This is a genomic window from Halobaculum rarum, assembly GCF_040025155.1.
Classification (GTDB): Archaea; Halobacteriota; Halobacteria; order Halobacteriales; family Haloferacaceae; genus Halobaculum; species Halobaculum rarum.
On record NZ_CP157275.1, the window covers coordinates 1,663,755 to 1,776,870 of the forward strand.

Below are 113,116 nucleotides of genomic sequence, written 5' to 3' on the forward strand. Positions count from 1 at the left end.
GCGTTCGCGGAACCGCTGGCGGTCGACGGCGAGACGTACGACCTGTGAAATCGAGGCGCCGCCCTGCCGCCGCGTTCGGCTCGCTCCGGCCCGGCGAAGGTATTTGCTGCTCCGACCCCTAACCGGGCTACCTTGAGCGACCGTTCAACCGGAGCGGCCGCGGTCGTCGCCGCCGCGCTCCTCGCCACCTCGGTGCTCGCCCCGTTCGTCGGCGTCGCCGGCGCGGTGCCGGACGCCCGCGTCGCGGTGACCGACGCGACCGTCACGCCCGCCACTCCGACCGCCGGGGCGCCCGTCACCGTCGAGGCGACGGTCCGCCTCTCGGGCGGCAGCGCCTCCGCCGCCGATCTGGACCGCGTCCGCGTCGTCGACGCGAACGGCACGACCCTCGGCGAGGCGACCGACCTCGGGACGCTCTCGCCCGGCGAGACGATCACGGTTCCCGTCACGCTCGTCGTCGACGACCCCGGCGCCTACGACCTCTCGGTCGTCGCGACGGTCTCCGACACCGACGACGAGACGGCGACCGCGAGCCGTCCGCTCTCGCTGGTCGTCGAACAGGGGGCGCCGCTCGTGGAACTCGACGCTCCCGACGCCGTCGCCGGCGCCGACTCGCCCGTCGAGGTGACGCTGTCGAACCCGACGACCGCCGCCCTCCGCGACCTCACCGTCACCGTCGTCGACCCCACCGACGGCGAGCGCGTCCGCCGCACTGCGGCGACGCTCGCGGCGGGAGCCAGCCAGCCCCTAAACTTCTCCGTCCGCCCCGACGAGGCGGGCGAACAGTCGTTCCGGGTCCGCGTCGACTACACGACCGCCGCGGGGACTCGGACCGCCGTGACCCACGAGCGTGCCGTGTCCGTGTCGGCCCTCTCGGCCGACGTGGGTGTTCGCGTCGCTCGCGCCGGCGCCGAGGGCGACGGGGCCACGGACGCCGGCGGCGGCGCGGGCGGGCTCGCCGGCCTCATCGGTGGCGGCACGGGCGGCGAGGCGCTGCAACCGTCGACCGGCGACGGGGGAGCGAGCGACCGCTCCCGTGTCGACGTGACGGTGACGAACTTCGGAAACGCGGCGATCGAGCGCGTCGTACTCGTCCCGCGTGGAGCCAACGGCACCGTCGTCGACGAACTCGGCCGCGTCGCCGTCGCCGACGCCCTCGCGCCCGGCGAGTCGGCGACCGTCACCGTCGATCTCTCGTCCGTCGACGCCGCCGGCGACCTCCGGTTCGTCGCCGCGTACGACCTGGCCGGCGAGCGCCGCGAGGCGGCCGCACGCTACGACTTCCGGCCGGAACGCGGCGCCGTCGAACTGACCGGCCTGAACGTCAGCGTCGGCGACGACGGCCACGTCACCATCGGGGGCAACCTCGGCAACGTCGGCGACGGGGAGATAACGGGCGTCGTTGTCGGCGCCGCGGACGGCGAGTTCTCCCGCCCGGCGTACCCGCAGCGGAGCTACTTCGTCGGGAGCGTCGGCGCCAGCGAGTTCGCTCCCTTCACCGTGACCGCGAGCGTCGACGCCGCGAACACCTCGACCGTCCCCGTCGCAGTGGCGTACACCGCCGGCAACGACCGTGCCACCGCGGTGGTCGAGGTGCCGCTCCCTGCGGACCGGTCGTCATCGACGGGCTTGTTCGGCGCGTTCGGCGCCCTCGACCCCGCCGGCGGGCTCCTGCTCGCGATCGGGTTCGTGATCCCGCTGGCGATCGGGTTCGCCGTCAGCAGGTACGTATGAACGACGACGTGAACACTGAGGCCGCCGGTCGGTCCGTGAACGCCGACGCCGCCGGCCGCTCCGCGAACGCCGTCGACGCATCCTCTGGAGACGGCTCCCGGTCGCCGTTCGGCATCGCGGCCGACGCCACCGGAACCCCGGCGGCCCGGATCCCCCGCGAGACCGACGTCGACGCCGCGGTCGCGGACGACGCGACCCCCTCGCTTCGCCTCGTCGACGTGACGAAGCGCTACGAGGGCGGCGGCGGCACCGTGACCGCCCTGTCGAACGTGGACTTCGCGGTCGACGCCGGCGAGGTCGTCGCCGTCGTCGGCCCCTCCGGATCGGGGAAATCGACGATGCTGAACCTCCTTGGCCTGCTCGACGACCCCACTGCGGGTCGTGTCGAACTCCACGGCACGCCGGTCGCGGGTCGCTCGGAGCGCGAGCGCACCGACGTGCGTCGCGAGACGATCGGGTTCGTCTTTCAGGACTTTCACCTCATCCCGACGCTGTCGGCCGTCGAGAACGTCCGTCTCCCGACGGCGTTCCTCCCGGCGGATCACACCGACCGCGCGGTCGACCTGCTCGAACGCGTCGGCCTCGGCGACCGCCTGGATCACACACCCGACGAGCTGTCCGGCGGGCAAAAACAGCGCGTCGCCATCGCGCGCTCGCTGATCAACGAGCCCGACGTGCTGCTCGCGGACGAACCGACCGGCAACCTCGACCGCGACACCGGCGTCTCGGTGCTCGAGGAGATCCGCGAGATCGCCGCCGGCGGCGTCGGCGTCGTCGCCGTCACCCACGACGACCTCGTGACCGGCTACGCCGACCGAACGGTCGAACTCGTCGACGGGGTGCTCGACGATGCGTGACCGGACTCGGCGGCTCGCGCGGCTCGTTCCGGCCACAGCGATCACACGACTCGGCCGTCGCTTCCCGGCGGTCTCGCTCGCGCTCCGAAACCTCTCGCGCCAGCGCCTCCGCGCGGGGCTGGCCGCGCTGGGTATCGTCATCGGCGTGTTCGCGGTCGTCGCGCTGGGGATGCTCGGCACCGCGCTCCAGACGGCCGCGACCGAGGAACTCGGCGGGCTCGGCGATCAGGTGATCGTCAGTCCGGCCGCCGAGTCCGGCGAGGAGACGCTCGACAGCCGAGACCTCGTGGCCGTCGAGCGCGCCGCCGCCGGCCGCGGGACGGTGATCCCGCTGAAGTCGACCGGGGGGACCGTCAGCGGGGGTGGGAGCCGGACGGTCGCGCAGGTGTACGGGACGACGAACCCCCGGCCGCTGTTCGGCGACGCGCCGGGCGTGCCCGACTACCACCGGCAGGGCGCGCTCGTCGGCGCCGACGTCGCCGGGGCGCTCGACCTCCGCGTCGGGTCGCAGATCACGATCGAGTCGAACACCTACCGCGTCGTCGCGGTGCTCCCCCCGCAGTCGAGCATCACGCCCCTGCGGGCCGACTCGGCGGTCGTCCTCCCGCCCGACGAGTTCGTCACCGACGGGTTCTCGCAGGTGGTCGTGCAGGCCGATTCCGGGGGCGACGCCGACGCCGTCGCCCGCGATGTTCGCGAGCGACTCAACGCTCGCGAGCGGCGCGTCTCGGTGTTCTCGCTGACGAGCGTGCTCGACCAGATCACGGAGTTCTTCGCGCTGCTCAACGGCTTCCTTCTCGCCGTGGCGGGCGTCTCGCTCGTCGTCGCCGGCGTGTCCATCTTCAACGTCATGCTGATGACCGTCTCCGAGCGACGCGGAGAGATCGGCGTCCTGCGCGCCGTCGGGATCCACCGCGATCAGGTGTTGCGGACGCTACTCGTGGAGGCGACGCTGCTCGGCGTCGGCGGCGGCGTCGTCGGGGTCCTGCTCGGCACCGCCGGCGTCGTCCTCGTCGCGCTCAACACGGACCTCCCGCTCGATGCGGTGCTCGTCCCGACGAACGCGCTGGTTGCGCTGGGCGCGTTCGCCTTCGGCGCGACGGTCGCGCTCGTCGGCGGGCTGTATCCCGCGTACCGCGCGGCGTGGGAACCGCCGGTCGAATCGCTCCGCGGGTAGGACGCCGGAGCCGCCCGGCTCGCCGACCACTCGTCACCGACCCGCGACCGTGGAAATACCCGAAGACACTTGCGGACGTGTTCGCTTCCCACGCACATGTCGAACGATTGGTCCCGCCGCCGAACGCTCGCCGTCGCGGGCGCGGCGCTGCTGGCCGGCTGTAGCGGCTCGCCGCCCTCCGGCTCGTCCGACGGAGACGGGAACGGCTCCGCCGCGGCGACGACTGCGACGACCCCGACGCCGGAGCCGACGCCCGTTCCCGAACCCGACGCGTCGTTCACGCCGAGCGAGTGGAGCGCCCCGACCGACGCGCCGACGAGCGACGTGGAGCGGACGGTCCTCGTGGAGAACTTGGAGGTCCCCTGGGACGTCTCGGTCGCGGCCAACGGCGACCTGTTCGTCACCGAGCGCGTCGGCCGCGTCAGCCGCGTCGCCGGCGGCGACCTCGATACGGTGTTCGCTCCCGAGGACGCCATCGACGCCGGGTCGATCGCCGCCGAGCCGCAAGAACAGCAGTGGTGGGTCGACGGCGGCGAGGGCGGCACTCTCGGCGTCGCGGTTCACCCCGACTACCCGGACGTGGAGGTGCTGTACGTCTACTACACCGCCAGCGTCGGGGAGGACGAGCGGGTCAACCGCGTCTCGCGGTTCGACCTCTCGGCCGACGACCCCGCCGCGACCGAGCGCGTCGTCGTCGGCGACATGGCCGCGAACAACTTCCACAACGGCGGCCGGATCGCCTTCGGGCCTCGGGGATACCTGTGGATCACCACCGGCGACGCCGGCGAGGAGGCGATGGCGGCCGACCCCGGGGAACTCCCCGGGTCGGTGCTGCGCGTCACTGTCAACGGCGAGCCCGCCCCCGACAACCCGGACATCCCGGGCGGCGACCCACGCGTGTTCACGTACGGTCACCGAAACCCGCAGGGACTCGTCTGGCTCCCCGACGGCACGCCAGTCGCCACCGAGCACGGCCCCGCCGGCCGCGACGAGGTCAACCGGCTGGTCCCGGGTGGCTTCTATGGCTGGCCGGACGTCAGGACCGCCGACGAGTACCGCGGGCTGCCCGAGGACAGCGACGTGCGGCGCCCGCTCGCCAACACTGGCGGGAGCACGTGGGCGCCGACCGGGGCGCTGTGGTACACGGGCGAGGCCGTCCCCTCCTGGGGCAACCGGCTGATCATCGGCGGGTTGGGGAGCCAACAGCTGATCGTCGTCACGCTGTCGCCCCCAGAGACGGAGCTGCCCCCGCTGGGCGAGCGGGGCCGCCGATTCGACGCCGACTGGCTCGACGACGCGTACACCGCCACCGCTCACCCGATGCTGACGGACGAACTCGGCCGGATCCGCCACGTCGAGCAGGGCGTCGACGGCGAGCTGTACGCGATCACGTCGAACCGCGACGGGCGCTCCAGCGAGGAGTTCCCCAAGGAGAACCACGACGTGCTCGTGAAGCTGGAGGTGAGCGAATGAGCCGCCGCCGAACCGGCGGTCTCGCGCTCCTCGCGGCGCTCGCGCTCGTGCTCGCCGCCGTCGCCCCCGCCGTCGGGGCGGCGGCCGCCGGCGGACCCGACGTACCGGCCGCCCAGTCGGACGGACTGAACCCCTGCGTCGGCACGATCGACGAGGAGCGCCGCCCGGACACGACGACGCTCGTGTCGATCCAGGGCGCGCGCGCCGGCGACAAGACCGCCGCGCTGCTGGTCGGCTTCGCGCCGAACGGCTCGGTTCACGGCGTCCACAACGACACCGCCGACGGCCGCTGGTGGTCCTACGACGTGGACCCGCTCCCGAACGGCGAGCTGCTGATGGCGACCACGCAGGACCGCCACACGGTGATCGAGCGGATCGACCCGGCGACCGGCGAGACCACCTCGACGACCGACCTGGAGAACGTCGAGGACGCCCACGACGTGGACTACCTCGGCGACGGCGAGTTCGTCACCGTCGACAAGGGCGACGAGCGCAACCGCGTGGTGATCTTCGACGACTCGGGCGAGATCGTCTGGCAGTGGCGCTTCGACGAGCACACCGACCGCTTCCCCGAGGACGGCGGGGGTCCGTACGGCAAGGACTGGACCCACGTCAACGACGTGGACCCGATCGGCAACGACACGCTGCTCGTCTCCGTCCGCAACTTCGATCAGGTGATCGCCATCGACCGCGACACCAAGGAGATCGAGTGGACGCTCGGCGAGGACGACGACTACGGCATCCTGAACGAGCAGCACAACCCCGACTTCATCGAGGGCGAGGACGGCCGCACGACCGTCATCGTCGCCGACTCCGAGAACGACCGCGTCGTCGAGTACAGCCGGACCGCCGACGACGAGTGGGAGCGCACGTGGTCGCTCTCGGGCGGCGGCCTCCACGAGCCGCGCGACGCGGACCGGCTCCCCAACGGCAACACGCTCGTCACCGACCGCCGCGGTCACCGCGTGCTGGAGGTCACTCCGCGCGGCGAGGTCGTCTGGGAGGTGTACACCCCGTGGCAGCCGTACGACGCCGAGCGCGTCGGCACCGACCCCGGCTCCGAGGGCCCGACGATGCGTCAGGTCGGCGCCGAGGGCGACCGGACGATGACCGGCGGAACGATCTTCGACACCGAGGAGATCGAGTCGTGTTACGCGCACCTCACCGGCGTCGAGCGCGACCGGCTCGTCCCCGAGGACGAGCTGTGGGGCGACGGCGGCGAGCTGGGCGACGCCGCGACGGCGACGCCCGGGGACGGCGGCGCTGAGGGCGGTTCGGGCGACGGCGATGCGGACGACGGCACCGACCGTGTGTGGACGACGGTTCCGGACGAGTCGACCGTCGAGACGCCCGGGTTCGGCGTCCCGGCGGCGGTCGCCGGCCTCGTCGCGGCCGCCGCGCTCGCGGTGGCGCTCGTGGCGCGGCGCCGCGAGTAGCGTCGTCGGATCGACCGGTCGGGCGGAATTCGCATCGATATCTCGGACTGACTTCGTATCATCAGTTCAATACTCCTGGACGACGATAGGGGGCGCATGTCCCTCCACGCCGTCGTCCGCAAGGACTTCACGGACTCGATCCGCTCGTTCTCGCTGGTGTCGACCACGCTGGTGTTCGTCGTTTTCGCCGCGTTCCTCGCCGCTATCCAGTGGGTTCCCGAGCTGTACCGGGGGAGCGCCGTCGACCCGAACACGCTGGCCCTGTTGAACAGTATGCGCCAGCCGACGGTGTTCATGGTCCCGCTGATCGGGCTGCTGCTCGCGTACGATACCCTCGCGGGCGAACGCGAGGACGGCAGTCTCCGGCTCCTCCTCGGTCTCCCGAACTCCAGGCGTCACGCCGTCCTCGGGAAGTTCCTCGGCCGGACCGGCGTGATCGCCGTCGCGATCTGCGTCGGCTACGCGGTCGCGGGCGCCATCGCGGCGGCGACGTACGAGTCGTTCGACGCGCGGGTGTTCGCGCTGTACACGCTCCTCACGGTCGCGTACGGCGCGGTGTACGTCGCGCTCGCGACGGGGTTCTCCGCGGCGATGAACTCGCGGATCCGGGCGTTGTCGGGCGCCGGCGGCCTGTACGCGCTGTTCATTCTCGGGTGGGACGTGCTGTTGCTGGCGCTGCAGTTGGTGATCTACGGCAACGAGATCCCGGAGGCGGGGCTCCCCGACTGGTTCAAGTTCCTCGGGCTGGCGAATCCGTCGACGGCGTTCATGCACGCCGTGCGTGCGGTGATCCCGGAGTATCGGGCGATCACCTTCTACCCTGTGGGGAGCGCGTGGTACCTCGCCGACTGGATGGGCTTCGTCGTGCTGGCGGCGTGGGCGATCGTTCCGCTCGTCGTCGGCTACTACCGCTTCGAGCGCGCCGACATCGACTGATACGGCCGATGCGCCCACGCGGACCGGTCGACGGTCAGTTGTGACTATCGGAATCACACTCCTTGTGCAGCGTTCGAACGGCTGGTATACGCCGGATGAAGGGTGATCAAGCAGTGACTCAGTTAATCACAACAAGACTAAATGCACTGCACCACTCGTTCCTCGTGGCGCAGGGTGGCAGTTCTGGTCCCAACCTCGCTGCCACCCCGTGCCGATGACTTCCCGAGCGAGATCAGACCTGTTACTCTACTCCTCACAACAATTCTATCCCTGTAGACGCAGTACCTCGTCACGCGATGGTAAAACTACGTTGGCAAGTACTGTCCCGATGTCGCGGCACGAACCGGAGATCACGGTGAGTGAGGCCTCATGGGGCAGTAGCGGCGACCTGTGCGTCAAAATTGTCGAGGCGGTATCGGACGCGACGGGTCGTTCACCGACGGATCTCCCACCGCTTCAGCACTCAATCGACGGCGACGCTCTCGGCGCACTGATGGCCGGTGCCGCCTCATCATCGCTCCAGATCGAGTTCAACTACGCCGGTGTCGTCGTCAGCGTCGATCGGAACGGCGTCGTCGCGACAGATTCCGGGATCGGGTGGTTTCGATAGCGCGATCACAGTGACCTCCGGCGACGGCTGCCGTCGCTGTCACTCGCTCCCGGACTGGTCCGGTTCGTGACCGTCCTCTCGGCGAGGGATGACGGCTTGCAGGAGCGAGGCGACCGCGTCGAAGCCGGGGCCGCGCCGAACCGTCCGGTCCTCGGGATCGTAGTCGATCACCTCAGCGTCGTGTAGCTTCGGCAGGTGATTGTGCACCAACTGGAGTCGGACAGTGTCGGCCCCGGTCGCAGTCGTGGCGAGCGACGCCGTCAGCGACTCCACGGTGACCGGCTCGTCCGCGCCAGTCAGTCGGCGGAGGACCTCGCGCCGCTGGCGATCCGAGAGAAGCCGGAGTGCCGTATCGGTCGTAATCTGATGACCGCCTCGGTTCATTGTAGTATCCACCATGCTTGATTGAACGATCGCTGCACTGGACGTGTATACGATAGTCGCTGGCTGTAGGTCAAAAAACGGCGGCTGTCACTCCGATCCTCACAGTCTCGACCGACGACGTGTCGCCGGCGGCTACCCGAACCGGTCCAGCCCAGCCTGTCGGCGAACCACTCCCGGCGGGTCACGAACCCACGGCGTGCGCTCGGCGCGGAGCGCGTCGCCCTCTGCGGCTGTCGTCGCCACGTTGTCCGGATCCCACCCCGGACACGACTCCCCGCAGTCGCTCGCGGGGTCGACGACGCGGTCGAAGTGGGCACACCGGGGACGGCCGTCGTCGGTCGCCTCGCAGTTCCCGCAACCGGGGAACTCGTAGGTTCGCCAGCCCTTCCCGTAGGCGCGCTCGGCGATCCGGCGGCGCTTTCGGGCTTTCTCGTCGGCGCTCACGAGCGCCACGTCCGTCCGTCCGGGGTGCTCGGTGAGCAGCTCCACGCCCGGGCCGTCGGTGTCGAGTGGCGTCGCCTCGCGAACCACCTCGCGGTCGCCCATGTCGGGGTGGAAACGCCAGACGCCGACCGCCTCGGGGAGCCGGTTCAGGTGGGCGCCGGTGACGTGGCTTTCGGTGGCGAGGACGACGCGGTCGAACAGCGCGAGGCTCGTGTCGACCCGGAGCTGTCGCCGCAGGTCGCCCGGGCGCCCGAGGTCGGGTTTGTTCTCGATGGCGACCAACTCGCCGACCCAGTCGTCGGGGTAGCGCGTCGCCTTGCGGACGTAGCGCGTGCCGCCGCGGCGCTCCTCCGTGAAGAAGCCGCAGTCGACGGCGGCGTCGGCGACGCCGCGGGCGCGGTCGGGGTGCGCGTCGACCGCCTCGGCGACGGGGACTGCCTCCCCGACGCCGGCCGTCGACTCGACCGCCTTCGGCGGGATCGTTCGGTCGGTGATGCGGGCGCGGTCGTCGAACGCCGGCCCGGGAACGAGCCCGACGACGTCGACGACGCGGCTGCCCGGCGCCGCGACGGCGCCGCCGAGCTGGCGCGCGAGCACCCAGTCGGTCGCGCGCTCGAGGTGGGCACACAGCGCCAACTCGAAGCCGAACTCCATACCGGGGCGCGGGACCGGACGGGCAAAAGCGCTCGCACGCGACGCGGACGCGGCCGCCGGGTGGATCGGTCGCTATCGGCCGTGATACGCGCGACGACGGGCTTTTGTGTCGGACGGGCGCTCCGACGACCATGGACAGACGACGATTCCTCGCGGGGGCGGCAGCCGCCGGTGTCGCGGGATTGGCCGGCTGCGGGACCGCGTCGGGAACGGTCCGCCCGCCGCGGGTACCGGAGAACCGGCTTGAGGAGGGGGGATGGGAGCGCACGCGCGCGGACACCGAGGAGGTGCTCTCGCGGACGGTCGCCGGCGTCGACGTGACGGCGACGGCGGTCACCCGCGTGTACGACGACGCGGCGCTGCGCGCCGCGGTCTCGGAGAAGACGCTCGGGGCGCTCGACGCGCCGCTCTCGACCGTCTTCGCCAGCCGGATCGCCTTCTCGCCGAACCTCGCCGACGTCCCGTTAGAGTCGGCGCGGGAGGAACTCGCCGACCGCGCGGGCGAGGTCGCCCGCGGCCAGTTCGAGTCGCAGCTCTCGTCGGCGGGGCTCACGGACATCTCGGCCACCGACGCCGGGACGCTCGCCGTCGAGACGGGCGAGGACGCCTCGCTCACCGAGTACAGCGCCGCCTTCGCGTTCGACGCGCTGTCGTTCGACGTGCGCGGCGAGACAGTCACCATCGAGGGCGGCAGCGTCGCCGTCGAGGGGCTGCTCGCCTCGTGGATTCATGACGGTGGGCTCCTGATCGCCGGCGGGGCGTACCCCGCGGAGAACGTCGCCCGGACCGTCGAGCAAGACCTCTCGGAGGGGATCACCGTCACGGTCGACGTGGACCTGGGCCTCACGCCCGACGCGTACCGCGAGGAGGTCCGCGGGATCGTGACGCGCGTCGAGTAGGGCCGACCGTCCGCGCGGACCGCCACCGATCTCACTGTCACCGCCCGGACCGCCACCGATCTCGCTTCACCCCGCGGACCGCCGGATGCACAAGCGGTTAGTCGTGCCCCGCCGAGACGGCGCGTGTGCGAACCACCGACGCCTTCGTCGCGTTGCGCTGTATCGACTGCGACGCCCGCCACGACCCGAGCGAGGTGACCCACCGCTGTCCCGACTGCGGCGGCATCACCGACCCCGAGTACGACCTCGACGCGGTCGATCTCTCGCGCGAGGACCTCGAGTCGCGCCCGTTCGACTCGCTGTGGCGCTACGAGGAACTGCTCCCGTTCCCCCGCGAGGCGGCCGTTTCCATGGGCGAGGGGGCGACGCCGCTGGTCGAGTGCCCGACACTCGCCGAACGGATGGACGTCGGCGCGGTGTACATCAAAGACGAGGGCCGCAACCCGACGGGGACGTTCAAGGACCGCGGGCAGACGGGCGCCGTCACCGCGGCGGTCGAACACGGTGCCGAGTCGATCGCCCTGAACAGCGCCGGCAACGCCGGGCAGGCCGCCAGCGCCTACGCCGCCCGTGCGGGGCTCGACTCGCACGTGTTCCTCCCGGACCGCGCCGGCTTCACCCAGAAGGCGATGACGGAGGTCCACGGCGGCGACCTCCGGATCGCCGAGGGGGAGATCACCGACGCCGGCGCCGAGTACGCCGCGGCGATGGAACCCGGCGCCGAGGGCGACGAGGCGGGCTGGTACTCAACGAAGACGTTCGTGACGCCGTACCGCCACGACGTGAAGAAGACGATGGCCTACGAGACGATCGAGCAACTGGACTGGGACGTTCCGGACGCCGTGGTCTACCCGACCGGCGGCGGCGTCGGCCTGATCGGGATGCACAAGGCCGCCCTCGAACTCCGCGAGTTGGGGCTCACCGACGCCCTGCCGGGAATGTACGCCGCGCAGGCGGAGGGATGTGCGCCCGTCGTCCGCGCGTGGGAGGACGGTGCCGAGGCACACGAGGCGTGGACGGACATCACCACGGTCTGCAACGGGATCGCCGTCCCGGATCCGGGGGCGTCGCCGTGGATCCTCGACGCGATCGAGGAGTCCGGCGGCGGCGCGGTCGCCACCAGCGACGAGGCCATCCTCGACGCGGCGATCGATGTCGCGCAGGCGGAAGGGATCGAGGTCGGGGCGACGTGTGCCGCCGCGGTGTCGGGGGCGTTCGAACTCGCCGAGCGCGGCGATCTCGGCGACGACGACACGGTCGTGCTCCTCAACACGGGCGCGGGTAACAAGGACGTGGACACCCTGCGGAGCCACCTCGGTGCGCGCGAGGAAGCGGCCGAGAACGACTCGCCCGAGTAGATCGCGGACGCAACGCTCGCGGCGAAGGTTCTTCTACGGAGACGGGGACACTCACTCGCGATGTAGTACACCGCGAGCCCTCACGTGTATGCCACACAGCCGCGGCTCGGGAGTCGATATCGGGCGGCTCGGGTGAATCCCTCGTCACACGGGGCTCGGTGGGGGTAACCCTCGTCACGGCCGCCCGGTCGGGTGTATCCGGTCGGCGCGTATCACTCCTTCCCATCGTCGTCACCGCGTCATTCGGCGGCGCCGCCGTGGTCGACGCGTCGCGGATGCGAACACCGGACACGTGTACCACCACCGGCGCGCTTTTGCGGGCGACGACCGCAGATGTCGTATGGAGCTATTCGCCGTCCCCGACCTCCCCGAGATCCGGGAGGGGGACGACCTCGCGCCGCTCATTCGAGACCGGGTTGACCTCCGCCCGGACGACGTGGTGTGTGTCGCCTCGACGGTCGTTTCGAAGGCCGAGGGCCGCGCGTTCGACCTCGACGACTTCCCCGCCGGCCCGCGTGCCCGGGAGCTCGCCGCTCGCCTGGAGGAGATCTCGGGCGACGAGAAGGACCCGCGCTTCGCGCAGGCCGTCCTGGAGGAGTCGACCGAGGTGATCATGGAGGCGCCGTTCCTGCTCACCGAGTCCCGATTCGGGCACGTCGGCGTCAACGCCGGCATCGACCGCTCGAACGTCCCCGAACACGACCTCCTCCTCCTGCCGACGCGACCGTCCGAGTCCGCCGAGGGCATCCGCGAGGGGCTGGCGGCCGACCGGGTGCTCGTCACCGACACCTGCGGCCGGCCGTTCCGCCACGGGCAGCGCGGCGTCGCCATCGGCTGGGCCGGCATGGCACCCGCGCGCGACTGGCGCGGCGAGGCCGACCGCGACGGTCGAGAGTTGGGTGTCACCGTCGAGAACGTCGCCGACGAGCTCGCCGCCGCCGCGAACCTCGTCGCCGGCGAGGGCGACGACGGAACCCCGGTGGTCGTCGTCCGCGACTTCGAGTGGGGCGACCACGGCGAGTCGGACGCGCACTTCCGCGACGTGGACGGCGACCTGATCCGCCAGGCGGTCCGGGGGTGGGAGTTCGATGAGTAGTCCGACCGAGGCCGACGGCGATCCGGCGGACGCGACGGCGCCGATGCTCGGCATCGAACTCGCGCCCGAACACCCGGTCGACCGGATGGTCGAGCTGGGAACGCTCGCGGAGGAGTCGGGCTTCGACTCGCTGTTCGTCTCGCACCACTACAACAACCGCGACGCGTTCTCGGTGCTCTCGCGGCTGGCGGCCGAAACCGAAACCACCCGGCTCGGCCCCGGCGTCGTCAACCCGCTGGAGTTCCACCCGGCGACGCTCGCCTCGAAGGTGGCGACGCTCGACGAGGCCAGCGGCGGCCGCGCCGTCTTCGGCATCGGCCCCGGCGACCCCTCCACCCTGCGCAACCTCGGGCTCGGCGACGAGCGGGGCCTCCGTCCGGTGCTGGAGGCGTTCAAGACCGCACAGAGCCTGTGGGGCGGCGAGCGCGTCGACGGCGCGTCCACGTTCGACGCCGACGACGCCGGCCTCAACTACACGCCGCCACAGGGCAGTGACATCCCGGTGTACGTCGGCGGCGAGGGGCCGCACATGTGCCGGATGGCGGGCAAACACGCGGACGGACTGCTGTTCAACGGCTCGCACCCCGACGACCTCGCGTGGGCACGCGAACAGGTCGAGCAGGGGAAATCCGACCGTCCGGACTCACGTGGGGAGTTCGACCTCGCGGCGTACGCGGCCGTCAGCGTCGCCGCCGACCCGGACGAGGCGCGGGAGGCCGCCCGGCCGCCGGTGGCGTTCATCGCCGCCGGCGCGGCCCCGCCGGTGCTGGACCGCCACGGCGTCGACGCGGACCGCGCGGGCGACATCGGCGACCGAATCTCCGCCGGCGACTTCTCCGAGGCGTTCGAGTTGGTCACGCCCGCGATGGTCGACGCCTTCTGCATGGCCGGCGACGCCGAGGTGGTGGCCGAGCGGATGGCCGCGGTGCTGAATCACGCCGACTCGCTGGTCGTCGGCTCGCCGTTGGGCCCGGGTCTCGACGCGGCGATCGAGCTGGCGGCCGAGGCGGCCGCTCGCGCGACGGAGTAGAACGGCGGAGAAGTTCGCTTGGGCTTCGAGCCGGCCGGTTCAGCGCTGGCCGCGGACCCGCTGGCTCTTCGCCGGGAGGTTGCCGATGCCGACCTCGTAGCCGAGCGCGCCGAGCGCGAGGTAGCCCAGCACCAGCGACGCGCTGCCGACGAACGCGGCGCCGAACAGGAACGAGACGAACGACAGCGGGTCCCGAAGCGCCACGTCCGTCACGAAGATGACGATCAGGTCGACGACGCTGGTGACCAGCCGGGTGAGGAAGTCGATGACGGTTACCATGCTGGCGCTCGGTCCCGCGGGAACTTGAGCGTTGATGTGTCGGGGCCGACTGCGGGCGGTGTCCGATCGCCGCTGCGGCGCCGCTCGCCGGAGTTAACTTCGCGCCGACGGATCGAACGACCGTGTCGGAGGATCACTCGCTGGAGGAGTTCGCCGCGGGCGACGACTCGACCGCGACGGCGCCCGAGGACGGGCCTGCGGACGAAGCGGCTTCGGACGACGGCACCGCCGGCGAGGACAGTTCGACTGACTCAGTCGAGCCCGTCAACGCCACGTACGACTACTCGCCCGACGGCGCGCCCTGTTCCGTCTGTGGCGAACGGGTGACGCGCCGCTGGCGCGACGCCGGCGACTACGTCTGTGCCGACTGCAAGGAGTGGTGAGGCGCGCGGGCCTTCGCCGCCGGCGACGCCCCCGCCACGCGCGCCGGGCTCATCCGGAACCGTGGCGCTCGAACCCCTCCGCCAGCGTCGACGCCGCCACCGACAGCACCGTCGGCCGGCCGTGTGGGCACGCGTAGGGCTGCTCGCACTCGCCGAGCCGCTCGACCAACTGGGCCGCCGTTTCACGGTCGAGCGCGTCGCCGGCCTTCAGCGACGGGTGGCAGGCCAGATCCGCCAACAGGCCTTCCCGGATGGCGTCCGTGCCGCCGCGTCCGCCCGACTCGCGCAGGTCGGCGGCGACCTCGCGCAACGCCCCCGCGTCGGCGACGCGCCCCAGCGGCGCCGGCACCGCTGTCACGCGGTAGGTCGTCCCGCCGAACGGGTCGACCGAGAAGCCGAGCGTCGATAGTTCATCGCGGTACTCTTCAACGCCGGCGGCCGCCGGCGGGTCGAGCGTCACCGTCTCCGCCGGGTCCAACTCGGCCGACGGAACCGCCTCGTCCGCGAGCGACGCCCGGAGGCGCTCGAAGTTGACGCGCTCGTGGGCCGCGTGCTGGTCGACCACCAGCAGGTCGTCGCCTGACTCGCAGACGACGTACAGGTCGCGGAAGACGCCGAGCACGGTCGCGTCGGCGAAGTCCGACTCGGCCGCCCCGACGGGCGCCAGCGAGGAGTCCAGGTCCATCGCCACCTCCCCCGATCTCCGGAGGTCGGCGGTCGTCAGCGCCTCCCGAACGCCCGCCTCGACCGCGTCTGCGACGGCGTCGCCGCCGCGGATCGCGACGCGCTCCTTCGCGGGGTGGACGTTCGGGTCGACAGCCCACGCGGGGAGGTCGAGGTGGACGACGGCGACGGGCTCTCGGCCGGCCGGAAGCAGGCTCCCGTACCCGCGGGCGACGGCCCGGCGGATATCGTCGTCGCGGACGGGCCGTCCGTTCACGGCGACGTGGACGTGATCGCGCGTCGAGCGCGTCGTCGACGGGTAACAGAGGCGCCCTTCGAGCGCGAGGTCAGCAGCGCGATCGGCGAGGTCGACCCCGGAACGGTGGGTGACCGCCGTGGACTCGCCGCCGGTCTCTCGGCCGTACAGCGCGACGAGCGCGTCGCGGAGCCCGGTACCGGGCGTCGACGCCGTCTCGCGCCCGTCGTGTTCGAGCGAGAACGCCACGTCGGGGCGGGCGAGCGCGTACGAGGTGATCAGCTCGGAGATCCGGCCGAACTCCCGCGCGGGCGACGCCAGCGACTCCCGACGTGCGGGCCGGTCGTCGAACAGGTCGGTCACGACGACCGTGGTGCCGCGGGCGCGCCCGGCGTCCTCTACCGTCTTCTCGCCGTCTGTGACGGCCACTCGCGTCCCGACGGCGGAGCCGTCGTTGGTCACGAGTTCGAGGGCGCCGGCGTCCGCGACGGCGGACAGCGCCTCGCCGCGGAAGCCGAGCGTCGTCGCCTCGACGAGGTCGTCGGCTGCCCGGATCTTGCTCGTCGTGTGCGGTTCGACCGCGCGGACGGCGTCCGCGCGGCCCATGCCGCGCCCGTCGTCGGCGACGCGGATCCGGCCGGTGCCGTCGCCGTCGATCGCCACTTCGACCCGGTCGGCGCCGGCGTCGAGCGCGTTCTCCACGAGTTCGGCGACGACGCGGGCGGGACGGGTGATCACCTCGCCGGCGGCGATGCGCTCGACGGTCGCCTCGGAGAGCTCGCGGACGGCGGGAGCGTCGGTCTCGGCGTCGCGGCTCACGATCGCTCACCGCCGGCGCCGGTGTCGCCGTGGTCGGTGCGGTTGCCGTCGCCATCGCCCGCCTCTTGGGCTCGACGCTGGAGCTCGTGGAGTCGGTTCAGCGCCTCCAGCGGCGTCGTCTCCGCGAGCGGGAGGTCGCGGAGATCCGCGAGGAGGTCGGCGACCTCGGGGTCGTCGCGAGGCGGTTCGGAGATGGTCGACGGGGACGACGTATCGTGCCCGTTCGTCGCGATCTCGTCGAGCGTTCGCTGGGGCGTCGCGTCGGCGGGATCGGCGTCGGGTGTCGATCCTTCCTCGTCGCGCTCGGCGGCGACGAGATCATGCGCGCGGGCGACGACTTGTTCGGGGACGCCGGCGAGGTCGGCGACCTCGACGCCGTACGACGAGGAGGCGGCCCCCTCACGGATCCGATGGAGAAACGTCACCTCCCCGTCGCGCTCGGTCGCCGCGAAGTGACGGTTCACGACCCGGTCGTACTCGTCGGCGAGATCCGTGAGTTCGTGGTAGTGAGTCGCGAACAGTGTCGTCGCGCCGGTCTCGTCGTGGAGGAACTCGACGGCCGCGCGGGCGATCGCTTGCCCGTCCGTCGTCGACGTGCCCCGGCCGACCTCGTCGAGCAGGACCAGCGAGTCGCCGGTCGCGTCGTGGAGCACGTCGGTCAGCTCGCGCATCTCGCGCATGAACGTGGACTCGCCGCCGGCGATGTCGTCGCTGGCGCCGACGCGGGTGAACACCCGGTCGACCACGGGGAGACTGGCCTCGTCGGCGGGGACGAACGACCCCGCCTGCACGAGCACGACCGCGAGCGCGACCTGCCGCATGTACGTCGACTTCCCGCTCATGTTCGGGCCGGTGATCAGCGCGACGGTCCCCCGCGGGAGGTCGGCGTCGTTCGGGACGAACTCCGTCTCAGTCTCCTCGACGACGGGGTGGCGGGAGCGATCGAGATACACGCCGTCGGCGCCCATCTCCGGGCGGACGTAGTCGCGCTCGACGGCGACGGTCGCGAGCGCCGCCAGCGCGTCCACGCGGGCGACGGCGTCCGCGAGCGCGCCGATCCGGTCGGACTCCTCGGCGACCCGGTCGCGGAGGTCGGCGAACAGCTCGTACTCCATGGCGTCGGCGCGCTCCTCGGCGCCGAGGATCTCGTCCTCGCGGCGCTTCAGCTCGGGCGTGTAGAACCGCTCGGAGTTCTTCAGCGTCTGGCGACGGGTGTAGTCGTCGGGAACCTTGTCGATCTGCCCGTTCGTCACCTCGATGTAGTAGCCGTGGACCTGTGTGTAGCCGACCTCCAGGTTGTCGATGCCGGTGCGCTCGCGCTCGCTCTGCTCCAGGTTCGCGATCCACTCGCGCCCCTCGCGGGCGGTCGTCCGGATCTCGTCGAGCTCGTCGTCGTGGCCCGCGCGGATCACCCCGCCCTCGGTGATCTCCTGTGGCGGCTCCTCGACGACGGCCGCGTCGATCAGCTCGCGGAGGTCGTCGAGCGGGTCGAGGTCGGCGCGGACCCCGGCCAGCGCGTCCACGTCCGCGACCGCGTCGCGGATCCCCGGCACCGCCGCGAGCGTGTCGTGGAGCGAGCGGAGGTCGCGGGCGTTCGCGCGGCCTCTGGAGATCCGTCCGGCGAGCCGTTCGAGGTCGTACGCCGCCGAGAGTGCCTCGCGAACCTCCTCGCGTACGAGCGTGCGCTCGGCGAACGCCGCGACCGCGTCGTGGCGCGCCTCGATGGCCTCGCGGTCGACGAGCGGCCGCCGCAGCCACGCGCGCAGGCGGCGCCGCCCCAGCGCCGAGCGCGTCTCGTCGAGCGTGTCGAACAGCGTCCGGCCGGACCCCACGTGGTTCTCGAACAGCTCCAACCCCCTGAGCGCGGTCGCGTCCAGCCGCAGCGAGCGCCGCGGGTCGTACCGCCGGACGCGGCGGACGTACTCCAGCGGGCCGTCGTCGCCCTGGGTGTACTCGGCGTACGACAACAGTGCGCCGGCGGCGACGCGCTCGGCGGCGCCGAAGCGCTCCGGATCGGCGTAGCGGTCGAGCACGGCACGGGCGGCGTCGGGCGTGAACGTCTCCGGGTCGCGCTCGGTGTGCATGCAGTCGGCGCCGTCGACGACGGCGGGGTCGGCTCCGGGGCCGCACAGCAGTTCGGCGGGGCCGATCCGCGCGAGTTCCTCGTCGACGGCGGCGGCGTCGCCGCCGGTGACGGCGCACTCGCCGGTCGACACGTCGACGTGGGCGACGCCGTAGGCGGGACCCTCGATCTCTGCTTCCGGTTCCGTCCCGGAACTCCCCTCCGCGGTCGCCACGCAGGCGACGTAGGTGTTCGACCCCGCCGCGAGCAGCTCCTCCTCGACGACGGTGCCGGGGGTGAGCACCTGCGTGACCGCGCGGTCGACGAGGCCGGAGGCCTCCTCGGGCTCTTCGACCTGATCGGCGACGGCGACGCGGTACTCGGCGTCGAGCAGGCGCTTCAGGTACTTCGGGGCGTTGTCGACGGGGATGCCGCAGGCGGTGTAGGTGCCGGTGGAGTCCTCCCGCTCGATCCGGGTGAGTTCGCAGATCCGGGCGACCTCGTCGGCGGCCTCGCAGAACGCCTTGTAGAAGTCGCCGACGCGAAAGAGCACGATCGCGTCGTCGTACTGCTCGGCGACCTCGACGTACTGCGCGAGCATCGGCGTCAGCTCATCCCGGCGGTCGAGCATCGTCGCCGGCGCTCCCGTGACCATGTGCTTGCCTGTGAGAGGGGCGGGCGAGCGGCGAAAGGGTTTCGCACCGGCCCGGTCGCCTCGCCGTCATCGGTGTGCGTCTTGGTCGCTCCACCTGAAGCGATCGGGGTCAGTCAGATCCGCTTGTCACTTCTCCGTTCGGGTCCGGAGCGCTCGGGATCACGCAGTATCGGTCCGGCATGATACACGTCCACATGCGGCAGAGTTAGGTCCGTCCGGCCCTTGATGTGGCCTGTGAACGGCACCCAGACAGCCCGCATCCGGGTGTATTCTTCCGCCGGGGTGTGCGCCGCGTGAGCGACGCAGAGGCGGAACCCGAGACCGAGCCGGACGTCGACGAGGAAGCGGACGCCGGGACGGCCGCGGACCCCGCCGCCGCGGAACGTGACGGGGAGGCCAGACCCACCCCGCTTCCCGTGTCGGAGGCGGCCGACCTCGTCGACCGCGTCACCGACAACGTCTCTCAGGTCATCGTCGGCAACGACGCCGCCATCGAGCACATTCTCGTGACCGTGCTCGGTCGGGGCCACCTCCTGTTGGAGGACGTGCCCGGCGTCGGCAAGACGATGCTCGCGCGCTCGCTGGCGACCTCCGTCGACTGCGAGTTCAAGCGCGTCCAGTTCACGCCCGACCTCCTCCCGTCGGACGTGACCGGGATCAACGTGTACAACCAGAAGCGCGGCGAGTTCGAGTTCCGTCCGGGGCCGGTGTTCGCCAACATCGTCCTCGGCGACGAGATCAACCGCGCGCCGCCGAAGACGCAGTCGGCGCTGCTGGAGGCGATGGAGGAGGGGCAGGTCACCGTCGACGGCGTCACCCGAACGCTCCCCGACCCCTTCACGGTCATCGCGACGCAAAACGACGTGGAGCCCGGACGCACCTACGAGCTTCCGCTGGCGGAGATCGACCGCTTCATGAAGAAGCTCCGGCTGGGCTACCCGGACCGGGCCGACGAGACGGAGATGCTGGGCCGCACGGCCGGCGAGCACCCGATCGAGTCGCTGGAGTCGGTGGCGACGACCGAGGAGCTGCGTCGCGCCCGCGCCACCGTCGGCGAGGTCGGCGTCTCCGAGCCGGTACGCGAGTACGTCACCGACCTGGCGACGTACACCCGCGAGCACGCCCAGCTCGGCGTGAGCCCCCGCGGCAGCATCGCCCTCGTGCGCGCCTCCCAGGCCCGCGCCGTCATCGACGGCCGCGACTACGTCGTTCCCGACGACGTGCAGACGGAGGCTCGGTCGGTGTTCGCCCACCGCGTGCGCCCCCGAACGGGCAGCGAGTCCGGCCTCGACGTGGTCGAGGACGCCCTCTCGTCGGTGGCCGTCGAGTAATCATGCGGCTCACCCGACGTGGGAAGGTGGTCGTCGCAGTCGCCGTCGTCGCCGTCGTCTCCGGGCTCGCGTTCGGCCCGCGCTCGCTCAACGCCGTCGTCGTCCCCGCGATCGTCGCGTTGAGCGCCGCGTACCTCCAACTGCGCTGGGTCGAGCCGCCGGCGGTCGCGCGCGACGTGCCGCCGGACGACCACGCCGGCCGGACGTACCCCGTCCGGCTGTTCTTCGGCGACCGCGACGGCCCCCGCCCGAGCGCCGAGGCCGGGATGGGCCGCCCGTTCGCCGGCGTCGTCCGCGAGCGCGTCGCCGACGGGGTCCGACTCGCCGGCGCGGACGACGGTGACGCCGACGGCGGCCTCGCCGTCTTCGAGACGGTCGTCGGCGCGGGTCCGGTCGAGTACGAGGTGACCTACGAGTCGCGCGGGCGCCACCGCCTCGGCCCGGCGGACGTGACCGCCCGCGACGTGCTCGGGCTCGCGGAGACCGACCTGTCGACGACGGCGACGAGCCAGGTACTCGTCTACCCCATCGTCCACGCCATCGCCGGCTGGGCGCGCCGCGATCTGCGCGCCCTCCACGAGACGGGCGTCCACGAGGAGCGCCGCGAGTTCGACCGCCTCCGGGAGTACGATAGCGGCGATTCGCTGCGCGACGTGCACTGGAAATCGACCGCCAAGCGGGACGACCTCATCGTGAAGGAGTTCTCCGCGGAGGCGGAGACGGAGGCGGTCTCGGTCGCGGCCGGCGCCGCCGCGGCGCCCGGCGCCGCCGACGCCATGGCCGAGGCGACCGCGAGTCTCACGCTCGCGCTCGTCGAGGACGGCGTTCCCGTCGACGTGTCGCTCCCCGACGGAACCCTCACCGTGACCAGCGAGCGCGGCAGCCAGGTCCGCCTGCTCGAACGGCTCGCGGTCATCGGCCCGGGCCGCGTCGCCGACGCGGACGCCGACGTGACGGTGTACGGCGAGGCCGACAGCGTGCGCGTCTCCGTGGCCGGGGAGGACCACGAGTTCGACGACTTCCGCTCGGACCGGCCCGCGACGTACGGCGTCTCGCGACCGGCCGCCGACGTCGACGGAGGGGCCCGTCGCGTCGGCGACCGCCGTGACCGCACCCGCAACGAGGAGGTGACCGCGTGAGCACTCCCGTCGGCGACCGGTTCGGCGGCATGGGCTCGAGGGGCTCCGGGAACGCCGACGGCGCCGCGGCCGCCGACCGCCGGGGCGGCGGCGGCAACGAGGGCGGAGGCGACCCCGGCCGGTACTCGGTCGCCGCGGCGGTTCGCTCCCCGGCTACACTGGGCGTGGGCCTCGCCGTCGCGTCGTTTCTCGCGGTGTTCTACCACGTCGTCGACGTGGTCGGCGGCGCGACGTTCCTCCTCATGGAGGTGGCGCTCGTGGCGGCGGCGGCGGCGTGGCTCGGGGGCTTCCTCCGCGAACGAACCGCCGTCGGCCTCGCCGCCGCCGGCTTCGCGCTCGCGCTGATCGGCTACTTCCTGTCGGTGCCGCCGTCGGCGCGCGCGCTGTTCACCGTCGGCCGCGTCGCCGGCGACGTGCTCGCGCTGCTCACGGGGCTGTCGGTACTGCGGCTGCTCAACGCCGGCGCGTGGGCCCTGTTCCTCGTCCCGGTGCCGACGTTCCTGTCGACGTATCTCCTCGTCCGCCGTCGCCACGTCGCCGCGGCGACGGTCGCCGCGGCCACGACCGGCTTCTTCGTCCTCACCGGCGACGCGGGCGCGGGCGTCGGCCTCGCGGCCGCGGTCGGTCTCACGCTCGCGGTCGGCTTCTCGCAACTGGCGGCCGCCGGACGGACGGGCGTGCTCGCACAGTGGGACACGATCGCGGTGGTCGTCGCCGCGATGGTCGTCGTTACCTCCGTCGTCAGCGTCGTCCCCGGGAGCGCGTCGAACCCCGTGATCCCCGGCGGCTCCTCCCCGACCGTCGAGTCGAGCCTGGTCGCGAACACCGATTCCATCGGCGTGCTCGGGAGTATTCGTCTCTCGCCCGAGGTTCGATTCACCGTTCAGGCCGAGGAGTCCGCGTACTGGCGCGTCGGCTCCTACGATCGATACACCGGCGGTAGATGGGTCAGGACGGGCGACACCAGCCCATACACGTCCGGATCGCTCGGCGAGCCGCCCGGCGAGAGCGAGCGGATGGTCCAGCGGGTGACCGCTCGCGGACAGCTCGATGCGCTGCCGGCGGCGTGGAAACCGGTCGAGCTCCGCGGCCGCACGGCCGACACCGCGCAGGTGACCGACCACGACGGGCTCAAGCCGGGAACGACGCTGCTGGAGAACGACACCTACACGGTCGTCAGCCAGCGACCGACCGCGACGACCGGGGAGCTCCGGCGTGCGGGGACTGACTACCCGTCGGCGATCTCCTCGCGCTACACCCAACTGCCCGAGAGCACCCCCGACCGTGTCGGCGAGCGCACCGCCGACGTGCTCGATCAGGCCGACGCGTCGAACCCCTACGAGGCGGCGGTCGCCGTCGAGCGGTACCTCGAACGGACGAAGGAGTACTCGCTCGACGTGCCGGCCCCGCAGGGGAACACCGCCGACAGCTTCCTCTTCGAGATGGACGCGGGCTACTGCGTCTACTACGCGACGACGATGGTCGCGATGTTGCGCACGCAGGGCGTACCCGCGCGGTTCGTCGTCGGCTACACGCCCGGACAGCGCGTGAGCGAGGACGAGTGGGTCGTCCGCGGGCTCGACTCACACGCGTGGGTCGAGGTGTACTTCCCCGGTCACGGCTGGGTCCAGTTCGACCCGACCCCGTCGGGACCGCGTGAGAGCGCCGAGCAGACGAGCGTCGAGGCCGCCCGTGAGGGGGGCGACGAGAACGTCGACGCCGCGGGCTCCGAGAACGGGAGCTACGAGACGCCGACCGCGACGCCCGACTCCGGATCCACGCCCTCGACCGGTCCGACGCCGGACCTCGGCGCGGTCAACCCCGGCGCCGACGGGTTCGGCAACGCGACGGTCGCCACCGCCGGCGGCGGGCTCACCGCGAACGCGACGCCGGCCGGCGGCGGCGGGTCCGACGACGCCGGCGACGGCGACGAGGGCTGGACGCCCACCGGGGAGGACGTCGCCGTCGGGGCCGCCGCGCTGGTCGGGCTCGTCGCCGGCGCGCGCCGGTTCGGACTGACGGGTCGGGTCCGGCGGACGGTCTGGCTGCTCCATCAGTCGAGCGCGGACCCGAACACGGACGCCGAGCGGGCGTTCCGACGACTGGAGTATCTCGCGTCGATCGTCTACCGGCCGCGCCGCCCCGGCGAGACGCCCCGGCAGTACGTCGAGGCGCTCTCCCGCGAGCGGTTCGGCGACCGCGCCCGCGCCGTCGCCGACGCGTACGAGCACGCCCGCTACGGCGGCGGCGTCGACGAGGCGGAGGCCCGACGGGCTATCGAGACGGTCGACGACCTGATCCGCCAGCACGCGCCCGTCCTGCGGCGGCTGGGCGGCGCCGGCGCGCCGCCGTGACCGTTCCGGCTCCGTCACCTTCATCCGGTTCTCCTCGACCGCGCGGCCGTGGCGTCCCGATCCGAATGCGAACACCCGACAGGATTTAATACGGCGCTCTTGTACGTTCGACCGGAAATGTCCGAGGTATGCTCGACGTGCGGACTGCCTGAGGAACTCTGCGTCTGCGAGGACGTCGCCAAGGAGTCCCAGGAGATCTCGATCCGTATCGACGAGCGCAGGTACGGCAAGGAGGTAACGGTCATCGAAGGATTCGATCCCAAGGACGTGGACATGGATTCGCTGTCGAGCGATCTGAAGTCCAAGTTCGCCTGCGGCGGCACCGTCGAGGACGGCGCCATCGAGCTGCAGGGGAACCACAGCGGCCGCGTCGAGGGGTTCCTCCGCGACAAGGGGTTCAACGTCGCGTGACCATCGGGCCGACCTGACACCCGCACTCGAGCAGTCGCGTTTCGTTCTTCCGTCTTTCCGCGTCGCCAGCGATGCGACCGTCTGATACATCGTCGCTGCCTCCCGCTGTGCCGTCAATTCGCCGTCACTCCGCCGGACGTGACGCCAACGGCTTTAGGTAGCGTCGACTTACCGCCGGCAGATGCAACAGCGAGGCCTCGCTGTGGTCGCCGTCATCGTGCTGATCTCGTCGCTCGTCGCACCCGCGGTCGCGGCCGCTCCGGCGTCGATGACCGAGCAGTCGGCCGCATTCGGCGGTCCCACCGAGCACGCCTCGCTCGCGGCGCCTGCGACGACACCCGCCGCCTCGCTGGCCGACGGCGACGACATCCGCCTCACGACGACGCTCGCGCTCACTCCGGACAGGCCGGGATCGGTCGCGGTCACGCTCCGGTTCCACGTTCCCGACCGCGTCACCGCGGTCGAGGCGACGATCGTGAGCAACGCCGAGTCAGTGACGACCGACGGCTTCTCCGCGACCGAGGGCGACACCTACGAGTGGGACGGAGACACGGCGACGCCGACGATCCGCTACCGGCTGCCGGCGAACCGAACCACAGCAACGGGACGGCTCGACCGACTCGGACCGCGATCCGCAGGATCGAGTCCGGACGGCGTCTCGGCTACGGCTGCCGGCGATGAAGGGTACCTCTTCGTCGACGCCGGCCCCTGGGCGCTCGTGTCGCTGCCGGGAACGAGTCTTTCCTGGCGCTATCGCGGGGACGCGGTGGGGCTCTCGCGGGAGGCGACGACCGCCGGCCCCGGCGCCGTCGGCGACCGCATCGCGTTCCTCGGCGAGCACACCGTCCGCGAGCGAACTGCCAACGGCCAGACGTTCCGGCTCGTCGTCCCGGCGGCGTCGGACGGCGCGATGACGGTTCGGCCCGATCGGGTACTCGACTCGTTTGCGGCGGCGTCGGGCGACCTCCGCGTCGGCGACCGCGACGAGTCGGTGTTCGTCGTCGCCGCGCCGACGGGTGTCGACTGGGCCGTTCGCGGCCTCCAGACGGGCGATGCGGACGCGTGGGTGCGCGCCGACGAACCGCTCGAGGACCCGCAAAGCGCGTGGCTCCACGAGTACGTCCACACCCGCCAGTCGTTCGCGACGACCGCCGAGACACGGTGGATGACGGAGGGTTCCGCCGACTACTACGCCGGGCTGCTCGCGCTGCGGCAGGGACTGACTGACTTCCCGGCGTTCGCCGACCACCTCGAACGCGGCGCCGAGGCGCCGTACGGGGACGACGTGCTCGCCGACCCGGGCACGTGGACGACGGGGACGCCGTACCGGAAGGGCTCGCTCGTCGCCGGCGAGACCGACCGCCGGATCCGACTGGCCAGCGACGGCGGCGCCACCTTCGCGACGGTGTTCGCGCGCCTGAACGCCGAGTCCGAGCCGATCTCCGGCGACCGGTTCCGCGCGCTCGTCGCCGACGCGGGCGACGAGTCGGTCGCCGACGAGACCGGGCGATACGTCCGGACGGACGCCGCGCCCGGAATGTGGTCGGCGTCGGCCCACGAGGCGGCGTTCGGGACGCCTGTGGCCCGCATCGCGGTCGACCCGCCGGCCGCGGTCCTCGCTGCGGGTCCCTTCCGGAAGGCGAGCCTCGCGCCGCCGGTCACGGTCGCCGTCGGCGAGACGCTGACCGTCCCCGTCGCCGTCTCGAACGTCGGCGGCGCCGCCGGCGACTACCGCGTCGCGCTCGCGGCGAACGACCGGACGGTCGACGCCGCGAACGGAACCCTCGCGGCCGGGGGGAACGCGACCGTGCCGCTGTCGTGGACGCCGACCGAGCCCGGAACGTACGCGCTGACGGTGCGCGGGCGCACCTACGAGGTGTTCGTCGAGGAGCCGTCGACGCCCTCGGTCGCCTCGGTGTCGCTGAACCGCACGAGCGTCCCGGCGGGGGATGCCGTGTTGGTGACCGCCGAGGTCGTCGCCGAGGGATCGGTCCCCGCGGCGGGAGATCTCGCCGTTCGCGTTGACGGCGAGACGGTCGCGACCGAACGCGTCCGCGTCGGTCCCGACGACACCGCGACGCTCCGGGTCACGATCCGGGTCGGCGAGCCGGGCGCTCACACCGTGTCCGTCGGCGACGCGAGCGCGTCGTTCGCCGTCGAGTCGGCGGACGGGGGAGACGGAACGGATGAAACCGGTTCCGACAGTGGGGCCGGCGACGGGCAAGCGGGCGGGACCGCCGCCCCCGTCCCAGGGTTCGGATTCGGCGCGGCCGCGGCGTCGCTGGCGGTCGCGCTCTTGCTGGCGCTCCTGAGGGGGCGCCGATCAGAAGGGTGACTGCGGGCCGTCGTCGGCCGCGGCGGCGTCGCCGCCGGCGTCCGCCGCGCCGGCCTCCAGTTCGCCACCCCACGCCTCCAGCCCGCCGGCCATGCTCTCGACGCGCGCGTCGGTCGTCCCCTCGAACGACTTGATGAGGTTCGCCGCCTGCACGCTCGCTTTCCCGTGCGGGCACACCGTTACGATGCGCTCGCTCCCCGAAAGCGACGCCACTCGGGTCGGGAGTTGGTTGAACGGGATGTTCTCGGAGCCGGGGATGTGGCCGCGCGTGTACGCCCCCGGCGAGCGAATGTCGACGACGCGGACGTCCGCGTCCTCGGCGAGGAGTCGCTCGACCTCCTCGGGCGTGATCTCGCCGTCCATGCCCGTGGGGTGCCGTCGCCCGGTGAAAAGCGCTCCGCCGGCGGCGATTCGAACCGCTCCCGGCCCGCCACCGCTTCCGTTACAGTAGTCCCTCCTCGCGAGCGAGCAGGATTCCCTCCAGCGTCGCGTCGTTCGTGGGCGGCGAGCGAACCACGTCGACCGCCTCGTCGACGGGGACGGTTCGCGGGACGAGGTACTCGTTGTCGTCCAGATCCTGCCCGACCGGCTCCAGCCCTTCCGCGAAGACGAACCCGCGGGTGTGCCTGAGCAGCCCGGTCGTGCACTGCACCTCCCCGAGCAGCGAGAGGGACCCCGCCTCGAACCCGGTCTCCTCGCGGAGCTCCCGACGGCCCGCGGCGGTGTACGACTCCCCGGCCTCGACGATGCCCGCGGGGAGTTCCAGCTGCGTGTTGCGGACGGTCGGCCGGTACTGTTCGACCAGCAGGAGGTCGTCGCCGGCGCGGGCGACGACGACCACCGCCGTCGCCAACTCCGACCAGTAGTACTTCTTCGTCGAGCCGTCGGGGTGCTCGACTAGGTCGTAGCCGGCGGTCTGCCAGCCGGTCTCGTACTCAACCACCGTCTCCAGCACGGGCCAGTCGGGCTCGCCCGGCCAGTCGTGGCGGCGGCCGTCGCCGAAGTCGGGTTCGTCGGAGGTCCAGTTCCCGTCGACAGGGGTGTCGTCGCTCACGGTTGGACGACGGTTACGCGGTAGCGGGTATCGTTGTACCGGACGAAGACGGCGTCGCCGTCGACGGCGTCCGGGGGCGCGAACTCTCGGAACGTCGCCAGCTCGTCGAACGGCGAGTGCGTGAACTGCTCTTTCAGGCCGTATTCCCCCCGCTGATACGCTTCGGAGCGTCCGTCGCTCGACTCGACCGCCGAGAAGAAGTACTGGAACCGCTGTTCGTCGACGCCGCCATCGGTCGCGTTCAGCTCGTAGGCGGGGCCGTCGGCCTCGGCCGCAGGGGCAGCCTCCAGGTAGTACGAATCGCCCGAACCGAGATACGAGGGGAGCGCCCCGAGCGCGAGGAGGGCGACGAGTACGACGATGATGGCCGCGAGGAACGTCCGCGTGACCGGTCGCATGGGCGCGGTAGGGGCCGACGGCGCAAACGCGTTATGCCTCGTCGGCGTCGAGGTCGCCGTCGCTCGTGTCGTTGTTGCCGCCGGTGCCGTCGTCATCGCCGTCGCCGTCCACGACCGGTCGGTATGCCCGGCCGAACGCGCGCCGGCGGAGCGTTCCGATCGCGGCCTCGCGCTCGGCCTGCCACGTCGCCGCGACGACGGGCTTGGTGCGCTCGCGCGTCGCGTCGCTCCCCGCTCGCCCCGAGGACTCGCATTGCTCGCCCTCGCCCTCGGGCGCGAACGCGACCGGGTGCCAGACGACGTTGTCGACGTTGTCGCTGCCGGCCATGTCTGACTCGTACTCCGGGTGGTCGTCGAGCCACGCCTCGTACTCCTCGCGCGTACCGACGTGGACGCGAAGCAGCGACGCGAACAGCGCGTCGCGGACGGTCTCGATAACCTCGCCGGTGACGCGCTCGGCGTACTCCTCGCGGTCGAACTCCATCGCCTTCGTCGCCTCGCGGACGGCGACCTTCGCGGCGGGCACGAGCGTGTCGTACTCCTCGCGCGCGGCCGCCGGCGTCGCCGGCGCGAGCGTCCCTTCGGTGTCCATACCCGTCGCTGGGAGCGTGCGAGTCAAGAGTCGTTCCCTTCGGGCGGCCGACCGCCAACCCGTCGGACGCCGCCGGTCGGGACACGAGACCTGAAAACTGGCTTGCAAGTGACAGCACAACACTGAGCTGCGTTCCGGGCCTTCGTACGGACGCTATGGACCTGTTCCAACAGCAGGACGCGAATTCCAGCGAGAAGATCGAGAAGAAAGCCGAGGAGGTGTCGGACTCGGTGCCCATGTCCGGGGGCGACCCGATCGCCGCCCTCGCGGCGGGATCGGTGCTATTCGCCTGGTACAAGTTCTACGCCAAGGGGGACAAACAGGGCGGCATCTTCGTGGGCCTGTGGGCGCCCACCATGTTCGCGGCGGCGGGCTATCTGCAGCAGAAGGACCTCGTCAGGAAGGTCAGACAGGGCCTCTCCTCGTTCTGAGGCGACGACCGCCCGGAGTACTCGCTCGCCGACCCGAGTCCGTTTTTGAGGCGTGTCGACCGCCCGGTAGCGGCCCGTTCACTCCTCGCCGTCGCTCCCCTCGTCGGCGCTCTCCGTCGCCTCCGCATCGTCGTCCCCTGCATCGTCGTCCCCCGTGTCACCGCTCCCCGTCGCGTCGCCGCCGTACATCTCCTCGGTGAGCTCTCGCGCCTCCGAGAGCACCGATTCGACCGCCTCGTCGGTCACGGCCCGCGCCATCTCTCCGGTGTCGCCGGCGGCGCGGCCGGCCGCCTCGGGGCGACCCGCGATCTCGTCCCCCTGGACGTGGTCGTGTCCGTGTCCGTGACCGGCGTCGGCGTGCTCACGGGTCGCGTTCGCTCCCCGTTCGCCTCGGGGGCTCCCTCCGGTCGCCCCCGCAGTGTCCTCGAACACCTCGTCGTACTCGGTCTCCTCGGCGAACTCGGTCACCTCCGTCGCCAGGTCCGCGGGGGTGCGGTCGCCCCAGTCGTCGACGTGCTCGTCGAGCCAGTCCTCGTGCTCGTCGCCGTGGAGCATGGCCGTGAACGCCAGGTGGTTCGCGAGGTGCTCGCCGTCGCGCTGGGGCGTCTCGCACACCGGACAGGCGTATCCCATACCCCGAATGGGGCGTCGAGCGTGAAAACGGCTGCCGTCCGCGGCCACCCCGTCGCCCGCCCGACGGTTACGTCTCGTCCGCGTTGCGCTCGCGGACCCACTCGCCCAGATCCAGTCGCATCACGAACGCCGCCTCGCCGTCGCCGTAGTATCGCGGGATCCGCCGCGCCGACCGGAACCCCTCGTCGGCGTACAGCGACTGCGCGCGGTGGTTACGCTCGCGGACCTCGAGCTTCACGGCGCTGGCGCCCGCCGCCGCCAGCTCCGACAGCGACGCCCGGAGCAGCCGGCGGCCGAGTCCCTCCCCCTGCGCGTCGGGGTGAACTGCCAGGTCCTTGATGTGGCCGATGTCCCGGCCGTGGTTCGGCGTCACGTCGCCGACGACGTAGCCGAGCACGTCGCCGGCGTCGATGCTCGCGGTCCCCCCGGTCGCGGCGTCTCGACCGCTGTCGTGGCTGCCCTCGGTGTCACCCTCGGCGACGAGGAAGCCGGGGGCGTCGAGCAGTCCCTCGAACGCCGCGTACGGCCACGGCTGCGTGAACACGGCCTTCTCGATGCGGAACACGCCGAGCAGGTCCGCCCGGTCGGCCGGGCGGATCCGCGGCTCGTCGGTCCCGTTATCGCTCGCGGCCGAGCCGCGCGAGGTGGTCACGACCCGGCCTTTGGAGTTCGCAGGGATAAGTGAACTGGCGGATGAGCGGCGAAGCCGCAACTCCGAATCGGTGATCGTGGTGCGGTGCGGCCGACGTATCGTACCGCGAGCGAGGGCCGTTAGGCCCGAGCGAGCGGCAGTTTTGTCATTACGGGAAATCTTCGATTTCCCGTCAGCAGTCGGATTCCTTCGGAATCCGACGGCATGAACGGGTTTTCAATGGGGGTTCCCGCAGCGCGAGCGGAGCGAGCGCGAGGAAACCCCCATCCGAAAAGCAGTTCTTAGTCGTCAGCGGGCGCCGCGCCGCTGTCGGTGTCGTGCTGCTGCTTCGTCCACGAGAGCTTCCCGCCGGCCGCGAGGATCTCGCGCTCGCGCTCGGAGGCGTCGAGGTGCGCCGTGGCCTCCCAGTCGTCGTTCACGCGGACGGTGAACTCGGTCTGGCCGTTGCGGACGCCCTCGCCCACGTCGTCGACGATCTCGATGTCGTCGCCCTGGTCGATGTGCTCGTACGTCTCCTCGTCGATGGTGAGGGGCACGAGGCCGAAGTTGAACAGGTTCGCCTTGTGGATGCGGGCGAAGCTCTGTGCGAGCACGCCCTCGATGCCGAGGAACATCGGGCACAGGGCCGCGTGCTCACGCGAGGAACCCTGACCGTAGTTCTCGCCGGCCACGAGGAAGCCGCCGTCGGCGTCCAGCGCGCGCTGTGCGAACGTGTCGTCGACGCGCGAGAGCGTGAACTCCGAGAGCTTCTGGATGTTCGAGCGGAACTTGAGGATGTCCGCCGTCGCCGGGATGATGTGGTCGGTCGTGATGTTGTCCTCCATCTTCAGGAGTGCCTCGCCCTCGATGTCGGAGGCGAGCACGTCCTTCAGGGGGACGTCGCCGATGTTCGGGCCCTTGATGAGGTCGTCGTCGACGGCCTCGTCGGGGCTGATGATGTCCGGGTCGGACTCGCCCATTCCGGGGCCGTACTTCGTGCCCATCTCGAGACCGGGCGCCTCGAGGTCGCCGAGCTCGTCGGCCAGGTCGCGCGGGTCGACGATCTCGCCGGTGATGGCCGCCGCCGTGGCGACCTCGGGCGAGCAGAGGTACACCGAGTCGTCCTCGATGCCCGAGCGGCCCTCGAAGTTGCGGTTGAACGTGCGCAGCGAGACGGAGTCGGAGGCGGGCACGTGGCCGATGCCGATACAGGCACCACACGTCGCCTCGGAGAAGTTGACGCCGGCCGCCATCATCTCCGCGGTCCAGCCCTCACGGGCCAGCATCTCGGAGGCCTGCTTGGAGCCGGGCGCGACGATCATCTCGGTCTTCTTGGCCACCTCGCGGCCCTCGATCATCTTCGCACCGGGGAGGATGTCCTCGTAGGCGCCGTTCGTACAGGAGCCGATGATGACCTGTTCGACGTCCTCGCCCGCGACCTCGCGGACGGGCACGACGTTGTCGGGCATCGACGGCGTCGCGATGAGCGGTTCGAGATCCGAGAGGTCGACCTCGATGGTCTCGGCGTACTCGGCGTCCTCGTCGGGGGTGAGCTCGACGTGCTCCTCCTCGCGGTCCTGGCGCGCCAGCCAGTCCTCGGTCTTCTCGTCCGTGCCGAAGATCGACGAGGTCGCACCGAGCTCGGTCCCGAGGTTCGTGATCGTCGTCCGCTCGGGGATGGTGAGGTTCTCGACGCCGGAGCCGGTGTACTCGAGCACCTTGCCGACGCCGCCCTTGACGGTCAGCTCGCCCAGCAGGTGAAGCGCGATGTCCTTCGCCGTCGCCCACTCGGGGAGCTCGCCCTCGAGCTGGACGTTGACGACCTCGGGCATCTCGACGTAGTACGGGCCGCCGCCCATGGCGACCGCGATGTCGAGGCCGCCCGCGCCGATCGCCAGCTGGCCGAGGCCGCCGGGGGTCGGCGTGTGGGAGTCGGAGCCGAGCAGCGTCTTGCCGGGCGCCGCGAAGTTCTCCTTGTGGACCTGGTGGCAGATACCGTTGCCGGGGCGGGAGAAGTACGCGCCGAAGGTCCCCGCCGCAGACCGGAGGAAGCGGTGGTCGTCGGTGTTCTTGAAGTCGAACTGGTACGTCTGGTGGTCGCAGTACTGCGCGGCCAGCTCCGTCTGGACCTCGTCGAGGTCCAGCGCCTCGAACTGCAGCCACACCATCGTCCCCGTCGTGTCCTGTGTAAGGACCTGGTCGATCTCGATTCCGATCTCCTCGCCGGGTGTCAGCTCACCCTCGACGAGGTGCTCGTCGAGAATCTGCTCCGTAATCGTCTGTCCCATATCGTCCGCATATCCTCGCTCGGCGGATATAAATCCGGCGAGTTTCCACCCCGACGTTCGTGATAGACCACCGCTCCGTCCGGTAATTTTTGCACAGTCGACGCGAGTATTGCCTCGTATTCCGTTCGAATGATCCGTTGACGGACCCGTTTGTGGACAACCGCATCCGCGTCTTACCGGTCGGTTGCCGACCGGCGGGCTTTTCGGTCGGCCTGTCTCTCCCTCGGGTATGTTCGAATCGGGCGCGGCCGTCGCCGACCACGTCGACCCCGTCGACGACGACCAGATCCAGCCGAACGGCGTCGACTTGACCGTCGACGCGCTGTACGAGCAGGCCGAACCGGGCCGGATCACCCGCGACGGGAAGCGTGTGGGTGATCGGACCGAGATCGATCCAGCGGACGGTCTGTACCGGCTCGACCCCGGCGCGTACGTCCTGCAGTACGGCGAGCGCCTGCAGATCCCGGACGATCACGTCGGCTTCGTCTACCCGCGGTCGACGCTGCTTCGAAACTCCTGCATGCTGAACACCGCGGTGTGGGACGCCGGGTACGAGGGTCGCGGCGAGGGGATGCTTCAGGTCGGCCACCGGATCGAGATCGAACCGGGCGCCCGCGTGGCGCAGTTCGTCCTCGCTGCCGCCGACCACGAGGGACACTACGACGGCACGTACCACGGGGAGGGGTGAGATCGCGGCGCTCCAGACTCTCCGAGTCGTTCACTGCTCCTCTGACGCTCGCAGGAATAGCGGGCTGGGAGGGGTTCGAACCACGCCGCCGGCTCGCTCCGCTCGCCGTCGTCTACTTCGAATCCCTCGGACGCCGTCCGTGCGCCGCGGCTCCTCGCTTCGCTCGTCGTGGTGCGGCGCACAGAAGCGGGCTGGGAGGGATTCGAACCCCCGACCGTCCGGTGACTTCCCCGCACGCACGCGCCGTCCGAACGGGTTAAAAGCCGGACGCTCTCCCTAACTGAGCTACCAGCCCTCGTCCGGTCTTACTGTCGTGCGCGCATAAGCGTTTACGAATCCGACGCCGGCGCCGACCCGACCGCCGCCACCCACACGCCCTTGCCGCCGGCCGTCGATCGACACCCCATGACCGTTCCGGACCTGCGGGACCTCACGACGCAACTGTGTTCGTTCGAGACGACAGACGGCGCCGAGGCTGCCGCCGCCGAGTGGCTCTGCGACCGCCTCGCGGACGCCGGCTTCGAGACGCACACGTGGGAGGCCGACCCCCATCGACTCGCGGAACATCCCTCGTTCCCGGACGACCCCGCCGACATCGACGCCGCTGGGCGTCCGAGCGTCGCGGGGGTCCTCGAGTTCGGCGACCCCGACGCCGGCCGAACGATCGTGCTCAACGGCCACCTCGACGTGGTGCCCGCGGACGACGACCTCTGGACGAGCGACCCGTTCGACCCCGTGTGGGGCGAGGCCGACGACGGCGCTGAGACGCTCACCTGCCGCGGCGCCGTCGACATGAAAGCCGCCGTCGCCGCCTGCGTCCACGCCGCCATCGACCTCCGCGAGGCGGTCGACGCCGGCGATCTCGACCTCGATGGCCGGGTCGTCGTCGAGGCGGTCGCCGGGGAGGAGGAGGGTGGTCTCGGCGCGGCCGCGGCGGCGCTCGACTCGCCGTACCCGTTCGACCGCGACGCCGCCCTCGTCGCCGAGCCGACGAAGCTCCGCGCCGTCACCGCGACGGAGGGAACCGTGATGAAGCGCCTGCGGATCGCGGGCCGGAGCGCCCACGCCGCGACGCGGTGGAACGGCGTCGACACGCTTCCGCTGTTCGAGCGGATCAGGCGGGCGTTCATGGAACTGGAGGCCGAGCGGTGCGAGCGCGTCACTCACCCGCTGTACGAGGCGTTCGATGTCCCGTGGCCCATCGTCTGCGGTCGGGTCGACGCGGGATCGTGGGCGTCGACCGTGCCGGGGACGCTGACCGCCGAGTGGCGGATCGGGGTCGCGCCCGGCGAGACGGTCGACGAGGTGGACGCGGAGTTCGAGACGCGACTCGCCGAGGTGGTCGCGGACGACGACTGGCTCTCCGAGCACCCGCCGGAGTTCGACCGCTTCTCGATCATGTTCGAGCCCGCGGAGATCGACGCCGAGGAGCCGGTCGTCCGGTCGTTGCAGGCGGCGATGACCGACGCCGGGCTGTCCGACACCGCTCCCGCGGGGGCGACGTACGGTGCGGACAACCGGCACTACATTGCCGCCGGGGTTCCGACGGTCGTGTTCGGTCCCGGGAGCATCGACCAGGCGCATTTCCCCGACGAGACGATCCGCTGGGCGGACGTGGAGACTGCCCGAGAGGTGATCCGCGACACCGCCGTTCGATTCCTCGGCGTCGACGATATCGACGGCACTGTTGGTGTGAACGGGTCATAAAGCGACGTTCCGCGACAGCTCGGATGTCCCGGAGATACTCAGGCGTCTCGGTGCTCGTCGAGCGCGGCGGCGACCACGTCGCCCGGGTCCCGGTTCTCCAGCGACGCGCGGTCCCGAAGCCACCGATAGACATCGGGTGGCAGGTCGATACTGAGCTCGCCGGGGCGGGCGCCTTCGGCTCGAAGGGCCGCTTCCGGCGAGGTGCCGTCGTTGATCGCGCTGGCCGCACGGCGCACCTCGCGGACGGTGAGATCCGCATCGAGCACGGCCCACGCGAGGTCGAAGCGCGCGTCGCCGGCGACGCGCGCGATGTGCTTGGCGGCAGTCGGCGCGATGTGCCCGCGGGCGACGTGCCGGCGGATCGACTCGGGGAGGTCGTGCACGCGCGCCCACTTGCGGATGAACGACACCTGGACGCCGTCGCCGGCGGCCTCGGCGGCGGCCTTGTACGACCCGTGCCCGCGCACGAGCGCGGCGCAGGCGGCTGCCCCGCGCAACATGACGACGTTGTCGTCGCCGGCGACGGCCTCGGTGGCGAACCGTCGGACGGTGTCGGCCGCCCGCTCGAGGCTTTCGGGGTCGTCGGGATCGAAGCGTGCGGCCCGTTCGGCGCGCTCGCCGGTGACGGCCGGATCGCCGCGGACGACCGGCTCGCCCACCTCCGCCTCGCGGTCGGCCGGACGCCACTGCGATTCGGCCCGCTCGCGGGCGCTGTCGGGCCGTTCGTCACTCATTGCGGACAGGTGCGTTCCGGCAGGCCAAAAGGCTCTCGGGGGTGGTGCATCTCGCCGTCATCTGTGACGTGGAAGTCCCCGTCGTCCCGCTTTTCCGGGTCGATATCTTCTCCGGGCCGCCCGATCCGCGCCGCCCCTCGGCTCGCCACCGTGATGGCATCGCCGGCGACATCGACGCGGCTTTGCCCGGGCCGCTCCGAGCGCGGGTATGCTCCGCTACGTCACGACGAACCCGGGAAAGGTCCGCGAGGCCCGCGAGTACCTCGGCGACGAGGTATCGCAACTCGACTTCGACTACACCGAGATCCAGGCCGCCGATCTCGCGCCGATCGCCGCCCGTGGCGCCCGCGAGGCGTACCGCCACGCCGACGAGCCCGTCCTCGTCGACGACGCCGGGCTGTTCGTCCGCGGGTTCGACGGGTTTCCCGGCCCCTACTCCGCGTACGCCGAGGACACGCTCGGCGTCGAGGCCGTCCGACGGCTCGTCGACGCCGAGCTCGACGACCGCCGCGCCGAGTTTCGCTGCGTGCTCGCGTACTGCGACGGCGAGTCGTTCGACGCCAGCCCCGACCCCGTCGACCGCGACGAGCGCGTCGCCGCGGCCGCAACCGGGGCCGAGCGCGACGACGAGGAGACCGAGCCGCTTCCGGTGAAGCTGTTCGAGGGGGTCGTCCGCGGCGAGATCGTCGAGGCGCGCGGCGACGGCGGCTTCGGCTACGACCCGATCTTCGAGTACGACGGGTCGACGCTCGCCGAGATGGACGCCGCCGAGAAGAACGCGATCTCCCACCGCGGGCGGGCGTTAGAGAAGTTCGGGGAGTGGTTCGTCGAGCGGTAGCGAGGCGAACTACGGAAGACAAGCGAGGCGACATGATCGGGGTTGCGAGCGCCGACGCTAAGCCGTCGCCGCCGCAACGCGATCGCATGCCCCGCGCGGTCGCTATCAACGTCGCCGCCAACACGAACCTCCCGGGTCGCCGCGGGCCGGTGTACCCGGACGGCTCGTTCGTCTACGTCCCGATCCCCGAGCGCGAACCGACCGCCGAACCGGTCGCCACCTACGTCGATCTCGACCTCGCGGCGTACGTTCCCGGCGACGCGGTCGACCTGCCCGTTCATCTCGACCCGGAGTTCGCGGGCGCGCTCGGTCGAGAGGCGTTCACCTACGGCGATCCGCACGGCGTGAAGGCCGGTCCGCTCTCCCGGCTGGAACCGGGCGACTGGCTCCTATTCTACGCAACGTTGACCGTCCACGGCGAGAACGACGACCGCGCCGAGTGGCTCCCGCCGGAGTGGGGCTGCTTTCTGATCGGGGAGTTCCGCGTCGCGGAGGTCCTCACCGGCGACGACTACCGCGAGGGCGACGCCGCGACCCGGGACCGGTTCGCCTCGAACGCCCACGTCCACCGGGAGTCGTTCGACGCGGCCGTGCTCGTGCGCGGCGACTCCGACGGGTCGGAGCTGTTCGAGCGAGCGGTCCCGCTGTCGACCCCCGCCGGCGGCGCCGACGCGAACCGGCTGGTCACCGACCTCTCGAACGACTCCGGGAAGGGGCCGTGGTGGCGGCGTGTCCTCCGCTACGACGCCGACGCGACCGCGACGCTGCGCGATCGGATCGATACGGACCCGGCCGACTGGCCTGCGTAACCGGAACCGGTTGTTCCGGTGGGCTCGCTGGCGACGATCGCTACCCGATCACGCTGTGGTGGTAGGCCCATCCCCACACGAAGGTGAGGGCGACGAGGAGCCCCGCGGCGGCCACGCCCGCGACCGTGTCCGTCGCGCTCGCCACGCCGACTTGGTCGGCGAGCTGGACCCCCGCCGCGTTGGCGTACGCGACGAGGTCACGCGCGCTCACGAGGTGCTTCAGGACGTCCTTCAGGTACGAGGCGGACACCATCGCCGCCAGCGCGGCGATGGCGTGGGAGGCTCCGGTTCGATGGGCCATACGTCGCTGTGGTCGCGACGGGATGATATATGTTGGCGCCGGTGAAGGAGCTCGGCGACCGACCTCGCGGGCGCTCGCTCGCCGGCCCCGTCGGTCGGCGCGGACGGGCCTACGGGCGGATGTACGCCCAGCCGTCGTCTTGCAGCCGAGTGAGTTCGCCGACGCCGGAGGACGCTGCCTCGACGCCCTCGGGGAGTTCGTTCAGCGTCGCCGCCGCCCCCCGGAGCGCGTTCGAGCAGACCCGGAACGTCGTCTCGGCTTCGTCGCCGGCGGCGAGGACGGCCTCGACGCGCTCGTGGCCGTCGCTGTCGGCCGCCGCGTCGATGACCGCGGGATCGTCGACCACGACCGCGACGGCGCGCACGTCGAGCGTGTCGTCGGCGAGGAGGTTGGTCACCTTCGCGTCGGCGTGCGAGAGCTGATCGACCGTGGAGACGTGGAAGACGGTTCGCATATCCGGCGTTACGTCCGGCGGCGCCGTGGCTGTTTCGTTCGAGCGTCGGGAGAATGCGCCGTCCGGGAATTGAACCCGGGCTATTAGCTTGGGAAGCTAATGTCATAATTGGCGACATTTTTCAGCATTTACCAGCAACAAATTCTGCTATCTTGCTCAGATAGCCCTTGGAATTATGTAACACTTGCTGTACTTATAAATGACAATGCCAGTTATGCTATAGGGCCGTGCGCCCCCCATTGTACCACTAATTTCAGCCGGATCATTCCGACAGCGGTATCTGCTTTACAGATTTAACCGATCAAATTTCGATACCGTTTAAACGACTGTATTGCTTCTTCTAAATTACCCGACTCTAATTGAATTTGAGAGAGCTTCAATAGGATAGAATTAGTTCGAGCAACTTCTCCAGTAAGAGATTCCTCTAATACTTCTGTCCCCTTATTGTGGAGACCATCTGCTCTATATGATTCCGCTAATAGTTCTGCAATATCCGTATTTTTGCCTCCAAGGGCCAATCCCATTCTATAATAGACTCTTGCCGATTGATTCTGTTCACGTTCAGAGTAAATTAGACCAATATTCCTCCATGCAGGATAGAATAGTGGATATACTTCAATCGACTCTTTAAGTAACTCCTCGGCCTTGTCCAGTTTCCCTTGTTCAAACGCTCTTTGAGATTGCTTGAAAAGTGTCATCTCATCCTCCAATACAAATTCATAAGATAAAATGTCTAATTTTGAAGATAGCTGATTGACTTGTTCCTTAAGATGCTCTTTCGCTTCTGGATAATCGTCAAGAAGAATTACTTTTGTTAGGAAACCAGTTGGTACCCAAGTAAGATTACACCTGAACCAAATTGAATCCTCATTTTCTTCAAAAAATTCACCTACTTTCCATTTCAAAATAGTTTCCCACTCACCACTTTCTACCGTGATTTCACCAGTTCTGTGGATTGTCTGCCATTGGATTAGTCCTTCTTCTCCCTTTTCAGGGAGTGCGTCATGAATAAAGTCAAACTTCGTAATGAATCGGTAGTCAAATTCAGATTCACTGAAACCTTGGCTAATAATCTCGCTATATACCGCTTGACGAGGAGATCTGCTTCTGCTCGGTTGGAAGTTATCTATATCTAACACGCCTTGGTCAGCAGCGTAATATTTCAGGAAAAGTCTGTCAAATATCTCGCCAGAAAACTCAAGACCGTTGTCTGATTTCTCAACTATTCCAAGACCTTCTAATTGGTCTAATAGTCTTCTCCGATTTTGCTTCCTTGATTCTATATCCTGTCTCGACAACTCGGAGATGTCTTTTAATAAAGAATAGCGAACCAGCCACTCCTCTGACACTCCCGTGATTTCCAAAAGATAAACGAGTAATCGAAGTTGCTCATCGGACAGTTGCTCAATCTTATCAAACAATCTTTCCTGCTTTGAACCACGAATAGATTCAAGGCTCTCGACAACATCCGATAAAATATCCGAACCAATTGTTATTGAGTCAGACCCGAGCTGATACTCTTTATACATATAATGGGCGACTAATTTAATCTCGTACGGGTGACCGCCAGTGATGCGATGAATATCGCTTATACTGTCTTGGTCAAACGCAGATTTCTCAGAGTCTGACAGAGGTTTAAGAAGAGATTCCTTCGTAAATTGCTGTTCTTCAAATTCAGATAGTTCTATTGTTGTGAATGACTGACCCAACGGAGCTATACTCTTCGGTATCGCCTCTGCCAACTCATTCCCCGACAAAATCATAAAGAATCCTTCTACGTTATTTATTATGGAATATAATTTTCTGAAGAGAATCCGATTCTCTATGAGTAAATCCGCTTCATCAATAAATATAGCAATCGCGGGAGATTCTACCCTCCCGTGGATCTCTTTGAGATCATCAATTATCTGTTTCCTCGGCAGATCAGACGCACTTTCTGAACCAGATTTAATTCTAAAATACGTAGAGCTATAACCAATTGAAACCTCTTCTTCTGCACCAGTTATAGCTTCTTTGAATGAATCTAACCAACTTTCCTCTATATATTCTTGTTTAGCTCCTTGAGAAAGGATCTCCTCAAATAAACCTCTATAAAATTCTAATTCGTCAACAGTATTTAGTTGCCCTATTGGTATATCAACTTGCATTAATCCAAGATCTTCAGCGATGTTCTGACCAATATTCATCAAACTACTTTTGCCAATCCCACGTTCGCCTGTGATAGATATGTTGAATAAATTACCAGAGGTTGCTTCGTTGAGATAGTATTCTATCTCATTGACGCTCTCTTCACGGTCAGCTAACTCTGGTCTTTCAGTAACAGGCTCTTGATAATTATACGGATTCACATTTCACACCCTCTGTGTGCTATCGGTCATCTTACCAATTAACTCATTTGTTTGCTCAACTTAGGTTATTGAAGCCACTGCTATCAGAAGAAGATGAGAGTGAAGAATTCACCAGATCTACTCTACAGCTGACGACCGGATTTTTAAGTTTGAGTGCAGATAGTTCATCCTCGTCGTCACGCTCTTGTAGCGAAGTTGCTCTTTCGCTCAACATCTGCGCACCTTTCTTCGGCTGAGTCAGATGCAGCGAGAGACGACTATGTGCTACCGAACGGAAAAGCGGCATCTACGAGAAGTGTTCTACAAGCCGCTATTGACTACCCAACTCCCACAATTGATGCCGGGGAAACACCCCACAAACGTTAGAAGATCGCCTTCGAGCTGACGGTGGGGCAATTATCGAGAAGTCACCCTCCTTCTATGAAGCGGAACCCGACGAGTGTGACTGCGACGATCTACACGGCGACTTCCCCTGTGCTGACTGCTACATGGATGGGAAGAAGGAACTCCCCGAGTAGAGAAGAATACAGCCGAAGCCTGCTTATTTCACCACTTGGAATCGGCTTTTTCCGCCCGGGTTTCGCTATCAGAGTGAACGTAGCGCTCCGTCGTTTCGATACTCGCATGACGTAGCTGTTCCTTCGCGTTGTGGATTCCTTCCTCATTCGCCCATAGTGTCGCCACACCACGTCGGATGGAGTACCACGTTAGCTTGCGATTCCGCGCTTCGATCTCCGCCTCCTCTATGAGCTTGGGCAGGTAGTCGTTCAGCGATTGGGTAGTGTAGGTGTTCCCGTACTTCGTAAGCCACAGCTCGTCGCGTCCGTCGTACTTCTTCAGAGAATCCCGCTCATTGAGCCAGCGTTCAAGAGCGCTAACTGCCCGACTGGACAGTCCAACCTCCCACGTCTTGTCTCCCTTGGTCGCTTCCTCCTTTGGGATCACAAGCTCTCCGTCTTGGAGGTTGACCCAATTGACCTTTGCGCGTCCCACCTCTATGGGTCGAAGCCCGGCGTCACAACTCACGGCGACGATCGAGGGGTATTTCCATGAGTTTGCTTTCTTGAAGTCCTCGGGTCCGACCTCTTCTTTCGGTTTTTCGAACCGCTGAGAGAGATGGATTTTCAGACGGCGGCGCTCCTTCGGCGTCATGTTCTGGTTGTTGTACGACTTGAACGCGGAGAGATCGACAGCAGCTTGGTAGATCTTCCCGAGTTCGTACTTCTTGAAGTAGTGGCGGCTCATCGATTCCCCGGAGTCGCCTGTGATCACGTCGGGTTTCCAGCTGTAGTCCCTCCCTTTCACTCGATTGGCGAATTTAAACAACCGCTTCAGAGACTTCTGATATTTCGCCAGTTCACTATCGGGCTTGTTCAGTCGAACAAGAACCTTCATGAGTTCGTCCGCGTCGTCGGGAGTGAACTCGACGGTCGCTTCTGCTGTCTGCTCCCACTTCCAGCGGTAGGCGTGATCAATCCGGTAGTGTGTCGCGCGTGCGGTTTCCTCGGCGTACCCCTTTCCTTCGTCTGGAGTCTTGCCTTCGCGGATCAGCCAGGTGATTAGGTTGTCTTTGAAGTCCTCGTAGTTCTCTGCGTAGAGGGGCGCGTAGTCTTCAAGAGCGTCGGCTGTTCCCTTGGCTATCGGCTCGAACTCGTACTCAACTTCTTCCGGCTCGTTGGTATCGAACATGGCTGTTTTCTTGTAGGGGCCATGACACGAGCGGATAATCGCAAGAGGGCGTCGGGTTTTGATCATGCTGTGTTACACAATGGTCGCTCCTCTTGAGTTTCAGGGAATTTTTTGCGTAAAATGCCGAAAACAGGCGCGTTAGCGCCGTATGCGCCGTCCGGGAATTGAACCCGGGCTATTAGCTTGGGAAGCTAATGTCCTACCACTGGACCAACGGCGCGCTCGTTCGTTCCACTCACTCGCGCCCCGAGGCTCGCGATTCCTCCGGAATCGCTCACCAACGGCGCTCGTCTGCTCGGGATCTCCGACCAGCGGGGCGCTCGTGTGTATTACGCCCTTTCCCATCGCAACACTTCAACTAATCGGTCGCAGGCGTCGCCGCGGAACTGGACGCGCGTCCACGATCCGCGGACACGAGGGAGCTATTTGTCCGATGCCGACCTACCCGGAGGCGATGAGCGAATCCGTCCTGCTGGACGAGGAATCGACTCCGTTGGATCTGCGCTTCTCCGACGCCGAACTCGACCGGGTGCACGGGCACGTCACCGACTTCATCGCCGAACAGGTCGACACTGCGGGCGCCGAGGGGGCAGTGCTGGGCCTGTCCGGCGGGATCGACTCGACGACGGTCGCGTACCTCGCGGTCGACGCCCTCGGCGCCGAGAACCTCCGCGGGCTGGTGATGCCGGGGTCGGTCAACACCGACGAGAACATGAGCGACGCCGAACGCGTCGCCGAGGAGCTCGGCATCGAGTACGACGTGATCGAGATCGAACCCATCGCCGAGGCGTTCTACGACGCGCTCCCGGAGGCGGCCGACGAGAAGATGGCCGAGAGCAACGTCCGCGTGCGCGCCCGGGCCGTCTGCAACTACTTCGCCGCCAACGCCGACGGCCGCCTCGTGCTCGGGACGGGCAACCGCAGCGAAGCGCTCACGGGCTACTTCACGAAGTACGGCGACGGTGCCGTCGACTGCAACCCCCTCGGGAACCTCTACAAACAGCAGGTTCGCCAACTCGCCGCCCACGCCGGCGTCCCCCGTGACCTCGTGATGAAGACGCCCTCGGCGGAGATGTGGACCGGCCAGACCGACGAGGAGGAACTGGGGCTCGATTACGACACGCTCGATGCGGTGCTCGCGCTCCACGTCGACGGGCCGCTGTCGACGGCGGCCACCGTCCGCGCGCTCGACGTGACTCCCGAGGAGGTCGTCCGCGTCGAGGAGCTGTACGAGTCCTCGAAGCACAAGCGCGCGATGCCGCCCGCGCCCGCCGAGCTGACGCTGTAGCGCCGCCGGACGCGTCCGGGTCGCGTCGGTCTCCTCCTGCCCTCGACCGCCCGATAGCCGGGAGAAAAGATTTACCGCCGGGAGGGGACCTCCCGGGCGTGTCCCGCTTCCGTCCTCCCTCCCTCCGTACAGCCGTCGCGATCGCCCTGGCGACCCTGTTCGTCGCCGGCGGCGCCGCCCTCCCGGCGCTCGCCAGCCCGGCCCCGGTTTCGGGGTGTCCGCCGTGCGACGACGGGTTCGTCCACGCCGCCGCGGAGCACGACCTCGACACCGCCGTCGCCGAGAGCGAGGCGACCGTCCGCGTCCACCGCAACGACTCCGCGACGTGGCGGGTCCGCGTCGTCCCGGCGAACGAGTCCGCGCTGAACCGCCTCGCCGAGAACGAGTCGCTCGCCCGCGCCGTCGCCGGCGACAGCTTCGGCGTCCGCTACGGCGGCGGGATCGACCACCGGCTCCTCGGGGCCGACGTGCGGGACGGCGCGTTCCTGATCCGGTATCGCACGCTCGGCGTCGTCGAGGAGGGCCCGCTCGGAACGAACCTGCTGACCTACTTCCGCGACGACCCCGGCGCGTACATCTACACGGACTTGGGTGCGGACGAACTGACCGTCGTCGGTCCCGAGGGAACGAGCGTCGCCCGCGGCTTCGGCGAGGTCGACGGCCGCCGGATGACCGCGACCGCGCTCCCGGACGTGCGCGACGGCCCGTTCGTCGTCTTCGCCCCGGCGGGAACGCCCGCCTCCGGGATCGTCGGGACGCTCGCGGTTCTGGAGGCACTCGCCGGCGTCCTCGCCCGCAACTTCCTCGCGTTCGTCCTCGTTCCCGGCGGCGTCGCGGTCGGCGGACTGGTCGCGCTCCGTCGGATCGCGGATCCCGCTCACGACCGCGACCCGTGGCGTCTCGGCGCGGGCGTCGCCGTCGGCGGCGCGGCCGTCCTCGTCGCGACGCTCGTCGCCGAGAGCGGCGCACTGCCTGAGGTGACGGGGAACCTCCTCCTCGGCGTCGCCGTCGGAACCGTCCTGCTCGGACTCGGCGGGGCCGTCGCCGTCCCCGCGGCACGGCGGGCGCTCACTGTCCGTCGGCTGCTGGGCGTCAGCGTCGTCCTCGCGGCGCTTGTCGCCACGGGCGGCCCTCGCGCGCTCGGCGGCGACTTCCACGTCACACTCACGATGGGCGGGGCGCTCCTGCCGGCGGTCGCGGCGATCGGGCGTGCTGACGCGGGCGGGGGCGACGGTACCCGAACACTCGCCGGGCTGGCGGTCGCGCTGTTCGTGGCGCTCCTCGCGCTTGCCCCGCTGACGGCGCTGGGCGGGACGCTGTTCCTGATCGCTCCCGTTCTGCTGACGCTCGCGGCCGGCGCGTTCGTCCTCGTGGCGGTCCCGCTGTACCTCCTCGGCGGGGCCAGCGTTGGGGCGGACCAGGGGGTGTCGACCTCGGAGCGTCGGGCCCCGGCGTGAGCGGCCGCGTTACCGAACCGTGTTGCCGAACTGCGTTACCGAACCGCGTTCTCGGGGCCGCGCCCGATGTACTCGGCGGCGAACGCCCGCACCACGTCGGCGTCGTACTCGTCCATCCGGAGGAGGTGCTGCCACGCGGTGAGCGTGTACGGCGTCTCCGGATCGTCGTACGGGTACGGCATCGCGACGAAGCTCTTCCAGGTGCCGGTGTGGTCGTTCGCCCACGACTGGAGGTTCGACCGGGCCTCGTCGGTCAGCGCGTTCGGCGCGTAGTACGCGACGATCGCGCCGTGTTCGAGCGTGTGGACGATGTCGCCCATCGACTGTAGCTCCTCGTAGAACCCCGCCTCGATGACGCCGCTGTAGTGGGGCCCGGAGGTCGGCGGTCGTGTGCTGTAGTCGACCTCGGTACCGCGCTGAACGTGTTGGTTCCCCTGGTTGGGGAACGACTCCACGTCCGCGAGCAGTTCCGAGTCACCGTTCTCGGGCAGCGAGGTCTCACCGCCGCCGCCGCCCCCGAGGCAGCCGGCGAGCGCGGCGATCGCGCCGGAGCCGACGACGCCGAGCGTCCGGCGTCTGGAGAGCGAGGATCGTTCCGCGAAGTCGTGTCCGTCGGTCATACCCGAGATACACGGCCGCGAGGATTCAACTGTTGTGGTGCCGGGTCACTCGCCGAACTGCTCGCCGTGGAGTCGCGCGAACGCCTCGCGCTCGTCGGGCGCCGTCTCGGCGCCGCGGGCGCCCGCACGAACGAGCCGCTTCACGGCCGAGAGCGCCTCGGGATCGTTGTCGGCGACCTCCCGCGCGACGGTCGACGGGTCCGAGACGACCCGAGAGACGAGGCCCATTCGCCGCGCCTCCTCGGCGTCGACGACCCGCGCGGAGCAGGCGATGTCGAGGGCGACGCCCTCGCCGACGACGCGCGGGAGCCGGGCGGTGCCGCCCCACGCGCCGAACAGCCCGAAGGAGACGCCCGTCTCGGCGAACGTCGCCTCGGGGGTCGCGACCCGGAGGTCGCACGCGAGCGCCAACTCCACGCCGCCGCCGCGGGCCGCCCCGTCGACGGCGGCGATCACGACCGCGTCGGCCGACTCGATCGCGTCGGCGACGCGCTGCCCGTGTCCCGCGAACGCGGCGGGATCGTCGAGCGATTCGACCACGCCGAGGTCGGCGCCGGCACAGAAGGCGGAGCCGGCGCCCCGGAGCAGCACCACCGGCTCGTCGGCCTCGACGACGGCTCGCTCCAGCGCGTCGAGACTATCCGGCGTGAGAGCGTTTCGGGCCTCGGGGCGGTCGATCGTCACGGTCCGGTACTCCCCGTCGGCGGCCCGTTCGGCGCGGATCACGGGACGGAGTAGCCCCCCGTTTCCAAAGGTCTTTGCGTGTGCCCGGCCTATCGAGCGTCGATGGATGACGCCGTGCGGACTCGGGCCGCCGCGGAGCGGGCGGTCGGCGACGTCGAGCCGGCGGCGCTCCGGAGCGCGCTGACCGACCGCTTCGACGACGCGGAGATGACGCCCGGAGCGCTCACGCTCGTATCGGCCCGCGCACTCGACCCCGATGTCGACCTGTCAGGCATCGAGGAACACGCCGCCGGCGTCCAGCTCATTTACGAGGGGCTGCGACTCACTCGCGAGCTCTCACAGACGGAGCCGTGGGCGGGCGTCGACCTCGACGCGATCGGCGACATCGACGCCGACCTCGACGTGCTCGCGGCGGACGTGTCCGTCTCGCGTGGCTTCTATCTCCTCGCCAGGACGGCCGCCGCGGGGAAGGCCGTCGAGACGGTCCGGGCGTTCGGTCGCGACCAGACGCTCCGGCGCGACGCGGGCGCCGACGGCGCGGCGGCGCTGGACCGTAACCTGGAGGCTGACGTGTTCGAGCTCGCGGTCGTCGCCGGCACGGCCGCCGTCGGCGCGTCGGCGCCCGCGGACCTGCTGTCGTACGCCGCCGAGCTCGCCGCCGGCGACGACGACCGCATGCCCGCCGTGGGCGCGCTTCCCGACTCGACGGGAGACCGCATCGCCGCCCTCGCCGACGAGGACCGCGTGGCGTCGTCGGCCGACTCGTGACGGAGGCCCGGACAGGGCGCCACTTCGCCCGTCCGGTCGTCGTCCCGTGATACCGCCTGTCTGTGACGGGGCCCAATCGTAACGCATAAAGACGGCTCCCGGCTATCCGTAACCGCGCCTGGGTAGCTTAGCGGTAAAGCGCGTCCTTGGTAAGGACGAGAGCGCGGGTTCAAATCCCGCCCTAGGCTTCCTTCGTTCTCACACCGCCAGCCGCTGTGCTGTCCCTACATCGTCGGCGACGCCGTCACTCCTCCGGCACGATCCGCGGGACACGCACCGTCACCACGGTGCCGCCGCCCTCGCGGTCGTCGATCGTCAAGTCGCCGTCGGCCATCTCGGTTCCCCAGGCGATGAGCCACAGGCCGAGGCCGCTGCCGTGTTCCAGCGGCGTCTCGTTCCCCCGTTCGAGGGCGGCCCGTTCGTGGTCGCTGATACCCGGCCCGTTGTCGGCGACGCTGATCTCGACCGTCTCGTCGGTGCAGGTCGCCCGCACACCCACCCACGGGTCGGCCGCGTCGTTGTGTTCGGCGGCGTTCTCGACGACGTTCTTCACGACCGAGGTGAGCACCGGGGAGACCGCGATCTCCGTGCCGTCCGCGCAGCCGTCGCTCTGACCGAACTCGAGGTCGATCGCGACGGACGGGTGTTCCTCGCGGACCGCTTCGATGGACTCCCGGATCACTGCCGTCAGCGTTAGCGACCGCTCGGACTGGCGGCCCCGCTCGAAGATGTCGATGACGTCGCGGGCCTTGTCGCTGATCGCCTCGATCCGCATCGCACCCTCCTTCACCGCCTCGACGTGCCCGTTCTCTACGTCCATGAGGTCCGCGTTCCCGTAGATGAGGTTCGTCTCCGTGCGGATGTTGTGCCGGAGCACGCGGTTGAGCACCTCGAGGCGCTGCTGGCGTCGGAGGTGGTCGCTCACGTCGTGAAAGGAGATGACGCCGCCCAGCGAGCGGCCGTGGAAGTCCGCGACCGCCGTCACCGTCGCGTCGTACTGCCGGCTCTGGAGCCCGTCGCCGAGCGTGAGATGGCGGGAGGCACGCCCCTCTTCCGGCAGGTGCTCGTACCGGGGGATCACCTCGGCCGCCGGGTTCCCCAGCGCGTCTCGTGGGTCGACGTCGAGAACCTCCGCAGCCTGCTCGTTCATGTCGACGACGTAGTCGTGTCGGTCGACGACGACGGCGCCCTCGCGCATGCGCTCGAACACCAGTCGTCGCGCGCGGTGGTTCGCCGACGGGCTCGTCCCGAGCAGGCGAAACCGGGTGATCGCGCCGAGGTACGCGACGCCCGACACCGCGAAGAACACCGGCGTCGGGTCGAGGCTCGGAACCGGAACCGCGCCGGCCAGAAACAACACGTTGCTCGTCCACGGCGCGAGCGTCCCGACGAGCAGTCCGAGGCTCTGGCCGCGGAACGGGAGCGTGTCGCTGCGGACCAGCCCCAGCAGCGGGATCGATCCGAACAGCCCGAGCAGGTAGGTGTAGCCGGTGACGACCCAGTACCAGGGGCCGCCGACCCGGTGAAGTACCGTCCGTCCGGCCTCGGTGACGAGTTCCGTGTCGAGATACAGCAGATGGTGGTACGGGTCGGTTGCCGCGAGCGCGACCGTGACGACCGGAACGACCGACAACAGCGCGATGTACCGCGGACGGACGTAGTGATCGCGCCCCGTGTACTCCAGCGCGAACAGGAGCCACGCGACCGGGATCACCACGACCCCCAGCCACTGGATATCGGAGTAGAACACCTTCCCTGCGAGGGTTCCGGCGCGGTGTTCGAGGACGAAGAACACCGACCACCACACCTGCCCGGCCAGCATGGCCGTCAACGGAACCGCACCGGGTTCCTGTCGCTCGCGCCACGCGAGGAGCGCGGCGGTCGTCCCTACGACGACGGTGAGCAACATCACCGCCGTCAGCGTTCCGGGCGGGAGCACGTACCCTCCTGCTGTGGGGAGCACCGTAATAAATTCCGTCGTCACGCGGTCCGCGACGATCTGATAGATCACGCGACGGCCCGCTTACACCAGCAGCAGCGGACCGACCAGCGCGGTCGCGACGACGAGGTACTCACACTCCGATGCCAGCGCGAGGGCGTCGTTGTCCACGCGACCGAGCAGCCCCGTGACGACCAGCGAGTACGCCAGTCCGACGCCGAGCGCGACCGCGAATCCGGCCCGCAGCACGCCGGCGGAGACCGCCGCAGCGACGAGACCGACGGTGAGCAGGTCGACGCCGTACAGCGCCCGCCGCGTCGCCGGGACGCCGAACGCGACCGGCAGCGTCGCCACGTCGATCGCGCGGTCGGCCTCGATGTCGCCGACGTTCGGGATCTCGGTGTCGACGAACGACCGAAGCAGGAAGTACGCGAACACGACTGCCGTCGCCGGGGTGACCGCCGCGTCGGTGAACGCGACCGGGAGCGCGGTCAGCGTCGTCGCCCACGCGAGCGCGACGACGAGGGAGTTGACGACGAGCACCTGCTTCAACCGGCGGAGCTTCGGGGCGACGCTCGGAACCCAGTTGGCGGCGTACGCCACCCAGAACAGGCCGGGAAGCAGCGTCACGGCCAGCGCGACGGGGCCGCCGAGCACGGAGATCGCGACCGCGAGGCCGTACGCCATCGACGCTAGCACGTACAGGGTGTCGCGATGCCGCCGGACGAACGCCGACCGATCGGGGTCGGAAACGGCGTCCGTGTCCACGTCGGCGACCCGGTCGTTCGTGTACACCGCGAACGTCACCAGTCCGACGACCACGGGCGCCGGATTCGGCGGCAGCGACAGCAACACCATGGCGATCGCCACCTCGGCCATCGCGATCGCCGCCAGATACGCGGAACTGTACACGAGCGCGTTCCCGGCACGCTCCCCGTACGTGGTTAGCAGTTCGACGATCCGACCCGTCCGCCCGGTCGCGCCGCGTCTGTCCGACGCGTAGTTGGATTCGTGGGGCATGTGTGTGTGGTGGACCGACCGACGGCGACCCGCCGGGGTACCCTGGCGGTACCACTCCGCCGATCACATAAATATTCTGTCGAATATGACACTGATTTGAGCTAACTTGGTGTGTATAAAATCGGCGGCGATAACTGTATTTCTTAAATGTCCGTCGATCCCGGCGGTCCACGTGCGCTCGCGGCCAGTCGTTCGACTCGCAGCGAGCGTGTCGGTTGGGCCGCATCGGTTGGCTCGCGTCGTCCACGATGGGGTCGGCTGACCCGTCGCTCGTCGGTCGAGACCTGACAGTCGGCGTTGGTCGACACGTGCTGAACGAACGGTGCGTTCGTGAGTTGCTGCGTCAGCGGATCGTCAGCGTGGCGGGCCGCCGGGTGGCTATCCCTCGAATCCGGTCCCCGTCGCGGCGTCGGGGACCTCGTTTTTCTCCACGTCGAGTCCGAGTTCCTCGATGGCCGCCTCCATGTGCTCGTCGTCGACGTAGCTCGCGCCGGCGGCGACGCGCTTCGACTGGGCCAGCGCCATCACCTCGCCGCGGCGGTCGTCGGGCAGTTCGTACTTGTCGACGACGAGTTCGATGGTGAGGCCGTTGTGGTCGCGGGTGTACAGCGAGTGGAACGCGCCGCGATCGAACTCGCTGTAGCGGTGGCCGTGCTCCGAGAGCGCCGCCTTGATCTCGGGCAGTTCCTCGGCTTCGATCGAGAACGCGAGGTGATGGACCGCACCGACGCCGGGGCGCTGTCCGGGGGCGTTCTCGCGGTCCTCCTCGACGAAGAACGTGATGATACGGCCGTCGCCGCTGTCGAAGAACAGGTGCGTCACCTGCGGCGCGTCGAGGTTCGGCTGGCGCATCACCAGCGGCATCCCGAGCACGTCGCGGTAGAACGCCACCGTCTCCTCCTCGTTGCTCCCGATGAGCGTGATGTGGTCGGTCCCCGTCGTCCGCAGCACGCTGTCGTCGGGGCGCTCGGCCGTCACGGGGATGTCTGACTGGTCGGCCGGTACCTCGGTGTCGCCGTCGTCGGTTGCCATACACCGAGTACGGTCGCCGGCCACTTAGCCGATCGCTGACGTCGATGTTACCGGGTCGTCTGGCGGTTGTCGCCCTCGACGTCACCTTCCCCCTCGACGTCACCTCCCACCTCGACGCCGTCTCCTCCCCCCACGCCGATCCGTCCCCGGCTCACGCCCGACTCCAGTTCCGTCACGTCGTTCGTCCGGTCGTCGCCCGTGTCGCCGGCGTCGCCGGTGTTCTCGGTGCCGGACGGCTCGAACAGCGCCACCTCGGCCTCCTCGTGCGCCACCGGCCGGTGCTCGACGCCCGCGGGAACGACGAGTAGCTCGCCGGGCGACAGGGTCTCCGTCGGGGCGTCTCGGAACTCGATGTCCAGCGGGCCGCCCTCGATCACCCAGAACAGCTCGTCTGCGTCGGGGTGGCTGTGCCAGACGAACTCGCCGTCGAGGCGGGCGAGCTTCAGCGCCTGTCCGTTCAACTCGGCGGCGAGGCGCGGCGACCACGGCTCCTCGATCGAGTCGAAGCCGTCCGCGAGAGACACCTTCTCCATGTCGGTTCCTCGATGCCGCCCGAACAAAAGCCGTCGGCCTACCGCAGGTCCTCGATGAACGTCTCCGGAACGGCCGCGAGCACGGGGGCGGGCGCGACCGCGACGAGGCGCTCGCCGGCGTCGACGAGCACCCGGCGCACGAGTGCGTACCCTGCCGAGACGACCACGAGCGCGGCCACCGCCAACTGGGGTGTCCCGTCAAGCATCGCCAGCGACGGAAGCGCGAGCGCGACCCCGACGAGGAAATCCTCCGGAGCGCCGTCGTAGCGGATCCACCGACGCGGGGGGTGCCACCTCCCGCGCACGTGTTCGTACACCGCCCGGTTCCCCGTGGCCTCCCACGGGCGAAGCGTGAGATCCCCCCCGAAGACGTCCGAGACGGCATGAACCGCGGCCGCGACGAGAAACACCGCGAGCGACAGCGTCGCCGGCGACGGGGCGACCGCGGCGGCGACGACGGCGAGCACGGCGGCGACACTGCCGTACCCCGGGAAATGCAGATCCTTCCGGTGGTTGCCCGCCAAGTCAAGGTCGGGCGCGAGCCCGCCCAGCGCTCCCGCGAGGACGACCGGTCCGGCCTCCGGTACGAGCGCCAGCGTCCCGAGCCCGACGATCACGCCCGCGAGGACGTGGGTCGTCGCCATCATAGCCACACGGAGGCGACGGAGCCTCAAAAGCGAGACGTGTCCCGTGCTACCGCGGCAGACCTCGCGGCGCGCAGCGTCCTCGGTCCCCGCGGCGCCATCGACACCGGCACCGATATCGGCGACAGCGCTATGTGGCATGACGTACCATACCACGCTATGGATATCGTCATCGTGGGGTACGGCCGGGTCGGCGCCCGCACCGCGCGGGTGCTCGACGAGGAGGGGCACGACGTGACCGTCGTCGACAACGATCACACGAAAGTCGAGCGTGCGCGCGCTCGCGGGCTCCGAGTCATCGAGGGAAACGGCTCGAATCCGGCGGTGCTCACCGAGGCCGGCGTCGCCGACGCCGATGGGCTCGGCGCGATCACCGGCGATCCGAAACTGAACTTCGAGATCTGCATGGAGGCGCGGGAGCTGGGCGACTGTCGAACCGTGATGCGCGTCTCCGAGGACTTCCACGAGGAGATCTACGACGAGTTCGAGCGCGCCGTCGACGAGATCATCTACCCGGAGCGCCTCGGCGCCGCCGGCGCGAAAACCGCCATGCTCGGCGGCAACTTCAACGCCATCAGCGATCTCACCGAGCGGCTCCAACTCGTGACGATCGCGGTCGAGGACGACTCCCCCGTGATCGGCGCGCACGTCAACGAACTCACCGTCGACGGCGGCCGCGTGTACGCACACGGCCGCACCAGAGAGCCGCTGACGATCCCGTTGCCCGGCACCACCGTCGAGGCCGGCGACCGGCTCGCCGTGCTCGCCGAGACCGAGCGCGTCGTCGACGTGCGCGCGGCGCTGCTCGGGGCGTGACCGGCGACGCGGCCGCCGCCCTGGGCGTGACGTAGGACGCCGGCGCGGCTCAGCGGCCGGTGGATCGCTCGTGGGGAAAGAGGCAGGGCGAGGCCCTGGCAGGCGATAGTCGGGGGTCCACGCGCCTGCGACGTGGATACGGGGTGAGCGTGTGCGGCGCTCGGATCGGACACACCGTCGCGATCCGAGTCGCGGTCGACGACCGAGGATCGACGGACGGTCTCGCGCCCGTTCGCCGGGTCCGACTCTCCCAGTATAAAGCCACGTCAGACGGAAGCGGTCCGTCAGACGCCCGGACGACTCGATTTCGGCGGATCCGCCGTGCTCGTCGATCGCACCCGTCCGTCGATCGACGGGAACGCTCTTGATGCGGGCTGTCGAGCCACCCCGTATGCACGGAACCGGACCGCCGCTCGTCACGCCGTTCGACGCCGACGGAGATCTCGACGAGGCCGCCCTGCGCGAACTCGTCGGCTGGGTCGAAGCCCGCGGGGTCGACTTCCTCGTCCCCTGCGGGTCGAACAGCGAGGCCGAACTCATGACCGCCGTGGAGCGCGCCCGCACGATCGAGGTCGTCGCCGACGAGGCGTCCGTCCCGGTGCTCGCGGGCACGGGTAGCCCCGGAAAGCGGGAGACGCTGGCGGCGACCGAGTCCGCCGCCGTCGCCGGCGCCGACGCCGCGCTCGTCGTGACGCCGTTCTACTACGGCCACGATCAGGAGACGCTGGAGACGTACTACCGCGAGGTCGCCGACGAGTCGCCGGTCCCGGTGTACCTCTACTCGGTGCCCGTGTTCACCGACACGGGCCTGGATCCGGAGACGGTCGGCCGGCTCGCCGCCCATCCGAACGTCGCGGGCATGAAGGACTCCTCCGGGGACATCGCGGCGTTCCAGCGGATCCGCGAGCGCACCGCCGACGCGGACTTCGAGCTCATGGTCGGCTCCGGGGGCGTGCTCGGGCAGGCGCTCGCGGCCGGCGGAACCGGCGGCGTGCTCGCGCTCGCCAACATCGCGCCGGAGGCGACGACCGCGATCTACGGGGCCCACGAGGCCGGCGACGCCGAGCGCGCCCGCGAACTCACCGCCGCGTGCGTCGACCTCAACCACGCGGTCACCGGCGAGTACGGCATCCCCGGCCTGAAGTACGCGATGCGCCGGCGGGGGGCGCCGGCGGGACACGCCCGCTCGCCCCACCGCTCGATCGACGAGGAGGCACGGGCGGCGCTCGACGCCCACCTCGACGAGTTCGAGGCACTTCGCGCCGATCTCTGAGGGTCGTTCCGAACCCGCTACGTTTCCCGTCCGTCCGCGTCGCCGGCGGCGTCAGCGCGGGTCGCCCGCGTCGCCGTCGCCTTGAACGAAGCGACCACTTCCCTGCCCTCGCGCAGGCCGAGGCGGTCGGCGCTGTCCACCGTCACCAGAGCCGCGAGGGACTCCTCGGCGCCGACGTCGACCCGGACCTCGACGACGGCGTCCCCGCGGTCGACCGCGCTGGCGACGCCCGGAAATCGGTTTCTCGCGCTGGTCGCGTCCGCCGACGGCGTCTCGCCGGGGTCGTGCAGCGTCACGGCGTCGGCGCGGACGCTCGCCTGTACGCGGTCCCCCGCCGCCGGATCCGGGTCGCCGACCGCGAGCGCCCGCAGCGACCCGGCGTCGGTGTCGACGACCGCGAGTTCGCCGTCCCGCTCCGCGACGACGCCCTCGAACACGGACTCGGCGGCGCCGGCCGTCCCCGCGAGGGCGGCGGTGAGGCGGTCGAACCGCGCGAGCAGCGCCCGCGCGCCCTGCGTCAGTCTGCTTCCCCCGCCGTCGGCGCCGCCGCGGCGTCGCTCGACCAGGTCGCCGAAGGCGCTCTCCAGCGTCTCCAGCCGCGAGAGCGCCCGCGCCCGGGAGCGACCGAGGTTCGCCGCGGCGCCGCTGACGGACCCGGCGGCGGCGATGGCCCGCAACAGCGCGGCGTCGCGCCCGTCGAACGTCGCGCCGTCGGCGACGAGGCTCGCCTCGAACCCCGCCGCGCCGCCGCCGGCGGACCCGTCCCCGTCGCTCCCGTCGTTCGCTTGCATCGCCGGTGGCTTCGGCGACCCGGCGGAAAACCGTTGCGCGCGGCGGCTCCCTCGCGGATCTCGCCGCCGACGTACTCCGAAACCGAAACCAGTTCCAGTACCCCGGATTCCCGGCATCGAAGTAACTGGTACCCACAACTATTTGTGGCTCCCGACGATCGTTGTTTCTGTGTCGAAACAACGCGGCGGTCGGAACGGCCCGACGGACAGGCGATCGTTCCTGACGGCGGCGGGCGCGACCGCGGCGGCGTTCGGCCTCGCCGGCTGTATAGCCGGCGGTAGCGGTGTCGGCTCCGGAGGGTCGACCGAGACGCCCGTCGAGGACGGTATGGACACCGAGGGCAACGGCGGCGACACCACGACGACGTCCTCGGGGACGGACCTGGAGGACTCCATGACGATCTTCCACGCGGGCTCGCTCGCGCCGCCGTTCTCGGAGGCCGAGCCGATGTTCGAGGAGGAATACGGCGTCGACGTGACCCGCGAGGCCCAGGGGTCGGTCGCCTCCACCCAGAAGATCACCCAGCAGGGTCGCTCGGCTGACGTGCTCGGCACCTCCGACTTCCGGCTCGTCCGCGACCGCGTGCTCCCCGAGTTCGGCGACTGGTACGCCATCTTCACGACGAACTCGATGTCGATTCAGTACCGCGAGGACTCCCCCGGCGCCGACGAGATCTCGGCGGGCAACTGGTGGGAGATCCTCGCTCGCGACGGGATCACCATCGGCCACTCCGACCCGGCGGTCGACCCCGGCGGGTACCGCGCGGTGATGACCCAGCAGCTCGGCGCCGAGGAGTTCGAGGGCGAGCGGCTGTACGACGACGCCACTTACCGGCAGCTGCGCGAGAACTCGGTCGTCCCGACGGGCACCGAGACGAACCTGGAGGCCCAACTGGAGTCGGGCGAACTGGACTACGTGTTCTACTACCAGTCGATCTCCGCGAGTTCGGGGCTGCCGTACGTGGACCTCCAGCCGGAGGTCGACCTCTCGCGGGCGACGAGCGCGTACGCCGAACACTACGCGAAGGCGGAGGTCGAGACCGGCTCGGGAACGTTCACCGGCGCGCCTATCGCGTACGGGATCACGGCTCCGAGCGTCGCCGAGTCACCCGCCGCGGGCGCGAAGTGGGTCGAGTACTTCGCGACCGACCCCGGGCGCTCCGTCCTCGAAGAACTGGGACTCGTCCCCGTCGACCCGATCGTCGTCCCCGCCGGCAGCGAGGACGCCGTTCCGGAGAACGTCATGTCGGTCGCGAGCGCCCAGGAGACGCTCGGTCCGCTTGAGCTGTAACGCGGTCGCCGACGGAAGATAGTTCAATGACTCCCACCGAGAGACCCTGTAATGGCGACGGGTGCTGAGACCGACCCCGGACTGGAGCGCCTCGGCCGCGCGCCGATGGTCGTCGCGTTCGCGGCCGTGCAACTGGCGGCGTTCGCGGCCGCCTACACGTCGGGGAGCCCGACGCTGTATGCGTACTTCGTCGTCGGCAGCGTCGCCGTCGCGGCCTACGCGCTCGACGGGAGTGCGTTCGTCGTCGGCGCCGCAACGCTCGCCAGCGTTCTGCTCGTCGCGCTCGGGCTCCCGCTGGCGCTGTTCGTCGCCAGACAGCAACCGGGACTGATCGTCGAGAAGGCGCTAAACCCCGATGTCCATCGTGTGCTGTATTTGGGCGTGTACGGCCCGCTGTTGGCGGCGCTCGCGAGCCTGCTCTTCGGCGTCCCGCTCGCGCGTCTGCTCGCGGACGGGTTCCCGGGTCAGCAGGTGGTCGAGAGCCTCGTCGACCTCCCGCTGGTCGTCCCGCACTCGGTCGCCGGGATCATCGTCCTGTTCGGCTTCGGTGAGGGAGGCGCGTTCCCGTCGGTGTCGGTGCTCGGCACGATGACGGGGATGGTGCTGGCGATGGCGTTCGTCTCGGCGCCGTACGCGGTCAACGCCGCCCGCGAGGCGTTCGAGTCCATCGACGACCGACTGGAGTACGCCTCGCGGATACACGGCGCCTCCCGGTTCCAGACGTTCCGGCGCGTCACCGCGCCGCTCGCGGTCCGCGGGATGGTTACCGGCGGCGTGCTCGCGTGGGCGCGGGCCGTCTCCGAGTTCGGGGCGGTCGCGGTCGTCGCCTACACCGTCGAGTTCTTCTACCTCCCGGCGGGGGGGTCCGTCCGCGCCCAGCACGCGCCCGTGTTCGTCTACAACACGTACCTCCAGGGCGGTCTGGAGGAGAGCGGCGCGGTCGCGTTCCTCCTGCTGGCGGTGTCGGCGATCATCTTCCTGATCGTACGGTACCTGACCAACGACAGCACGACGACCGGGGGTGTCGTTTGATGCGGCTGTCGGCCGACATCACCGCCACCTTCACCGCCGACGGCGCCGACGCGTTCGTCGTCGACGCCGCAGTCGAGGTCGAGCGCGGCGAGAGCCTCGTCGTGCTCGGCCCCAGCGGGAGCGGGAAGACCCTTCTGCTGGAGACGGTCGCCGGGTTTCACGGCCACGACGGCGCCGTCTCGCTCGACGGCGAGGCGATCCACGACCGGGACCCGGAGGACCGCGGCTTCGGCTTCGTCTTCCAGGACTACGCGCTGTTCCCGCACCTCACCGTCGCCGAGAACGCCGCCTACGGCACCCGCTACCGCGACGACCACGACGACCCGGACGCGCTCCTCGCCGAGTTGGGGGTCGCAGACCTCGCCGACCGCCACCCGCCGACGCTGTCGGGCGGGGAGAAACAACGCGTCGCGCTGGCGCGCGCGCTTGCGGTCCGCCCGGACGTGATGCTGCTGGACGAGCCGCTCGCGGCGCTGGACGTGCCGACGCGACAGGCGCTGCGCGACGACCTCGCCGCGGTCCTCGACGATGTGACGGCGGTGTACGTCACGCACAATCGGACGACCGCTCGCGCCGTTGCCGACCGGATCGCCGTGATGCGTGACGGTCGGATCGTCCAGACCGGGACGCCGGAAGCCGTGTTCGAGCGTCCCGCCTCCCCGATGGTCGCGGCGTTCACCGGATCGAACGTCGTCGCCGCCGACGCTCTTCGCGGCACCGTCGACCTGCCGGACGACGCCGTGACGGCGGCCGTCCGGCCGGAACACGTCGGGCTCGTCGACGGCGACAACGCCGCTGACGGCGGCCTCGCGGGCGAAGTCGCGCGCACGCTCCGCGAGGACGCCGCTCACCGCGTCGTCGTCGACCTGGACGCCGATCTCTCCGATGGAGGCTCTTCCGCCCCCGAGCCTCCGGTCGGCGCCGTCGCCGACGGCGGCGGTACTCGCCTCTCGCTGTTCGTCGCCGACGACCCGCCGGCGCCGGGCGAGCGCGTCCGGCTGTCGGTGCCCCCCGAGCGCGTGACGCTGTACACTGCCGAAACGGCGTAATTGGAAGTAGTTACGCTATCTCGCCTGATCGACCGGATCTCGTTTCTGAACACGGTCAAGTACGATCCGACGAACAGGCATGTAGTGGCGTTCTCTGAGCGATTCGCGTCGTCACGTTCGATCCGGTTCGACGCTGGCGAGTGGACCGGTGCGTTGGGAGATTCGGTTACGGTCCTCCCGATAGTCGTCGGGCTGGCGGCGCTGACGCCCGTCTCGTTGGCGCACGCGCTGCTGTTCTTCGGCGCCTTCCAGGTCGCGTGGGGCCTGGTGTACGGCCTCCCGCTGTCGGTCGAGCCGATGAAGGCGCTGGCGGGGCTGGCGCTGGCGGGCACCATCTCCGCCGGCGAGTACGTCGCCGCCGGCCTGCTCGCGGGCGCCGTTCTCCTCCTTGCGGCGGCGACGGGCGCGCTCTCGCGGATCCAGCGGTACGTGAACGAGCCGGTGATCCGCGGTATCCAACTCGCGGTCGCGCTGCTGCTCCTCCGCGCCGGTGTCGACCTCGGCGTCGCGGACCCGACGCTCGCGCTCGCGGCCGCCGGCGTCGCGGGCGTCGTCGCGCTGGCGGGCTACCGCCGGGGCGCCGCGCTCGCGGTCCTCGGCGTCGGCCTCGCGCTGGCCGTCGCCGACGCGGGCGTTCCCGCCGCCGATCTCCCTGCACTCGCGGTCTTTCCGGCCGGTGCGCCCGCGCTCACGGCCGACGCGCTCTCGGCGACGACCGGCCAACTGGCGATGACCGTCGGCAACGCCGCCGTCGCGACGAGCCTCCTCCTGTCGGATCTGTTCGACGCGGACGTGTCCGCCGACCGGCTCTCGGGGAGCATGGGCGCGATGTGTCTCTCGGCGGTCCCGCTGGGCGGGATTCCCATGTGTCACGGCTCCGGGGGACTCGCGGGCAAGCACGCCTTCGGCGCGCGCACCGGCGGCGCGAACCTCGTGCTCGGCGGCCTCTATCTCGCGGCCGTCCCGTTCGTGAGCGTCGTCGCGGCGTTCCCGATGGCCGTCCTCGGTGTCCTACTCGTCGTCGTCGCGGTCCATCTCGGACGCCGCGCGGTCGACGTGGACGGCCGGCGCGCGCTCGCGCTCGTCGCGCTCGTCGGGTGCGTCGGCCTCCTGTGGAACGTCGGCGCGGCGTTCCTCCTCGGCGTCGGCGTCGACACGGTTCGGCGGCAGTTCGCGGCGGCCTGAGGGGGAAACGGCTCGGCTTTTTGTCCCGCGGCGATGCAGGTCGAGTATGGAGACGTGGGGCGCGCTGTTCGAGCGGGCGGCGGCGTTCGGCGCCGACGAGGCGGCGGTCCGGTCAGCGTTCGCCGAGCGGCGCGAGCGTGAGAGCGACGCCGACGACCGTGCCGGCGACGACACCGACGGCGTCCCGGATCCGGCCGACTCCTCGCCGGCGCGGGTCGTCGCCGACGCGGACGTGCTGGCGGCGGACCTCCTCGTCGGCGGCGACGCCCGCGAGGCGCTGGACGGGCTGCGCGCGCACTCGTGGACGACGCTCGTCGCCAGCGACGCCCTCCTCGACGACGCCGAGGCGGTGATCGCGTCCCTCGCCGATCCCGACCTCGCGGCCGACTGGCGCGAGCGGATCGACGAGTGGCGCGAACCGATCGCACAGCCACTCGACGATCACCCGGCGCTGGCGTCGGCGTTCCGCGGCGGCGCCATGCACGTGCTGTCGCTCGACGACCGGCTCACCGCACCCGGGGCGGGCGCGGGGCTCAACGACCGCTTCCCGGTGAGCGTGCGCGAGCCGCGGGCGTTCGCGGCGCTGTTCGACGCCGAGAAGCTGTATCCGGAAGTGGGGAACGGGGAGTATCCGGGGCCGGATCGGGACCCACGGGCGTGATCATGGCTCGGGAGCGCGGGGGAAGTGAGATCGGAGGGAGCGCGAGCGCGGAGCGACTGCCGGCTACTCGGCGTCGGGGGCGTCGACACCGTCCGGCGGCGTGAGGTCGCGTTGGAACTCGTCGAAGTCGTCGAGGTCGTCGGGGAGGTCGAACTCGACCTGTCGCTCGTCCGCGCGATTCGTCAGCTTGTCCTCGACTGGGTCGGCGACGGACTCCCAGCCGGGCTTCACGCGGACGCTGCGGGCGGGTGATCCGACCGCGATGTGGTGATCGGGCACGTCGCCCTGAACGGTGGATTTGGCGCCGACGACCGCGTTCTTGCCGATTCGGCACCCGGCCGCGACCATGGAGTCGTAGGTGACGCGTGCGTCGTCGTCGACGATCGTGTGGTAGTTGTCGACGTGCGTCTGGTCGACGATGTCGTGGTCGTGGCTGTAGAGGTGCGCGGAGTCGGAGATCGAGACGCGCTCGCCGATGGTGAGCTTCCCGCGGTCGTCGAGGTGGACGTCGTCGTGGACGACCGTGTTGTCGCCGATCTCGATGTTGTGGCCGTAGGTGAACGTGATCCCCTTGAACAGCCGGAGGTCCTCGCCGGCGTCGGCGAACAGGTGGTTCGCGAGCATCTGGCGGAACCGGAGCGCGAACGCGATGTTGTCGGCCATCGGCGTCGCGTCGAACTGGCGCCACAGCCACTGGAGGTGTTTCGAACGGGTGTACGTCTCCTCGTCCTTCTCGGCGTAGTACTCCGACTCCAGCGTCGCGTTACACGGATCGTACCCCTGGAGCCGGACGCGCTCGGCGGGCGTCACGTCGCCGCCGGCCTGCCACCGCTCGTAGGCGTCGCGGTCGCCGAACAGGTCCACGAGCGTGTCGCGGACGATCTCACAGGCGTCCTCGTCGGACGACAGTCGGTCGTCCACCTGCTCGGTGAAGGCCGTCACCCCCTCGTCCGCCTCGACGGGGAGGGACACGTGGCGCTTGGTCATACCGCCACGATTGGCCGTGACGAGTCATAGGGGTTCGGATATGCGAAGTCGCCGCCAACTCGCCGTGCACACGAAGCGACAGCGGTTAGGACCCGCCCTCCCTGCGACCGATAATGAGCGATCTCGACGGCACGGCGGACGCCCGCACGAGAACCGGCGCGGAGTCGGTCCGGTCCCGGACGCCGGCGTGGACCCGCAAGCAGGCGGCTGGGCTCGCCCGCGTCGACGACGCGGTGAAGCCGGTGGTCTACCCGCCCGCGGAGCCCGTCAGCGACGAGGTGTACCTGTGGGACACCTGGCTGCTGCGCGAGCGCGACGGCTCCATCGCCGACGTGGGCGGCTACCGCGTCGCCTTCGCGCTCACCGCGCCGCGGGACCTGCTGCCCGGGAAGCGCCACGACGTGGCGACCATCCGGTGTTTCTACTCCGCCGACGGCGAGTCCTGGGAGTCTGCTGGCCCCGTGTTCGAGGGAAGCGATCCGCTCGGCTCGCGCCAGTGGGCCGGCTGCGCGCTGTGGGACCCCGACGGCGAGGGCCCGTCGGACCTGTACTGCTACTACACCGCCGCCGGCGAGGCCGGCGAGGAAGAACTGAGCTACACCCAGTATCTCGCGCTCGCGACCGGCGGCACCCTGACAGCCTCCGACGACGGCCTCGAGGTCGAGGGGACGTTCACCCACGAGTCCCTCCTGTATCCGGACGGCGTTCGGTACGAGACCGAGGAGCAGTCGCGCGGGATGATCTACACGTTCCGTGACCCGTGGTTCTTCGAGGACCCCGCGACCGGCGAGACACACCTGCTGTTCGAGGCGAACGTCCCCGTCCCGGAGGGGAGCGACGCCTGCGACGGCGACGCGATCGGTCAGGAGTTCAACGGCGCCGTCGGGATCGCAGACTCCCCGACCGGCGACCCGACCGAGTGGGAACTGCGGGACCCGCTGCTGCACTCCACGTGCGTCAACCAGGAACTGGAGCGCCCGCACGTCGTCGTCCGCGACGGTCGCTACTACCTGTTCGTCTCCAGCCACGGGCACACCTTCGCCCCGGGAATCGACGGGTTCGACGCGCTGTACGGCTTCGTCGCCGACTCGTTGCACGGCGAGTACCGCCCGCTCAACGACACCGGGCTCGTGCTCACGAATCCCGAGAACGCGCCGTTCCAGACGTACTCGTGGCTCGCGTTTCCCCACGACGAGGAGCTGCTCGTCACCTCCTTCTTCAACTACTACGACTTGGAAGGCCGGACGCTGGACCAGGTCGCCGAACTGCCGCCCGAGGAGCAGTTCCGTCGCTTCGGCGGCACGCTCTCGCCGACGATCCGGATCGACCTCGACGGCGACCGAACCCGGGTGCTCGGGAAGCTCGCGCACGGCCACATCCCGCTTCCCGGGGAAGCCCTCCCCGAACTCGTCACCCGCGACGTGGACGTCGGCCGCGGCGGCTACGGCGCCTCACACTGATCACCGGTCGGTCGGGGCCGGCCGCTCGCGCGTCCTCGACCGCCCTCGACCGCCTACCGCCCGGTCGACGTGGGCCACGTGCCGGCCATCGTCCACGCGTCGATCTCGATCTCCGCGTCGCCGCCGACCGCGAACGCCGACACGCGGTCGGCGTCCGCGCGCGTCGGATACACGCGCGTCGTGAGACAGCGGCGCTCGTTCGCGAACAGTTCGAGCGTCGACCCGTCGACGAAGACCCGCAGCGACACCTCGCCATCGGCGTCGGCGGCTTCGGCGGCGTCGTCCCCGTCGCCGACGGGCATCCCGCGCGGTGCCCGGTTCACGCGCTCGTCGCCGCCGCTGTCGCCGCGGTCGACGGTCACCGTCTCGCCGTCGTAGCGGATCGCGGTGCGCTCGGTCGCCGCGGGCGACTCCAGCACCGACAGGCCGACCGTCTCGGCGTCGCCGAGGCGGAGCCTGCAGTCGAGTTCGAGCGCGGCGCCGCGGACGTCGAGCAGGCGTTCCTCCCCGTCGAGCGCGAGCGTCTCCGACAGTGCCCGCTCCTCGCGTGCCCCCGTCAACTCGGTCGCGGGGCGCTGCCGGAGCCGACCGTCCTCGTCGGTGTCGATCACCCGCGGGAGCGACATCGTTCCGGACCAGCCGGCGTCCCACTGGGCGCTCCCGTCTCTGGTCTCGGGGAGCCACCCCCACGTGAGATACCGGTCGTGCTCGTCGTCCCACAGCGACTGCGGCGCGTAGAAGTCGCCGTGGTCGAGCAGTCCTGCCTCGCGCACGTCGAACTCCGGCGCGGCGGCGTCGCTCCCGGCGGGCGCCGACTGCTCACTTCGCTCGCCCTCGCTCCCGAGGTCCGCGTCGCCGAGGTAGTACGCCACGCGGTCGTCGTCGGAGACGTGCAGCAGCCGGGCATCCTCGAAGGTCAGGAGCTCGGGGCATTCCCAGACGGGCGCGCCGCGGGGTCCTTCGCCCGCGTGAAACACGCCGACGTACTCCCACTCGTCGAGCGTCTCGCCGCGGTACAGCAGCGCCGCCCCGTCGCCCTCGTGGGGATCGTCGCTTCCGGCGGTTGCGCCTTCCTCGCCGTCCTCGCCGGTGTTGTCGGTGTCGCCGGCGCCGTCGACGGCACCCTCGCCGTCGTCGCCTCGATCCGCCGGCCCGTCGATCGCGGTGACGCCGGAGCCGATCAGGTGGTACCAGACGTCGTTCTCGCGCCAGACGTTGTGATCGCGGAACTCGGCGGCCCAATCGGCCGTCTCGTACACGTCCAGCACCTCGGGCGCCGACTCGATCACGGGGTTGCCGGCGTGTTTCTCCCACGAATCGAGCCCGAGGTCGTCGGTCGTCGCCAGACAGGGGAGCTGGTCGCGGCCGCGTCCGCCGGTGTACAGCAGGGTGGGAGTCCCGTCGGTGTCGATCACGGTGCAGCCGGACCAGCACCCGTCGCGGTCGGGGCCGTCGGGGTCCGGCGTGAGCGCGGTAGGCCGGTCCTCCCAGTGAACGAGGTCGTCGCTGACGGCGTGGCCCCAGTGGATCGCGTTGTGGAACGGCCCGCCGGGGTTGTACTGGTAGAAGACGTGGTACTTGCCCCCGCGTTTGATCAGTCCGTTCGGGTCGTTGAGCCAGTTCGCCGGCGGGGAGAGGTGGTACGCGGGACGGTGGTGATCGTCCGCGAGGCGCTCACGCAGCGCGGCGAACCCCTCGGGCGTCGACGGCCGTCCGGTGAACGTCGGCAGCGTCCCGCGCCCGAGCGTCGCGAACGCGTTCCGCAGCAGGCGTTCGCGCTCGTACCCGCGGCCGTCGTCCGGGCCATCGAACCGCAGTGTACCGCCGAGGCCGAGTACCGCGCCGCTCCTGCCCTCGGTGTCGCCGTCGTCGCCGCTGCTCGCGTCGTCACCGCCGCCGGCGGTCGCGTCGCCGCCGTCCGCGTCGCGGCCGACGCGCCACTCGACCACCGCCTTCTCGGGGTGGATGTCGTGGCCGCCGTGGGTCGCGCAGGCGAGCACGTCGCCGTTCGCCGGGAGCAGGTCGTCGTAACGGGCGTACGCCGCCCCGCCGCCGGGTCCCACGAGGGGGATCCGCGGCGGCCCACCGGCGTCCGGGTCGCCGAATCCCTCGAACAGCGGGTGGTCGCGGTGGATCTCCCGGACGCGGTAGCCGGCGACGTCGTCGGAGTGGGTCGCGCCGGTCGCGTCCGGCGCGACCGAGTCGATCCCGAGCGGCACGACTGCGGGGAGCGCCCGCGCGCTGAGGAGGAGTCCGCCGCCGGCGTCGAGGTACGCACGGATCGCGGGGCCGGCGTCGGCGACGGGGGCGTCGCAGTCGTCGAACGGGGCGTCGTGGTGCCACCACAACGCGTCGAACACGTCGAGGTCGACCTCGCCGGCGGCGACGGCCGACAGCGACACCGACTCGACCGACGCGGCGACCCGCTCGGCGACCGAGCGGGCGGACCGACGCTCCGCGCTGCGCTCGTCGGCCGCGAGTACCCCCACGTGAACCGGGGCCGTATGCATGGGTCGACGGAGTAACTCGCGAACGAAAAAGCGTTCGCGTCGCGGGCGCGGCTGTGGTCGGGCCGACCGACGACCGCCCTGGCGACACCCGGCCGACGCGGCAACCGGGTCGGATAAGTGGCGGCGGCGCCAAGCGCGCGACATGCAGTACCGAGAACTCGGCAACTCGGGCGTCGAAGTGAGCGAGGTGGCCTTCGGTGCGTGGGTCGTCGGCACCGACTGGTGGGGCGACCGCTCGGACGAGGACGCCGTCGACATGGTCCAGCACGCGCTCGACGAGGGAGTCACCTTCTTCGACACCGGCGACGTGTACGGCCACGGGCGCTCCGAGGAACTCATCGGGGAGGCGCTCGGCGAGTATCGCGACGAGGTCACCGTCGGCACGAAGGTCGGCTACGACTTCTACAACAACGCGCAGGCCGGCCACGGCGAGATCCCGAAGGACCTCTCGCCGGAGTATCTCCGCGACGCCGTCGAGCGGAGCCTCGACCGACTCGACATGGAGTACCTCGACGTGCTGTTCCTCCACAACGCGAACGTCGACGAGGTGACCGACGAGGTGCTGGAGGAGCTGTACGCCATGCGCGAGGAGGGGCTGTACGACGCGCTCGGGTGGGCGCTCGGACCGTCGATCGGCTGGCTCGCCGAAGGTGACCGTGCGGTCGAACTCGACTTCGACGCGGTCCAGACCGTCTACAACCTCCTCGAGCAGACCCCTGGTCGGCACTTCCTCGACACGGTCCGCGAGGAGGGCGCCGACACGAGCCTCATCGCGCGCGTCCCGCACTCCTCGGGTCTGCTCAACAAGCAGGTGCGCCCGGACACCGAACTCGGCAAGGGCGACCACCGTGCCCACCGTCCGGACGCGTGGTTCGAGACGGGCTGGGAGAAGGTGGAGGCCATCGAGTTCCTCGAACGGAACGGCGAGCGAACGATGGGGCAGGCGTCGATCCAGTACCTCCTCGACGACGAGGAGGTCGCGAGCGTCATCCCCACGTTCCGCTCGATCGACGACATCGACGAGTGGGCCGCCGCGCCCGACACGCCGCGCCTCAGCGACGAGGAGCGCAGGCGCGTCGACGAACTGTACGCCGAGAACTTCGGCGTCGACCGCGACGACGGCATGAACCCCGAGGACTTCCGCACGTCCGTCGGCGGCGAGGACCTCCGCAGCGCCGGCGTGCTCCCGCCGGAACCCGCCGACTGAGGGCCGCGACGTGACTGACGACCGAACGCGGCAGTACGCGCGCCGGCTCGCTCGCCTCGCCGGCGTCACCGCCGCCGTCCACGTCGCGCTCGCGTGGTTCGTCTACCGCGACGCCGCCGACCGCGAAGTCTCCGGCGGCCGCTGGGCCGTGCTCACGCTGATCGGCGGCCTGTTCGGCCTCGCGGGATACCTCCGTCGCCGGTGAGCCGTCGTTCGACCGCGATCCCCCAGTGACCGGACTTCGTCGTTGACGCGACGCCGACGCGCTGTTACTACGTTACTGCCGTGTCGCTGACCGCTCGATCCCCGGCGGACGCCCCTGTTCGGCACCGCCCGTGTGCTCGGCTCACGACCCCTTCACTTCGCCTCGAAACCCGCATACTTAGCCGGGGGTCCTCGAGAATTGTTCACATTCACCCCGGTTACTCGTCGACCACGATCTCGAACCGCGCGCCGCCGGCGTCGGCGTCGGTCACGCGGACGGACCAGCCGTGGGCGCCGGCGATCTCGGCGACGATCGCGAGCCCGAACCCGGTGCCGTCGTCGTCGGTCGTGTGCCCGCGTTCGAACACGGTCTCGCGACGCTCCGAGGGGATCCCCGGGCCGTCGTCCGCGACGTAGAACCCCGCCAAAGCGTCGAGACCGTCGGCGGTGTGGCTGCCGGCACCGGTACTGGCAGCGCTGTTATCGTCCGCGTCGCACCCGCCACCGAGACTCCCGACGGTGATGTCGACGTCGTCGCCGGCGTGGTCGACGGCGTTGCGAACGAGGTTCTCCAACAGTTCCTGCAGCCGGGAGGCGTCGGCGTCGACGTAGCCGATGTCGTCGGCAACCGAGAGCGACCCGTCGCCGTCGACGGTCTGCCACACCTCGCTGACGGTCCGCTCCAGCGACACCGGTTCGGTGTCCCCCACGGAGCGCCCGGTGCGTGCGAGCGCCAGCAGGTCCTCGACGAGCGCCTCCATCCGCTCGTGGGCGGTCTCGATCCGAGTGATGTGCGGGCTGTCGCAGTCGTCGTCGAGCAGTTCGAGGCGACCCTGGGCGACGTTGAGCGGGTTGCGCAGGTCGTGTGAGACGACGCTCGCGAACTCGTCGAGCCGCTCGTTCTGTCTGGCGAGGTCGCCCTCGCGTCGGCGGACGATCGCCTCCCGCTCGGCGCGATCGAGCGCCGCCTCGACCGTGTCCGTGAACAGCTGCGTCAACGCCACGTCGGCCTCGTCGAATCGACCGGGACGCTCGGATCCCGCGAGGAACACGCCGTGGTTCCCGAGCGGAACGACCAACGCGCTGCGGATCGCCGACTCGGACGCCGCGCCGGCGAGGGACAGCCGGGCGTCGTCTCGGTGCGCCAGCTCGCCCGATTCGAACGCCCGCCATGCGAGCGAGTCGGCCGACAGCTCCGGGACGTCGCCGAACAGCGCCCGTGCCTCGCCGGTCACGCTCACGGGAACGAGCCGGCGCCCGTCGCTCGACGCGAGATACACCGCGTTCAGGCGGAGGTCGAGCACCTCGTGGGCGGTGTTCGTCGCCGACGCGGCGACGGCGGCGCTGTCGCGCGCTTCCATCAGCTCCCCGGTCGTCTCGTGGAGGCCGTTCAGCCGCGACTCCCGTTCGATAGCGTCGAGCGCCACCGCGGCGTGCTGCCCGAGCAGCTCGACCAATTCCAGACATACGTCGCCGGCCTCGCCGCTCCGCTCGTGTCCGGCGATCAGCACGCCGTGATCGGGGATCGGAACCACGATCCCCCGGTGGGACGCCGACCGCCGATCCGCGACGGCGCCCAGTCGGAGCGGATCGGTCCGCTCGTACACGCCGTACACCTCGTCGCCAGGGACGTACGTCGGTGGACCGTCCTCGAACCGCTCGCGGACGGACTCGGGGTACGCCATGGGCACCAGCCCCGGTCCGCCGTCGCCGCGGAGGTGGACGCCGGTCAGCGGGTAGCCGAGGACGCGCTCGCTCACGTCGACCACGGCCCGACACAGCGCCGGTCGGCTCGTCGCGCTCATGAGATCTCGCGTCGCCGCGTACAGCGACCGGAGCCGGTCGTCGTCGGCGCCCGCGGCCTCGTCGGCCGTCATTACCGAACGCTCTCGTCAGGGTGAGTATAAACCTCGGTCCGCAAGCATCAACTCGGATATTCGGAGGGGCGAACGAGGCTACGCTGTCCTGCGGTTCCCGGCGGGAACCGGAGCGAGTATCACGCCAAGAACACGTGGCGCGGCCGGTCGGCCAGCACGTCCCGCCCCCACGAGACGGTGTCGCGGAAGTCGTCCGACCGGAAGAAGGTCATCGCGTCCTCGCGGGAGGCCCACTGGCTGGCGATGAACATGTCGTTCTCGTCCTCGCGGTTCACCATCAGGTCCGTCTCGTAGTGGCCGTCCATGTCGTCGAGGACGTCGCCGACGACGTCGAACTTCTCGACGAAGTCCCCGCGGTGCTCCGGTTTGACCGTGTAGAACATCCCCATCGTCCCGAAGCCGGACTCCTCGCCGGCGCGTTCGACGATGCCGGGAAGCTCCGACAGGAAGCCCGCGGCCGTCTCGGCGGCACTCGCGGTCTCCCAGATGCTCACGACGGCCGCGCGGTCCGTCTCCGTCCCGGTGTAGACGGCCGTCTTCACGTGGGTGCCGTAGTGGTCGAAGTTCTTCCGCAGGCCGTCGACTTCCTCGAACAGCTCGTCGGCGTCCGCCTCGGAGTAGAGGACGGTCGCGAACACGTCTTCGCCGTGGGGCTTCCCGGCGTAGATGTCGAGATCCTCCAGCTCCGACCGGATCGACGCTTCCTCGTCGGCGTCGGCGCTCTCGTCGCCATGGTGGCCGTCGTCGCCTCCGCCGTGCGCGTCGCCGTCGCCGTGACCGCCGTGGTGGTGTCCGCCCTCGCCGTGGGCGTCCGCGTCGCCGTGGGGGTGGCCGCCGGACTCGTGTTCGCTCGTCGGCACCTGCTCGCCGTCGAGGTATGCGCCCAGGTCCGTCGGCGGGAAGCGCCGGCCGACGTAGAACGGGCCGAACTCGCCGTACTCGGCGGAGGCCTCGTCGAAGCGCATCTCGTAGACGATGTCCTTGATGTCGGCGGGGTCGCCGCCGAACAGGGTGACGCCCCACTCGTAGTCGTCGAGGCCGACCGACGAGGCGATCACCTGTTTGATCTTGCCGGCGTACTCGCGGCCGATCTCGCCGTGGGCCGAGAGCAACTCCGCGCGCTCCTCGTACTCGAGGGTGTACCAGTTCTGTTCGGCCTCCCGCTTGCGGCTCATCGGGTAGAACGAGACGTACTCCGTGTCCGGGATGTCCGGCTTCAGCTTCCCCTCGATGTACCGACGGATGCCCTCGTCGGTCTCCTCCTCGCCGTCCTCGAAGTAGCTGTCCGAGACGTAGTCGGACACCTCGGTCATCGACACGTACGAGGTCGACTGCTCGGTGAAGTCCGCAAGCGCCGTCGACTCGAAGCGGCGCTCGGCCGCCGACAGGGCGTCCAACGTCGGGCGGAAGTGGACGATCATGAGGTCGGCCTTGTGCCCGAGCACGGAGAACACGGCCGAGGCGCCCTCCTCGGCGTCGACGACGCGCTCGTGCTCCGCGAGGTACGCGACGCCCTCCTCGACGGCCGACTCTCGCTCCCGCTCGGGTGCCGCGCGCCACGCGTCCCAGTCGACGGTCCGGAAGTCGTGCAGCGCGTACCAGCCCTCTTCGGTGCGTGGGGGATTCGCCATGCGCGCGCTTCGAGTGGGAGGGGCTTGTGGCTTGCGTCACCGTGACGCCGGACCGCGGTCGACCTTCAACGACCTCGCCGGTCGAACAAGTCGCTGATGCGCCGTCGGCGACCGTGGCGAGACCCGAACCCCTTTGACCGCCGGTGACTTGTCCCCGATAATGAATACGCTCCTGTGGGTCCTCGTGGGAGCCCTCGCGTACTCCGTCGTCCTCATGGCGCTGTACACGAGGGGGTATCTCCCGGACGCCGTGCGCGTCCAGGGGCCGCTGGCGACGATCCACACCCAACGCGGTCGCGCGTTCCTCAACTGGCTCTCGGGGCCCAAGCGGTTCTGGCGCGCCTGGAGCAACCTCGGCGTCGGCATCGCCGTCGTCGTCATGGTCGCGATGTTCGCCTTCCTCGTGTGGTCGGCGCTCGCGACCCTCCAGAGCCCCGTCCAGACGCAGGCGAACCAGCCCTCGAACTTCCTCATCATCCCCGGCGTCAACGACTTCCTCCCGCTGGCGGTCGCGCCGGAGATTGTCCTCGGTCTGCTCATCGCCCTCGTGGTCCACGAGGGCGGCCACGGCCTGCTGTGTCGCGTCGAGGACATCGATATCGACTCGCTGGGACTCGTGCTCCTCACGATCATCCCCGTCGGCGCGTTCGTCGAACCCGACGAGGAGAGTCAGTCGAACGCCGACCGCGGCGCGCGCAGCCGGATGTTCGCCGCCGGCGTCACGAACAACTTCGCGATCACCGCCGTCGCGTTCGCGCTGCTGTTCGGCCCGGTCATCGCCTCGATCACTCCCGCCGCCGGCCTCGCGGTCGGCGGCGCGTACGCGGGTGCGCCGGCGGCCGACGCCGGTATCGAGGGCGGCGATCGGATCACCGCCGTCGGCGGAACGGAGGTCGCGGACTCCGCGGCGTTCCAGTCGGCCCTCTCGGCGACTCAGGACCCGTCCGTCGAGATGACTGTCAACGGTGAGGAGACGGTCACGGTCGACAGGCGCGTCACCGTCGTCGGCGCCGTCGAGGGGGACTTGGGGAACCCGCTCGGACTCTCGGTCGACCCGGAGAGTGACGCCGTCCATATCACCGCCGTCAACGGTACCGAGGTGCACACCGTCGCGGCGTTCCGCGAGGTCGCTCGCGAACACGAGATCGCCCGCGTCTCCACCAGCGAGGGCGAGGTCACCGCGCCGCTCGGCGCGTACGTCACGAACGTCTCCGCCGACGGACCGCTCGGCTCCCAAACCGACCTCTCAGGCACGCTCACCGTCACCCGGATCGACGGACAACGGATCCTCGACTACGACGACCTCGACCGCACGCTCTCGGGCGACGCCTACGACGCCGGCGACACGGTGACGCTGCGGGTGTACGCCGACGGGCAGTTCCGCGAGGTCGACGTCGCGCTCGGCGGCACCGACGACGACCCGCGCGTGGGGATCGTCGTGACACAGGGCGTCTCCGGCGTCGTCGTCGACGACCTCGGGATCCAGCGATACCCCGCCGAGGCGTACCTCGCGCTGTTGGGCGGTGACACCGGCGACCTCCCGCCCGGACTCGGCGGCATCGCCGGTACCCCGCTCGGGTTGGTGTACGCCGCGCTGTTGCTCCCGCTCGCGAGCGCTGTCTCGGCGGCGCTCCCGTACAACTTCGCGGGCTTCTACGGCGAGTTCGCGGGCTTTTACGACGTGACCGGTCCGCTCGCGCCCCTGGGTGAGGGGCCGGTGTTCCTCCTCGCGAACGTGCTGTTCTGGACCGGGTGGATCAACGTCCAGCTGGGGATCTTCAACTGCATCCCCGGCTACCCGCTCGACGGCGGTCGTCTCCTTCGGATGGGTGCGGAGGGGCTCGTGTCCCGGCTCCCGGTGTCGAACCGCAACCGACTGGTCACGACGCTCACTACCTCCGTCGGGCTCACGATGCTGACGGCGCTGCTGGTCGTCGTGTTCGCGCCACAGTTCCTCTGAGGGCGGGAACTGGTTCCGTCCAGTCAGGCGTTCGTTCCGCCGTCGGCGGCGGCTTCTCCCGGCCCCTCGTCGTCGGCGTCCGACGTGTCCGCGTCCGATGCGTCGGCGTCCGGTGCGTCGGCGTCGCCCTGGCGGGCGTGGAACTCCTCGGGCGTGTCCGGGATGCGCTCGAAGTCGCCGAAATCCCGCTCGTGGTGGCGGATCACCTGCTCGGCGATCCAGCCGGAGTACTCGTCGTCGAAACACCAGTCGTCGTCCGACGGGTTCACCTCGAAGCGCTCGTCGGTCGCGAACGCGACGTACATGTGATAGAAGCCCAAGATCACCTCCGCGAAGTCGCGGGCTTTCCCGCCGATCTCCGTCCGCTTCTCCGCGAGGTGGTCGCGGCCCTCGTCGGTGAGCGCGAAGTACTTCCGGTCCGGTTCGTCCTCGCGCTCGATCCGTTCGGCGTACCCCTCTTCCTCGAACTTGTAGAGGATGGGATAGACGGATCCGTACGACGGCTCCCAGTGGCCCCCGCTGATGTCGGTGATCTCTTTGAGGATCTCGTAGCCGTACCGCGGCTTCTCCTCGAGCAGCTCCAGCACGATGAACGAGATGAGGCCACGCGGGGGGCCGCTCTTCCGCATTACCCGACAGTTTCGCCGTCGATCACTAAGGGTTTCGGTCCCCGAAACTCCCGCTGACTCTCCGGTCAGTTCGTCTCGCGGGCGATCTGTTTTCACTCGGTTTCGAACGCCGGTGAACACCGTTCTGCGGGGCGTTCGCTTCCTCTCGCCCGGCCTCGCCGTTCACGCCTCGCGATGCAGCCGCGCGACGACGAACTCGCGTTCTAATTCCCCGAGGAACTCCCCGAGGCGTGGCCCCTGCGTCTCGTCGAAGAACAGCCGGTAGCCGGCCGCGAAGAAGTCGCTCACCTCCACGTCGTGGCGTCGGGCGGTCTCGTAGATCTCTCCCTGGATCGCCTCGCCGTCGTGTCCCTCCGCGACGAAGTCGGCGAGGTCGTCGAGGGCGGCCTCGACGTCGGCGGTGAACTCGTGCTCGGGCAGATCCGACTGGAGCCGGTAGTTGTACTCGTTGTCGCAGCGCTCGGCCCACCGACGGGCGCGTTCGACGCGGTCGAGGGCGTCCTCGATGGCCCATTCGGGGGTGTCCTCGGTGAAGTGTCCCTCGTCGCGTGCGAGCTGGATCCGGAACTCGCGGTCGTCGACCATCCCAAGTACCGCGGCGAAGGTGTACGGCAGGCGAACGCGCCCCTCGCGCACCTCGTCGACGACGAACGGGTACGCCCGCTCGGCGAACGCCGCGAAGCGCTCGTCGGGGTCCTCGTCGCCGAAGTACGCCCGCTCGAAGCGGTCGAACTCGTTGACGAGTTGGTCCAACCGCTCGATGTCGAAGTCCTTCGCTTTCTTCGGGTTGCGCGCGAAGAAGTAGCGCAGCACCTCCGGCTCGATGAGGTCCAGCACCTCCTGGACGGTGACGACGTGCCCCTCCGACGACGAGAGCGACTCGCCGTTGAGGGTGAACCACTCGTACACCATCGGGACGGGCGGCTCGTTTCCGAGCACCGCCCTGGCGATGTCGACGCCGCTGGGCCAGGAGCCCTCGGCGTGGTCCTTCCCGAACGGCTCGAAGTCGACTCCGAGTACCTCCCACTGAGCGGGCCACTCGAAGCGCCACGGGAGCTTCCCCTCGCGGAACGAGGCGACGCCCTCGTGGCCGCACCCTTCCATGAAGCGGTCGCCGGCCTCGATGCCCGAGCAGCGATAGCGGACCTCGCGGGCGTCCACGTCCACCTCGGTCACGTCCTGCGTGAGCATCCCGCACTCGGAGCACTGTGGCATGAACGGCACGTAGTCCTCGTCGACCTTGTCCTGGTACTCTCCGAGCGTCTCGCGAGCGGCGTCGGCGTTGCGCAGCACGTGCTCGACCACATCGTCGAAGGCGCCGTCGGCGTACAGTTCCGTGTTCGACACCATCTCCACGGGCACGTCAAGCGCCTCGGCGTCGGCCGCCAGCAGCGCCGCGAAGTGGGCGGCGTAGGAGTCGTGGCCGTCCTCGAACGGGTCGGGGATGTCGGTGTACGGCTTCCCGAGGTTCTGTCCGAGCGCGCCGGCGTTCACGTCGCCCAACTCGACGATGTTGCCGTCGGTGTCCGCGAGCTTTCGGGGGAGCTTCCGGAGGGCGTCCTTGTCGTCGCTGGTGAACACCTGCCGGACCTCGTGGCCGCGCTCGCGCAGCACCGCGGCGACGAAGTAGCCGCGGATGATCTCGTTGAAGTTGCCGATGTGGGCGATCCCCGAGGGGGAGACCCCGCCCTTGATCACGATCGGCTCGTCGGGGTCGCGCGCCTCGATCTCGTCCGCGATCTCGTCGGCCCAGAACGCGTGGTGCTCGCCGTCGCCCTCGCCGTCGCCGTCGCCGCTCCCGACCGCGTGCGGGTCGATGGCTCCGTCCTCGTTGTCGGTACTCATCGTGCCCAGTAGGTCGGCTCCTCCCCGCCGGCGGGAACCACGTCGGTGCCGGTGTGCTCGCCGTACAGTACCGCGTTCTCGACCGCCTCGGGGTCGTGCCCGTCGAGGACGACCGTCCGCATCCCGGCGCGCTGGATGAGCTTCGCCGCCAGCAGGTCGACCGGGGCGGAGGCGCCGGCGTCCCGGCTCATCGGGACGATGACCTCGACGAGCTCCTCCGGGGTCATCTCGGCGAACTGCTCGGCGGTCTCGTCGACGTTCGGGTCGGCATCGTAGATGCCGTCCGCGCTCGTCGCGTACACGAGCAGGTCCGCGTCGACGTACTCCCCGAGTGCCGCCGCGACGGCGTCGGTCGTCTGCCCGGGCGTGACGCCGCCCATGACCGATACGTCGCCCCGGCGGACGGCGTCGGCCGCCTCGTCGTAATCGTGTGCCGGTGAGGGGTCCACGAACGGACCGAGTGCCGTGATCAACAGCCGGGCGTTCACCCGCGTCACGTCGATGCCGAGCTGGTCGAGTTGGACCTCGTTGGCGTCCAGCTCTCGCGCTGCGCCGATGTAGTCGCGGGCGACGCCGCCGCCGCCGACGACGATCCCCAGCTCACACCCTTCGTCGACCAACCGCTCGATGGCGTTCGCGTACGCCGCTACGCGTCCGGCATCGAGTTCCGGCGCGAGGACGCTCCCGCCGAGCGATAGGACTACTCTCATTGCTCTCGGATACCGCCGTTTCGCTCTTAAGGCTCCCGAACCGGCCTCGTTTCGGGCCGTCCGTGGCGGTTCGGGCGGTCGTCGAGTCGGCGCGGCGGGCCGCAACGCCCACCAACCCCACGAGGCGAAGGTCTAAGCCGCTCGCTCGCCGTCGTCCCGATATGCGTACGCTCTCGTTTGTCGGCCCCGGCGCGGCCGATCTCTTGGCCCCCCTGTCGGCGCGTCTCGACGGCCGTGTGGCGACGATCCGCCGCGACGACGACGGAAGTGCCGCCCGAACGACCCCCCGGATAGCCGACCCAGCCGAGGAACCGGATGCGGTCGCCGATCCGGAGCGGAATGCCGGCGCCGCGTACCGCCTCGGCGACGACGGTGGGTGGACCGGCGCCGGCGCCGGCGAAACGTTCCCGGATCTACTCGATCGGCTGGCACCGACGTTCGATTACGCGCTCGTCGCGGGCTTCTCGAAGCTCCGACTCCCGACAGTCGTCGTCGGCGAGGACGCCGTCCCCGGCGACGTGGTCGAGCGCGTCGACGACGCGTCCGACCTCGACCTCGACGATCTCGCCGACGTCGTGGAGACGACTGAGCCGCATGTCACCCTCGAGGCGCTCGTTGCGGAGGCGAAAGCGAGCGAGGACGCCGACCGGGCGGGAGCGATCGCCACGTTCACCGGCCGCGTCCGCGCGAAGAACTCGCCGGACGACGACCGCACCGAGGCGCTGGAGTTCGAGAAGTACGAGGGTGTCGCGGCCGACCGGATGGCCCGAATCGAGCGCGAACTGACCGAACGCGAGGGCGTCTTCGACGTACGGATGCACCACCGCGTCGGCGTCGTCGCCGACGGCGAGGACATCGTCTTCGTCGTCGTGCTCGCGGGCCACCGGACGGAGGCGTTCCGGGCCGTCGAGGACGGGATCAACCGCCTCAAGGACGAGGTCCCGATCTTCAAGAAAGAGACCACTGAATCCGAGGAGTTCTGGGTCCACGACCGCTCCGAGTGACCCTGTCGGTCGTGCGTCGCCGCCGCGCGAGAGCACGCCGCGAGATAATTTCAATCCCAATAAATAGAACCAATCGTCATACGGACCGGCCTGATGGCCGGGTATCCGATACGATTCTGTGGCCTGATAGACGAGGATAAACTTTCTACTGTATTCTCGAACGGTCATGAAACGTTATCGATCTCACGTTTTACGGCAGAAATCCCCTGAACGGACCCGAATCACCCCCAACGGACTGGACTTTATATGCCCTACCGGGTCCGTAGACAGAGTCGAGGTGACACAATGAGCGCAACCGTGCAACCCTCCGACACCGACCGCGCCTCGACCGACACCCCCTCCAAGGAGGATCGTCTCGCGACGTTCCTGCGTGAGAAGGCCGAGGACGGCGAACTCTACTTCAAGAGCAAGTTCATCGCCGACGAGGTCGGCCTCTCGCCGAAGGAGATCGGCGCCCTGATGGTGAAACTCAAGGACTCCGCCTGCGGGCTCTCCATCGAGAAGTGGTCGTACACGTCCGCGACTACTTGGCGTATCGAACCGGCTAACTGACGAGGCGTACCCGGAACTCCCGATCGGTCCTCCGACGCACGGGTGGTCCCCGTTTCGGTTCTCGACCGATCCGTTCGATTCTCTTCCCCGTTTCTCACACTGTCGTCGACAACGTACCCAGCGCCGAGGACTTATCACCGTTCGCGGCGAACGTCCGTCGATGAGTGAGGCGGCCGCAGCCGACTATCCCCGTCCCCCCGAACTCGACGCTGTCTTCCACTGTTCGGAGATCCGGCGCGACGACGATCGGATCCTCTACTACGGGATCAGCGACGTCGACGAGCGTGAGCTCGTCCGTCGCGTCTGGCCCGCGTTCCGCGAGGCCGGCTACGAGGTGCAGGTCGTCACCCCTGATTCCGGGTTGGACGTGATCGTCGCTCGCCCGTACTCCGACGGCGTCGACGGCGTTCCCTGGGTGAACGTCGCGCTGCTCGTCGCGACGGTGGTGTCGACGCTGCTCGTCGGTGCGACGGCGTGGTACTACGTCCCTCTCCCGGTAATCCAGGAGAACCCGCTCGCCGTGCTACAGGCGTGGCCCTTCACGGCGGCCGTCCTCGGGGTGCTGTTGACACACGAGCTCGGCCACTACGCGCTGGGCCGCTACCACGGGGTCGACGTATCGCTCCCGTACGTCATTCCGTTCATCCTCCCGTTCGGGACGATGGGCGCGATCATCCGCATGCGCGGGCAGATGCCCGACCGGGAGGCGCTGTTCGACATCGGCGTCGCCGGTCCGCTCGCGGGGCTCGCCGCCACGATCGTCGTCACGGTGGTCGGGCTCCTGCTGGGGCCGTTCACGGTCCCGCAGTCGGTGCTCGGCGGCGGCGGCGGGCAGGTCATCGTGTTCAACAACCCGCCGCTGTTGGACCTGATCGCCGCCGCGTTGAACCAGCCGACCGGCTACTCCGACCCGACGAAGACGGCCCACCCGGTGGTCATGGGCGCCTGGGTCGGGATGTTCTTCACCGTCCTCAACCTCCTCCCGGTCGGACAGCTCGACGGGGGACACATCGTCCGCGCGATGGTTGGACGGCGCCAGGAGACGCTCGCGGCGTTCGTGCCCACCGCGCTGTTCGGCATCGCCGCGTACCTCTACTACGTTCGCGACCTCGGGCTCAACGAGTCGGTCGGCCTGTGGGCGTTCTGGGGGCTGTTCTCGGCGTTCATCGCCTATCGCGGCCCGGCGAACCCGATCGACGACTCGGCGCTCGGCCCGAAACGGCTGGCCGTCGGCGTGCTCACGTTCGCGCTGGGGCTGTTGTGCTTCATGCTCGTCCCGATCCAGGTGACGACCCTGTGAGGAGGGGCGGGCGGGACGCGTTCCCCGCTCAGTCGCCCGCGTGCTCGTAGCCCCGATCGGGGAGCGGTTCGCCGTCCATCCTGACCCCGTCCCAGGTCACGTTCCCGATCACGGAGATCGGCGTCGGAGAGGCCGCCCGCGCCGCCTCGATGTCGTCGCTCGCGAGCGTGAACACCAACTCGAAGTCCTCGCCGAAGAACAGTGTCGCGTTCCGACGCGCGTCCGCGTCGTCGAACGCCTCGCGTACCGCGTCGGCGACCGGGACGTACGACTCGGTGATGTCCATCCCGAGGTCGCTCACGTCGCTCGCCTCGACGAGCTGGTGGAGCGACCGCGCGAGCCCGTCGCTGGAGTCCATCATCGCCGTCGCGTACGGTCGCAGCGCCACCCCGGCGGCGACGCGGGGCGTGAATCTGAACAGTTCGTTCCCACGCTTGGCGTCCCCCGTCTCGAACGCGCGGACCGCGGCGGCGCTCCGACCGAGTGCCCCGGTCACGCAGACGGCGTCGCCGCGGTCGGCGCCGCCGCGTCGGATCGGGTCGTCGGTCCGCCCGAGCGCGGTCGTGGCGACGGTGAACTCGTCGTGCCGGTCGAGGTCGCCGCCGACGTACTCGGCGTCGACGGCCGCACACACCTCGCGGGCGCCGCGCACGAAGTCGTCGACCTCTTCGGGGTCGAACTGCGGCGCTCCGTAGGCCGCGACGGCCGCCTCCGCGTCGGCGCCCATCGCGGCCACGTCCGACAGCGACGCGCCGACGGCCCGCCAGCCGGCCGTGTAGCGGTCGACCCCGGCGGGGAAGTCGGTCGTCTCGTGGAGCATGTCCGTCGTGAGGACTCTGTCGCCGACGACGGCGCAGTCGTCGCCCGCACCTGGGAGTGTGTCAGCTAACCGGGCGAGCGCCTCGCGTTCGTCCATTGACATCCCGTTTCCGCGCCGACACCTACGGTGTTTCCCTTCGGGGCGCCCGTGCCGTCGGCCCCACCACGGAGCCGAAACACCGTGTCCCCGCCGTTTCGGAGGCTTGAAACGGTCGCCGGGCGACTATCCCGACATGGACTCGGACCAGCTACGCGCCACGGTCGTCGGGTTTCTCGGCGCGTTCGCGGTCCTCGGCGTGCTCCTCTATCTCGTCGGCGTCGGCGACCTCCTCGACGTGCTCCGGCGGGCCTCGCCCGAGATGGTCGGACTCGTCGTGCTCGTCACGCTCGGGTGGCTCGTCGCCTGGTCGGTCGCGCTCAGAACCGTGCTCGGCGTGCTCGGCATCCGGCTGTCGGTGGTTCGGTCGTTTCTCGTGTTCAACGGCGCGATGTTCTCCAACAACGTCACGCCGTTCGGGCAGGCCGGTGGCGAACCCGTCACCGCGCTGCTCATCGCGAAGGTGGCCGACACGGAGTACGAGCGCGGCCTCGCCGCGATCGCGAGCGTGGACACGCTCAATTTCGTTCCCTCCATCACGCTCGCGCTCGTCGGCGCGGCGTACTTCGCCACCGAGACGACGTTCGGCACTCGTCTCCAGCTGGCGACGGGCGTCGTCGTCGCGCTCGCGTTGGCCGTCCCCGGACTCGTCTACCTCGGGTGGCGCAACCGCTACGCGCTCGAAGCGCGCGTCGTCGGTACCTTCGTTCCGCTGATCCACCGGGTCGCGAAGGTTCTCCCGGTGTTCTCCGCGCCGACCGAGGAGTCGGTCGAGTCGCGGATCGGCCACTTCTTCGGCGCTATCGAGCGCGTCGCCACCGACCGCACCGGCATCGCTATCTCGCTCGCGGCGTCGACGCTCGGTTGGATCCTCCAGATGGTCGCCCTGTATCTCGCGTTCCTGGCGATCGATCAGCCCGTCCCGTTCTCGGCGATGCTGTTCGTCGTGCCGATGGGCGCGATCGCGGGGGTCACACCGCTGCCCGGCGGCGCGGGCGGTATCGAGGCGGTGCTCGTGGCCGTGCTCGCGGCGCTCCCGTCGGTGTCGGTCTCCGCGACGGCGGCGTTGGGCGCCGTCGTCATCTACCGCAGTGCAGTCTACTGGATCCCAGTGATCATCGGCGGGGTCGTCGTGAGCGTGATCGGCGCCGACAGCGTCGGATGAGGCCCCGAATCGACGATCACGGTCCCCCGTGGACCCTTCACACGCGGCGGGTGATACGACGGCTTTAAACGGAACGACGGAGAAATCGACCGTATGGTTACCCTCTACGACGTCCCGGCGGCGGACCTCAACGACGAGGTCGCCGCTCGACTGGAGGATCGCATCGAGCAGCCGGAGTGGGTGCAGTTCACCAAGTCCGGACAGAGCCGAGAGCTCCCGCCCCAGCAGGAGGACTTCTGGTTCCGTCGCGCGGCATCGCTGCTGCGCAAGGTCGCCGACCGCGGTCCCGTCGGCGTCGAGCGCCTCGCCACCGAGTACGGCGGCGCCAAGCGCGGCTCGAACCGCTACGTCGTCTCCCCCCCGAACCACGAGGGCGGCTCGCGAAAGATCATTCGCGTCGCGCTCCAGCAGCTGGAGGACGAGGGCTTCGTCGAGACCGCGCAGGGCGAGGGCCGCCGCGTCACCGACGAGGGCCGCTCGTTCCTCGACGAGGCCGCCGGCGACGTGCTCGAGGAGCTCGACCGTCCCGAGCTCGAGCGCTACGCGTAAGCCGACGCCCGCACACGACGAGTTCTCCGATTTCCCGACCCTAGCGGTACCGCACGCGATTCCACGGCAACGCGATATCCACAGCGACACTGCAGGCGAGCGTCACCGCCGCGCTTGCTGTCGTTACCGCCCGCTCGGGCGCCGCTGCACCTCGCGCACCCACAATTGTTTTGACCGCGCACCGGCAACTCTCAAGCGACATGAGCGAGACCCCCGACGACGAGCGGCTGGAGGAGCTGCGCGAGCAGAAGATGCAGGAGCTCCAGGATCAAGCGCAGGGACAGGGACAAGGCGACGCGGAGGCACAGCAGGCCGCCCAGGAGCAGGCCGAGCGCCAGCAGGAGGCGGTGCTCAAGCAGTACCTCACCGACGGCGCGCGCCAGCGGCTCAACGCCGTCGAGATGAGCAAGCCCGACTTCGCCGCGCAGGTGAAACAGCAGGTCACCGCGCTCGCGCGCAGCGGCCGAGTGAACGGCCGCATCGACGAGGACCAGATGAAGGAGCTGCTGCGCGAGCTGCAGCCGGACCAGAAGAGTTTCGACATCCGGCGCCGCTGACGCACGCGTGGACCTCGCGCTCTGCTACAGCGGCGGGAAGGACTCCTCGCTCGCCGCGCTCGTCCTCGATCGCTTCTACGACGTGACGCTCGTCACCGCCCACTTCGGCGTCACGGACGACCACGAGCACGCCCGCCGAGCCGCGGAGGCGCTCGGCTTCCCGTTCGAGACCCACGACCTCGACCGTGAGGTCGCCCTGGAGGCCGTCGAACGGATGCGCGCGGACGGCTTCCCCCGCAACGGGATCCAGCGCGTCCACGAACACGCGCTGGAGTCGGTCGCCGGCCGCGACGTGGACGCCGTCGCCGACGGCACCCGCCGCGACGACCGCGTCCCCTCGATCTCCCGGGCGTTCGCCCAGTCGCTGGAGGACCGCCACGGCGTCGACTACATCTCCCCGCTCTCGGGGTTCGGCCGCGGCGCCGTCGACCGGCTCGTCGACGCCACCCTCGACGTGGAGTCGGGGCCCTCCGAGGAGGTACCGAAGGCCGACTACGAGGGCGAACTCCGCGCCCTGCTCCGCGAGGAGGCCGGCGACGACGCCGTCCGCGACGTGTTCCCCGAGCACGAACAGACGTACGTGCGCGGGACGCGCTGAGTCGACTGCACTGCGTCGAGGCAGCTGCGACCGCGTCGATGCGTCCGCGGTTGCGCCGCCGTCGGGGTGTTCGGCCGGTGAATCCCCGTCGGTGACGCCCGGCGGGTTCGCCGTCATCCGCGTCGTTTTCACGCCCGACCGCCGACCCCGAACCGTGCCCGCACTCGTCTCCCCCGGCATCGCCGTCGCCGTCGCGGCCGCGGTGCTGTGGGGCGTCTACCTCTTCGCACTGAAGCGCTACGTCGCCGGCGTCCCCGCGACCGTGCTCACGGTGCTGGTCAACGTCTGCGCGCTGGCGTGGTACGCTCCCGTCGCCGTCACCCGGCTGTCGGCCGACGCGCTCCCGGACCCCGCGACCCTCGGGGCGCCCGCCGTGCTCGCGCTCGCCGGCGCCGTGCTGGGCGTCGGTGTCGGCTTCGTCCTGTTCGTGAACGCGCTCGCGCTGGGCGAGGTGTCGTACGTCACGCCGATCAACAAGGTCGTCCCCGTGTTCGTCCTGCCGCTGGAGCTGCTCCTCCTTGGCGCCGACCTTCCGGCGCTGGCGTTCGCGGGCATCGCCGTCGTCACCGGCGCGGTGTACGTCGCGAACTACCGCGGCGGCGACCCGCTCGAACCGTTCCGGCGGGCGATCTCCGCGCGCCCCGCGCAACTCGCGTTGCTGTCGGCGGTCGCGTACGCCGTCGGCGACGTTTCCAAGCGCGCCGTCCTCGACCGCGTCGGCTTCCCGCCGGAGGCGCTCGTGGTGGTCGTGCTCGGCGGGGTGTTGCTCATTCTCCTTCCGCTGGCCGTCCGCGACTGGCGCGGCCCGCGGTCGTGGGAGACGCCGGCGCCGACGTTTCTCGCGCTGGGACTGCTCGTTGCGACCGCCGAACACCTCACGAGCGTCGCGTTCGCCGCGCTCCCCGCGAGCATCGCCTCGCCGGTGATCAACACGCAGGCGGTCGTCGCGGTCGTGCTCGGCGGCGTGATACTCAAGGAGCGACGCTTGGGCGCTCGCCTCGTCGCCGCCGCGCTCGCGGTGGTCGGCGTCGGGCTGTTGGCCGTCTGAGCGCGGAGTGGCCGGGGGACCCCGCCGACCGCGGCGACGAACCACGGGGTTAAACTCCCGGACCCGCGACGTACCCGCTAATGCCTACCTACGAGCGCCTGAAGGGGTTCCGCGACTTCTACCCCCCCGAAATGGCCGTCCGTCGCGAGGTGACCGACACGCTGGAGTCGGTCGCGCGCGGCTACGGCTTCCGCGAGATCGACACGCCCCGGCTGGAGCCGGCGGAGATGTGGACCGACAAGTCCGGCGACGACATCGTCGACGAGCTGTACGCCTTCGAGGACCACGGCGGCCGCCACGTCACGCTCGCGCCGGAGCTGACGCCCACGGTCGCGCGAATGTACGCCGCGAAGGCGCAGGAGCTGTCCAAACCGGTGAAGTGGTTCTCGACGCGCCCGTTCTGGCGCTACGAGGCCGTCCAGCAGGGCCGCTTTCGCGAGTTCTCTCAGACGAACGTCGACATCTTCGGCTCGGCCGAGCCCGAGGCCGACGCCGAGGTGCTCGCGACCGCGGCCGACGCGCTGACCGAGCTCGGCCTGTCGGCCGACGACTTCGACTTCCGCGTCAGCCACCGCGACATCCTCGGGTCGCTGCTGCGTTCGTTCGACGCGGACGTGGACGTGCGCGCGGCGATCCGCGCGGTCGACAAGTCCAAGAAGGTCGACGAGGCGGAGTACCTCGACCTGCTCCACGACGCCGGTCTCGGCTTCGACGAGGCGCGCGAGTTCGACGACCTGCTGGGGATCGACGACCCCGCCGACCTCGACGAACTCACCGACTTCGCGTCCGACCCCGACGACCTCGCGGACGCGGTCGACAACCTCCGCGCCGTCCTCGCGGCCGCCGACGACTTCGGCGTCGGTGAGCACTGTGACCTCTCGCTGCGCACCGCCCGCGGGCTCGACTACTACACGGGCGCCGTCTTCGAGTGCTTCGACGCGACCGGCGAGATCGGTCGCTCCGTCTTCGGCGGCGGCCGCTACGACGATCTCATCGAGGACTTCGGCGGCCAGCCCACGCCCGCCGTCGGCGTCGCCCCCGGGCACGCGCCGCTGGGACTCCTCCTGGAACGCGCGGGCGTCGCCCCCGACGCGGCCATCGAGACGGACTACTACGTGCTGCAGGTGGGCGACACACGGACGACGGCCGCCCGGATCGCCCGCGACCTCCGGGGCCGCGGCCACGTCGTCGAATCGGACGTTTCCGACCGCAGCTTCGGCGCGCAGCTCAACTACGCCGACTCGATCAACGCCGAGACGGTCGTCATCGTCGGCGAGCAGGACCTCGCGAACGACGAGGTGACGCTGAAGGACATGGCCTCCGGCGACCAGACGACCGCGCCCGTCGACGGGTTCCCGGGCGAGGCCGACCGCCCGACGTACGACGACTTCGCGTAATGGCGACCCGCCGGGCGTACCGCGTCGCCTACGACGGCCGCCCGTACTTCGGCTTCCAGCGTCAGCCGGACGTGCCGACCGTCGAGGACACGCTGCTGGACGCGCTCCGGGCGCTCGACGTCCTCGCGCACGACGCCGACACCCCGGCTGGATACGCCGCCGCCGGCCGCACCGACCGCGGCGTCTCGGCCGTACGTCAGACCGTCGCCTTCGACGCGCCCGAGTGGCTCACGCCGCGGGCGTTCTCCAGCGAACTCCCCGCCGGCGTCCGGGTGTGGGCCGCCGCCGACGTGTCCGCCGACTTCCACGCGACCCACGATGCGGCCCGGCGGACGTACCGGTATCACCTCCACGCGCCCGAGGCCGACCGCGACCGCGCCCGCGACGCCGCCGCGGCGCTCTCCGGCGAGCACGACGTCCACAACCTCACGAGCGATCCGCGCGGGCCGAAGACGCGACGGGATCTCTCGGTGTCGGTCGCTCCCGCCGGCGACGAGTTCCTGACGCTGACGGTCGCCGCGGGAGGGTTCCCGCGGGAGTTCGTCCGCCGGCTCGCGACGGTCCTCCGGGGCGTCGCCGTCGGCGACACGGGGCTCGACCGCATCGACGAGGTACTCGGGGACGGGACGCTGTCGGGGGCCGAGGGTGTCGGCCCCGCCGCGCCCGAGCCGCTCGTGCTCGTCGACGTGGCCTACCCCGGCGTCGAGTTCGAGCCCGACCCCGAGGCGATCGAACCGCTCCGAGAGGTGTTCTCCGAGCGCCGCGTCGACGCGCTCGCACGGGGACGGGTGTTCGACGACGTGCTCGCCGCGGCGTCGGAGTGATCGCCGCTTACTCCCACTCCGCGGGCCACAGCCCGGCTGCCTTCATTCCCGGCTCGAAGTCGGCCTCGCGGAACGCGTCCTCCAGTTCGTACGGATCGATCACCGGTACCTCGGTCGCCTCGTCCGCCAACTCGCGGACCATGAGCGCCGCGAGGACGCCGTGCTCGCGGATGCACCGGTCGTCGACCTTGTCCCGCGTGTCGGCGTGGGTGTGGCCCCACCCGCGGCCGCGATCGCCGGAGTCGGAGTGCAGTTGGAGCGACGCCGTCCCCCGCCGGACGAACGGCCACTGGTCGGAGAACGGATGCGGCTCCTCGCGCACGTGCACCGGTTGGCGCGTCCGCTCGCCTACGCGGCGCGCGACCCGCGCGGTCGCCGCGGAGGTGTGCGTCATCGCGACGAGGTCCCGGAAGCGACCCGCCCCGTCGAGGTTGACGACGGCCTTCACCCCGTCCATATCCGTCGTCGCCGCGAGGTGTTCGGAGCCGAGCAGCCCGGTCTCCTCACAGCCGACGGCGGCGAACCGGACGCCGATGTCGAGGTCGGCGGCCGCGAGCACCCGCGCGGCCGCAAGCAGTGTCGCGACGCCGCAGCCGTTGTCCAGCGCCCCCTCCGAGATGTCGTGGCCGTCGTAGTGCGCGAGCACGAGCACGTACTCGTCGGTCATCGGCCCCGTGCGCGCGAGCACGTTCTGTGACTCGCCGGGCACCGTCTCGGCGTCGACCGACAGGTCGGCTTCCCCACCCTCGTTTGCGTACTCCGTGAGCCATGCGCCCGTTTCCTTGCTCACGCCCACTGCCGGGACCGCGGCCTCCTCGCCGAAAGTGAGCGACCCCGTCGGCGGCAGCTGTCCGGGCACGTGGTTGACGAACACGAACGCCTTCGCGCCCGCCTCCGCGGCGGTCCCGAACTTCTCCATCCGGTGGACGAACCGCGACTCGCCCGGCGTCGTCGTCGACGCGACGGCGATCTTCCCCTCCACGTCGACCGCCGCGATCTCCTGGGGCGTGCCGTGCCCCACGTCGACGAGTTCGCCCGACACCTCGCCAGCGGGGCTGTACGGCAGCGCGATGGCGTCGAACGCGCGATCGACGGGCGCTGTGAGTCGAAGCGTCGTCTCGCCGCGTCGCCACTCGGTCGCGTCGAACCGCTGTCGTCGAACGCGGTCGAGCCCCGTCTTCTCGAACGTGTCGGCGACGAGATCTGCCGCGCGGGCCTCGCCCTCGCTCGCGCCCATCCGACCGCCAAGCGCCGTCAGCTCGGTAATGAACTCCCACGGCACGGTGTCGATCCATGTACGCCCGACCGCCGCGGCGAGGTCGTCGTTGAGATTCACACCGAACAGATCGCTCAGCTGTGGCAAAAACCCGCGGGTGGACGGCTGCGCGGCACGCTGCCGGGCGAGCAATCGAGACCCCTCGACCGTCTGAGCGCCGATCGACGCCGGAACTCCCATTTCGTATCGCGTTATCTAATTCATGAAATGTGCACGGGTGGTTATCATCGCCCGGATCGACCACGGGCTATGGGCCTCCAGTACCCGGTGATCGGCTGATGCCGGTCATTCCGGGGTTCCTCGACCGGCTCGCCTTTCGTGCGAACCTCGCGCCGGTCGCGATCCTCGACGTCCACGGCGCGGCCTCGCTGCACGCGGTCGCGCTCGCCGACGACCTAGGCGTGTTTGCCGCCCTCGACGGGCCGCGCACGCTGGCCGACCTCGCGGCGGCGCTCGCGTGCGAGGAGGACACCCTGCGACGCCTGCTCGACACGCTGGTCGCGGTCGGGTACGTCGACCGGTCGGGCGACGAGTACTGGCGGACGCGAACGACCACGCGGTGGCTCACCGACGACGGCGACGCGAACCTCGCGCCGTTCGCCCGTTTCTGGGTCGAGGTGGTCCTCCCGTACTGGCGCGAGCACGCCGAGCGCGCCGTCCGCGAGGGTGAGCCCGGCGAATCGCTGTACGACTGGCTCGGCGACGACGAGGCGGCGTGGGCGACGACGCAGGCCGGATTCCGTGCGGCGGCGTCGCTGTTGGTCGACCCGGTCGCCGACGCGCTCGGCGACGTCGACGGCGCGCGGGTCCTCGATCTCGGCGGCGGCCACGGCGCCTACGCGGTCGAACTCGCCCGCCGCGGAGCGTCGGTGACGCTGGTCGATCGGTCTCCCGCACTGGAGCCGGCGCGCGAGGCGGCTGCCGACGCGGACGTCGACGTGACGTTCGTCGGCGGCGACTACCTCTCGGAGGACCTATGGCGTCGAGTGGCCGAGCACGACGCCCGCTCCGGCTCCCGCCCCAGTTCCGATATCGACGGCACCGATTCCGGCGGGTCTGATCCTGATGGCGCCGATTCCGCCGGTGGCGACGACGCGAACGCGGGCTACGACCTCGTCCTCCTGTTCAACGTCCTCCACGGACACGCTCCCGCGGAGGCGGCGACGCTGCTCGAATACGCCGCGGCTGTGCTCGCGCCCGGTGGTCGTCTCGCGATCCTCGACCAGTTCGGACGGGGTGGGCGCTCGTCGGTGGCGGACGTCGGTGTCGCGCTGATCGACCTCACGTACCTGATCACTCTCGGCGGCGGCACGCTCGATCCCGATATGGTGAATCGGTGGCTCGGCGATGCGGGGCTGTCGACCGTCGGGACGGAGACGTTCCGACGGGCGCCGGGCGTCAAGCTGCTGCGTGTCGAATTGCCGTACGCCGATCGGGAGTGAATCGCGGCGGGTACCGGCCGGATACGAGCGGATCCCCGGTACCCGGTGTCGAGTTCGTCGCGCTCGGTCCCACTGCTGATACGGTCGGATCGGTCGCTCGCGGGCGATTCTGCCGGGTCTGCTTGGCAAGACTTACCACCGCTCACGGGTGAAGTCGGGCCATGAGTTCGGTTCCCGAGCGCGCGGAGATCGACGAGGAGTACAAGTGGAGCATCGACTCCATCTACGCGGACGACGAGGCGTGGGAGGCCGCCCACGAGGACGTCGAGGAGCGCCTCGACGACCTCCGGGCCTACGAGGGGCGCGCGACCGAGAGCGCGGCGACGCTTCGAGAACTGCTCGACACCTACGAGGGCGTGTTCCGCGAGGTGTCGAAAGTCACGTCGTACGCGCAGCTTCGCTCGAACGAGGACACCCGCGATCAGGAGTACCAGGCGATGTCCTCGAAGGCCCAGGCGCTGTCGGCGGAGGCGTCGAGCGCGTCCAGCTACCTCGAACCCGAACTGCAGGAGTTGGACTGGGAGGACGTCGAGGACATGATCGACGAGGAGCCCGCGCTCGCGGAGTACGAGCACTTCCTCGACGACGTGCTCCGGATGAAGCCGCACACGCGCTCGGCCGAGGTGGAGGAACTGCTCGCGGACCTGAGCGAGGTCACCGGCGCCGCGGGCGAGGCGTACTCGATGCTATCGAACGCGGACATGACGTTCCCGACGGTCGAGGGCCCCGACGGCGACGAGATCGAGATCTCGCAGGGCAACTTCACGACGCTGCTGCAGAAGCCGGACCGCGAGTTCCGCCAACGCGTTCATGAAGAGTTCTACTCGGAGTGGGAGACCGTCCGCAACACGGTGGGAACGACGCTCGCGAAGAGCGTCAAGAAGGACGTGAAGATGGCGGAGGCTCGCAACTACGATACCGCCCGCGAGGCCGCCCTGAACGGGCCGAACGTTCCGGTCGAGGTGTACGACACGCTCGTCGACACCGTCCGCGACAACCTCGACTCGCTGGGGCGCCACGCCGATCTGAAGCGAAAGGCGCTCGACGTGGACACGCTGGAGATGTGGGACCTGTACATGTCGTTGACGGGCGACGAGGGCCCCGAGATCAGCTACGAGGAGGCCAAGGAGCACGTCGTCGAGGCGGTCGCGCCGCTGGGCGAGGAGTACCAGCGCCGGATGGCCGAGGGGCTGGAGTCGCGCTGGGTCGACGTGTACGAGAACCGTGGGAAGCGCTCGGGCGCCTACTCGGCGGGGACGTACGACACCCAGCCGTTCATCATGATGAACTACCAGGACGACGTCTCCTCGATGTACACGCTGGCCCACGAGCTGGGTCACTCGATGCACTCGGAGCTGGCGAAGGAGGCCCAGCCGTGGCAGTACGCCGACTACGAGATCTTCGTCGCCGAGGTCGCCTCGACGGTCAACGAGACGCTCCTGACGAAGCATCTGCTGGAGAACGCCGATTCCGACGAGCTTCGGATCCACGCGCTCGACCAGTACCTCGAACGGTTCCGCTCGACCCTCTTCCGTCAGACGATGTTCGCGGCGTTCGAGCAGGCCATCCACGAGCACGACGAGGCGGGCAAGCCGCTCACTCCCGACGCCTTCGACGAGCTGTACGGCGACCTGAAGGCCGAGTTCTACGGGCACGTCGACGCCAACGTCGACGAGCACATCCGCCGCGAGTGGATGCGCATTCCTCACTTCTATTATAATTTTTACGTCTACCAGTACTCGACGGGCATCTCGGCGGCCGCGGCCATCGTCGACCGCATCGAGAACGAGGGCGAAGTCGCCGCCGAGGAGTATCGGTCGGCCCTGCGCGCCGGTGGCGCCGAGTACCCGATCGACGTGCTCGAGACCGCCGGCATCGACATGACGGAGTCCGGTCCGATCGAATCCGCCATCGGTGTGTACGACGACTACCTGGACGAGGCAGAGGCACTGCTGGACCTCTAATCGCTTCTCCCCCGTACGGACGCAGTACCGCGATTCTGCCCGTTCCACGACGGGGCGATCTCCGGCGGAGGCGAACGCTCCCGCCACCCAAAGCCCCTTTACGGGCGGTACCTAAGGACGGGCAAGAAATGTCTCGGAGCCCGTCCCTCCCCGACCGGCCACGCCTCGATCTGGATCCCGACATGAACGAGGCCGAGCGGCTGGAGGCGCTTCGCAAGCACTTCGATCGGATCGTCCAGGTCAACGACGAGTTGGACGCCCGCCTCGATGAGACCCAGAGCCGCCGCGCGGACCTCCGCGAGGAGGTCGACGAGCTCAAGCGCCGCAACGAGGCGCTGAAGACGGCGTCGCTGTACATCGCGACCGTCGAGGAGCTCACCGAGGACGGCGCGGTGATCAAACAGCACGGCAACAACCAGGAGGTGCTCACCGACCTCTCCCCCCAGCTCGAGGACGAACTGGAGGCGGGCGACCGCGTCGCCATCAACGACTCCTTCAGCGTCCAGACGGTGCTCGACGACGAAACCGACGCCCGCGCCCAGGCGATGGAGGTCGACGCAGACCCCGAGGTCACCTACGCCGACATCGGCGGCATCGACGACCAGGTGCGCGAGGTTCGCGAGGCCGTCGAGGACCCGCTCATCAACGCCGACGCGTTCCGCGAGGTCGGGATCACCCCGCCCAGCGGCGTCCTGCTGCACGGCCCGCCGGGCACCGGGAAGACGATGCTCGCGAAGGCCGTCGCCAACGAGACCGACGCGACGTTCATCAAGATGGCCGGCTCGGAGCTGGTCCGGAAGTTCATCGGCGAGGGCGCGCGCCTCGTTCGCGACCTGTTCGACCTCGCCGAGGAGCGCGAGCCCGCGGTCATCTTCATCGACGAGATCGACGCCGTCGCCGCCAAGCGGACGGACTCGAAGACCTCCGGCGACGCCGAGGTCCAGCGCACGATGATGCAGCTCCTGAACGAGATGGACGGCTTCGACGACCGCGGCGAGGTGCGGATCATCGCGGCGACGAACCGCTTCGACATGCTCGACGACGCGATCCTCCGCCCGGGCCGCTTCGACCGCCTCATCGAGGTACCCAAGCCCGGCCCCGAGGGACGCGAGCGCATCCTCGAGATCCACACGACGGACATGTCGGTCGCCGACGACGTGAACTTCGCCGACCTCGCCGAGGAACTCGACGACTACTCCGGCGCCGATATCGCCGCGCTCACAACCGAGGCCGGGATGTTCGCCATCCGCGACGAGCGCACGACGGTCCGCCGCGCGGACTTCGACAACGCTCGTGAGAAGATCGAAACGAGCAACGAGGGACCGGTGTTCAACGACGGCGAGTTCGGTCGCTACCAGTACTGACTCGGTTCCGATTCGGGGTTTCGTCTTGCGGTTCTCGACTCGGTTCCGCTCCCTCCCTCACGCCTCGCTATTTTCCGGGCGGCTCGGGCCCCGCGGGCTCACTACGTTCGCCCGCGGACACCTCGCTATTTTCTGGGCGGTTCGGCCCTTCGGACCTCGCCGTTCACGAGACCTGCGGTCCCGTGAGCGCACAAATCGCACAGCGATTTGTGAACGCCGTTGGACGAGGCGCTCGCTTCGCTCACGGCTCGCTCCGCTCGCCGTTCGCGTGTTCAAGGCCTCCCGGGGGTCGGCCTCGCTACCTCACGCCTCGCTATCGACACCCACTTTCGCCCCGACGCACCACCCCCGATATGCACATCCACGTCGCCGACGGCGTCGGCCGGGGGCCGACCGAACTGGCCGCCTACGACGCCGCGCTCGCCGACGCCGGCGTCGGCGACTTCAACCTCGTCACCGTCTCGTCGGTCGTTCCCGCCGGCGCGACCGTCCGCGCGGTCGACACCGCCCCGGACCTCGGGCCCGCGGGCGACCGGCTCACCGTCGTGCAGGCGCATGCGGCCGCCTCGCCCGAGGACGCCCACGAGACCGAGACCGTCACCGCCTGCCTCGGGTGGACGACCGGTCCCGGTCCGGGGCTGTTCTACGAGGCCGACGGCAGCGACGCCGACGCGGTCCGCGAGACAGTGTCGACCGGTCTCGACGCCGGCCGCGACCTGCGCGACTGGACCTTCGACCACGAGGAGACGCGATGCGCGACCGTCGAGACCGCCGATTCGGCGTACGTCGCCGCGGTCGTCGTCGCCGCCTACGGCGAGAGCGAACCGATCGCGTGAGCCCTCGGCCCCGGTTCTAAGGGCCTAAACAGTGTATTCGTCCGACAGATCGCCGACGCCTTTTTACGCGGACCCCCCATATCACCGCCGACCCTAATGAACGGCAACAACCCCTATGCGGGGGCGCCTGGCGTCGTCGATGCGGGCCGTCCCGAGGAGGTCGACCTCACGGCCGACCAGAAGGACGCGCTCCGGCAGGCGGTCACCACCATCGTCACGCGAACCGAGTCGTATCTCCCCGACGGCTACGCCGTCGGCTCCGAACTCTCCTACGGCACGAACGGACCGCAGGCCACCGTCGCGGTCCAGCCGCCGATCGGCCACGCCGTCAGCGCGGGCTTCTCGCCAGACCTGGAGGATATCGAGGCGGGCCTCGACGACGAGGACCGCGAGGAGGTCGCCCGCGGACTCGCCGCCAGCGCGGCCGCCCAGGTCATGTCCGCCGTCGGCGACGACCTCGAACCGACCGCGCGATAGCCGCGTCGCTTCGCCCGCTCGGACTCGTTCTCCGTCCCGCCAGCGACGTTCTAAATCGTCTGACGCAACATCGGATCGGAGAACTACCGTCCGCGGCGACCCGCTCGTCACGTCGCGGGTGTGGTCAGGTGTCGTGGTCGCCGCCGGGCGGTTCGACGAACAGACCGTAGCCGACGAGCACCGCCGCGAGCAGCGAGCCGAGTCCCGTCCCGACCGACGCGGGCAGCGCCAACCGCGCGGCCCCGACCGCGCCGGCGAGGAGCAGGGTCGGCACGGCCGCGAGCAGGAGGTCGTACTTCGACGGCGATACGAGGCCGGCGCGGCCGGCCCCAGGGACGATATCGTCGTTGGACGGGTCTCGAACACTCATCGACTCTCTCCACTGTAGAGGTACTATACTGTTCGTAAAATCTGTTACGGCTGAAATAATACGAAGGTAGTTCGTGTAGGTTACGAGTGTCCTCTCTCCGGGTGTCCGGTGACCACGAAATCACGTCGATCGAGGGAATCGGCGCGTTTGGGACAGGATCTCGCCGCCCTACTTCCCCCAGAACGGGTCCGCCTTCCGCCGCTTCTCCAGGTACGCCTTCAGCGCCTCGATCTCGTCGGCGCGGATCTCCGAGGCGAGTTCCTGTTCGAGGATCTTCGCGTGCTTCTCGGGCAGTTCGATCCATAGTTCGTCGCCCTCCTCGATCTGGCGGCCGACCGTCGGGCCGTCGATGGCGACGGAGACGCGCTCGCCCGCCTGCGCCGAGTCCACGTCGTCGCCCTGGTGTTGGATGCCCGAGAGCGTGCCGACGCGGTTCGGCTCGCTGCCCTCGAACTTCGCGACCGAGCGGTTGTTCTGGACGGTTCCCGAGATGATCTCGACGCCGACGACCGCGGGGTCGTTCTGGCGGAAGGTGTGGTCCTGCAGGATGCGGAAGCGCGCCGGCTTGGTGATCTTGTCGAGCACCGTCTCCTGCTGGGTGCGCTCCAGTTCCTCGACGTACTCGTCGTACTCCTCGACGAGCTGGTAGATCACGTCGTCGTCGAACAGGCGCACGTCGCCGTGTTCGATCGCCTCCTCGGCGTCGGGCAGCACGTCGACGTTGAACCCGAGGATCACCTTATGGGTCTCCTCCTTGGCGGTCTGGGCGACGGTCACGTCGCGCGGGGCCACGTCGCCGACCTCCGCGCGGAGGATCGGGATCTCGGCCTCGTCGAGGGCGTTCGCCATCGCTTCCAGGCTGCCGAGCGTGTCGGCCTTCACGACGACGCCGTCCTCGGCGGTGTCGACCTCGATCTTGGCGAGCTCCTCGCGGACCTCCCGCTTGACCGCCTCCTCGTCGTCGCCGCGGACGACGCGGACCGGCGCGCCCGACATCGCGTCGTCGAGGTCGGGCGCGGCGATCTTGACACCCGCGGCCGCACGGACCTCCCCGACGCGCTCGAAGCGTTTCTCCGTGCGGATCTCGGCGTTCGGGCGCGGCTGGAGCAGCGCGCGAACCTCCGTCACGATCGGCTCGTCGCGGCCGCCGACGACGACGGTGTCGCCCTCGCGGACGACGCCGTCGTACAGCACCACGTCCAGCGTCGCGCCGAACCCCTGCTCGTCTTTCACCTCCAGCACCGTCCCGACGCCGGGGCCGGCCACGTCGACGGACATTTCTTCTTTCATGTAGCGCTGGGACAGCCCCATGAGGACGGTGAGGAGGTCGGGGATCCCCTCGCCGGTCATCGCCGAGAGGGGGACGACGCCGATGTTGGACTGGAAGTCCTGCACGCGCCAGTAGAAGTCCGCCGAGAACCCCTTGTCCGAGAGCTCGCCGATGAGCTCGTAGAGGTTCTCGTTGAGGCGGGAGGTCGCGCGCTCGGACTGCTGTTCCAAGGACTGCTGGATCGGTTGGCCGTTCTGCGGGTTCCAGCCGGGCGTCGTGTCGACCTTGTTGGCGGCGACGACGAACGGCGTGCCGGTGCGCTTGAGGATGTTGATCGCCTCCTCGGTCTGCGGCTGGAAGCCGTCGTTCACGTCGACGACGAGCACCGCGATGTCGGCGAGGGCGCCGCCGCGCGAGCGCAGCGTCGAGAAGGAGTGGTGACCGGGCGTGTCGATGAACAGCAGGCCGGGCAGGTCGAAGTCGGTCGGGTCGACGAGCGCGCCGGCCATCTCGGAGATCGTCGACAGCGGCACGGCGGTCGCGCCGATGTGCTGAGTGATGGCTCCCGCCTCGCCCTCCTGGACGGCGGACCCGCGGATGCGGTCGAGCAGCGTCGTCTTCCCGTGGTCGACGTGGCCAAGCACCGCAACGATGGGCGTGCGGAGCGAGCCGGCGTCGAACGTCTCCTCGGTGTCGGCGTCGGAATTCGTGTCTGACATGGCTGAGATCCTCTCTGCGGCGAAGAACGGCTCTTGTCGGTACTGGACGGTCGCGTGAAGTAAGGGCTTCGACTCCGTCGACGCGCCGCGACCTCGCACCCGGCGGCGACGGTGTACACGCCGCCGGTCGCGCGACGTCCGCCCCGCGTCGGACGCCAGCGTGGCGTTTATGCCCGTTGCGTCAGTGAGCGCAGGTATGGCAGATATCCTCGCCGAGAACCTCTCGGGGAAGGCCGTCATGGGCTCGGACGGCACCGAGCTGGGCATGCTGTACAACATCACGATGGACCTGAAGACGGGCTCGCTGTCGGACCTGCTCGTCACGCCGAACGAGGAGCTCTCGCCGGCGCAGGTTCCGTTCGACCGCGACGAGTCCGGACGGTTTCACGTTCCGGTCGGAGACGTACAGGCCGTGAAAGACTACATCGTCGTCCGTACGTAATGGAAGTCCTCGATTCGTCCGCGTTCATCCACGGGTACGACAGCGACGATCGGACCGCCTCGATCCCCGCCGTTCAGGCGGAACTCACCGGCGAGACCGCCCTCCGGTTCGACGCCGAGGAGGGCGCCGGGATGCACATCCACGTCCCCGGCGAGGGCGCCGTCGGACGTGTCCGCAGCGCCGCCGAGGAGACCGGCGACCTCGCGGAGCTGTCCGACACCGACCTGCGCCTGCTCGCGGCGGCGTTCGAGCTCGACGCGACGCTCGTCACCGACGACTACGCCATGCAGAACGTCGCCGAGCGCATGGACGTTCGCGTCCGCGTCATCGCCCGCGAGGGCATCGAGGAGGAGCGCGACTGGCAGTTCCAGTGTACGGGCTGCGGCCGCACGTTCGACGAGAACCGCGACCGCTGTCGGATCTGCGGGAGCGATCTGACCCGGAAGAACCCCGCGTAACCTCAGATCCCGGCCGTCTCCAGGTACTGGACCGCGTACTGGACGGCGTTGTACGCGCCGTGGACGAGGATCGGAACGACGAGGGTATCGGTGTACTCGTACAGCGCGCCCAACCCGATCCCGAGCGTCGCCGCGACCGCGACGTAGACGAGCTTCTCGGCCGGCGTCCCCGTCCCGGCGACGTAGTGGAGCAGCCCGAACAGCAGCGACGCGCCCGCGACGGCGCCCGCCGGGCCGAGCGCGCGGCGCAACTCTCCCTGCACGACGCCGCGGAAGAGCAGCTCCTCGCCGACGGCGACCGTGAGGAACGACAGCGGGATCATGGCCAGGAAGTACGCCGGCGGGTTGGTGAGCGCCTCGTTCGTGCTCGGCGACAACCCCACCGCCGAAAACGCGAGGAGGATCCCGTAGCCGGCGACGACGAGGCCGACCGTGCCGCCGACGACGAGCGCGGCGTCGCGGACTGTCGGCCGCCGGACGCGCAGCACGTCGAGATCCCCGGCGTACAGGAGGAACAACAGCGCCGCGGCGGTGAAGCCGGCAGCGTTGCCGACGGTGGTGAACACCGCCGTCGCCGCCGAGTCAGCTCCGAACCCCAGCGCCAGGGCCACCCACTCGAACGCCGGAACCACGGCGCCGACGGCGACGACGGCGGCGAACACCGCGAGCAGCGCCTGTCCCCCGCGGATCGCGACCGCACGGGGCTCGATCGTCCCCTCGGGCGGTCCGAGTTCGACGGTCACCTTACTCTACCTCCAGCCGGCGCTTCTCGGCGACCGCCTCCGCCTCGGGGAAGTCGCCGCCGCCGAGCAGCCCTCGGGCGGCCTTCTTCCCCCACTCGACGGCGGGCTGGGTGAACGTCGAGACCGCCGCGAGCTCGCCGTAGAGGACGCACGCGGCCTCCATCCCGTACAGGAGCTCGCCGATTCCGCGCTCGTCGACGCGGTCGATCTCGATCCGGACGTTCTCGCGCCCGGCGGCCGCGAGGCTCGCCTCTGTCGCGCGGAACTCGGCGTCGAGCAGCTCCCCGAGCGACGAGCCGCCGAGGTACGACAGCCCCTCCAGATCCGTTTCGGGAATCCCTATGTCGTCCGCCTCGCGGGGTCGCACGAGCGTGACGAGCTTGTCGGCCGGGCCCGCACGATACAGCTGGAGCTGACTGTGCTGGTCGGTCGCGCCGAGCGCGCGGGCGGGCGTCTGTCCCCGTCCGTCCTTCCCGAGTGACTCGGCCCACAGCTGGGCGAACCACTCGGCGAACCGCTCCAGCGACTCGGCGTACGGCATCACGGCGTTCGTCGCCGCGCCGCGCTCGGCCAGCGCGTACGTCGTCGCGCCGTAGGCGTACGCGGGCGACTCGAACAGCGACCCCGCGAGGCGGTCGGCCTCCGCCGCCGCGCCCGCGAGCACCGCGTCCAGATCGACGCCGGCGATCTCGGCCGCGAACAGTCCCACCGTCGACAGCGCGGAGAAGCGGCCGGGGACGCCGTCGGGAACGTCGAGCGCCGGGAGGTCGTGCGTGTCGGCCATCGATCGGAGGTTGCCCGCCTCGCCGGTGGTGACGACGGTGCGTTCGGTCCAGTCGACACCTGCGGCCTCCATCGCCTCGCGGACGACGAGGAAGTTCGAGAGCGTCTCCGCGGTCGTCCCGGACCGGGAGACGACGTTGACGACGGTCGACGAGAGGTCCACGTCGTCCACGATCGCGCGGATCCACTCGGGGTCGACGTTGTCGAGGTAGCGGCAGTCGACGCCCGCTCCGAGCGCGTCGGTGAGGGTCGCGGCGCCCAGCGCGCTCCCGCCGATGCCGACCGTCAGGAGGTGGTCCGGGTCGAAGCCGTCGGCCGCCCGCCGGATCGTGTCGGGGTCGCACGTGTCGGGGAGATTCAACGCGGCGTACCCGTGTTCGGCCTCGGCGCGTCCGCGTTCGATGCGGTCGTAGGCGTCGGCGACGCGCTCGTCGAGCGCGTCGAGATCCGTCCGCTCCAGCCCGAGGTCGCCGTCGAGGGCGTTGCCGATGTCGACGTTCATGCGAGAACCGCCGTCCGCCGCCGGCAAAACCTTGCCGTCCTCCGCACCGGCTCGGCGACGCCGCGGCGGCTGGCTCGCGTCGGTCGCATCGCGACGGCAGTGTCACGTCGGCCGCGCCGTGTTCGATCCCGTACTCCGGTCGGACAACAGGTAGAACGGGAACCGCGGACGGGGCGCTTAACACCGCCGCGACCCAACCACGGGCGATGACAGACGCCGAGGCGACGCCCGAAGCCGCGACGGCGTCCGGAAGAGACGACTCCGGCGCGGGGGGTCCCGGCGGGGGCGACGAGGGATACCGCGGCGTGTTCGGTGCGTTCCCGTACGCCGCACGCGCCAGCGAGTCGCTGACGTTCAAGTCGTACGTCCTCGTCGGCGGCCTCGCGGCGGCGTTGTTGACGTTGCTGTTCACGCTCGCGCTGATCACGCTGTTCGGCGCGACCGCGCAGGCGCGCTTCTCGATCGTCCGGGCGTTTTACGTCATCGTCGCGCTCGCCGCCGTCGCCCCGACGATCTCCCCCGTGTTGCTCGTCGCGCGCTCGCGCCGCCGCGGAACCCCCGGGCGCCCCGGCTACGAACTCGGTCTCGCGCTGGCGGGGTACCTGTTCCTCGCGTCGTTGTACCTCGGCGTAGTCGCCGCCCTTCCCGAGACGTTCGTCCTCGACGGCGAGACGGTCGCGCGGCCGCCGCCCTCCGGCGTGTTTTCCCCGTTGATCGCGGTGCTGTACGACCTCCCACGGCTGTTCGGTCTCGTGATCCCCGTCGTCGCCGCGCTGCTCGTCCCGCTGGTCCACTACCTCCGTCGCTGACGGACTGACTGTACTCCGCCGTGGCCCCAGGTCTCGGTTCGCTCGACCTCGCCGGTCACGAAACCGGGAAAAGCCTTCCCCACCTACTCCGTTACATGACCGACCGAGACTCCGATGGATCCGAACTGGACGCCGTCCGCGACGCGCTCGCGGAGGCCGCCGGCGACGCCGGCCCCGCCGACACCGCCGACGGCGAACACGACGGCACGTTTCTCGTCACCCACGCGGACGACGGCTCGGCCGTGCTCCGGGAGGTTGACTCCGGACAGGTGCACACGCTCTCCTCGAACCCCGGCGTCGCCGAGGGCGAGGCCGTCGAGGGCGTCGTCGCGCCCGACCCGCCGATGAACGTCTCCTGGCAGCTCGTCGAGGTCGAGGAGCGCCGCCACATCGCTATCGAGGAAAGTGAGGAGCCGCCGACCCAGCACTCGCTCGATCTCGCTGCCGATCGGGCGGTCGGCGAACTTACGCGCACCGAGCGCGCCGGAACCGGTGAGATCCACGTCATCTCAGTCCCCGAGGACGACACAGACCGGGCCGTCGCCGACGTGCTCGACGACGCCGACACCGGCCGGACCCGCGCGGCTCGCCTCGGCGTGAACCGCGTGGAGGTCCGGTCGGCCCCCGGCGTCGTCGTCGTGCGCTACATGCCGTGATCCGCTGAAAACGGGGTTTTTCAGACGCGCTGCGGCGTTACTATCGATACGATACTGTCCTCGCCGTTCGGAGGAATAAACTTCATCTCGCGATATCGATTCGCTGCCGTCGCGGATCTGTCGACCTATGGTCGGCGTTGACCCGACGGTCGTGGGGGTCGAATCGGCGGTATCCGCCCGACTTCGGCGGTCGTGACGACTCGTGTGGACGCGACCGCCTGATAGTGGGTTCGATCGTAGAGCGCGCCCGATACTTACTCGGTCGGGCCGGCGGCCGATTGCACGCGCCACCCGCCCTCGACCGCGCCCGCGCGCTCGACTAGCTCGACGACAGTTTCGTCGCCGACGTGGGTTCCGCCGTCGACCGCCTCGACGCGGAACGTGAGGTCGAGCGAGTCGCCGCAACAGCCGATATCGACGAACTCCTCCAGTTCGTCGCCGACTCGTGGCTCGTCGAGCATCCGTCGGAGGTAGTTCCGGTAGCGATCCGTCCGGGTCTGGTCGCGGCCCCACTCGCTCAACCCGTCGGGGAACGAGAGGACCACGCGCGCCGCGTTGTCGCTCATAGCCTCGACTACGGGGCGTCGCCACATCGACCTGTCGTCGGTGTGTCCGCGAGGCGCCATACCGGGTTCTCGGAGACGAACCTGCCGAGAGCGGAGTGATCGTCCGAGTTATCCCCGGGCTGGTGCCACTGTTTTCGGGGAGGGACCGGGTTCCGTATCGCACGACGTACTATATCGCTCTCGTCCGAGGGCGACGTGCTCGGGAATCTGACGAGGCGAAGCTGACTGGGGGCCTGTGAAACGGAAGTGTGGTGGACCCTATCGCGCACTGAGGATCGGCGCGGAGGCGTGAACGGGATCGGGCAGGAGCGAAACCGTGGACCGCGAATTCCGCCGAAACGCCGGTAGCCGTGAAGAAGAAGGCTTATTCGGTGCGCGGGGGGACCGGAACGCATGGCTCGATTCGAGGTACCGCAAGTCGATTACACCCGGTACACGAACCGGCAACTCGTCGCGATACCGCTCGCGGTGTTGGCCGTCGCGCTCCTCGTCATCGGCGGGGCGTACGCGACGACCGGGGCGCCGGTCGATCCGGGGCTCGATTTCACCGGCGGCACGGAACTCCGCGTCGCCGTCGACGCCCCGAGCGACGCACAGGCACGCGAAGACATCCGCGGGGCGTTCACCGCGACGCCCGACAGCATCCAGCGGGTCGGGGGAAGCGACGTGTACATCGTCACCTTCCAGACGGAGGGATCCGAGACCGAACAGAGCGAGTTCACCCAGCAACTCGAGTCGGAGGCAGGTGAAGCCGGATTCGACATCCGATCGATCGAAGGTGTCGGGGCGGCCTTCGGGTCTGAGACCCAGCAGCGCGCGTTGATCGGCGTCGTCGCCGCCTTCGCCGGGATGGCCGCGCTCGTGTTCGCGCTGTTCCGGACGTTCGTCCCGAGCATCGCCGTGGTCGTCTCGGCGTTCTCGGACATCGTCATCCCGGTCGCGCTGATGAACCTCCTGGGCATCGAACTCACGCTCGGGACGGTCGCGGCGCTGTTGATGCTCATCGGCTACTCCGTCGACTCCGACATCCTCCTCAACAACAGCGTGCTCCGGCGCTCGGGCGACTTCTACGAGTCGACATACCGCGCGATGCGCACCGGCGTCACGATGACGCTCACCTCCATCGCGGCGATGGCCGTGATGGCGATCGCCGCGTCGTTCTTCGGCATCGGGCTGCTCGCGAGCATCGGGACCATCCTCGTGTTCGGCCTCGCCGCCGACCTGATGAACACGTACCTGCTGAACGTGTCGCTGCTTCGATGGTACAAGTTCGAGGGGGTGGCACGATGAGCGCCTGGGAGACGATCAAGGACAACTGGCGGGTCGTCATGCTCGTGTTCATGCTCGTCCTCTCGTCGCTGTTCCTGTTCGCGCCGGCGTTCGAGCCGTCCGGGAACCAGGGGCCGGCCGCCCAGGAGAGCGCGACGAACCTCCAGTACGGGCTGGAACTGTCGGGCGGGTCGCGGATCCGCGCGCCCCTCGTCGGCGTCACCGCCGATGAGGTCCAGTTCGATGGACGCAGCACGGCGGAAGTCGAACGCGATGTCGCCGCGGAGCTGGAAACCGGCGACAGCTCCGACGTGATCGCGCGGTTCTCGACGAACACCAGCGGTACGGTCGAGCTCGTCACCGAGAACGCCACGCAGGCGGACCTCCGGAACGCCCTCGACGCCGCCGGCTTCGAGTACGACACCGTCCGCGACGGCGTCACTGACGAGACCCGCGAGCAGACGATCGAGGTCCTCGAATCGAAGATCAACGCCGCGGGCCTCTCCGGCGGGACGGTCCGCACGATCGGCAACGGCGACTTCGTGCTCATCGAGGTCCCCAACGACGACCTCAGCGAAGTGCGCGACTTAGTGAACTCCCGCGGGACCGTGCAGATCGCGGCGTATCATCAGGTCCAGCGAAACAACACGACCGAGTACGTGAACACGACCGTCATCCGGCAGGAGGACTTCCAGACGGTCGGCACCGCCCAGCAGGGCGAGCAGGGTCCCGGGCCGCACGTCCCGGTGTCGGTTCAGCAAACCGAGGCCGAGCGTGTCCAGCGCCTGTTCGTCGAGACGGGCGTCGCCGGACAGGGCGGCTCGGAGTGCACCTACAGCCAGGAGAACGGACCGAACACGACCGACCCCTGCATCCTGATCATCCGCGACGGGAGCGTCGTCTCCTCGTTCGGGATGAACCCCTCGCTCGCGCAGTCGATGCGCAACGGCGAGTGGGCACAGGACCCGCAGTTCATCCTCGTCACCGGCTCGTTCGAGCGCGCGCAGGACGTCTCGGTCGACCTCCGCGCCGGCGCGCTCCCGGCCGGGCTGGCGCTCGATGAGGGGACCGCGACCTCCATCAGCGCCGCACAGGGTGACGACTTCAAGCGCGACTCGCTCGTTATCGGCCTGCTCGCGGTGCTCACGGTTGCGGGCGTCGTGTTCTTCCGCTACGGTGACCCGAAGGTCGCCGCGCCGATGGTCGTCACCGCGTTCTCCGAGGTACTGATCCTCCTCGGGTTCGCGGCGTTCATCCAGTACCCGCTGGACCTGTCGGTCATCGCCGGGTTCATCGCCGTCATCGGGACAGGCGTGGACGACCTCGTGATCATCGCCGACGAGGTGATGGCCGAGGGCGACGTGAACTCCCGGCGCGTCTTCGAGTCGCGCTTCCGGAAGGCGTTCTGGGTGGTCGGCGCCGCGGCCGCGACGACGATCGTCGCGATGGCTCCGCTGGCCTCGCCGTGGCTCTCGCTGGGCGACCTCCAGGGCTTCGCCATCTTCACGATCCTCGGCGTGCTCGTCGGCGTGCTCATCACGCGGCCCGCGTACGGTGACATCCTCCGTGCGCTGCTGACCGACCGCTGAGCCCGACGCGGCGACCCCGGCTCCTCCGTCGCGCCGAACCGCTTTTGATTCCGTCACGCGAGTCGACGACTGTGCCCTCCCAGCCCTCCAGTTCGAGCAGCGACGATCCGGGCGCTCGTGACTCGACCGACGATCAACTGAGCGACGACCACCGCTCCGACCGCGGCGACCGACTGACCGACGCGGATATCGAGCGGGTCACCCGCCGTGTCGTCCGCGAGGAACTGGCCGCACGCGACGACCGCTCCGGCTCCGTCTGGACCGTCCTCGTCGGTGCCGCAGTCGGCCTCCTCGTACTGCTTCCGCTCGCGGGGATCGTCCTCTCGACGCTGGCCGATGCGGGCGTTCCGATCCCGCTGCTCGCGGTCGCGGCGCTGCTCGCCGCCGGCGTGCTCGTCGCCTACGGCTGGAAACTGCCGCCGTTCCGGTGAGCCACCGGCTTCGAGTACAGTTTCAGAGACGGTGCTCTCCGTCGTCGGCGACGCAACCGCCGTTGCGGGCTGTGCTTCGCTCTAGAACTCCTCCAGCGCCGACTGCTCGCTCGCCGCCAGCACGTCGTCGCAGGTGCTCCACGAGGTGCGGGCGCACTCGGGTAGGTCGCCCTCGCGGCTCACGTACTCCCGGAGGAACTCGCGGGTGATCGGATCCGAGGGGTAGCCGCTGCCGATCCCGTCGTAGCCGCGCTCGCGATAGGCGGCGTCCAACTCGGCGACGATCCGGTCGCGTTTCACCTTCGCGATCACGCTCGCGGCGGCGACAACGGGGTACGACTCGTCGGCGCCGTGCTCGGCCGTCACGTCGACGCTCTGGCCGTCACCATCGGTGCTATCGCCGCCGTCGTCGACGCCATTCCCGGCAGCGACCGCGTCGCCGACACGGTTGGCGAACCGGGACTCGCTCACGTCGCCGGCGTCGACGACCGCGCGGTCGCCGTCGCGGGCAACCCCGGCGAGCGCCTCGGCCTGTCCCGCGACCGTGAGGGAGTTCATGTCCGTGGCGGGGTCGTCGATGCGGTCGACCGAGACGACGGCGACCGCGACGGCGACGCGCTCGTCGTCGCGGAGGACGGCGTCGAGTTCCTCGCGTCTCGCGGGCGAGAGGCGCTTGGAATCGTCCACGTCCTCGGGGATCGCGGCGGGGTCGGCGCGGACCGCACCGGCGACCATCGGCCCCAGCACCGGTCCCTTTCCGGCCTCGTCTGCGCCGAGCATGACTCAGGGTCCGCGAGCGGCGGCAAAAGCGTGCGGTTCGGCGCCGGCGGACTCGGTGACGGCGGACTCGCCGGTCGCTCGGCCCGCGGTCGCCTACTCCTCGTCGGCGTCGGAATCGCCGTCCGCATCGCTCTCCAAGAAGAACCCGGAGTGCTCGAACGCCTCGTCGCGCCCCTCGACGGCGAGCACGTCCAGCGCCGTCACCGCGGCGTCGACGCCGAGGATCCCCGCGAGGCTCGGTTCCGTCCGGCCCTCGTCGCCGGAGATCAGCTCCTTGATGTAGAGGCCGCCGGCGCCGTGGACCTCGACGGTGGCGTGGCGGGCGTCCTCGCGGTCGGCCGTGACCTCGTGGGCGACGCGGGTCCGCGTCTTCGCGGCGCGGCGGTGGTCGACGCGGTTCGGGGTGTACTGCTCGATGGTCGCCCCGTCGAGTTCGTCGACGGCGTCGGCCAGTTCGTCGGCGCTCACGTCCCCGCCGAACTCGACGGCCGCGCGGTAGCGCTTGGTCGCGTCGAGCTCCTTCACGCGCTCGACCATGTCGTGGGTGCACAGCCGGAGTCCCTCGACCTCCACCTTCCCGTCCGCGAAGGCGTTGATGTCGGCCTCCAGTCGATCCGCGTCGACCTCGCGGCGCCGCGGCTCGTCGACTTCGATCACGAACGGACGGCCGGTGCCGAGCATCAGCGCGTCCACGTCCTCGCGGCCGGCGCCGTGGAAGGTGGAGTCGACGCCCTCCATCACGTCCTCGACGACGGGCGCGGTGAGCTGTTCGACGCTCTCGGGATACAGGTAGCCCGAGCCGCCGCAGGTGTCACACGGCTCGCGTCCCTGGCGACCGGAGCCGCGGCAGTCCGAGCAGGGCCACTCCGTCTGGGGGATATCGCGCTCCAGCTTCCGGTAGCGGCCGTACACGTGCGCGGAGTTGACCGTCGCCTCGACGCGGTCGGCGTCGATATCGAGAAGGAACTGGACGTGCGGGCGCTCGAAGTCGACCTCGGTGCCGGTGACTTGGCCGACGCGCTTGCCCACTTCCCTGTTGAGTTCCTTGCGCAGCGGCTCGCCTATCTCCGGATCCATGCCGGCGTCCTCCCGGAGCAGTCGGTCGTTCTCCTCCGCGAGCGGTGGGACACGCGTCCCGACCTGATAGGTGGCGTACTCGTAGTCCGCGACCGCGTCGGCGGCGCGCTCGGCGAACTGGTCGACGCGCTCGAACACGCCCTCACACACCCAGCAGTCGCCGGCGGCACCGCTCTCGTAGTCGGAGTCGTCGTCGAGCGCGACGGCGACGCGGAGTCCCCGACCGCGCTCGTGGTTGCCGAGGCCGAACGAGCGCTCGGCGAACGGGCGACCGAGGCAGTGGTCACACAGCGGCCCCGTCGCGAGGAGCGCTCGGGCGGTGGCGAGAACGTCGGGGACGGCACTCTCCCCGGTGGAGTCGGCGTCGCCGCCGGCGTCCGCGGGAGCGTCGGAGTCGGTCATACCCGGAATCGTCGCGGCGGGCGGTAGGCACTTTCGGTCCCGCGGCCGCTCGCTGTGCTCGGGAGCGGCCGCGGAGCGAACGGATCGCCGTCGTCGGCGACGATGACGCCGCTGCTACTCCCCGGCGACGATGTCGCCGTTACTCGCCGGCGACGGCGGCGCCGTCGGCGCCGTTGCCGGAACGCTTCGCGTTCCGGCCCGCGCGAGAATCGCCACGCGATTCTCGAACATCGGGCGGGACCGAGCGGACGGCCGTCACCGCCACGTCGGTCACGCCGAACGTCTCGGCGAGCGCGTCGGCGACGGCCTCGCTGTCCTCGCTCGCGTCGCTCGCGAGCGCGACGGTGGCGTCGGCCTCGACCGCGAGATCGTTGAGGCCGGGCTGGAGGCCGCGGATGTCGAGCGACTCGACGGCGCCGACCGCGTCGGCGCGGCGGAGCTTCGACTCGGCGCCCTCGGCGAGGTCGCCGGGCGCGGATCTGGACACTGCGATGGTCATGCTGGCGTCGGCCAGTTGATGTCGGTGAACCGACATAGGCTCCCTGCGCGGCTCGAACGCGCTGCGGCTGCGGGCCTTCCCGGGGGAGCGGGTCGGCCGCGCGAGCCGGCTGACGGAGTCACGGGGACCTGAACGGGAGGTGGAAAACGGCGTCCGCCTCCGCTCGGGTCGAACCCGAGACACGTCGCCGGATCACGCGGCGATGGAGACGGACGGTCCGTACACGGAGGCTGCATTCCCCGCACCCACGCCCGCGCCGGTCCCGGTCGCGTTCGCCTTCGGTGCGGCGAACGCGACACGGACGGCGGCGGGGGCGCCGGCGACCGACCACCCATCCCCGCCGCTGCCGAGCGGCGAGCGGGGTGTGAGGGTGGTGTGGTCGGTCATTGGGGGCCTCCGTAGTTCGTCGTATCTTCGCCGATGAGGGCGGAATTCTTAATACTTTCTCCGCAGTGACAGGAGTTGGCAAGGGGGGGCGTCAGCGCCCGCCGAGGATCGACGCTCGATGATCCCCCTAGTTGACCGTTCACCGCAGAGGAGACACCGTGCCCGCCCGTTTCGAACCGAAACACTTTCCGAGCGGTTCGCCAACCGCGAGCCAATGAGCGACGCAGACGCGGACGCGCTCGTCGTCCGAGGCGGGACGGTGCACACACAGACCGAGCGAGGAACGATCGAGGGAGACGTCCTCGTCGTCGACGGCGAGATCGCGGCCGTCGGCGAGGTCGACGCCCCGGCGGACGCGACCGAGATCGACGCCACGAGGATGGAGGTCACTCCGGGACTGATCGACGCCCACAGCCACGCCGGGATGGCCGAGTGGGGCGAACCCGAGGACGGCGACGTCAACGAGGGAACGAGCGCGACGACGCCGCACGTCAACGCCCTCGACGGCTTCCACCCGCGCGACGAGGAACTGAAGGGGGCGTTCCAGAACGGCGTCACCACCGTCTCCGCGCGGATGGGCTCGGGCAACGTGATCGGCGGGATCATCTGCTCGATGAAGACGTACGGCAACGTGGCCGACCGGATGCTGATCGCCGAGGACGGCATGAAGGCCGCGATGGGCGAGAACCCCAAGCGCTTCCACGGCGAGCGGGAGGGGCGCCAGCCCTCCACGCGGCCGGGCGTCGCCGCCACCCTCCGCGAGGAACTCATGGCGACGGAGGACTACGTTGAGGCGCGCGAGCACGCCGCTCAGAACGGCGAGCCGTTCGAGCGCGACCTGGGACGGGAGAACCTCGCACGCGTCCTCGAGGAGGATCTGCCGCTGCGGGTGCACGCGCACCGCTCGGACGACATCATGACCGTGTTCCGGATCGCCGAGGAGTTCGACATCGACGCGCTCTCGATCGAACACGCCACCGAGGGCCACGTCGTCGCCGAGGAGTTCGCCGAGCGCGACGTGCCCGCGATCGTCGGGCCGTCGCTGTACTCGGGCGCAAAGTACGAACTGCGCAACATCACCTTCGAGACGCCGGGCATCCTCCACGAGGCGGGCGTCACCGTCGCCATCCAGACCGACGCGCCGGTGCTCCCCCAGCAACACCTCGACGTGTGCGTCGGCCTCGCGGTCCGCGAGGGCTTCCCCGAGGAGGCGGCGCTGGACGCCGTGACGACGAACCCCGCCGGCATCCTCGGGATCGGCGACCGCGTCGGCGACCTCGCCGAGGGGACCGACGCCGACCTCGTCGTGTGGGACGGTCCGTTCCACGAGATGAACACCCGCAGCCGGCACGTCGTCGTCGACGGCGAGGTCGTGTTCGACCGCGAGCGCGACGACGTGGACCCGCGCGAGGAGTACGCGTGGTGATCGGGGGACGCCCGGCGCTCGGCTCGTCCGATACCTCGGTGTCGTCCGGTACGCCGGCGCGATCGGGCGCCTCCGCTCACTGATCGGATCGCTCCCGCGTATCGATCGCTCGGGTACCGGTTCGCCCTCCGCTTCGACTCGAACTCGCCCCCGCGCGACGCCGGCGACCGTGCCGCCGGCGACCGCGACGCTGACGACCGCGCCGACGACCGCCCCGACATCCGAGACACGAGGACCGACGTGACCGACACGACAGATCCGGCCGACGCTCCGGCTGACACCCCGGATGACGCGCCCGTCTACTCCGAGCAGCAGGTGCGGACCGTCGTCCTCAGCCTCGTCGCCGGCGTGTTCTTCGGCGGGGTGGGCGGCGGCGTCGCGTTTCCGACCATCCCGGCGCTGGGGTCGGTGCTCGGCATCGCGCCGGTTCTCGTCGGACTGATCCTCTCGATCAACCGCTTCACGCGGCTGGTGATGTCGACGCCCGCGGGGAGCATCCTCGACCGTATGGGGACGCGCCGGCCGATGATCGCGGGGTTTGTCGTGCAGGGGCTCGTCCCCTTCGGCTATCTCGTCGGACTGAACCCGCCGTTCGGGATGCCGTCGTCGGTCGTCTTCCTCGCGTCGCGGGCGGCGTGGGGGATCGGCTCGGCGTTCGTGTTCGTCGGCGCGTTCTCCACGGTGACGCACGTGACCACGTCGGCGAATCGCGGACGCTGGGTGGGCTACATGCGCGGCGGGCAGAGTCTCGGGTTTCCGACGGGGCTGATCCTCGGCGGCGTCGTCACGGAGCTGTACGGCTACGCCGAGGCGTTCGCCGTCGCGGGCGCCGCGGGGCTGTTCGCCGCGGCCGTGGCCTACCGCGTGCTTCCGAACGTCTCCCCCGAGGTCGGGGAGAAGAGCCGCCTGCGCGACGTGCCGGCGCTCGTGCGGGCGGACACCCGGATCGGCGCCGTCGGCGCGGTCAACTTCACGATCCGGTTCCTGTACGCGGGCGTCCTGCTGTCGACGGTCGTGTTGTACACCGAGGCCAACGACATCTCGCTGGGCGGGTTCGCCGGCGCCGGCACCAGCGGCCTCGTGATGGCGGTTTCCGTCGTCGCGTTGGCGGTGTCGAACCTCGCGGTCGGTCGCTTCTCCGACAGCATGGGCCGGCTCACGACCGTCGTCCCCGGCCTCGCCGTGTTCGGCTCGGGGTTCGCGCTCACGGCGCTGGTGCCGACTGCGCCGGGCGTGCTGGCGGGGGTGGGCCTCGTCGGCGCGGGCGCCGGGCTGACCGGCCCGCCGCTGTTAGCGTATCTCGGCGATATCGCGCCCGGCGGAGACGTGGGCAAGCTCGGCGGCGTCTACAACGTCTTCGGGGATCTGGGCTCGACGCTCGGCCCGCTGGTCGCGCTGCCGCTGGCCGCGGAGATCGGTCTGTCGGCCGAGTACCTCGCCTGTGTCGGGCTCGTCGTCGTCGCCGGTGTCATTGCCGCCACGACGCTGCGGGACGATTCGGCGGCCGACGCGGCGGCCGTCGCCGGCGACGACTGAGGCGAGACGTGAACCGAGCGGAGCGAGGTGAGCGTCTCGGAGGACCGGCGGAGCGGTCCTCGTGCCGCTCCGCCCACGAACGAGCCGCACCGCTCCGCCCACGAACGAGCCGCACCGCTCCGCCCACGAACGAGCCGCACCGCCGGCGTCAAATGGCCCCGTCCGGAGCCGTACCGGCGACCCACACCGACGACACGAACGCTTAGGAGTCGCCGGCGGCGATGGCGGACATGACCGTACTCTGCACCGGCTACGAGCCGTTCGGCGACCACGACGTGAACCCCTCGGGCGAGGTCGCCGAGGCGCTCGACGGCCGGACCGTCGCGGGCCACGAGGGCGTCGGCCGAGTGCTCCACGTCGCGTTCGGCGCCGCCGAAGACCGGATGGCCGACCTGATCGACGAGCACGACCCGGCGGCTGTCGTCGCCACCGGACTCGCGGCGGGACGATCGGCCGTCTGCGTCGAGCGCGTCGCCATCAACGTGGCTGACACCGTCGGCGTCCCCGATAACGACGGCAACGACCCGGTCGACGAGCGGCTCGACCCGACGGGACCGGACGCGCGGCGCTCGACGCTCCCGGTGCGCGAGACGGTCGAAGCCTGTCTGGCGGCGGGCGTCCCCGCTCGCGTGTCAAACTCCGCGGGAACGCACCTCTGTAACGGCATCCTCTATCGAACGCTCGCGCTGCTGGAGGGGACGGACACGCCCGCCGGCTTCCTCCATCTCCCCGCGACGCCCGAACAGGCCGCGACGGCGGCGAGCGAGGGCGAGGCGACCCGCGGCGGGAGCGTGCAGCCGAGCCTCCCGCGGACGCTGGACGAGCGGGCGGTCGAACTCGCGTTCGAGACGGCGCTCGGGTCTGATGGCGGGCGGTCGCCGCCCTCGTAACCACCGGCGGCGGTCGCTCTCCGATCGTGGCATGTCGCAGAATCAGTGTGTGCCCGGCTACTCGGAGTTCACTCGGGGTTCACCGGCGAGCCGCCGTCGGCGACGGTGCCCCCGACGGCGCGCCCGCCACCCGCGGCTCCGTCGGCTTCGACTTCGTCGGACGCCGTCGCGCCACTCTCTCCAGTCAGGGCTCGGCGGCCGCGTTCGGTGATCCGGAAGACCTGCTCGTCGGTCACCGCCTCAACGAACCCACGCTCCGCGAGCGTCGCCATCCGGCGCTCCACGAGCGGGATGTGGAGCCCGGTGTTGGCGGCGACGAGCGCCGGGTAGTCCACGCTCGTGTCGGCCAAGTGGCGCAGCACCCGTTCGTCCGCGTCGGAGAGGTTCGTGGGCTCGGGCATCTTTTGTGGTATTTGGTACCATGACACATGAATCTGTCGCCGACGCCGAGCCGTCCGCGGATCCGGTTCGGCGGCTGACCGGGATCCGGCTCGGCGGATAGCCGGGATCCGGGAACTCAAGGCGGTCGCGTCGAATCCGGGGTCATGCGACTACCGAACGCGGCCGTGGGCGACGCACAGACGAGCGGCTTCGGCTGGGACGTGCTGACCGACCTGGTCGACGTGGGGAGCCGGATGGCCGGCCAGACGGGCGAGCGTCGCGGCGCCGAGGTCGTCCGCGACGCCTTCGAGCGCGCCGGCGCACGGGACGCCCGGATCGAGGAGTTCGAGCTCCCCGGCTGGTGGCGCGGCGAGTCCTCGCTGTCGATCCACGAACCCCACGAGCGCGTTCACGACGGCCAACAGGACGTACTCGCGCTCCCCGGCTGTCCCGCGGGGGAGGCGACCGGGCGCGTCGTCGACGTGGGCGACGGCACCTACGAGGAGTTCGAGGAGAAGGCGGACGAACTGGAGGGGGCCATCGCGATGGCGTCGTCGGCGACGCCGGAGTCGGTCGACCGCTGGATCCACCGGATGGAGAAGTACGTCAACGCCGCCGACCACGGCGCCGTCGCGTTCGTCTTCCGCAACCACCTCGACGGGTCGCTGCCGCCGACCGGCGAGGTCGGCTACCACGAGCGCCCCGGGCCGATCCCCGCAGTCGGCATCTCCTGCGAGGTCGGGAAGCGCCTCGCCCGGTACGCCGAGGAGGGCTGTGAGGCGACCGTCTCGGTCGACTGCCGCAACGAGCAGACGACCTCGGTGAACGTCGAAGCCGAGGTCGGTCCCGACACCGACGAGCACGTCCTCCTCACCGCGCACGTCGACGCCCACGACATCGCCGACGGCGCCAACGACAACGGCGCCGGCTCCGCGCTCGTCGCCGAGGTCGGGCGGATCCTCGCCCGCGACGACGTGGAACTGGACACGCGCGTCCGCCTCGTCACCTTCGGCTCCGAGGAGATCGGCCTGTGGGGGGCGTACCACTGCGCGGAGACGACCGACCTCGACGACACGAAGTGCGTCGTCAACCTCGACGGCGCCTGCTCCTCGCGGAACCTCCGCGTGGGGACGAACGAGTTCGAGGGGATGGGGGCGGTGTTCGAGGCGGTGACCGACGACCTGGACGCGACGCTCTCGACGGACGACACCATCTCCCCGCACGGCGACCAGTGGGCGTTCGTGCAGGAGGGCGTCCCGGCGGTGATGACCTCGACAACGTCCGACCAGTCCGGCCGCGGCTGGGGACACACCCACGCCGACACGCTCGACAAGCTCGACTCGCGGGACCTGCGCGACGTGGCCGTCCAGGTCGCCGAGGCGGTCACGCGCTTCGCCGCCGCGGACGTGGAGACGCCGGGCCGGACTCGCGCGGAGATGCGCGACGCCATCGACGAGGGGTACGAACAGGAGCTGCGGATGGGCGGGCGCTGGCCCTACGAGGATCTGGAGTAGGGGGAACCGAGGGCCCGCGTCACGCCGGTCCGCGACCCCACGCGGTACTCACTCCTCCCAGTCGTCGCGGCCGAGGAACTCGCCGAGGTCGTCCATCACCTTCCCCTCGGCGCGCGCGAGGTGCTCCCACGCCGTCGTCGTGCTGACGCCCAGCTCCGTGGCGACGTCCTCGACGCCGGCGTCCTTCTCGTGCCCGTAGTACCCGGCACGGATCGCCGCCGCGAGCGCCTCGCGTTGGCGCGGGGTCAGGTCGTGGAGGACGCCCGCCGTCTCGAAGCGCGGGGCCGCGTCGACCTCGTGCATTTCGAGCTGCCGGACGAGTTCGACCTCGTTGCCCCGGGCCTCGACCGCGTCGATGACCGTCGAGAGGTCGTCGGCGGCGTCCAGATACACCACCCATCGCTCGTAGCCGCCGGTGATCTCGGTCCCAGTCCGGTAGTGGAGCCCCAGCTCCGCGAACAGTTCGGTGATGCTGTCCCACCGGGGCACCTCGATCGCGAGCGCGACGAAGACGGTCGACTCGCCGAGGGGGGTGATCGGCTCGGCGGCGATCACGGGATCGCCGGCGGCGTACACGTCCATGAACCCGGCGATGTCGTCCGGGTCGCCGGTCAGCTCGACGATCCGTTTGCGCTCGTCCTCCCGCCCCGTCATCGACGACACCGACCGCATCGTCACGCCCGGATAGCGCTCGGACGCCGCCGTCTCCGGCTGTCCGACGTGTTTGATCTTGAGTGTCACCTCGCGCATCGAACGAACGTCGTCCCCGTCATCGCCCATACTATCCCTGATATATTTGGGTCTATATTGGATTTTCGCCCCGCCGCCAAATGCGGTATGTTAACAAGAGAGAACGCCGGCCGCGGACGAACCCG

General features: G+C 69.8%; 107 protein-coding genes, 3 tRNA genes and 1 pseudogene (1 of these 111 running past the window's edge). 64 read left to right on the top strand and 47 right to left on the bottom strand.

Annotated elements, in window-relative coordinates; genetic code table 11:
- The 8 genes from ABJD39_RS08690 to ABJD39_RS15035 all read left to right on the top strand — a co-directional run.
- A protein-coding gene (locus ABJD39_RS08690) for an MBL fold metallo-hydrolase (RefSeq protein ID WP_348607181.1) crosses the window boundary here: on the top strand, positions 1-48 show its 3' end. Its footprint begins 777 nt before the window's first position; only the last 48 of its 825 coding nucleotides appear in the window; its start codon lies off the left edge, out of view; it ends in the stop codon at positions 46-48.
- Positions 49-132: 84 nt separating this feature from the next.
- Positions 133-1,734, top strand: coding sequence for a CARDB domain-containing protein (locus ABJD39_RS08695; protein ID WP_348607184.1), 1,602 nt, complete (start codon positions 133-135; stop codon positions 1,732-1,734).
- A 149-nt stretch (positions 1,735-1,883) separates the two neighbouring features.
- Positions 1,884-2,591, top strand: a complete 708-nt coding sequence (locus ABJD39_RS08700) for an ABC transporter ATP-binding protein (protein WP_431357878.1) — start codon at positions 1,884-1,886, stop codon at positions 2,589-2,591.
- Positions 2,584-3,768, top strand: coding sequence for an ABC transporter permease (locus tag ABJD39_RS08705; protein WP_348607187.1), 1,185 nt, complete (start codon positions 2,584-2,586; stop codon positions 3,766-3,768). The genes ABJD39_RS08700 and ABJD39_RS08705 overlap by 8 nt, the downstream gene beginning before the upstream one ends.
- 96 nt (positions 3,769-3,864) lie before the next feature.
- Positions 3,865-5,241, top strand: a complete 1,377-nt coding sequence (locus tag ABJD39_RS08710; RefSeq protein WP_348607190.1) for a PQQ-dependent sugar dehydrogenase — start codon at positions 3,865-3,867, stop codon at positions 5,239-5,241.
- Positions 5,238-6,677 (top strand): aryl-sulfate sulfotransferase, encoded by a 1,440-nt coding sequence (locus ABJD39_RS08715; protein WP_348607193.1) that lies wholly within the window; start codon positions 5,238-5,240, stop codon positions 6,675-6,677. The genes ABJD39_RS08710 and ABJD39_RS08715 overlap by 4 nt, the downstream gene beginning before the upstream one ends.
- 96 nt (positions 6,678-6,773) lie before the next feature.
- Positions 6,774-7,613 (top strand): ABC transporter permease subunit, encoded by an 840-nt coding sequence (locus ABJD39_RS08720; RefSeq protein ID WP_348607196.1) that lies wholly within the window; start codon positions 6,774-6,776, stop codon positions 7,611-7,613.
- 328 nt (positions 7,614-7,941) lie between these two features.
- Entirely contained in the window at positions 7,942-8,223 is a 282-nt protein-coding gene (locus ABJD39_RS15035; protein WP_431357841.1) for a HalOD1 output domain-containing protein, read from the top strand.
- A gap of 39 nt (positions 8,224-8,262) precedes the next feature.
- On the opposite strand, the gene ABJD39_RS08725 is transcribed toward ABJD39_RS15035, so the two are convergent.
- Complete coding sequence (locus ABJD39_RS08725) at positions 8,263-8,607, bottom strand: DUF7344 domain-containing protein (protein WP_348607199.1); 345 nt, start codon at positions 8,605-8,607, stop codon at positions 8,263-8,265.
- Between the two features lie 132 nt (positions 8,608-8,739).
- Entirely contained in the window at positions 8,740-9,705 is a 966-nt protein-coding gene (locus tag ABJD39_RS08730; protein WP_348607202.1) for a DUF5787 family protein, read from the bottom strand.
- Positions 9,706-9,836: 131 nt separating this feature from the next.
- Here ABJD39_RS08730 and ABJD39_RS08735 point away from each other — a divergent pair, with 131 nt between their 5' ends.
- From ABJD39_RS08735 to ABJD39_RS08750, 4 genes are all read left to right on the top strand, one after another.
- The gene (locus ABJD39_RS08735; protein WP_348607205.1) at positions 9,837-10,604 is read left to right on the top strand and encodes a hypothetical protein; all 768 of its coding nucleotides are present in this window, start codon (positions 9,837-9,839) and stop codon (positions 10,602-10,604) included.
- Positions 10,605-10,729: 125 nt separating this feature from the next.
- Positions 10,730-11,962, top strand: a complete 1,233-nt coding sequence (locus ABJD39_RS08740) for a threonine synthase (RefSeq protein ID WP_348607208.1) — start codon at positions 10,730-10,732, stop codon at positions 11,960-11,962.
- Between the two features lie 340 nt (positions 11,963-12,302).
- Complete coding sequence (locus ABJD39_RS08745; protein ID WP_348607211.1) at positions 12,303-13,058, top strand: coenzyme F420-0:L-glutamate ligase; 756 nt, start codon at positions 12,303-12,305, stop codon at positions 13,056-13,058.
- A gap of 43 nt (positions 13,059-13,101) precedes the next feature.
- A complete protein-coding gene (locus ABJD39_RS08750) occupies positions 13,102-14,088 on the top strand; it encodes a 5,10-methylenetetrahydromethanopterin reductase (protein ID WP_348613624.1) in 987 nt (328 codons plus the stop codon).
- Positions 14,089-14,127: 39 nt separating this feature from the next.
- Here the strand turns inward: ABJD39_RS08750 and ABJD39_RS08755 are convergent, their stop codons facing one another.
- The gene (locus ABJD39_RS08755) at positions 14,128-14,367 is read right to left on the bottom strand and encodes a hypothetical protein (RefSeq protein ID WP_348607214.1); all 240 of its coding nucleotides are present in this window, start codon (positions 14,365-14,367) and stop codon (positions 14,128-14,130) included.
- Between the two features lie 122 nt (positions 14,368-14,489).
- Here ABJD39_RS08755 and ABJD39_RS08760 point away from each other — a divergent pair, with 122 nt between their 5' ends.
- Complete coding sequence (locus tag ABJD39_RS08760; protein ID WP_348607216.1) at positions 14,490-14,750, top strand: DUF7573 domain-containing protein; 261 nt, start codon at positions 14,490-14,492, stop codon at positions 14,748-14,750.
- 49 nt (positions 14,751-14,799) lie between these two features.
- Here the strand turns inward: ABJD39_RS08760 and mutL are convergent, their stop codons facing one another.
- Positions 14,800-16,488 carry a DNA mismatch repair endonuclease MutL gene (mutL, locus tag ABJD39_RS08765; protein WP_348607218.1) on the bottom strand — a complete coding sequence of 563 codons (1,689 nt, stop codon included), beginning with the start codon at positions 16,486-16,488 and terminating at the stop codon, positions 14,800-14,802.
- Entirely contained in the window at positions 16,485-19,205 is a 2,721-nt protein-coding gene (gene mutS / locus ABJD39_RS08770) for a DNA mismatch repair protein MutS (protein WP_348607221.1), read from the bottom strand. Before mutS ends, mutL begins: the two co-directional genes overlap by 4 nt.
- 293 nt (positions 19,206-19,498) lie before the next feature.
- Between mutS and ABJD39_RS08775 the strand changes: the two genes are divergently transcribed.
- The 5 genes from ABJD39_RS08775 to ABJD39_RS08795 all read left to right on the top strand — a co-directional run bounded on the left by ABJD39_RS08775 (position 19,499) and on the right by ABJD39_RS08795 (position 26,775).
- Positions 19,499-20,536 carry an AAA family ATPase gene (locus tag ABJD39_RS08775; RefSeq protein WP_431357842.1) on the top strand — a complete coding sequence of 346 codons (1,038 nt, stop codon included), beginning with the start codon at positions 19,499-19,501 and terminating at the stop codon, positions 20,534-20,536.
- Positions 20,537-20,538: 2 nt separating this feature from the next.
- A complete protein-coding gene (locus ABJD39_RS08780; RefSeq protein ID WP_348607224.1) occupies positions 20,539-21,675 on the top strand; it encodes a DUF58 domain-containing protein in 1,137 nt (378 codons plus the stop codon).
- Entirely contained in the window at positions 21,672-24,029 is a 2,358-nt protein-coding gene (locus ABJD39_RS08785) for a DUF3488 and transglutaminase-like domain-containing protein (RefSeq protein ID WP_348607227.1), read from the top strand. Before ABJD39_RS08780 ends, ABJD39_RS08785 begins: the two co-directional genes overlap by 4 nt.
- Before the next feature lie 117 nt (positions 24,030-24,146).
- The gene (gene yciH, locus ABJD39_RS08790) at positions 24,147-24,440 is read left to right on the top strand and encodes a stress response translation initiation inhibitor YciH (RefSeq protein ID WP_073307091.1); all 294 of its coding nucleotides are present in this window, start codon (positions 24,147-24,149) and stop codon (positions 24,438-24,440) included.
- Positions 24,441-24,621: 181 nt separating this feature from the next.
- Positions 24,622-26,775: a CARDB domain-containing protein gene (locus ABJD39_RS08795; RefSeq protein WP_348607231.1), complete on the top strand. Its 2,154-nt coding sequence runs from the start codon at positions 24,622-24,624 to the stop codon at positions 26,773-26,775.
- Here ABJD39_RS08795 and ABJD39_RS08800 read toward each other — a convergent pair.
- The 4 genes from ABJD39_RS08800 to ABJD39_RS08815 all read right to left on the bottom strand — a co-directional run bounded on the left by ABJD39_RS08800 (position 26,764) and on the right by ABJD39_RS08815 (position 28,819).
- Positions 26,764-27,138, bottom strand: a complete 375-nt coding sequence (locus tag ABJD39_RS08800) for a rhodanese-like domain-containing protein (RefSeq protein WP_348607233.1) — start codon at positions 27,136-27,138, stop codon at positions 26,764-26,766. The two genes, ABJD39_RS08795 and ABJD39_RS08800, sit on opposite strands and share 12 nt — an antisense overlap.
- Positions 27,139-27,217: 79 nt before the next feature.
- The gene (locus tag ABJD39_RS08805) at positions 27,218-27,829 is read right to left on the bottom strand and encodes an NUDIX hydrolase (protein ID WP_348607235.1); all 612 of its coding nucleotides are present in this window, start codon (positions 27,827-27,829) and stop codon (positions 27,218-27,220) included.
- Positions 27,826-28,227, bottom strand: coding sequence for a hypothetical protein (locus tag ABJD39_RS08810; protein WP_348607238.1), 402 nt, complete (start codon positions 28,225-28,227; stop codon positions 27,826-27,828). The genes ABJD39_RS08805 and ABJD39_RS08810 overlap by 4 nt, the downstream gene beginning before the upstream one ends.
- A 31-nt stretch (positions 28,228-28,258) precedes the next feature.
- Entirely contained in the window at positions 28,259-28,819 is a 561-nt protein-coding gene (locus tag ABJD39_RS08815; RefSeq protein WP_348607241.1) for a DUF5809 family protein, read from the bottom strand.
- A gap of 155 nt (positions 28,820-28,974) precedes the next feature.
- Here ABJD39_RS08815 and ABJD39_RS08820 point away from each other — a divergent pair, with 155 nt between their 5' ends.
- A complete protein-coding gene (locus tag ABJD39_RS08820; RefSeq protein WP_348607244.1) occupies positions 28,975-29,250 on the top strand; it encodes a hypothetical protein in 276 nt (91 codons plus the stop codon).
- A 78-nt stretch (positions 29,251-29,328) separates the two neighbouring features.
- On the opposite strand, the gene ABJD39_RS08825 is transcribed toward ABJD39_RS08820, so the two are convergent.
- From ABJD39_RS08825 to ABJD39_RS08835, 3 genes are all read right to left on the bottom strand, one after another.
- Positions 29,329-29,883 (bottom strand): DUF5810 domain-containing protein, encoded by a 555-nt coding sequence (locus ABJD39_RS08825; protein ID WP_348607247.1) that lies wholly within the window; start codon positions 29,881-29,883, stop codon positions 29,329-29,331.
- Between the two features lie 67 nt (positions 29,884-29,950).
- Positions 29,951-30,535 carry a GNAT family N-acetyltransferase gene (locus tag ABJD39_RS08830; RefSeq protein WP_348607249.1) on the bottom strand — a complete coding sequence of 195 codons (585 nt, stop codon included), beginning with the start codon at positions 30,533-30,535 and terminating at the stop codon, positions 29,951-29,953.
- A gap of 281 nt (positions 30,536-30,816) precedes the next feature.
- On the bottom strand, positions 30,817-32,802 hold the full coding sequence (locus tag ABJD39_RS08835; RefSeq protein WP_348607251.1) for an aconitate hydratase: 1,986 nt from the start codon (positions 32,800-32,802) through the stop codon (positions 30,817-30,819).
- A 229-nt stretch (positions 32,803-33,031) separates the two neighbouring features.
- On the opposite strand from ABJD39_RS08835, the gene ABJD39_RS08840 reads away from it, so the two are divergent.
- Positions 33,032-33,490 carry a deoxyuridine 5'-triphosphate nucleotidohydrolase gene (locus ABJD39_RS08840; protein WP_348607254.1) on the top strand — a complete coding sequence of 153 codons (459 nt, stop codon included), beginning with the start codon at positions 33,032-33,034 and terminating at the stop codon, positions 33,488-33,490.
- A 187-nt stretch (positions 33,491-33,677) separates the two neighbouring features.
- On the opposite strand, the gene ABJD39_RS08845 is transcribed toward ABJD39_RS08840, so the two are convergent.
- A tRNA-Lys gene (locus ABJD39_RS08845) sits at positions 33,678-33,785 on the bottom strand.
- A 110-nt stretch (positions 33,786-33,895) separates the two neighbouring features.
- Between ABJD39_RS08845 and ABJD39_RS08850 the strand changes: the two genes are divergently transcribed.
- The gene (locus ABJD39_RS08850; RefSeq protein WP_348607257.1) at positions 33,896-35,197 is read left to right on the top strand and encodes a M20/M25/M40 family metallo-hydrolase; all 1,302 of its coding nucleotides are present in this window, start codon (positions 33,896-33,898) and stop codon (positions 35,195-35,197) included.
- 38 nt (positions 35,198-35,235) lie between these two features.
- Here the strand turns inward: ABJD39_RS08850 and ABJD39_RS08855 are convergent, their stop codons facing one another.
- Entirely contained in the window at positions 35,236-35,931 is a 696-nt protein-coding gene (locus ABJD39_RS08855; RefSeq protein ID WP_348607260.1) for a DUF7119 family protein, read from the bottom strand.
- Between the two features lie 208 nt (positions 35,932-36,139).
- Here ABJD39_RS08855 and ABJD39_RS08860 point away from each other — a divergent pair, with 208 nt between their 5' ends.
- Positions 36,140-36,769, top strand: coding sequence for a non-canonical purine NTP pyrophosphatase (locus tag ABJD39_RS08860; RefSeq protein WP_348607263.1), 630 nt, complete (start codon positions 36,140-36,142; stop codon positions 36,767-36,769).
- An 86-nt stretch (positions 36,770-36,855) separates the two neighbouring features.
- Entirely contained in the window at positions 36,856-37,578 is a 723-nt protein-coding gene (locus ABJD39_RS08865; protein ID WP_348607266.1) for a hypothetical protein, read from the top strand.
- A 40-nt stretch (positions 37,579-37,618) separates the two neighbouring features.
- On the opposite strand, the gene ABJD39_RS08870 is transcribed toward ABJD39_RS08865, so the two are convergent.
- The 5 genes from ABJD39_RS08870 to ABJD39_RS08890 all read right to left on the bottom strand — a co-directional run bounded on the left by ABJD39_RS08870 (position 37,619) and on the right by ABJD39_RS08890 (position 42,590).
- Positions 37,619-37,879 carry a hypothetical protein gene (locus tag ABJD39_RS08870; RefSeq protein WP_348607269.1) on the bottom strand — a complete coding sequence of 87 codons (261 nt, stop codon included), beginning with the start codon at positions 37,877-37,879 and terminating at the stop codon, positions 37,619-37,621.
- A 109-nt stretch (positions 37,880-37,988) separates the two neighbouring features.
- Positions 37,989-38,333: a hypothetical protein gene (locus tag ABJD39_RS08875; RefSeq protein WP_348607272.1), complete on the bottom strand. Its 345-nt coding sequence runs from the start codon at positions 38,331-38,333 to the stop codon at positions 37,989-37,991.
- 293 nt (positions 38,334-38,626) lie between these two features.
- Positions 38,627-40,681, bottom strand: coding sequence for a tetratricopeptide repeat protein (locus tag ABJD39_RS08880; protein ID WP_348607275.1), 2,055 nt, complete (start codon positions 40,679-40,681; stop codon positions 38,627-38,629).
- 546 nt (positions 40,682-41,227) lie between these two features.
- Positions 41,228-42,370, bottom strand: coding sequence for a tyrosine-type recombinase/integrase (locus ABJD39_RS08885; protein ID WP_348607278.1), 1,143 nt, complete (start codon positions 42,368-42,370; stop codon positions 41,228-41,230).
- A gap of 149 nt (positions 42,371-42,519) precedes the next feature.
- A tRNA-Gly gene (locus ABJD39_RS08890) sits at positions 42,520-42,590 on the bottom strand.
- 234 nt (positions 42,591-42,824) lie between these two features.
- On the opposite strand from ABJD39_RS08890, the gene ABJD39_RS08895 reads away from it, so the two are divergent.
- Together ABJD39_RS08895 and ABJD39_RS08900 are read left to right on the top strand one after the other, a co-directional pair.
- Positions 42,825-43,658 (top strand): NAD+ synthase, encoded by an 834-nt coding sequence (locus tag ABJD39_RS08895; RefSeq protein WP_348607281.1) that lies wholly within the window; start codon positions 42,825-42,827, stop codon positions 43,656-43,658.
- A 98-nt stretch (positions 43,659-43,756) separates the two neighbouring features.
- Positions 43,757-45,115, top strand: a complete 1,359-nt coding sequence (locus tag ABJD39_RS08900; RefSeq protein WP_348607284.1) for a hypothetical protein — start codon at positions 43,757-43,759, stop codon at positions 45,113-45,115.
- Positions 45,116-45,150: 35 nt separating this feature from the next.
- On the opposite strand, the gene ABJD39_RS08905 is transcribed toward ABJD39_RS08900, so the two are convergent.
- Entirely contained in the window at positions 45,151-45,735 is a 585-nt protein-coding gene (locus ABJD39_RS08905) for a DUF3105 domain-containing protein (protein ID WP_348607287.1), read from the bottom strand.
- A 45-nt stretch (positions 45,736-45,780) separates the two neighbouring features.
- Positions 45,781-46,461 carry an enoyl-CoA hydratase/isomerase family protein gene (locus tag ABJD39_RS08910; RefSeq protein WP_348607290.1) on the bottom strand — a complete coding sequence of 227 codons (681 nt, stop codon included), beginning with the start codon at positions 46,459-46,461 and terminating at the stop codon, positions 45,781-45,783.
- A gap of 60 nt (positions 46,462-46,521) precedes the next feature.
- Here ABJD39_RS08910 and ABJD39_RS08915 point away from each other — a divergent pair, with 60 nt between their 5' ends.
- Together ABJD39_RS08915 and ABJD39_RS08920 are read left to right on the top strand one after the other, a co-directional pair.
- Positions 46,522-47,187 (top strand): DUF7114 family protein, encoded by a 666-nt coding sequence (locus ABJD39_RS08915; protein ID WP_348607293.1) that lies wholly within the window; start codon positions 46,522-46,524, stop codon positions 47,185-47,187.
- Between the two features lie 116 nt (positions 47,188-47,303).
- Positions 47,304-47,375, top strand: a tRNA-Thr gene (locus ABJD39_RS08920).
- Positions 47,376-47,431: 56 nt separating this feature from the next.
- On the opposite strand, the gene ABJD39_RS08925 is transcribed toward ABJD39_RS08920, so the two are convergent.
- From ABJD39_RS08925 to ABJD39_RS08945, 5 genes and pseudogenes are all read right to left on the bottom strand, one after another.
- The gene (locus ABJD39_RS08925; protein ID WP_348607296.1) at positions 47,432-49,198 is read right to left on the bottom strand and encodes a histidine kinase N-terminal 7TM domain-containing protein; all 1,767 of its coding nucleotides are present in this window, start codon (positions 49,196-49,198) and stop codon (positions 47,432-47,434) included.
- A 12-nt stretch (positions 49,199-49,210) separates the two neighbouring features.
- A complete protein-coding gene (locus ABJD39_RS08930) occupies positions 49,211-50,146 on the bottom strand; it encodes a UbiA family prenyltransferase (RefSeq protein WP_348607299.1) in 936 nt (311 codons plus the stop codon).
- A 378-nt stretch (positions 50,147-50,524) separates the two neighbouring features.
- A complete protein-coding gene (locus tag ABJD39_RS08935; protein WP_348607302.1) occupies positions 50,525-51,178 on the bottom strand; it encodes a VOC family protein in 654 nt (217 codons plus the stop codon).
- A 161-nt stretch (positions 51,179-51,339) separates the two neighbouring features.
- Positions 51,340-51,711, bottom strand: a pseudogene (locus ABJD39_RS08940) (cupin domain-containing protein); the annotation flags it as partial.
- Between the two features lie 38 nt (positions 51,712-51,749).
- Positions 51,750-52,358: a metal-dependent hydrolase gene (locus ABJD39_RS08945; protein WP_348607305.1), complete on the bottom strand. Its 609-nt coding sequence runs from the start codon at positions 52,356-52,358 to the stop codon at positions 51,750-51,752.
- A 156-nt stretch (positions 52,359-52,514) separates the two neighbouring features.
- Here ABJD39_RS08945 and ABJD39_RS08950 point away from each other — a divergent pair, with 156 nt between their 5' ends.
- Positions 52,515-53,171 carry a potassium channel family protein gene (locus ABJD39_RS08950; RefSeq protein ID WP_348607309.1) on the top strand — a complete coding sequence of 219 codons (657 nt, stop codon included), beginning with the start codon at positions 52,515-52,517 and terminating at the stop codon, positions 53,169-53,171.
- Between the two features lie 391 nt (positions 53,172-53,562).
- A complete protein-coding gene (locus tag ABJD39_RS08955; protein ID WP_348607312.1) occupies positions 53,563-54,444 on the top strand; it encodes a dihydrodipicolinate synthase family protein in 882 nt (293 codons plus the stop codon).
- 17 nt (positions 54,445-54,461) lie between these two features.
- Here ABJD39_RS08955 and ABJD39_RS08960 read toward each other — a convergent pair whose 3' ends face one another.
- A complete protein-coding gene (locus tag ABJD39_RS08960) occupies positions 54,462-55,235 on the bottom strand; it encodes a TOBE domain-containing protein (protein ID WP_348607315.1) in 774 nt (257 codons plus the stop codon).
- Positions 55,236-55,404: 169 nt separating this feature from the next.
- Here ABJD39_RS08960 and ABJD39_RS08965 point away from each other — a divergent pair, with 169 nt between their 5' ends.
- The 5 genes from ABJD39_RS08965 (at position 55,405) to ABJD39_RS08985 (ending at position 60,453) form a co-directional block, all read left to right on the top strand.
- Positions 55,405-56,526 (top strand): extracellular solute-binding protein, encoded by a 1,122-nt coding sequence (locus tag ABJD39_RS08965; protein WP_348607318.1) that lies wholly within the window; start codon positions 55,405-55,407, stop codon positions 56,524-56,526.
- Between the two features lie 51 nt (positions 56,527-56,577).
- The gene (locus ABJD39_RS08970) at positions 56,578-57,558 is read left to right on the top strand and encodes an ABC transporter permease (RefSeq protein WP_348607320.1); all 981 of its coding nucleotides are present in this window, start codon (positions 56,578-56,580) and stop codon (positions 57,556-57,558) included.
- Positions 57,558-58,607 (top strand): ABC transporter ATP-binding protein, encoded by a 1,050-nt coding sequence (locus ABJD39_RS08975; RefSeq protein ID WP_348607323.1) that lies wholly within the window; start codon positions 57,558-57,560, stop codon positions 58,605-58,607. Before ABJD39_RS08970 ends, ABJD39_RS08975 begins: the two co-directional genes overlap by 1 nt.
- An 84-nt stretch (positions 58,608-58,691) precedes the next feature.
- A complete protein-coding gene (locus tag ABJD39_RS08980) occupies positions 58,692-59,792 on the top strand; it encodes a putative sulfate/molybdate transporter (protein ID WP_348607326.1) in 1,101 nt (366 codons plus the stop codon).
- 46 nt (positions 59,793-59,838) lie between these two features.
- Positions 59,839-60,453, top strand: a complete 615-nt coding sequence (locus ABJD39_RS08985; protein ID WP_348607329.1) for a DUF7384 family protein — start codon at positions 59,839-59,841, stop codon at positions 60,451-60,453.
- Positions 60,454-60,516: 63 nt separating this feature from the next.
- Here the strand turns inward: ABJD39_RS08985 and ABJD39_RS08990 are convergent, their stop codons facing one another.
- Positions 60,517-61,440 carry an acyltransferase gene (locus tag ABJD39_RS08990; RefSeq protein ID WP_348607332.1) on the bottom strand — a complete coding sequence of 308 codons (924 nt, stop codon included), beginning with the start codon at positions 61,438-61,440 and terminating at the stop codon, positions 60,517-60,519.
- A gap of 113 nt (positions 61,441-61,553) precedes the next feature.
- Here ABJD39_RS08990 and ABJD39_RS08995 point away from each other — a divergent pair, with 113 nt between their 5' ends.
- Entirely contained in the window at positions 61,554-62,900 is a 1,347-nt protein-coding gene (locus ABJD39_RS08995) for a glycoside hydrolase family 68 protein (RefSeq protein ID WP_348607334.1), read from the top strand.
- 53 nt (positions 62,901-62,953) lie between these two features.
- Here the strand turns inward: ABJD39_RS08995 and ABJD39_RS09000 are convergent, their stop codons facing one another.
- The gene (locus ABJD39_RS09000; protein ID WP_348607337.1) at positions 62,954-65,410 is read right to left on the bottom strand and encodes a GH32 C-terminal domain-containing protein; all 2,457 of its coding nucleotides are present in this window, start codon (positions 65,408-65,410) and stop codon (positions 62,954-62,956) included.
- A 142-nt stretch (positions 65,411-65,552) separates the two neighbouring features.
- Between ABJD39_RS09000 and ABJD39_RS09005 the strand changes: the two genes are divergently transcribed.
- Together ABJD39_RS09005 and ABJD39_RS09010 are read left to right on the top strand one after the other, a co-directional pair.
- Complete coding sequence (locus tag ABJD39_RS09005; RefSeq protein WP_348607341.1) at positions 65,553-66,617, top strand: aldo/keto reductase; 1,065 nt, start codon at positions 65,553-65,555, stop codon at positions 66,615-66,617.
- Between the two features lie 10 nt (positions 66,618-66,627).
- The gene (locus ABJD39_RS09010) at positions 66,628-66,822 is read left to right on the top strand and encodes a hypothetical protein (RefSeq protein WP_348607344.1); all 195 of its coding nucleotides are present in this window, start codon (positions 66,628-66,630) and stop codon (positions 66,820-66,822) included.
- 217 nt (positions 66,823-67,039) lie between these two features.
- On the opposite strand, the gene ABJD39_RS09015 is transcribed toward ABJD39_RS09010, so the two are convergent.
- A complete protein-coding gene (locus ABJD39_RS09015; RefSeq protein WP_348607347.1) occupies positions 67,040-68,698 on the bottom strand; it encodes a sensor histidine kinase in 1,659 nt (552 codons plus the stop codon).
- Positions 68,699-68,817: 119 nt separating this feature from the next.
- On the bottom strand, positions 68,818-70,329 hold the full coding sequence (locus tag ABJD39_RS09020; RefSeq protein WP_348607350.1) for a heme-binding protein: 1,512 nt from the start codon (positions 70,327-70,329) through the stop codon (positions 68,818-68,820).
- A 160-nt stretch (positions 70,330-70,489) separates the two neighbouring features.
- Between ABJD39_RS09020 and ABJD39_RS09025 the strand changes: the two genes are divergently transcribed.
- Positions 70,490-72,289 (top strand): site-2 protease family protein, encoded by a 1,800-nt coding sequence (locus tag ABJD39_RS09025; protein ID WP_348607353.1) that lies wholly within the window; start codon positions 70,490-70,492, stop codon positions 72,287-72,289.
- A gap of 23 nt (positions 72,290-72,312) precedes the next feature.
- Here ABJD39_RS09025 and ABJD39_RS09030 read toward each other — a convergent pair whose 3' ends face one another.
- From ABJD39_RS09030 to pyrH, 3 genes are all read right to left on the bottom strand, one after another.
- Complete coding sequence (locus ABJD39_RS09030; protein ID WP_348607356.1) at positions 72,313-72,918, bottom strand: PadR family transcriptional regulator; 606 nt, start codon at positions 72,916-72,918, stop codon at positions 72,313-72,315.
- 162 nt (positions 72,919-73,080) lie between these two features.
- Complete coding sequence (gene lysS / locus ABJD39_RS09035) at positions 73,081-74,763, bottom strand: lysine--tRNA ligase (protein ID WP_348607359.1); 1,683 nt, start codon at positions 74,761-74,763, stop codon at positions 73,081-73,083.
- Positions 74,760-75,473, bottom strand: a complete 714-nt coding sequence (pyrH, locus tag ABJD39_RS09040) for a UMP kinase (protein WP_348607362.1) — start codon at positions 75,471-75,473, stop codon at positions 74,760-74,762. The genes lysS and pyrH overlap by 4 nt, the downstream gene beginning before the upstream one ends.
- A gap of 161 nt (positions 75,474-75,634) precedes the next feature.
- Here pyrH and ABJD39_RS09045 point away from each other — a divergent pair, with 161 nt between their 5' ends.
- From ABJD39_RS09045 to ABJD39_RS09055, 3 genes are all read left to right on the top strand, one after another.
- A complete protein-coding gene (locus ABJD39_RS09045) occupies positions 75,635-76,477 on the top strand; it encodes a molybdopterin synthase (protein WP_348607365.1) in 843 nt (280 codons plus the stop codon).
- Positions 76,478-76,762: 285 nt separating this feature from the next.
- Entirely contained in the window at positions 76,763-77,029 is a 267-nt protein-coding gene (locus tag ABJD39_RS09050) for a DUF7123 family protein (RefSeq protein ID WP_222913130.1), read from the top strand.
- Between the two features lie 160 nt (positions 77,030-77,189).
- Positions 77,190-78,329, top strand: a complete 1,140-nt coding sequence (locus tag ABJD39_RS09055; RefSeq protein WP_348607368.1) for a site-2 protease family protein — start codon at positions 77,190-77,192, stop codon at positions 78,327-78,329.
- Between the two features lie 28 nt (positions 78,330-78,357).
- On the opposite strand, the gene thiL is transcribed toward ABJD39_RS09055, so the two are convergent.
- Positions 78,358-79,245 carry a thiamine-phosphate kinase gene (gene thiL, locus ABJD39_RS09060; RefSeq protein WP_348607371.1) on the bottom strand — a complete coding sequence of 296 codons (888 nt, stop codon included), beginning with the start codon at positions 79,243-79,245 and terminating at the stop codon, positions 78,358-78,360.
- A 136-nt stretch (positions 79,246-79,381) separates the two neighbouring features.
- Between thiL and ABJD39_RS09065 the strand changes: the two genes are divergently transcribed.
- The 7 genes from ABJD39_RS09065 (at position 79,382) to truA (ending at position 85,383) form a co-directional block, all read left to right on the top strand.
- Complete coding sequence (locus tag ABJD39_RS09065) at positions 79,382-80,410, top strand: lysylphosphatidylglycerol synthase transmembrane domain-containing protein (RefSeq protein ID WP_348607374.1); 1,029 nt, start codon at positions 79,382-79,384, stop codon at positions 80,408-80,410.
- A 93-nt stretch (positions 80,411-80,503) separates the two neighbouring features.
- A complete protein-coding gene (locus tag ABJD39_RS09070; protein ID WP_348607377.1) occupies positions 80,504-80,959 on the top strand; it encodes a 30S ribosomal protein S19e in 456 nt (151 codons plus the stop codon).
- A 200-nt stretch (positions 80,960-81,159) separates the two neighbouring features.
- The gene (locus ABJD39_RS09075) at positions 81,160-81,516 is read left to right on the top strand and encodes a DNA-binding protein (protein ID WP_348607380.1); all 357 of its coding nucleotides are present in this window, start codon (positions 81,160-81,162) and stop codon (positions 81,514-81,516) included.
- Positions 81,517-81,523: 7 nt separating this feature from the next.
- Positions 81,524-82,114, top strand: coding sequence for a DUF7411 family protein (locus ABJD39_RS09080; RefSeq protein WP_348607383.1), 591 nt, complete (start codon positions 81,524-81,526; stop codon positions 82,112-82,114).
- Between the two features lie 154 nt (positions 82,115-82,268).
- A complete protein-coding gene (locus ABJD39_RS09085; RefSeq protein WP_348607386.1) occupies positions 82,269-83,162 on the top strand; it encodes an EamA family transporter in 894 nt (297 codons plus the stop codon).
- An 80-nt stretch (positions 83,163-83,242) separates the two neighbouring features.
- Complete coding sequence (gene hisS / locus ABJD39_RS09090; protein WP_348607389.1) at positions 83,243-84,559, top strand: histidine--tRNA ligase; 1,317 nt, start codon at positions 83,243-83,245, stop codon at positions 84,557-84,559.
- The gene (gene truA / locus ABJD39_RS09095; protein WP_348607392.1) at positions 84,559-85,383 is read left to right on the top strand and encodes a tRNA pseudouridine(38-40) synthase TruA; all 825 of its coding nucleotides are present in this window, start codon (positions 84,559-84,561) and stop codon (positions 85,381-85,383) included. The genes hisS and truA overlap by 1 nt, the downstream gene beginning before the upstream one ends.
- 7 nt (positions 85,384-85,390) lie before the next feature.
- Here the strand turns inward: truA and ABJD39_RS09100 are convergent, their stop codons facing one another.
- The gene (locus ABJD39_RS09100) at positions 85,391-86,719 is read right to left on the bottom strand and encodes a M28 family metallopeptidase (protein WP_348607395.1); all 1,329 of its coding nucleotides are present in this window, start codon (positions 86,717-86,719) and stop codon (positions 85,391-85,393) included.
- 218 nt (positions 86,720-86,937) lie between these two features.
- Between ABJD39_RS09100 and ABJD39_RS09105 the strand changes: the two genes are divergently transcribed.
- The 5 genes from ABJD39_RS09105 (at position 86,938) to ABJD39_RS09125 (ending at position 92,742) form a co-directional block, all read left to right on the top strand.
- Entirely contained in the window at positions 86,938-88,101 is a 1,164-nt protein-coding gene (locus tag ABJD39_RS09105) for a class I SAM-dependent methyltransferase (protein ID WP_348607398.1), read from the top strand.
- A 161-nt stretch (positions 88,102-88,262) separates the two neighbouring features.
- Positions 88,263-90,065, top strand: coding sequence for an oligoendopeptidase F (gene pepF, locus ABJD39_RS09110; protein ID WP_348607401.1), 1,803 nt, complete (start codon positions 88,263-88,265; stop codon positions 90,063-90,065).
- A gap of 128 nt (positions 90,066-90,193) precedes the next feature.
- Positions 90,194-91,429: a proteasome-activating nucleotidase Pan2 gene (gene pan2 / locus ABJD39_RS09115; RefSeq protein ID WP_348607404.1), complete on the top strand. Its 1,236-nt coding sequence runs from the start codon at positions 90,194-90,196 to the stop codon at positions 91,427-91,429.
- Between the two features lie 353 nt (positions 91,430-91,782).
- The gene (locus ABJD39_RS09120; RefSeq protein ID WP_348607407.1) at positions 91,783-92,265 is read left to right on the top strand and encodes a pyruvoyl-dependent arginine decarboxylase; all 483 of its coding nucleotides are present in this window, start codon (positions 91,783-91,785) and stop codon (positions 92,263-92,265) included.
- Between the two features lie 96 nt (positions 92,266-92,361).
- Entirely contained in the window at positions 92,362-92,742 is a 381-nt protein-coding gene (locus tag ABJD39_RS09125; RefSeq protein WP_348607410.1) for a DUF5811 family protein, read from the top strand.
- 124 nt (positions 92,743-92,866) lie between these two features.
- On the opposite strand, the gene ABJD39_RS09130 is transcribed toward ABJD39_RS09125, so the two are convergent.
- A complete protein-coding gene (locus ABJD39_RS09130) occupies positions 92,867-93,112 on the bottom strand; it encodes a hypothetical protein (protein WP_348607413.1) in 246 nt (81 codons plus the stop codon).
- A gap of 168 nt (positions 93,113-93,280) precedes the next feature.
- A complete protein-coding gene (gene infB, locus ABJD39_RS09135; protein WP_348607416.1) occupies positions 93,281-95,101 on the bottom strand; it encodes a translation initiation factor IF-2 in 1,821 nt (606 codons plus the stop codon).
- Positions 95,102-95,297: 196 nt separating this feature from the next.
- On the opposite strand from infB, the gene ABJD39_RS09140 reads away from it, so the two are divergent.
- The gene (locus ABJD39_RS09140) at positions 95,298-95,543 is read left to right on the top strand and encodes a PRC-barrel domain-containing protein (RefSeq protein ID WP_348607418.1); all 246 of its coding nucleotides are present in this window, start codon (positions 95,298-95,300) and stop codon (positions 95,541-95,543) included.
- Positions 95,543-96,001 (top strand): NOB1 family endonuclease, encoded by a 459-nt coding sequence (locus ABJD39_RS09145; protein ID WP_348607420.1) that lies wholly within the window; start codon positions 95,543-95,545, stop codon positions 95,999-96,001. Before ABJD39_RS09140 ends, ABJD39_RS09145 begins: the two co-directional genes overlap by 1 nt.
- Positions 96,002-96,003: 2 nt before the next feature.
- Here ABJD39_RS09145 and ABJD39_RS09150 read toward each other — a convergent pair whose 3' ends face one another.
- Both ABJD39_RS09150 and ABJD39_RS09155 read right to left on the bottom strand, forming a co-directional pair.
- Positions 96,004-96,744, bottom strand: a complete 741-nt coding sequence (locus ABJD39_RS09150) for a CPBP family intramembrane glutamic endopeptidase (protein ID WP_348607422.1) — start codon at positions 96,742-96,744, stop codon at positions 96,004-96,006.
- 1 nt (position 96,745) lies between these two features.
- Positions 96,746-98,029, bottom strand: a complete 1,284-nt coding sequence (locus ABJD39_RS09155; protein ID WP_348607425.1) for a glucose-6-phosphate isomerase — start codon at positions 98,027-98,029, stop codon at positions 96,746-96,748.
- 206 nt (positions 98,030-98,235) lie between these two features.
- Between ABJD39_RS09155 and ABJD39_RS09160 the strand changes: the two genes are divergently transcribed.
- Positions 98,236-98,838 carry a hypothetical protein gene (locus tag ABJD39_RS09160; protein WP_348607429.1) on the top strand — a complete coding sequence of 201 codons (603 nt, stop codon included), beginning with the start codon at positions 98,236-98,238 and terminating at the stop codon, positions 98,836-98,838.
- Positions 98,839-98,933: 95 nt separating this feature from the next.
- The gene (locus ABJD39_RS09165; RefSeq protein ID WP_348607432.1) at positions 98,934-99,494 is read left to right on the top strand and encodes a DUF5812 family protein; all 561 of its coding nucleotides are present in this window, start codon (positions 98,934-98,936) and stop codon (positions 99,492-99,494) included.
- Positions 99,495-99,748: 254 nt separating this feature from the next.
- Here ABJD39_RS09165 and ABJD39_RS09170 read toward each other — a convergent pair whose 3' ends face one another.
- Positions 99,749-100,060, bottom strand: a complete 312-nt coding sequence (locus ABJD39_RS09170; RefSeq protein ID WP_348607435.1) for a hypothetical protein — start codon at positions 100,058-100,060, stop codon at positions 99,749-99,751.
- 393 nt (positions 100,061-100,453) lie between these two features.
- Here ABJD39_RS09170 and secF point away from each other — a divergent pair, with 393 nt between their 5' ends.
- The 3 genes from secF to ABJD39_RS09185 all read left to right on the top strand — a co-directional run bounded on the left by secF (position 100,454) and on the right by ABJD39_RS09185 (position 103,349).
- Entirely contained in the window at positions 100,454-101,350 is an 897-nt protein-coding gene (gene secF / locus ABJD39_RS09175) for a protein translocase subunit SecF (protein ID WP_348607438.1), read from the top strand.
- The gene (locus ABJD39_RS09180) at positions 101,347-102,918 is read left to right on the top strand and encodes a preprotein translocase subunit SecD (protein WP_348607441.1); all 1,572 of its coding nucleotides are present in this window, start codon (positions 101,347-101,349) and stop codon (positions 102,916-102,918) included. Before secF ends, ABJD39_RS09180 begins: the two co-directional genes overlap by 4 nt.
- Before the next feature lie 71 nt (positions 102,919-102,989).
- Positions 102,990-103,349 carry a hypothetical protein gene (locus ABJD39_RS09185; RefSeq protein ID WP_348607444.1) on the top strand — a complete coding sequence of 120 codons (360 nt, stop codon included), beginning with the start codon at positions 102,990-102,992 and terminating at the stop codon, positions 103,347-103,349.
- An 81-nt stretch (positions 103,350-103,430) separates the two neighbouring features.
- Here the strand turns inward: ABJD39_RS09185 and rnhB are convergent, their stop codons facing one another.
- The 4 genes from rnhB to ABJD39_RS09205 form a co-directional block, all read right to left on the bottom strand.
- The gene (gene rnhB, locus ABJD39_RS09190) at positions 103,431-104,129 is read right to left on the bottom strand and encodes a ribonuclease HII (protein WP_348607447.1); all 699 of its coding nucleotides are present in this window, start codon (positions 104,127-104,129) and stop codon (positions 103,431-103,433) included.
- 93 nt (positions 104,130-104,222) lie between these two features.
- Positions 104,223-105,608 carry a tRNA pseudouridine(54/55) synthase Pus10 gene (locus ABJD39_RS09195; RefSeq protein WP_348607450.1) on the bottom strand — a complete coding sequence of 462 codons (1,386 nt, stop codon included), beginning with the start codon at positions 105,606-105,608 and terminating at the stop codon, positions 104,223-104,225.
- Positions 105,609-105,747: 139 nt separating this feature from the next.
- Positions 105,748-106,107 carry a hypothetical protein gene (locus ABJD39_RS09200; RefSeq protein WP_348607453.1) on the bottom strand — a complete coding sequence of 120 codons (360 nt, stop codon included), beginning with the start codon at positions 106,105-106,107 and terminating at the stop codon, positions 105,748-105,750.
- A 192-nt stretch (positions 106,108-106,299) separates the two neighbouring features.
- On the bottom strand, positions 106,300-106,494 hold the full coding sequence (locus tag ABJD39_RS09205) for a hypothetical protein (RefSeq protein ID WP_348607456.1): 195 nt from the start codon (positions 106,492-106,494) through the stop codon (positions 106,300-106,302).
- Between the two features lie 214 nt (positions 106,495-106,708).
- Here ABJD39_RS09205 and ABJD39_RS09210 point away from each other — a divergent pair, with 214 nt between their 5' ends.
- The 3 genes from ABJD39_RS09210 (at position 106,709) to ABJD39_RS09220 (ending at position 110,346) form a co-directional block, all read left to right on the top strand.
- Positions 106,709-107,920 carry an amidohydrolase family protein gene (locus tag ABJD39_RS09210; protein WP_348607458.1) on the top strand — a complete coding sequence of 404 codons (1,212 nt, stop codon included), beginning with the start codon at positions 106,709-106,711 and terminating at the stop codon, positions 107,918-107,920.
- A gap of 315 nt (positions 107,921-108,235) precedes the next feature.
- Positions 108,236-109,456, top strand: coding sequence for an MFS transporter (locus tag ABJD39_RS09215; RefSeq protein WP_348613626.1), 1,221 nt, complete (start codon positions 108,236-108,238; stop codon positions 109,454-109,456).
- Between the two features lie 230 nt (positions 109,457-109,686).
- Positions 109,687-110,346: a peptidase gene (locus tag ABJD39_RS09220; RefSeq protein ID WP_348607461.1), complete on the top strand. Its 660-nt coding sequence runs from the start codon at positions 109,687-109,689 to the stop codon at positions 110,344-110,346.
- A 68-nt stretch (positions 110,347-110,414) separates the two neighbouring features.
- Here ABJD39_RS09220 and ABJD39_RS09225 read toward each other — a convergent pair whose 3' ends face one another.
- Complete coding sequence (locus tag ABJD39_RS09225) at positions 110,415-110,747, bottom strand: hypothetical protein (protein WP_348607463.1); 333 nt, start codon at positions 110,745-110,747, stop codon at positions 110,415-110,417.
- 144 nt (positions 110,748-110,891) lie between these two features.
- Here ABJD39_RS09225 and ABJD39_RS09230 point away from each other — a divergent pair, with 144 nt between their 5' ends.
- Complete coding sequence (locus ABJD39_RS09230) at positions 110,892-112,241, top strand: M28 family metallopeptidase (protein ID WP_348607466.1); 1,350 nt, start codon at positions 110,892-110,894, stop codon at positions 112,239-112,241.
- A gap of 48 nt (positions 112,242-112,289) precedes the next feature.
- Here ABJD39_RS09230 and ABJD39_RS09235 read toward each other — a convergent pair whose 3' ends face one another.
- Complete coding sequence (locus ABJD39_RS09235; RefSeq protein ID WP_348607469.1) at positions 112,290-113,021, bottom strand: helix-turn-helix domain-containing protein; 732 nt, start codon at positions 113,019-113,021, stop codon at positions 112,290-112,292.
- Between the last annotated feature and the right edge of the window lie 95 nt (positions 113,022-113,116).

Coding starts and splice junctions, on each gene's coding strand:
- ABJD39_RS08705 (WP_348607187.1), top strand. CDS start 2,584: ATGCGTGACCGGACTCGGCGGCTCGCGCGGCTCGTTCCGGCCACAGCG.
- ABJD39_RS08710 (WP_348607190.1), top strand. CDS start 3,865: ATGTCGAACGATTGGTCCCGCCGCCGAACGCTCGCCGTCGCGGGCGCG.
- ABJD39_RS08715 (WP_348607193.1), top strand. CDS start 5,238: ATGAGCCGCCGCCGAACCGGCGGTCTCGCGCTCCTCGCGGCGCTCGCG.
- ABJD39_RS08720 (WP_348607196.1), top strand. CDS start 6,774: ATGTCCCTCCACGCCGTCGTCCGCAAGGACTTCACGGACTCGATCCGC.
- ABJD39_RS15035 (WP_431357841.1), top strand. CDS start 7,942: ATGTCGCGGCACGAACCGGAGATCACGGTGAGTGAGGCCTCATGGGGC.
- ABJD39_RS08725 (WP_348607199.1), bottom strand. CDS start 8,607: ATGAACCGAGGCGGTCATCAGATTACGACCGATACGGCACTCCGGCTT.
- ABJD39_RS08730 (WP_348607202.1), bottom strand. CDS start 9,705: ATGGAGTTCGGCTTCGAGTTGGCGCTGTGTGCCCACCTCGAGCGCGCG.
- ABJD39_RS08735 (WP_348607205.1), top strand. CDS start 9,837: ATGGACAGACGACGATTCCTCGCGGGGGCGGCAGCCGCCGGTGTCGCG.
- ABJD39_RS08745 (WP_348607211.1), top strand. CDS start 12,303: ATGGAGCTATTCGCCGTCCCCGACCTCCCCGAGATCCGGGAGGGGGAC.
- ABJD39_RS08750 (WP_348613624.1), top strand. CDS start 13,102: ATGCTCGGCATCGAACTCGCGCCCGAACACCCGGTCGACCGGATGGTC.
- ABJD39_RS08755 (WP_348607214.1), bottom strand. CDS start 14,367: ATGGTAACCGTCATCGACTTCCTCACCCGGCTGGTCACCAGCGTCGTC.
- mutS (WP_348607221.1), bottom strand. CDS start 19,205: ATGGTCACGGGAGCGCCGGCGACGATGCTCGACCGCCGGGATGAGCTG.
- ABJD39_RS08780 (WP_348607224.1), top strand. CDS start 20,539: ATGCGGCTCACCCGACGTGGGAAGGTGGTCGTCGCAGTCGCCGTCGTC.
- yciH (WP_073307091.1), top strand. CDS start 24,147: ATGTCCGAGGTATGCTCGACGTGCGGACTGCCTGAGGAACTCTGCGTC.
- ABJD39_RS08795 (WP_348607231.1), top strand. CDS start 24,622: ATGCAACAGCGAGGCCTCGCTGTGGTCGCCGTCATCGTGCTGATCTCG.
- ABJD39_RS08800 (WP_348607233.1), bottom strand. CDS start 27,138: ATGGACGGCGAGATCACGCCCGAGGAGGTCGAGCGACTCCTCGCCGAG.
- ABJD39_RS08810 (WP_348607238.1), bottom strand. CDS start 28,227: ATGCGACCGGTCACGCGGACGTTCCTCGCGGCCATCATCGTCGTACTC.
- ABJD39_RS08815 (WP_348607241.1), bottom strand. CDS start 28,819: ATGGACACCGAAGGGACGCTCGCGCCGGCGACGCCGGCGGCCGCGCGC.
- ABJD39_RS08820 (WP_348607244.1), top strand. CDS start 28,975: ATGGACCTGTTCCAACAGCAGGACGCGAATTCCAGCGAGAAGATCGAG.
- ABJD39_RS08825 (WP_348607247.1), bottom strand. CDS start 29,883: ATGGGATACGCCTGTCCGGTGTGCGAGACGCCCCAGCGCGACGGCGAG.
- ABJD39_RS08835 (WP_348607251.1), bottom strand. CDS start 32,802: ATGGGACAGACGATTACGGAGCAGATTCTCGACGAGCACCTCGTCGAG.
- ABJD39_RS08840 (WP_348607254.1), top strand. CDS start 33,032: ATGTTCGAATCGGGCGCGGCCGTCGCCGACCACGTCGACCCCGTCGAC.
- ABJD39_RS08850 (WP_348607257.1), top strand. CDS start 33,896: ATGACCGTTCCGGACCTGCGGGACCTCACGACGCAACTGTGTTCGTTC.
- ABJD39_RS08855 (WP_348607260.1), bottom strand. CDS start 35,931: ATGAGTGACGAACGGCCCGACAGCGCCCGCGAGCGGGCCGAATCGCAG.
- ABJD39_RS08860 (WP_348607263.1), top strand. CDS start 36,140: ATGCTCCGCTACGTCACGACGAACCCGGGAAAGGTCCGCGAGGCCCGC.
- ABJD39_RS08865 (WP_348607266.1), top strand. CDS start 36,856: ATGCCCCGCGCGGTCGCTATCAACGTCGCCGCCAACACGAACCTCCCG.
- ABJD39_RS08870 (WP_348607269.1), bottom strand. CDS start 37,879: ATGGCCCATCGAACCGGAGCCTCCCACGCCATCGCCGCGCTGGCGGCG.
- ABJD39_RS08875 (WP_348607272.1), bottom strand. CDS start 38,333: ATGCGAACCGTCTTCCACGTCTCCACGGTCGATCAGCTCTCGCACGCC.
- ABJD39_RS08885 (WP_348607278.1), bottom strand. CDS start 42,370: ATGTTCGATACCAACGAGCCGGAAGAAGTTGAGTACGAGTTCGAGCCG.
- ABJD39_RS08895 (WP_348607281.1), top strand. CDS start 42,825: ATGAGCGAATCCGTCCTGCTGGACGAGGAATCGACTCCGTTGGATCTG.
- ABJD39_RS08905 (WP_348607287.1), bottom strand. CDS start 45,735: ATGACCGACGGACACGACTTCGCGGAACGATCCTCGCTCTCCAGACGC.
- ABJD39_RS08915 (WP_348607293.1), top strand. CDS start 46,522: ATGGATGACGCCGTGCGGACTCGGGCCGCCGCGGAGCGGGCGGTCGGC.
- ABJD39_RS08930 (WP_348607299.1), bottom strand. CDS start 50,146: ATGCCCCACGAATCCAACTACGCGTCGGACAGACGCGGCGCGACCGGG.
- ABJD39_RS08935 (WP_348607302.1), bottom strand. CDS start 51,178: ATGGCAACCGACGACGGCGACACCGAGGTACCGGCCGACCAGTCAGAC.
- ABJD39_RS08945 (WP_348607305.1), bottom strand. CDS start 52,358: ATGATGGCGACGACCCACGTCCTCGCGGGCGTGATCGTCGGGCTCGGG.
- ABJD39_RS08950 (WP_348607309.1), top strand. CDS start 52,515: ATGGATATCGTCATCGTGGGGTACGGCCGGGTCGGCGCCCGCACCGCG.
- ABJD39_RS08955 (WP_348607312.1), top strand. CDS start 53,563: ATGCACGGAACCGGACCGCCGCTCGTCACGCCGTTCGACGCCGACGGA.
- ABJD39_RS08960 (WP_348607315.1), bottom strand. CDS start 55,235: ATGCAAGCGAACGACGGGAGCGACGGGGACGGGTCCGCCGGCGGCGGC.
- ABJD39_RS08970 (WP_348607320.1), top strand. CDS start 56,578: ATGGCGACGGGTGCTGAGACCGACCCCGGACTGGAGCGCCTCGGCCGC.
- ABJD39_RS08975 (WP_348607323.1), top strand. CDS start 57,558: ATGCGGCTGTCGGCCGACATCACCGCCACCTTCACCGCCGACGGCGCC.
- ABJD39_RS08985 (WP_348607329.1), top strand. CDS start 59,839: ATGGAGACGTGGGGCGCGCTGTTCGAGCGGGCGGCGGCGTTCGGCGCC.
- ABJD39_RS08990 (WP_348607332.1), bottom strand. CDS start 61,440: ATGACCAAGCGCCACGTGTCCCTCCCCGTCGAGGCGGACGAGGGGGTG.
- ABJD39_RS08995 (WP_348607334.1), top strand. CDS start 61,554: ATGAGCGATCTCGACGGCACGGCGGACGCCCGCACGAGAACCGGCGCG.
- ABJD39_RS09000 (WP_348607337.1), bottom strand. CDS start 65,410: ATGCATACGGCCCCGGTTCACGTGGGGGTACTCGCGGCCGACGAGCGC.
- ABJD39_RS09005 (WP_348607341.1), top strand. CDS start 65,553: ATGCAGTACCGAGAACTCGGCAACTCGGGCGTCGAAGTGAGCGAGGTG.
- ABJD39_RS09015 (WP_348607347.1), bottom strand. CDS start 68,698: ATGACGGCCGACGAGGCCGCGGGCGCCGACGACGACCGGCTCCGGTCG.
- ABJD39_RS09020 (WP_348607350.1), bottom strand. CDS start 70,329: ATGGCGAATCCCCCACGCACCGAAGAGGGCTGGTACGCGCTGCACGAC.
- ABJD39_RS09025 (WP_348607353.1), top strand. CDS start 70,490: ATGAATACGCTCCTGTGGGTCCTCGTGGGAGCCCTCGCGTACTCCGTC.
- ABJD39_RS09030 (WP_348607356.1), bottom strand. CDS start 72,918: ATGCGGAAGAGCGGCCCCCCGCGTGGCCTCATCTCGTTCATCGTGCTG.
- lysS (WP_348607359.1), bottom strand. CDS start 74,763: ATGAGTACCGACAACGAGGACGGAGCCATCGACCCGCACGCGGTCGGG.
- pyrH (WP_348607362.1), bottom strand. CDS start 75,473: ATGAGAGTAGTCCTATCGCTCGGCGGGAGCGTCCTCGCGCCGGAACTC.
- ABJD39_RS09045 (WP_348607365.1), top strand. CDS start 75,635: ATGCGTACGCTCTCGTTTGTCGGCCCCGGCGCGGCCGATCTCTTGGCC.
- ABJD39_RS09050 (WP_222913130.1), top strand. CDS start 76,763: ATGAGCGCAACCGTGCAACCCTCCGACACCGACCGCGCCTCGACCGAC.
- ABJD39_RS09055 (WP_348607368.1), top strand. CDS start 77,190: ATGAGTGAGGCGGCCGCAGCCGACTATCCCCGTCCCCCCGAACTCGAC.
- thiL (WP_348607371.1), bottom strand. CDS start 79,245: ATGGACGAACGCGAGGCGCTCGCCCGGTTAGCTGACACACTCCCAGGT.
- ABJD39_RS09065 (WP_348607374.1), top strand. CDS start 79,382: ATGGACTCGGACCAGCTACGCGCCACGGTCGTCGGGTTTCTCGGCGCG.
- ABJD39_RS09070 (WP_348607377.1), top strand. CDS start 80,504: ATGGTTACCCTCTACGACGTCCCGGCGGCGGACCTCAACGACGAGGTC.
- ABJD39_RS09075 (WP_348607380.1), top strand. CDS start 81,160: ATGAGCGAGACCCCCGACGACGAGCGGCTGGAGGAGCTGCGCGAGCAG.
- hisS (WP_348607389.1), top strand. CDS start 83,243: ATGCCTACCTACGAGCGCCTGAAGGGGTTCCGCGACTTCTACCCCCCC.
- truA (WP_348607392.1), top strand. CDS start 84,559: ATGGCGACCCGCCGGGCGTACCGCGTCGCCTACGACGGCCGCCCGTAC.
- ABJD39_RS09105 (WP_348607398.1), top strand. CDS start 86,938: ATGCCGGTCATTCCGGGGTTCCTCGACCGGCTCGCCTTTCGTGCGAAC.
- pepF (WP_348607401.1), top strand. CDS start 88,263: ATGAGTTCGGTTCCCGAGCGCGCGGAGATCGACGAGGAGTACAAGTGG.
- pan2 (WP_348607404.1), top strand. CDS start 90,194: ATGTCTCGGAGCCCGTCCCTCCCCGACCGGCCACGCCTCGATCTGGAT.
- ABJD39_RS09120 (WP_348607407.1), top strand. CDS start 91,783: ATGCACATCCACGTCGCCGACGGCGTCGGCCGGGGGCCGACCGAACTG.
- ABJD39_RS09125 (WP_348607410.1), top strand. CDS start 92,362: ATGAACGGCAACAACCCCTATGCGGGGGCGCCTGGCGTCGTCGATGCG.
- ABJD39_RS09130 (WP_348607413.1), bottom strand. CDS start 93,112: ATGAGTGTTCGAGACCCGTCCAACGACGATATCGTCCCTGGGGCCGGC.
- infB (WP_348607416.1), bottom strand. CDS start 95,101: ATGTCAGACACGAATTCCGACGCCGACACCGAGGAGACGTTCGACGCC.
- ABJD39_RS09140 (WP_348607418.1), top strand. CDS start 95,298: ATGGCAGATATCCTCGCCGAGAACCTCTCGGGGAAGGCCGTCATGGGC.
- ABJD39_RS09145 (WP_348607420.1), top strand. CDS start 95,543: ATGGAAGTCCTCGATTCGTCCGCGTTCATCCACGGGTACGACAGCGAC.
- ABJD39_RS09155 (WP_348607425.1), bottom strand. CDS start 98,029: ATGAACGTCGACATCGGCAACGCCCTCGACGGCGACCTCGGGCTGGAG.
- ABJD39_RS09160 (WP_348607429.1), top strand. CDS start 98,236: ATGACAGACGCCGAGGCGACGCCCGAAGCCGCGACGGCGTCCGGAAGA.
- ABJD39_RS09165 (WP_348607432.1), top strand. CDS start 98,934: ATGACCGACCGAGACTCCGATGGATCCGAACTGGACGCCGTCCGCGAC.
- ABJD39_RS09170 (WP_348607435.1), bottom strand. CDS start 100,060: ATGAGCGACAACGCGGCGCGCGTGGTCCTCTCGTTCCCCGACGGGTTG.
- secF (WP_348607438.1), top strand. CDS start 100,454: ATGGCTCGATTCGAGGTACCGCAAGTCGATTACACCCGGTACACGAAC.
- ABJD39_RS09180 (WP_348607441.1), top strand. CDS start 101,347: ATGAGCGCCTGGGAGACGATCAAGGACAACTGGCGGGTCGTCATGCTC.
- rnhB (WP_348607447.1), bottom strand. CDS start 104,129: ATGCTCGGCGCAGACGAGGCCGGAAAGGGACCGGTGCTGGGGCCGATG.
- ABJD39_RS09195 (WP_348607450.1), bottom strand. CDS start 105,608: ATGACCGACTCCGACGCTCCCGCGGACGCCGGCGGCGACGCCGACTCC.
- ABJD39_RS09200 (WP_348607453.1), bottom strand. CDS start 106,107: ATGACCATCGCAGTGTCCAGATCCGCGCCCGGCGACCTCGCCGAGGGC.
- ABJD39_RS09205 (WP_348607456.1), bottom strand. CDS start 106,494: ATGACCGACCACACCACCCTCACACCCCGCTCGCCGCTCGGCAGCGGC.
- ABJD39_RS09210 (WP_348607458.1), top strand. CDS start 106,709: ATGAGCGACGCAGACGCGGACGCGCTCGTCGTCCGAGGCGGGACGGTG.
- ABJD39_RS09220 (WP_348607461.1), top strand. CDS start 109,687: ATGACCGTACTCTGCACCGGCTACGAGCCGTTCGGCGACCACGACGTG.
- ABJD39_RS09225 (WP_348607463.1), bottom strand. CDS start 110,747: ATGCCCGAGCCCACGAACCTCTCCGACGCGGACGAACGGGTGCTGCGC.
- ABJD39_RS09230 (WP_348607466.1), top strand. CDS start 110,892: ATGCGACTACCGAACGCGGCCGTGGGCGACGCACAGACGAGCGGCTTC.
- ABJD39_RS09235 (WP_348607469.1), bottom strand. CDS start 113,021: ATGGGCGATGACGGGGACGACGTTCGTTCGATGCGCGAGGTGACACTC.